This window comes from Streptomyces sp. NPDC050636 (assembly GCF_040654775.1).
Lineage (GTDB): Bacteria > Actinomycetota > Actinomycetes > Streptomycetales > Streptomycetaceae > Streptomyces.
The window spans coordinates 1-113,606 of record NZ_JBFAIP010000017.1; the positions used below are offsets into that span (position 1 = coordinate 1).

General features: G+C 70.7%; 98 protein-coding genes, 8 tRNA genes and 1 riboswitch. Of the genes, 43 read left to right on the top strand and 63 right to left on the bottom strand.

Features of this window, described 5'->3' with window-relative positions:
* Positions 1–571: 571 nt before the first annotated feature.
* A complete protein-coding gene (locus AB0I10_RS16120; RefSeq protein ID WP_363153086.1) occupies positions 572–1,132 on the bottom strand; it encodes a MarR family transcriptional regulator in 561 nt (186 codons plus the stop codon).
* 190 nt (positions 1,133–1,322) lie between these two features.
* Here AB0I10_RS16120 and AB0I10_RS16125 point away from each other — a divergent pair, with 190 nt between their 5' ends.
* Positions 1,323–2,618: an MFS transporter gene (locus AB0I10_RS16125; RefSeq protein WP_363153173.1), complete on the top strand. Its 1,296-nt coding sequence runs from the start codon at positions 1,323–1,325 to the stop codon at positions 2,616–2,618.
* 25 nt (positions 2,619–2,643) lie between these two features.
* Here AB0I10_RS16125 and AB0I10_RS16130 read toward each other — a convergent pair whose 3' ends face one another.
* Both AB0I10_RS16130 and AB0I10_RS16135 read right to left on the bottom strand, forming a co-directional pair.
* Positions 2,644–4,464: a SpoIIE family protein phosphatase gene (locus AB0I10_RS16130; RefSeq protein WP_363153087.1), complete on the bottom strand. Its 1,821-nt coding sequence runs from the start codon at positions 4,462–4,464 to the stop codon at positions 2,644–2,646.
* A gap of 324 nt (positions 4,465–4,788) precedes the next feature.
* Positions 4,789–6,153, bottom strand: coding sequence for an NAD(P)/FAD-dependent oxidoreductase (locus tag AB0I10_RS16135; RefSeq protein WP_363153088.1), 1,365 nt, complete (start codon positions 6,151–6,153; stop codon positions 4,789–4,791).
* Between the two features lie 615 nt (positions 6,154–6,768).
* Here AB0I10_RS16135 and AB0I10_RS16140 point away from each other — a divergent pair.
* Together AB0I10_RS16140 and AB0I10_RS16145 are read left to right on the top strand one after the other, a co-directional pair.
* Positions 6,769–7,500 carry a helix-turn-helix domain-containing protein gene (locus AB0I10_RS16140; RefSeq protein WP_363153174.1) on the top strand — a complete coding sequence of 244 codons (732 nt, stop codon included), beginning with the start codon at positions 6,769–6,771 and terminating at the stop codon, positions 7,498–7,500.
* A gap of 360 nt (positions 7,501–7,860) precedes the next feature.
* The gene (locus AB0I10_RS16145; protein WP_363153089.1) at positions 7,861–9,837 is read left to right on the top strand and encodes a sigma-70 family RNA polymerase sigma factor; all 1,977 of its coding nucleotides are present in this window, start codon (positions 7,861–7,863) and stop codon (positions 9,835–9,837) included.
* 138 nt (positions 9,838–9,975) lie between these two features.
* Here the strand turns inward: AB0I10_RS16145 and AB0I10_RS16150 are convergent, their stop codons facing one another.
* Positions 9,976–12,057 (bottom strand): asparagine synthase-related protein, encoded by a 2,082-nt coding sequence (locus tag AB0I10_RS16150; RefSeq protein WP_363153175.1) that lies wholly within the window; start codon positions 12,055–12,057, stop codon positions 9,976–9,978.
* Between the two features lie 711 nt (positions 12,058–12,768).
* Between AB0I10_RS16150 and AB0I10_RS16155 the strand changes: the two genes are divergently transcribed.
* From AB0I10_RS16155 to AB0I10_RS16170, 4 genes are all read left to right on the top strand, one after another.
* The gene (locus AB0I10_RS16155; protein WP_363153090.1) at positions 12,769–14,217 is read left to right on the top strand and encodes an MFS transporter; all 1,449 of its coding nucleotides are present in this window, start codon (positions 12,769–12,771) and stop codon (positions 14,215–14,217) included.
* A 326-nt stretch (positions 14,218–14,543) separates the two neighbouring features.
* Positions 14,544–15,755 carry an L-2-hydroxyglutarate oxidase gene (lhgO, locus tag AB0I10_RS16160; RefSeq protein ID WP_363153091.1) on the top strand — a complete coding sequence of 404 codons (1,212 nt, stop codon included), beginning with the start codon at positions 14,544–14,546 and terminating at the stop codon, positions 15,753–15,755.
* Positions 15,756–16,057: 302 nt separating this feature from the next.
* Complete coding sequence (gene trmB, locus AB0I10_RS16165; protein WP_363153092.1) at positions 16,058–16,882, top strand: tRNA (guanosine(46)-N7)-methyltransferase TrmB; 825 nt, start codon at positions 16,058–16,060, stop codon at positions 16,880–16,882.
* A 209-nt stretch (positions 16,883–17,091) separates the two neighbouring features.
* The gene (locus AB0I10_RS16170; protein WP_363153093.1) at positions 17,092–18,411 is read left to right on the top strand and encodes a PrsW family intramembrane metalloprotease; all 1,320 of its coding nucleotides are present in this window, start codon (positions 17,092–17,094) and stop codon (positions 18,409–18,411) included.
* 144 nt (positions 18,412–18,555) lie between these two features.
* Here AB0I10_RS16170 and AB0I10_RS16175 read toward each other — a convergent pair whose 3' ends face one another.
* Entirely contained in the window at positions 18,556–18,972 is a 417-nt protein-coding gene (locus AB0I10_RS16175) for a YDG/SRA domain-containing protein (RefSeq protein ID WP_363153094.1), read from the bottom strand.
* Between the two features lie 50 nt (positions 18,973–19,022).
* On the opposite strand from AB0I10_RS16175, the gene AB0I10_RS16180 reads away from it, so the two are divergent.
* On the top strand, positions 19,023–19,325 hold the full coding sequence (locus AB0I10_RS16180; protein WP_363153095.1) for a hypothetical protein: 303 nt from the start codon (positions 19,023–19,025) through the stop codon (positions 19,323–19,325).
* A 110-nt stretch (positions 19,326–19,435) separates the two neighbouring features.
* On the opposite strand, the gene AB0I10_RS16185 is transcribed toward AB0I10_RS16180, so the two are convergent.
* Positions 19,436–20,392: an aldo/keto reductase gene (locus AB0I10_RS16185; RefSeq protein ID WP_363153096.1), complete on the bottom strand. Its 957-nt coding sequence runs from the start codon at positions 20,390–20,392 to the stop codon at positions 19,436–19,438.
* Positions 20,393–20,597: 205 nt separating this feature from the next.
* Positions 20,598–21,803, bottom strand: a complete 1,206-nt coding sequence (locus AB0I10_RS16190; RefSeq protein WP_363153097.1) for a M23 family metallopeptidase — start codon at positions 21,801–21,803, stop codon at positions 20,598–20,600.
* An 11-nt stretch (positions 21,804–21,814) separates the two neighbouring features.
* Positions 21,815–21,957: riboswitch (cyclic di-AMP (ydaO/yuaA leader) on the bottom strand.
* A 294-nt stretch (positions 21,958–22,251) separates the two neighbouring features.
* Here AB0I10_RS16190 and AB0I10_RS16195 point away from each other — a divergent pair.
* The gene (locus AB0I10_RS16195; protein WP_363153098.1) at positions 22,252–23,517 is read left to right on the top strand and encodes a DUF2332 domain-containing protein; all 1,266 of its coding nucleotides are present in this window, start codon (positions 22,252–22,254) and stop codon (positions 23,515–23,517) included.
* A 101-nt stretch (positions 23,518–23,618) separates the two neighbouring features.
* Here AB0I10_RS16195 and AB0I10_RS16200 read toward each other — a convergent pair whose 3' ends face one another.
* The 3 genes from AB0I10_RS16200 to AB0I10_RS16210 all read right to left on the bottom strand — a co-directional run bounded on the left by AB0I10_RS16200 (position 23,619) and on the right by AB0I10_RS16210 (position 27,642).
* Positions 23,619–24,698: a PP2C family protein-serine/threonine phosphatase gene (locus AB0I10_RS16200; protein ID WP_363153099.1), complete on the bottom strand. Its 1,080-nt coding sequence runs from the start codon at positions 24,696–24,698 to the stop codon at positions 23,619–23,621.
* A 384-nt stretch (positions 24,699–25,082) separates the two neighbouring features.
* Positions 25,083–25,158: transfer RNA gene (locus AB0I10_RS16205), tRNA-Lys, on the bottom strand.
* A gap of 210 nt (positions 25,159–25,368) precedes the next feature.
* On the bottom strand, positions 25,369–27,642 hold the full coding sequence (locus AB0I10_RS16210; protein ID WP_363153100.1) for a DEAD/DEAH box helicase: 2,274 nt from the start codon (positions 27,640–27,642) through the stop codon (positions 25,369–25,371).
* 352 nt (positions 27,643–27,994) lie between these two features.
* Here AB0I10_RS16210 and AB0I10_RS16215 point away from each other — a divergent pair, with 352 nt between their 5' ends.
* Positions 27,995–28,579, top strand: a complete 585-nt coding sequence (locus tag AB0I10_RS16215) for a hypothetical protein (RefSeq protein ID WP_363153101.1) — start codon at positions 27,995–27,997, stop codon at positions 28,577–28,579.
* A 226-nt stretch (positions 28,580–28,805) separates the two neighbouring features.
* On the opposite strand, the gene AB0I10_RS16220 is transcribed toward AB0I10_RS16215, so the two are convergent.
* Positions 28,806–29,156 (bottom strand): metallopeptidase family protein, encoded by a 351-nt coding sequence (locus AB0I10_RS16220; RefSeq protein ID WP_363153102.1) that lies wholly within the window; start codon positions 29,154–29,156, stop codon positions 28,806–28,808.
* 117 nt (positions 29,157–29,273) lie between these two features.
* Here AB0I10_RS16220 and AB0I10_RS16225 point away from each other — a divergent pair, with 117 nt between their 5' ends.
* From AB0I10_RS16225 to AB0I10_RS16240, 4 genes are all read left to right on the top strand, one after another.
* The gene (locus tag AB0I10_RS16225) at positions 29,274–30,917 is read left to right on the top strand and encodes a metallophosphoesterase (RefSeq protein ID WP_363153103.1); all 1,644 of its coding nucleotides are present in this window, start codon (positions 29,274–29,276) and stop codon (positions 30,915–30,917) included.
* An 82-nt stretch (positions 30,918–30,999) separates the two neighbouring features.
* Positions 31,000–31,072: transfer RNA gene (locus AB0I10_RS16230), tRNA-Glu, on the top strand.
* A gap of 48 nt (positions 31,073–31,120) precedes the next feature.
* Positions 31,121–31,195, top strand: a tRNA-Asp gene (locus AB0I10_RS16235).
* Positions 31,196–31,199: 4 nt separating this feature from the next.
* Positions 31,200–31,273: transfer RNA gene (locus tag AB0I10_RS16240), tRNA-Phe, on the top strand.
* A gap of 44 nt (positions 31,274–31,317) precedes the next feature.
* Here the strand turns inward: AB0I10_RS16240 and AB0I10_RS16245 are convergent.
* Together AB0I10_RS16245 and AB0I10_RS16250 are read right to left on the bottom strand one after the other, a co-directional pair.
* Positions 31,318–31,563: a hypothetical protein gene (locus AB0I10_RS16245; protein ID WP_363153104.1), complete on the bottom strand. Its 246-nt coding sequence runs from the start codon at positions 31,561–31,563 to the stop codon at positions 31,318–31,320.
* 64 nt (positions 31,564–31,627) lie between these two features.
* Positions 31,628–32,737: an ABC transporter permease gene (locus AB0I10_RS16250; protein WP_363153105.1), complete on the bottom strand. Its 1,110-nt coding sequence runs from the start codon at positions 32,735–32,737 to the stop codon at positions 31,628–31,630.
* A 139-nt stretch (positions 32,738–32,876) separates the two neighbouring features.
* On the opposite strand from AB0I10_RS16250, the gene hrpA reads away from it, so the two are divergent.
* From hrpA to AB0I10_RS16265, 3 genes are all read left to right on the top strand, one after another.
* Complete coding sequence (hrpA, locus tag AB0I10_RS16255) at positions 32,877–36,905, top strand: ATP-dependent RNA helicase HrpA (protein ID WP_363153106.1); 4,029 nt, start codon at positions 32,877–32,879, stop codon at positions 36,903–36,905.
* A 97-nt stretch (positions 36,906–37,002) separates the two neighbouring features.
* Positions 37,003–37,077, top strand: a tRNA-Asp gene (locus tag AB0I10_RS16260).
* 319 nt (positions 37,078–37,396) lie between these two features.
* A complete protein-coding gene (locus tag AB0I10_RS16265) occupies positions 37,397–37,630 on the top strand; it encodes a DUF6274 family protein (protein WP_363153107.1) in 234 nt (77 codons plus the stop codon).
* 545 nt (positions 37,631–38,175) lie between these two features.
* Here AB0I10_RS16265 and bldC read toward each other — a convergent pair.
* Complete coding sequence (gene bldC / locus AB0I10_RS16270) at positions 38,176–38,382, bottom strand: developmental transcriptional regulator BldC (protein WP_003949541.1); 207 nt, start codon at positions 38,380–38,382, stop codon at positions 38,176–38,178.
* 536 nt (positions 38,383–38,918) lie between these two features.
* Positions 38,919–39,755, bottom strand: coding sequence for a hypothetical protein (locus AB0I10_RS16275; RefSeq protein WP_363153108.1), 837 nt, complete (start codon positions 39,753–39,755; stop codon positions 38,919–38,921).
* A gap of 193 nt (positions 39,756–39,948) precedes the next feature.
* Here AB0I10_RS16275 and AB0I10_RS16280 point away from each other — a divergent pair, with 193 nt between their 5' ends.
* Together AB0I10_RS16280 and AB0I10_RS16285 are read left to right on the top strand one after the other, a co-directional pair.
* Complete coding sequence (locus AB0I10_RS16280; protein WP_363153109.1) at positions 39,949–41,067, top strand: Glu/Leu/Phe/Val dehydrogenase dimerization domain-containing protein; 1,119 nt, start codon at positions 39,949–39,951, stop codon at positions 41,065–41,067.
* Positions 41,068–41,468: 401 nt separating this feature from the next.
* Positions 41,469–41,723: a DUF3073 domain-containing protein gene (locus tag AB0I10_RS16285; RefSeq protein WP_363153110.1), complete on the top strand. Its 255-nt coding sequence runs from the start codon at positions 41,469–41,471 to the stop codon at positions 41,721–41,723.
* A 139-nt stretch (positions 41,724–41,862) separates the two neighbouring features.
* Here AB0I10_RS16285 and purM read toward each other — a convergent pair whose 3' ends face one another.
* Both purM and purF read right to left on the bottom strand, forming a co-directional pair.
* The gene (purM, locus tag AB0I10_RS16290) at positions 41,863–42,933 is read right to left on the bottom strand and encodes a phosphoribosylformylglycinamidine cyclo-ligase (protein ID WP_363153111.1); all 1,071 of its coding nucleotides are present in this window, start codon (positions 42,931–42,933) and stop codon (positions 41,863–41,865) included.
* Between the two features lie 34 nt (positions 42,934–42,967).
* Positions 42,968–44,527 (bottom strand): amidophosphoribosyltransferase, encoded by a 1,560-nt coding sequence (purF, locus tag AB0I10_RS16295; protein ID WP_363153112.1) that lies wholly within the window; start codon positions 44,525–44,527, stop codon positions 42,968–42,970.
* Between the two features lie 494 nt (positions 44,528–45,021).
* Here purF and AB0I10_RS16300 point away from each other — a divergent pair, with 494 nt between their 5' ends.
* The gene (locus AB0I10_RS16300) at positions 45,022–46,494 is read left to right on the top strand and encodes a sulfatase-like hydrolase/transferase (RefSeq protein WP_363153113.1); all 1,473 of its coding nucleotides are present in this window, start codon (positions 45,022–45,024) and stop codon (positions 46,492–46,494) included.
* 46 nt (positions 46,495–46,540) lie between these two features.
* Here the strand turns inward: AB0I10_RS16300 and AB0I10_RS16305 are convergent, their stop codons facing one another.
* The 4 genes from AB0I10_RS16305 to purS all read right to left on the bottom strand — a co-directional run bounded on the left by AB0I10_RS16305 (position 46,541) and on the right by purS (position 50,730).
* Complete coding sequence (locus tag AB0I10_RS16305; protein WP_363153114.1) at positions 46,541–47,338, bottom strand: sterol carrier family protein; 798 nt, start codon at positions 47,336–47,338, stop codon at positions 46,541–46,543.
* 196 nt (positions 47,339–47,534) lie between these two features.
* Entirely contained in the window at positions 47,535–49,784 is a 2,250-nt protein-coding gene (gene purL, locus AB0I10_RS16310) for a phosphoribosylformylglycinamidine synthase subunit PurL (protein WP_363153115.1), read from the bottom strand.
* Positions 49,784–50,488, bottom strand: a complete 705-nt coding sequence (purQ, locus tag AB0I10_RS16315) for a phosphoribosylformylglycinamidine synthase subunit PurQ (RefSeq protein WP_363153116.1) — start codon at positions 50,486–50,488, stop codon at positions 49,784–49,786. The genes purL and purQ overlap by 1 nt, the downstream gene beginning before the upstream one ends.
* The gene (purS, locus tag AB0I10_RS16320; RefSeq protein ID WP_006604673.1) at positions 50,485–50,730 is read right to left on the bottom strand and encodes a phosphoribosylformylglycinamidine synthase subunit PurS; all 246 of its coding nucleotides are present in this window, start codon (positions 50,728–50,730) and stop codon (positions 50,485–50,487) included. Before purS ends, purQ begins: the two co-directional genes overlap by 4 nt.
* A 327-nt stretch (positions 50,731–51,057) precedes the next feature.
* Between purS and AB0I10_RS16325 the strand changes: the two genes are divergently transcribed.
* From AB0I10_RS16325 to AB0I10_RS16360, 8 genes are all read left to right on the top strand, one after another.
* The gene (locus tag AB0I10_RS16325) at positions 51,058–51,378 is read left to right on the top strand and encodes an Lsr2 family protein (RefSeq protein ID WP_363153117.1); all 321 of its coding nucleotides are present in this window, start codon (positions 51,058–51,060) and stop codon (positions 51,376–51,378) included.
* Positions 51,379–51,497: 119 nt separating this feature from the next.
* Positions 51,498–51,569, top strand: a tRNA-Gly gene (locus tag AB0I10_RS16330).
* A gap of 74 nt (positions 51,570–51,643) precedes the next feature.
* Positions 51,644–51,716 (top strand) — tRNA-Gly (locus tag AB0I10_RS16335).
* 184 nt (positions 51,717–51,900) lie between these two features.
* Complete coding sequence (locus tag AB0I10_RS16340; protein ID WP_363153118.1) at positions 51,901–52,911, top strand: ABC transporter ATP-binding protein; 1,011 nt, start codon at positions 51,901–51,903, stop codon at positions 52,909–52,911.
* Positions 52,908–53,726 carry an ABC transporter permease gene (locus AB0I10_RS16345; protein ID WP_363153119.1) on the top strand — a complete coding sequence of 273 codons (819 nt, stop codon included), beginning with the start codon at positions 52,908–52,910 and terminating at the stop codon, positions 53,724–53,726. Before AB0I10_RS16340 ends, AB0I10_RS16345 begins: the two co-directional genes overlap by 4 nt.
* Before the next feature lie 50 nt (positions 53,727–53,776).
* Positions 53,777–55,066, top strand: a complete 1,290-nt coding sequence (locus AB0I10_RS16350; protein ID WP_363153120.1) for a histidine kinase — start codon at positions 53,777–53,779, stop codon at positions 55,064–55,066.
* A gap of 143 nt (positions 55,067–55,209) precedes the next feature.
* Positions 55,210–55,827 carry a response regulator transcription factor gene (locus AB0I10_RS16355; RefSeq protein WP_363153121.1) on the top strand — a complete coding sequence of 206 codons (618 nt, stop codon included), beginning with the start codon at positions 55,210–55,212 and terminating at the stop codon, positions 55,825–55,827.
* A 52-nt stretch (positions 55,828–55,879) separates the two neighbouring features.
* Positions 55,880–55,952, top strand: a tRNA-Gly gene (locus AB0I10_RS16360).
* Between the two features lie 77 nt (positions 55,953–56,029).
* On the opposite strand, the gene AB0I10_RS16365 is transcribed toward AB0I10_RS16360, so the two are convergent.
* The 4 genes from AB0I10_RS16365 to purD all read right to left on the bottom strand — a co-directional run bounded on the left by AB0I10_RS16365 (position 56,030) and on the right by purD (position 62,648).
* A complete protein-coding gene (locus AB0I10_RS16365) occupies positions 56,030–56,929 on the bottom strand; it encodes a phosphoribosylaminoimidazolesuccinocarboxamide synthase (RefSeq protein ID WP_363153122.1) in 900 nt (299 codons plus the stop codon).
* A gap of 166 nt (positions 56,930–57,095) precedes the next feature.
* A complete protein-coding gene (locus AB0I10_RS16370) occupies positions 57,096–58,574 on the bottom strand; it encodes a N,N-dimethylformamidase beta subunit family domain-containing protein (RefSeq protein WP_363153123.1) in 1,479 nt (492 codons plus the stop codon).
* 270 nt (positions 58,575–58,844) lie between these two features.
* A complete protein-coding gene (locus tag AB0I10_RS16375) occupies positions 58,845–60,875 on the bottom strand; it encodes a hypothetical protein (protein ID WP_363153124.1) in 2,031 nt (676 codons plus the stop codon).
* 504 nt (positions 60,876–61,379) lie between these two features.
* A complete protein-coding gene (gene purD / locus AB0I10_RS16380; RefSeq protein ID WP_363153125.1) occupies positions 61,380–62,648 on the bottom strand; it encodes a phosphoribosylamine--glycine ligase in 1,269 nt (422 codons plus the stop codon).
* A 329-nt stretch (positions 62,649–62,977) separates the two neighbouring features.
* Between purD and AB0I10_RS16385 the strand changes: the two genes are divergently transcribed.
* Positions 62,978–63,808 carry an SLATT domain-containing protein gene (locus tag AB0I10_RS16385; protein WP_363153126.1) on the top strand — a complete coding sequence of 277 codons (831 nt, stop codon included), beginning with the start codon at positions 62,978–62,980 and terminating at the stop codon, positions 63,806–63,808.
* Between the two features lie 145 nt (positions 63,809–63,953).
* On the opposite strand, the gene AB0I10_RS16390 is transcribed toward AB0I10_RS16385, so the two are convergent.
* The 4 genes from AB0I10_RS16390 to AB0I10_RS16405 form a co-directional block, all read right to left on the bottom strand.
* Entirely contained in the window at positions 63,954–64,604 is a 651-nt protein-coding gene (locus AB0I10_RS16390; protein ID WP_363153127.1) for a hypothetical protein, read from the bottom strand.
* 111 nt (positions 64,605–64,715) lie between these two features.
* Positions 64,716–65,393, bottom strand: a complete 678-nt coding sequence (locus tag AB0I10_RS16395; RefSeq protein ID WP_363153128.1) for a GntR family transcriptional regulator — start codon at positions 65,391–65,393, stop codon at positions 64,716–64,718.
* Between the two features lie 110 nt (positions 65,394–65,503).
* Positions 65,504–66,871, bottom strand: coding sequence for an aspartate aminotransferase family protein (locus tag AB0I10_RS16400; protein WP_363153129.1), 1,368 nt, complete (start codon positions 66,869–66,871; stop codon positions 65,504–65,506).
* A gap of 200 nt (positions 66,872–67,071) precedes the next feature.
* A complete protein-coding gene (locus AB0I10_RS16405) occupies positions 67,072–67,581 on the bottom strand; it encodes a hypothetical protein (protein ID WP_363153130.1) in 510 nt (169 codons plus the stop codon).
* A gap of 151 nt (positions 67,582–67,732) precedes the next feature.
* Between AB0I10_RS16405 and AB0I10_RS16410 the strand changes: the two genes are divergently transcribed.
* Positions 67,733–68,500, top strand: coding sequence for a response regulator transcription factor (locus AB0I10_RS16410; RefSeq protein ID WP_363153131.1), 768 nt, complete (start codon positions 67,733–67,735; stop codon positions 68,498–68,500).
* 2 nt (positions 68,501–68,502) lie between these two features.
* Entirely contained in the window at positions 68,503–69,816 is a 1,314-nt protein-coding gene (locus AB0I10_RS16415) for a HAMP domain-containing sensor histidine kinase (RefSeq protein WP_363153132.1), read from the top strand.
* On the opposite strand, the gene AB0I10_RS16420 is transcribed toward AB0I10_RS16415, so the two are convergent.
* The 7 genes from AB0I10_RS16420 to AB0I10_RS16450 all read right to left on the bottom strand — a co-directional run bounded on the left by AB0I10_RS16420 (position 69,810) and on the right by AB0I10_RS16450 (position 74,170).
* Positions 69,810–70,526 carry a hypothetical protein gene (locus AB0I10_RS16420; protein ID WP_363153133.1) on the bottom strand — a complete coding sequence of 239 codons (717 nt, stop codon included), beginning with the start codon at positions 70,524–70,526 and terminating at the stop codon, positions 69,810–69,812. The genes AB0I10_RS16415 and AB0I10_RS16420 overlap by 7 nt on opposite strands.
* Positions 70,527–70,562: 36 nt before the next feature.
* Positions 70,563–70,943, bottom strand: coding sequence for a hypothetical protein (locus AB0I10_RS16425; RefSeq protein ID WP_363153134.1), 381 nt, complete (start codon positions 70,941–70,943; stop codon positions 70,563–70,565).
* Complete coding sequence (locus AB0I10_RS16430; protein ID WP_363153135.1) at positions 70,940–71,950, bottom strand: hypothetical protein; 1,011 nt, start codon at positions 71,948–71,950, stop codon at positions 70,940–70,942. The genes AB0I10_RS16425 and AB0I10_RS16430 overlap by 4 nt, the downstream gene beginning before the upstream one ends.
* Positions 71,947–72,342, bottom strand: a complete 396-nt coding sequence (locus AB0I10_RS16435; protein WP_363153136.1) for a hypothetical protein — start codon at positions 72,340–72,342, stop codon at positions 71,947–71,949. The genes AB0I10_RS16430 and AB0I10_RS16435 overlap by 4 nt, the downstream gene beginning before the upstream one ends.
* Positions 72,343–72,348: 6 nt before the next feature.
* Positions 72,349–72,543, bottom strand: coding sequence for a hypothetical protein (locus tag AB0I10_RS16440; RefSeq protein WP_363153137.1), 195 nt, complete (start codon positions 72,541–72,543; stop codon positions 72,349–72,351).
* Between the two features lie 128 nt (positions 72,544–72,671).
* A complete protein-coding gene (locus AB0I10_RS16445; protein WP_363153138.1) occupies positions 72,672–73,466 on the bottom strand; it encodes a polyphosphate polymerase domain-containing protein in 795 nt (264 codons plus the stop codon).
* Complete coding sequence (locus AB0I10_RS16450; protein ID WP_363153139.1) at positions 73,463–74,170, bottom strand: DUF4956 domain-containing protein; 708 nt, start codon at positions 74,168–74,170, stop codon at positions 73,463–73,465. The genes AB0I10_RS16445 and AB0I10_RS16450 overlap by 4 nt, the downstream gene beginning before the upstream one ends.
* 268 nt (positions 74,171–74,438) lie before the next feature.
* On the opposite strand from AB0I10_RS16450, the gene AB0I10_RS16455 reads away from it, so the two are divergent.
* From AB0I10_RS16455 to AB0I10_RS16470, 4 genes are all read left to right on the top strand, one after another.
* On the top strand, positions 74,439–75,110 hold the full coding sequence (locus tag AB0I10_RS16455; protein WP_363153140.1) for a DJ-1/PfpI family protein: 672 nt from the start codon (positions 74,439–74,441) through the stop codon (positions 75,108–75,110).
* A 17-nt stretch (positions 75,111–75,127) separates the two neighbouring features.
* Complete coding sequence (locus AB0I10_RS16460; RefSeq protein WP_363153141.1) at positions 75,128–75,616, top strand: MarR family transcriptional regulator; 489 nt, start codon at positions 75,128–75,130, stop codon at positions 75,614–75,616.
* A 367-nt stretch (positions 75,617–75,983) separates the two neighbouring features.
* Positions 75,984–77,576 (top strand): serine/threonine-protein kinase, encoded by a 1,593-nt coding sequence (locus AB0I10_RS16465; protein ID WP_363153176.1) that lies wholly within the window; start codon positions 75,984–75,986, stop codon positions 77,574–77,576.
* A gap of 195 nt (positions 77,577–77,771) precedes the next feature.
* On the top strand, positions 77,772–79,712 hold the full coding sequence (locus AB0I10_RS16470; protein ID WP_363153142.1) for a serine/threonine-protein kinase: 1,941 nt from the start codon (positions 77,772–77,774) through the stop codon (positions 79,710–79,712).
* Between the two features lie 27 nt (positions 79,713–79,739).
* Here the strand turns inward: AB0I10_RS16470 and AB0I10_RS16475 are convergent, their stop codons facing one another.
* From AB0I10_RS16475 to AB0I10_RS16505, 7 genes are all read right to left on the bottom strand, one after another.
* A complete protein-coding gene (locus tag AB0I10_RS16475) occupies positions 79,740–79,955 on the bottom strand; it encodes a type II toxin-antitoxin system HicA family toxin (protein ID WP_363153143.1) in 216 nt (71 codons plus the stop codon).
* Complete coding sequence (locus tag AB0I10_RS16480; protein WP_363153144.1) at positions 79,955–80,197, bottom strand: hypothetical protein; 243 nt, start codon at positions 80,195–80,197, stop codon at positions 79,955–79,957. Before AB0I10_RS16480 ends, AB0I10_RS16475 begins: the two co-directional genes overlap by 1 nt.
* 80 nt (positions 80,198–80,277) lie before the next feature.
* The gene (locus tag AB0I10_RS16485) at positions 80,278–80,556 is read right to left on the bottom strand and encodes a hypothetical protein (RefSeq protein ID WP_363153145.1); all 279 of its coding nucleotides are present in this window, start codon (positions 80,554–80,556) and stop codon (positions 80,278–80,280) included.
* Entirely contained in the window at positions 80,553–80,681 is a 129-nt protein-coding gene (locus AB0I10_RS16490) for a hypothetical protein (RefSeq protein WP_363153146.1), read from the bottom strand. The genes AB0I10_RS16485 and AB0I10_RS16490 overlap by 4 nt, the downstream gene beginning before the upstream one ends.
* A 229-nt stretch (positions 80,682–80,910) precedes the next feature.
* Positions 80,911–81,099 (bottom strand): DUF397 domain-containing protein, encoded by a 189-nt coding sequence (locus AB0I10_RS16495; RefSeq protein WP_363153147.1) that lies wholly within the window; start codon positions 81,097–81,099, stop codon positions 80,911–80,913.
* Between the two features lie 4 nt (positions 81,100–81,103).
* Positions 81,104–81,964 carry a Scr1 family TA system antitoxin-like transcriptional regulator gene (locus tag AB0I10_RS16500; RefSeq protein WP_363153148.1) on the bottom strand — a complete coding sequence of 287 codons (861 nt, stop codon included), beginning with the start codon at positions 81,962–81,964 and terminating at the stop codon, positions 81,104–81,106.
* 114 nt (positions 81,965–82,078) lie between these two features.
* Positions 82,079–83,365 (bottom strand): adenylosuccinate synthase, encoded by a 1,287-nt coding sequence (locus AB0I10_RS16505; protein WP_363153149.1) that lies wholly within the window; start codon positions 83,363–83,365, stop codon positions 82,079–82,081.
* Between the two features lie 230 nt (positions 83,366–83,595).
* On the opposite strand from AB0I10_RS16505, the gene AB0I10_RS16510 reads away from it, so the two are divergent.
* A complete protein-coding gene (locus AB0I10_RS16510) occupies positions 83,596–84,651 on the top strand; it encodes a hypothetical protein (RefSeq protein ID WP_363153150.1) in 1,056 nt (351 codons plus the stop codon).
* A 71-nt stretch (positions 84,652–84,722) separates the two neighbouring features.
* On the opposite strand, the gene AB0I10_RS16515 is transcribed toward AB0I10_RS16510, so the two are convergent.
* Positions 84,723–85,262 (bottom strand): MarR family transcriptional regulator, encoded by a 540-nt coding sequence (locus AB0I10_RS16515; RefSeq protein ID WP_363153177.1) that lies wholly within the window; start codon positions 85,260–85,262, stop codon positions 84,723–84,725.
* A gap of 114 nt (positions 85,263–85,376) precedes the next feature.
* Between AB0I10_RS16515 and AB0I10_RS16520 the strand changes: the two genes are divergently transcribed.
* The 3 genes from AB0I10_RS16520 to AB0I10_RS16530 all read left to right on the top strand — a co-directional run bounded on the left by AB0I10_RS16520 (position 85,377) and on the right by AB0I10_RS16530 (position 88,903).
* Complete coding sequence (locus AB0I10_RS16520; RefSeq protein ID WP_363153151.1) at positions 85,377–86,303, top strand: ABC transporter ATP-binding protein; 927 nt, start codon at positions 85,377–85,379, stop codon at positions 86,301–86,303.
* Entirely contained in the window at positions 86,300–87,940 is a 1,641-nt protein-coding gene (locus tag AB0I10_RS16525) for an ABC transporter permease (RefSeq protein ID WP_363153152.1), read from the top strand. Before AB0I10_RS16520 ends, AB0I10_RS16525 begins: the two co-directional genes overlap by 4 nt.
* 510 nt (positions 87,941–88,450) lie before the next feature.
* Positions 88,451–88,903 carry a calmodulin-binding protein gene (locus AB0I10_RS16530; RefSeq protein WP_363153153.1) on the top strand — a complete coding sequence of 151 codons (453 nt, stop codon included), beginning with the start codon at positions 88,451–88,453 and terminating at the stop codon, positions 88,901–88,903.
* A gap of 27 nt (positions 88,904–88,930) precedes the next feature.
* Here the strand turns inward: AB0I10_RS16530 and AB0I10_RS16535 are convergent, their stop codons facing one another.
* From AB0I10_RS16535 to AB0I10_RS16595, 13 genes are all read right to left on the bottom strand, one after another.
* Positions 88,931–89,587: a response regulator transcription factor gene (locus AB0I10_RS16535; protein ID WP_363153154.1), complete on the bottom strand. Its 657-nt coding sequence runs from the start codon at positions 89,585–89,587 to the stop codon at positions 88,931–88,933.
* On the bottom strand, positions 89,584–90,954 hold the full coding sequence (locus AB0I10_RS16540; RefSeq protein ID WP_363153155.1) for a histidine kinase: 1,371 nt from the start codon (positions 90,952–90,954) through the stop codon (positions 89,584–89,586). Before AB0I10_RS16540 ends, AB0I10_RS16535 begins: the two co-directional genes overlap by 4 nt.
* Positions 90,955–91,087: 133 nt before the next feature.
* Positions 91,088–91,858, bottom strand: a complete 771-nt coding sequence (locus AB0I10_RS16545) for an alpha/beta hydrolase (RefSeq protein WP_363153156.1) — start codon at positions 91,856–91,858, stop codon at positions 91,088–91,090.
* Complete coding sequence (gene kynU / locus AB0I10_RS16550) at positions 91,855–93,162, bottom strand: kynureninase (protein WP_363153157.1); 1,308 nt, start codon at positions 93,160–93,162, stop codon at positions 91,855–91,857. The genes AB0I10_RS16545 and kynU overlap by 4 nt, the downstream gene beginning before the upstream one ends.
* Positions 93,155–93,979 carry a tryptophan 2,3-dioxygenase family protein gene (locus AB0I10_RS16555; protein WP_363153178.1) on the bottom strand — a complete coding sequence of 275 codons (825 nt, stop codon included), beginning with the start codon at positions 93,977–93,979 and terminating at the stop codon, positions 93,155–93,157. Before AB0I10_RS16555 ends, kynU begins: the two co-directional genes overlap by 8 nt.
* A gap of 268 nt (positions 93,980–94,247) precedes the next feature.
* Entirely contained in the window at positions 94,248–94,661 is a 414-nt protein-coding gene (locus AB0I10_RS16560) for a DUF3151 domain-containing protein (protein WP_363153158.1), read from the bottom strand.
* A gap of 68 nt (positions 94,662–94,729) precedes the next feature.
* On the bottom strand, positions 94,730–96,280 hold the full coding sequence (locus AB0I10_RS16565; RefSeq protein WP_363153159.1) for an MFS transporter: 1,551 nt from the start codon (positions 96,278–96,280) through the stop codon (positions 94,730–94,732).
* Positions 96,281–96,386: 106 nt separating this feature from the next.
* Positions 96,387–97,418, bottom strand: a complete 1,032-nt coding sequence (gene fbaA / locus AB0I10_RS16570) for a class II fructose-bisphosphate aldolase (protein ID WP_363153160.1) — start codon at positions 97,416–97,418, stop codon at positions 96,387–96,389.
* 302 nt (positions 97,419–97,720) lie between these two features.
* Positions 97,721–98,263, bottom strand: a complete 543-nt coding sequence (gene pyrE, locus AB0I10_RS16575; RefSeq protein ID WP_363153161.1) for an orotate phosphoribosyltransferase — start codon at positions 98,261–98,263, stop codon at positions 97,721–97,723.
* 10 nt (positions 98,264–98,273) lie between these two features.
* On the bottom strand, positions 98,274–99,140 hold the full coding sequence (locus AB0I10_RS16580) for an aldose 1-epimerase (protein ID WP_363153162.1): 867 nt from the start codon (positions 99,138–99,140) through the stop codon (positions 98,274–98,276).
* 105 nt (positions 99,141–99,245) lie between these two features.
* Complete coding sequence (locus tag AB0I10_RS16585; protein WP_363153163.1) at positions 99,246–100,190, bottom strand: carbon monoxide dehydrogenase subunit G; 945 nt, start codon at positions 100,188–100,190, stop codon at positions 99,246–99,248.
* Positions 100,191–100,309: 119 nt separating this feature from the next.
* Entirely contained in the window at positions 100,310–102,034 is a 1,725-nt protein-coding gene (locus AB0I10_RS16590) for a polyamine aminopropyltransferase (protein WP_363153179.1), read from the bottom strand.
* Positions 102,035–102,254: 220 nt separating this feature from the next.
* Positions 102,255–102,776 (bottom strand): DUF2617 family protein, encoded by a 522-nt coding sequence (locus AB0I10_RS16595; protein ID WP_363153164.1) that lies wholly within the window; start codon positions 102,774–102,776, stop codon positions 102,255–102,257.
* 1,050 nt (positions 102,777–103,826) lie between these two features.
* Between AB0I10_RS16595 and AB0I10_RS16600 the strand changes: the two genes are divergently transcribed.
* Complete coding sequence (locus tag AB0I10_RS16600) at positions 103,827–105,005, top strand: pyridoxal phosphate-dependent aminotransferase (protein WP_363153165.1); 1,179 nt, start codon at positions 103,827–103,829, stop codon at positions 105,003–105,005.
* Positions 105,006–105,159: 154 nt separating this feature from the next.
* On the opposite strand, the gene AB0I10_RS16605 is transcribed toward AB0I10_RS16600, so the two are convergent.
* Both AB0I10_RS16605 and clpB read right to left on the bottom strand, forming a co-directional pair.
* The gene (locus AB0I10_RS16605) at positions 105,160–105,702 is read right to left on the bottom strand and encodes a YbjN domain-containing protein (RefSeq protein ID WP_363153166.1); all 543 of its coding nucleotides are present in this window, start codon (positions 105,700–105,702) and stop codon (positions 105,160–105,162) included.
* 138 nt (positions 105,703–105,840) lie between these two features.
* Complete coding sequence (gene clpB, locus AB0I10_RS16610) at positions 105,841–108,492, bottom strand: ATP-dependent chaperone ClpB (protein ID WP_363153180.1); 2,652 nt, start codon at positions 108,490–108,492, stop codon at positions 105,841–105,843.
* 204 nt (positions 108,493–108,696) lie between these two features.
* On the opposite strand from clpB, the gene AB0I10_RS16615 reads away from it, so the two are divergent.
* The 3 genes from AB0I10_RS16615 to AB0I10_RS16625 all read left to right on the top strand — a co-directional run bounded on the left by AB0I10_RS16615 (position 108,697) and on the right by AB0I10_RS16625 (position 110,574).
* A complete protein-coding gene (locus AB0I10_RS16615) occupies positions 108,697–109,278 on the top strand; it encodes a Uma2 family endonuclease (RefSeq protein WP_363153167.1) in 582 nt (193 codons plus the stop codon).
* A gap of 53 nt (positions 109,279–109,331) precedes the next feature.
* Positions 109,332–109,736: a pyridoxamine 5'-phosphate oxidase family protein gene (locus AB0I10_RS16620; protein WP_363153168.1), complete on the top strand. Its 405-nt coding sequence runs from the start codon at positions 109,332–109,334 to the stop codon at positions 109,734–109,736.
* Positions 109,737–110,169: 433 nt separating this feature from the next.
* Positions 110,170–110,574 (top strand): hypothetical protein, encoded by a 405-nt coding sequence (locus AB0I10_RS16625; RefSeq protein ID WP_136744440.1) that lies wholly within the window; start codon positions 110,170–110,172, stop codon positions 110,572–110,574.
* Between the two features lie 97 nt (positions 110,575–110,671).
* On the opposite strand, the gene AB0I10_RS16630 is transcribed toward AB0I10_RS16625, so the two are convergent.
* The 4 genes from AB0I10_RS16630 to AB0I10_RS16645 all read right to left on the bottom strand — a co-directional run.
* Positions 110,672–111,127, bottom strand: coding sequence for a helix-turn-helix domain-containing protein (locus AB0I10_RS16630; protein WP_363153169.1), 456 nt, complete (start codon positions 111,125–111,127; stop codon positions 110,672–110,674).
* Between the two features lies 1 nt (position 111,128).
* Complete coding sequence (gene dnaJ, locus AB0I10_RS16635) at positions 111,129–112,310, bottom strand: molecular chaperone DnaJ (protein ID WP_363153170.1); 1,182 nt, start codon at positions 112,308–112,310, stop codon at positions 111,129–111,131.
* 45 nt (positions 112,311–112,355) lie between these two features.
* On the bottom strand, positions 112,356–113,042 hold the full coding sequence (grpE, locus tag AB0I10_RS16640) for a nucleotide exchange factor GrpE (protein WP_363153171.1): 687 nt from the start codon (positions 113,040–113,042) through the stop codon (positions 112,356–112,358).
* Positions 113,039–113,606, bottom strand: a 568-nt coding sequence (locus tag AB0I10_RS16645) for an Hsp70 family protein (RefSeq protein ID WP_363153172.1), incomplete at its 5' end; no start/stop codon positions are given. The genes grpE and AB0I10_RS16645, both read right to left, overlap by 4 nt.

Below are 113,606 nucleotides of genomic sequence, written 5' to 3' on the forward strand. Positions count from 1 at the left end.
CCCGGATGTTTCCGGTAGACGGGGTATCAACATATCTGGCGTTGACTTTTGGCACGCTGTTGAGTTCTCAAGGAACGGACGCTTCCTTTGTGCCTGTTTCACCAGGCTCTCCGGGCGCTTCCCTTCGGTCTTGCGTTTCCGACTCTATCAGATCCTCGCGGTCCTGATTTCGCCGGTGCGATTCGGCCTTTCGGCTTCTTCGCGTTTCCAACCTTACCAGATTCGTTTCCGTCTCCGGCCCCCTGTTGGAGCGGGGTTGACCGTCCGGCTTTCGCTTTTCGGTCTTTCCGACTCTATCAGATCCGATTTCGTTCCGTTGCCGGTTCGAATTCAGTTCCGATTCCCCGTCGGCGGGGTTTGCCTTTCGGCGTGGTCACTACTTTAGCGGAATTCCTCGGTGACTCAAATCGAGTCGGTGGAATCGAAATTCGGCATGCCGAAATTCATCCCGGTGAGGGGCCGTGCAGTAGTGGTGTGCCGCTGAGGCGGCGGGATGGCTACCGCAGAACCGTTACGGCTCCGTGGCAACTCGGAGAACACTACGGATGGGTCAGACCCGTGTCAACTTGAGTCAGTCGAGGTCCTTCAGTCGTCCGCCGGCATCCGGTTGGGCGTCCTCCACTCGGCGCAGCAGGCGGGTCAGCACCTCACCCAGGAGGTGGCGTTCGTCGCCGGAGAGGTCCTGGAGGAGGTCTCCTTCGAAGACCGATGCCAGGCGCATCGCCGCGAGCCACTTCTCGCGGCCCTCGTCGGTCAGCTCGACGATGACGCGAACCCGGTTGTTCTCGTCGCGCTCGCGTGTGACCAGGCCCTCGCTCGCCATGCGGTCGATGCGGTGGGTCATGGCGGCCGGCGTGAGGCCGAGGCGTTTGGCGAGTTCGCCGGGGCCCAGTCGGTAGGGGGCGCCGGACAGGACCAGGGCTTTGAGGACCTCCCATTCGGCGTTGCTCATTCCGAGGGTGGCCGTCTGCCGTCCGTAGGCGACGTTCATCCGCCGATTGAGGCGCTGAAGTGCGGAGACGACCTGTTCCACCTGGGGGTCGAGGTCTTGGAACTCGCGCTGGTAGGCCGCGATCTGTTCCTCAAGGCTCGGCTCGGCTGCGTCGGCGGCCGCATCTGAGGGCTCAGGCATGCGGCGCAGTATGGCATGGAAGTCATTGGCGTTGAAGTCCTTCTCCATGTACTCTTTAGCTTCGAACTTTAGAGTTGAAGTCTTCAGGGTGTGACTGTCCGGTCTCGGACTGTCGGTCTCGCCGGGTGGCTGCTGCGGCTCGTGGGTTCGTCCTCTTATTCGTCTTACGACATGACCTAGGTAGGTGAGTGTGACCACCGCGATGGGCGCCGCGCTGCGCCGGATCCAGCTGGGGAACGCACTGAGCGCGTTCGGCAACGGCTTCACGGTTCCGTATCTGTACGTCTATGTGGCGAAGGTGCGTGATCTTGGTGCGAGTACGGCCGGAGTGGTGCTGGCGATGCTCGCGGTGTCCGCACTGGTCGTTCTGCCGCTGACCGGTCGGGTCATCGACCGGCGTGGTCCGCTGCCGGTGGCCATCGTCGGTACGGTCTCCGCTGCCGTCGGTGCGCTGGGGCTCGGGCTGTCCGCCGCGGAGCCGCTGGTCATCGCGTCCGCCATCGCACTCGGTGCGGGTATAGCGGTGATACAGCCGGCCCTCGCGACGATGATCGTGTGGTGTTCGACGACGGTGACCAGGTCGCGGGCGTTCGCCACCCAGTTCTTTCTGAACAACCTCGGTCTGGGTGTCGGTGGGCTGGTCGGCGGGCTGCTGGTCGACGAGTCGCATGCGTCGAGCTTTGTGCGGCTGTTCGCCATCGAGGCCGTGATGTTCCTGGTGCTCGGTGCGGCGATCGCGAGCGTACGGCTGCCGCGGATGCCGAAGGTCGAGGATGCGGTGCCGACCGAGGAGCGGGCCAAGGGTGCCTGGCGGGCACTGTTCGCCGACCGGCGGATGGTGTGGCTGTGTGTTCTCGGCTTTGTGCTGTTCTTCGCCTGCTACGGGCAGTTCGAGTCGGGCCTCGCGGCGTACGCCACCGAGGTCACCCGGATCCCGCCGGCCACTCTCGGCATCGCGCTGGCGGCGAATACGGCGGCGATCGTGGTGGCGCAGTTCGTGGTGCTCAAACTGGTCGAGCGGCGGCGGCGCAGCCGGGTCATGGCGCTGGTCGGGATGATCTGGACCGTGGCGTGGATAGCGGCCGGGCTGTCCGGTCTGGTGCACGGTGCGCAGGTAGTGGCGACAACGCTGCTGATCTCGACATACGCGCTGTTCGGTATAGGTGAGTCGATGCTGTCGCCGACGTTGGCGCCGCTGGTGGCGGATCTGGCGCCGGCATCGCTGATCGGGCAGTACAACTCGGCGTTCGCGCTGGTCAAGCAGTTGGCGTTGGCCGTGGGGCCGGCGGTGGGTGCGTTGATGGTGGGGCATGGGATGTACGTGGCGTACATCGGGATGCTGGTGCTGTGTGCGCTGGGGATCACGGGGTTGGCGTTGCGGTTGGGCCGGATGCTCGGCCCGGTACAGGACAACCCGCACCGGGCGCCGGTGGCGGTTCCGGTGCCGCGGGCCGAGGCTCCGGAACAGGTGGCCGCAGCCGTGTGATGCGCCACCGGCCGGAGTGGGGCCTCTACCCCCGAGGTAGTGCGAATTCGCACCACACCGCTTTGCCTCCGCCTGGGGTTCTGCGAGAGCCCCAGGACGAGGCGATGGTCGCGACGATGGAGATGCCGCGGCCCGCTTCGTCGGCCGGTTCAGCTCGGCGGCGGCGGGGGAGGTGGTCGTCGCCGTCGGTCACCTCGATGATCAGGCGGCGGTCGGTGCGGCGGAGGCGGAGACGCATGGGGGGCGTTCCGTGTTGCAGGGAGTTGGCGACGAGTTCGCTGGCGGCCAGGACACCGAGGTCGTGAAGTTCCGGGGAGAAGCGCCACGAAGCGAGGACGCCGGAGGCGAAGGCGCGGGCGCGCGGAGCCGCTTCCGTACCGCCGTGGAGTTCGAGGGCGGCGTTGTGGAACAGCTCGGCGTCGTGGCCGGTGCGTTCGGGGTGTTGCAGGACCAGGATGGCGACGTCGTCGTCGTGGGTGACGGTGATGCCGAGGGCGCGGAGCAGGCGGTCGCAGACGATGTCGGGGGCGCCGGTGGCGCCGGCGAAGGCCCGCTCCAGGGCCTCGACACCGTGGTCGATGTCCTTGTCGCGGCGCTCCACGAGGCCGTCCGTGTAGAGGACGGCACTGGATCCAGGGCCCAGAGGCACCGAGCCCGACGTGTGCAACCAGCCGCCGGTGCCCAGCGGCGGTCCGGTCGGTTCGGCGGCGCGGCGGACGGTGCCGTCCGCGTCGCGGACCAGGATGGGGAGATGGCCGGCCGAGGCGTAGACCAGGCGGCCCTCGTTCGGGTCGTGGACGGCGTAGACGCAGGTGGCGATCTGGCTGGCGTCGATCTCGGCGGCCAGGCCGTCCAGGAGCTGGAGGACCTCGTGGGGTGGCAGGTCCAGGCGGGCGTAGGCGCGGACGGCCGTGCGGAGTTGGCCCATGACGGCGGCGGCGCGGACGCCGCGGCCCATGACGTCGCCGATGACCAGGGCCGTACGGCCGGCGCCGAGGGTGATGACGTCGTACCAGTCGCCGCCGACCGCGGCGTCCGTGCCACCGGGCTGGTACGTGGCGGCCACCCGCAGGTCGTCGGGCTGCTCCAGTTCCTGGGGGAGCAGGGAGCGCTGGAGGGTGACCGCGGCCTCGCGCTGGCGGGCTTCGCTGGCCCGCAGCCGCTCGGCGGATTCGATCTGGTCGGTGACGTCGGCGCCGAAGACGAGGACGCCCTTGTGCGGGGCGACGCAGGCGACCTCCGGGTCGGGGGCCGGGCCGCTGGCGGCGACCTCGATGGGGGTGCAGGTGAAGGTGTAGTAGCCGTCGCGGGAGCGGTCGGAGCCCGCGGCGCCGGGGACCTTGCGGGACTTGACCGTACGGGGCTTGCCGCTGCGCAGGACCTGGTCCATCAGCGGGAGCAGGCCGAGTTCGTCGAGCTCGGGGAGGGCTTCGCGCGCGGTGTGTCCGGCCGGGCGGCGGCCGAAGACGTCGGCGTAGGCGCCGTTGACGTACGCGATGCGGTGCTCGGGGCCGTAGACGACGGCCACCAGGGCGGGGATGGTGCCGAGGATGTCGTGGACGGACAGCGCGTCGACCGTGGGAGGCAGGCCCAGAGGGCCGGCTTCTTCGGAGGCGGCCGCTTCGGGGTGGTCGGCGTGCGCGGCGCGGGCCGCGGGCACGGCGCCGGAGCCGGCGGCGGTCGGGCCGTCCGGTGTGGCGTCCGCGGCCTCGGGCGGGTCGGCCGGGGCCTCGGCGGCCGGGGTGGCCGGCGTGGCGGACGCGGGGCGTGGCGCGGCGCGGTCGGACCGGGCGGCGGCGCGCCGCTGTGTGCCGGGGAGTTTGGCGCTCCAGCGCGTGAAGATCACGGAGGTGTACCTCTTACTTCGCGTCGTCGCGCGGGGTCGGGCCGTCGGCTTGGGGGTACCGCCCGGCCGAAGGCTGGGGGACTGTCGGCTGGGGGCGCTCTCGGCGCCCTCTGGCGGAATGCAGCAAACGTCCAGAATCCTCGTGATTGTCACTCTTTGCAGATACGAGCCCACCCATGGTCACACGTCCAGTGTGGCCGACCGGACTGACATCCGTCAGACGCCGGGGACCCGACGGGAAGTTCCGCACTGCGGTCCATTCGGGTGACCCGGTGACTGACAGCAGGTCAACCGGACATCAGGCGACCGGCTGGGCGGCGCGCGTCAGCTGGCTTCGTTGTGGCGCCCGGTGCCCGCGGCGAGTTCGAACTCGGCGCGCGGGTTCTCCAGCGAGCCGAGCGAGACGATCTCACGTTTGAACAGGCCCGCGAGGGTCCATTCGGCGAGCACCCGCGCCTTGCGGTTGAAGGTGGGCACCCGGCTGAGGTGGTAGACGCGGTGCATCAGCCATGCCGGATAGCCCTTCAGTTTGCGCCCGTAGACATGCGCGACGCCCTTGTGGAGGCCCAGCGAGGCCACCGATCCGGCGTATTTGTGGGCGTAGTCCTCGATCGGGCCACCGCGCACCGCTGCGGCGACGTTCTCGGCGAGCACCTTCGCCTGCCGGAGGGCGTGCTGCGCGTTGGGCGCGCACTCCGCTGGGGGCTCGTCGGGTTTCGCGGGCGGGTCGGCCGTCAGGTCCGGGACCGCGGCCGCGTCACCGGCGGACCAGGCGTGTTCGACGCCGTCCACCTGGAGCGCGGCGGTGCACTTGAGGCGGCCACGGCCGTTCAGCGGCAGTTTGGTCGCGGCCAGGATGGGGTGCGGTTTGACGCCCGCGGTCCACACCAGGGTTCTGGTGGGGAAGCGGGCGCCGTCGCTGAGCACGGCGACGCGGTGCTCGCAGGAGTCCAGCCGGGTGTCGAGCCGTACGTCGATATTGCGTCCGCGCAGCTCGCGTACGGCGTACCGGCCCATGTCCGGGCCCACTTCGGGGAGAATCCGGCCGGTCGCCTCGACCAGGATCCACTTCATGTCGTCGGGCTTGATGTTGTGGTAGTAGCGGGAGGCGTAGCGGGCCATGTCCTCCAGTTCGGCCAACGCCTCCACGCCCGCGTATCCGCCGCCCACGAAGACGAAGGTCAGCGCCGCGTCGCGGACCGCGGGGTCGCGGGTGGAGGACGCGATGTCGAGCTGTTCGAGGACGTGGTTGCGCAGCCCGATGGCCTCTTCGACGGTCTTGAAACCGATACCGAAATCGGCCAGCCCCGGAACGGGAAGGGTGCGGGAGACCGAGCCCGGCGCGAGGACCAGTTCGTCGTACGCCACGCCGATGGCGCCGTCGCCGGTCTCCTCGGCGGCCAGGGTCTTGATCGTGGCCTTCCGCTCGCTGTGGTCGATGGCGGTGACCTCGCCGATGACGACCGTGCACTGCGGCAGCACCTGGCGCAGCGGTACGACGACATGGCGCGGCGAGATGGAGCCGGCCGCTGCCTCGGGCAGGAAGGGCTGGTACGTCATATACGGCTCGGGGTCGACCACGATGACCTCGACCGTGCCCTGCCGCAGCTCCTGCTTCAGCTTCCGCTGCAGGCCCAGGGCGGTGTACATCCCCACGTAGCCACCACCGACAACGAGAATGCGCGCCACGTCGTTTGAAGACTTTGAAGACACAGCCTTCACAGAGGTTCTCCTCGCGATGTCGACCGGGCCCGGGGCGGCACCGATCCGGTGGCCGGCCGGCGGCACGGTCACCCTCGGGCGCTGCGCCCCCGGGAAAGCACAGCACTGCCTCCATGACGCACCCCCGGCGCGCCTTTGTCCACAGGCTCGTCGAAATGTATGACCCGGCGCGGTTCTTGAGGCGGACGGTCACGTTCCGCTGACGGAGCGGAAGATACGCAGGTCAGAGGGCTGGCGGCGGGGAAGACGAGGGGAGGCAATCGGGGCGGATCGGGCCCGTTGCGCCGATCGGGGGCGGAGTGTGCGGAACACCCCCTTCATTCTTGACCCGGGCTCAACTATGTTCGTATCTCGTTGGGGTGCACCCTCTCGTCGGTACGCCCCGACCATCAGGGCGGGGAGTCTCCGGGGGGAGACGTTCATTACCGGGGGATCAATATGCATATTCAGGGCTCTCAATGGCCGACAGCCGTCGCTCCGACGCACACATCGGGCAGCGGTAACGGCAACGGCGCCAATGGCAACGGCAGCGGTAACGGCGCCGGCAGCAACGGGGGAGGCGGCGGAAACGGCGGTCTCGGGATGGCCGGTCACGGCCCCGGCGGCCGGAGCACGCCGCTGAGGGTGGACGCCCAGCGCAATCTGGAACATGTGCTGCGGGCCGCGCGCGAGGTCTTCGGCGAGTTGGGCTACGGCGCGCCCATGGAAGATGTGGCCCGGCGGGCCCGGGTCGGTGTCGGGACGGTCTACCGCAGGTTCCCGAGCAAGGACGTCCTGGTCCGGCGGATAGCCGAGGAGGAGACCGCACGGCTGACGGCCCAGGCGCGTACGGCGCTCGGCCAGGAGGACGACCCGTGGTCGGCGCTGTCCCGCTTCCTGCGGACGTCGGTCGCCTCGGGTGCCGGTCGGCTGCTGCCGCCGGGCATCCTGCGGGTGAGCGCGCCGGAGGGCGTTGCCGAGGCCCGGGTGCCGCAACAGCGGATGGCCCCGGGGGCGGACGGCCCGTCCGCCGATCTGCGGGTGGTCGCCCAGCGCGGCGTGCCCGAGGGCGAGCGGGGCACGGCGGATGCGCCGGAGGCCGTACCGGCGGCCGAGGAGACCGCCGGCGCGCAGGCGCTGCTGGAGGTCGTCGGGCGGCTCGTGGAGCGTGCCAGGACCGCCGGTGAACTGCGCTCCGATGTGACGGTCGCCGATGTTCTGCTGGTGATCGCCACGGGAGCGCCGTCGCTGCCCGACCCCGGCCATCAGCAGGCCGCGTCCGCACGCCTGTTGGAGATTCTGCTGGAGGGGCTGCGCTCGCGCCCCGCCCGGTGAGTTCCGGCGGCCGGATCCGTCCCGGCGAGCCCAGCGAGTGGGCCCGCCGGGCGATGGCGGTCCGCCCGCTCAAGCGAAGCCGAGAGCGGGAGAGGCCGGCCGGGCTACCGGTGGGGGCCGATTTCCGTACGGCCCTGCGGTCTGGCGGGGTGTGCCCTGAACGAGTGGCATTGCGCTCCGTGCGAGTGACGGCGCGCCGCGCAAGACCGCAAACGTGCCCCGTACGAGTGAACGTCTGGGCTGCCGTGCAAGGGTTCCCCTCGGATGAGTGGATGCCTGTAGGGGCAGTGAAGCCTGGGCCATCGGTGTGGCACGCTTGCGCGGTGTTCCGGTGTGACGGCGTGTTCGGGGGCCTCGGCGATGAGTGTTGACGGGCGGGACGAGCAGCGTGGCGGCGAGACCGGTGCCGCTGGTGCGGGGCAGCCCCAGGGGGCGCCATCGGGGCAGGTTCCCGGCCAGAGCGGACCGTTGGGGGCGACTCCCCCGGCGCGCGGCCCCGCCGAGCGGCACGACCGCGCCGCCGGCCCGGAGAGCCACAGTGTGCCGCCCCAGCGCGAGCGCTCCGGCAGGACGGGCCCGGCTGTCGGCCCCGTAGTGCCCACCGGCACCGAGGTGGCCGAACTCCCGCCCTCCGACAGCCAGTTGATCGCCAACATGCGGGCCGGCGACGACAGCGCGTACGAGGAGATGTACCGCCGGCACGCCGCGGCGGTACGGCGGTACGCACGCAGCTGCTGCCGGGACACGCACACCGCCGAGGACCTGACCGGCGAGGTCTTCGCCCGCACGCTGCAGGCGGTACGCGGCGGCGCGGGGCCTGATTCCGCGGTCCGCGCGTACCTCCTGACGACGGTCCGCCGGGTCGCCGCCGCGTGGGCGAAAACCACGAAACGGGAGCAACTGGTCGAGGACTTCGCGGTGTTCGCGGTGTCCGCCGCCGGGTCGTCGCTGGACGAGGACACCTTGGACCTGGGCGCGGATGTCCGCGCCATGCACGAGGCCGAGCAGTCCATGGCCGTACAGGCCTTCCGCAGCCTGCCCGAGCGCTATCAGACGGTGTTGTGGCACACCACCATCGAGGACGAGTCGCCGAGCGACGTCGCCCCGCTGCTCGGGCTCACCGCCAACGCCACCGCTGTACTGGCGCACCGCGCCCGCGAGGGCCTCAAGCAGGCGTATCTGCAGGCGCATGTGAGCCAGTCGCTGACCGGCGCCGGCGACTGCGCGCGGTACGCCGACCGGCTCGGCGCCTTCGCCCGCGGCGGACTGCGGGTGCGCGCCGAGCGGGGGCTGCGCAAGCATCTCGACGAGTGCGCCCGGTGCCGTACAGCCGCGATGGAGGTCGCGGACGTCAATCAGCGGATCGGTGCGGTGCTGCCGGTCGCGGTCATCGGCTGGTTCGCCGCCGGGTACGCCGTCAAGGTGGCCGCTGCCGGCGCCGCGGGCGTGGGTGCGGCGGCGGGGGCCGGTGCGGCCGCGGCCGCCGGAGGTGCCGGTTCCGGTACAGCCGGGAGCGGGGGCGGCGCCGCCGTGAGCGAGGGCCTCGGCGCGCCGGTCAAGGCCGGTGTCGGGGTGGGGATGGTGGCGGCGGCGGGTGTGGCGCTCGCCCTGGTGCTGATCGGCACCCCGAAGCCGGCACCGAACACACAGGCCGAGCCGCACCGGTCGGCCCCATCGGCCCCGCCGGCGCCCCAGAAACCGTCGCCCAAGCCCTCGCAGGCCACGTCGAAGCCGCCGGCGCCGCCGGTATCCGCGCCCCGGCCGGAACCGAAGCCGACGCCCACACCGACGCCCACACCGACCCCGAAACCGACTCCGCCGAAGCCGGCACCGACGCCGCCCCCCGAACCGACGCCCTCATCGCCCGAGCCCACCCCGACACCGGCTCCCCCGGCACCGGCCCCGATCCCGTACCGGGTCAACGCGCTGGACTACGACTTCGCGGGCGACGGCACGAAGCCGGAGGTGCGCGCGTTCGGCAGCAGCTGGGTGTGGCAGCGGCAGCAGCCGAGCGTCGACGGCACGACCTACCCGCACGGCGTGACCGTGCACGCGTCGTCCTCGGTGCTCATCGACCTCAACCGGCCGTGCACCGCGTACGACGCTCTCGTGGGCGTCGACGATCTCAGCCTGGGGCTGGGCGCGCTGCGTTTCTCCGTCTACGGGGACGGGGAGCGGCTGTGGCGGTCCGGTGTGGTGCGCGGCGGGGAGCCGGCGGTGCCGGTGCATGTCCCGCTGGCGGGCCGTAAGACGCTACGGCTGGTGGTCGAGCCGGAGACGCCGGTTGATGTGGTGGCGTTGGGGGATTGGGCGAGGTCGCAGATCAGTTGTCGTTGAGGGGGAGTTCCGGCGGCGGGGCGGGGAGTGCCGCACACCGGCGGTCACCCCACAACCGGCTCCGGTCCCGCCGAAGGCGGGCCCATCGACCACACAAGCCCCCACCGGGAGCGAACCGACGACGGATCGGAACCCGGCTCAAAGTCTCGCCCGGGGAACCACTCCACCCGCGACCGCCCGCTGGCGCGGCGCCGACGCCCCCATCCAGCACGTCCCCCGCCGTGCCGTCAGCCGCCGCAGCCACAGCTCCGTGGCGACCAGCTCCGCCAGGCCGTCCAGTGGCAGCGCAGCGCCCTCGGACGCCGAGCGCAGCGCCTTGCGCACCACCCGCGCCTCCACCAGCCCCGCATCGGCGAGCAGCGGCGCATCGAAGAGCGCCACCAACTCGCCGACGGCGCTGCGCAGTCCGGCCCGTACCGCCGCCCCGTGGGTGACGTGCGAGGTGGCGCCCCACCCGGACGGCAGGTCCCGTACGCCCGCCCCGGAGAGCACCGAGCGCAGTACCGACGCACGCGCCCCCGGCTGCACCCGGAGAGTGTCCGGGAGCGCGCGGCAGGCGAGCACCACCTGGTTGTCGAGGAAGGGCGCGTGCAGACGCTGGTTGCGGACCTCCGCGGCCTGTTCGAAGACGCGGTGGTCGGCGGCCTGGCGGGCCAGTGCCGCGCGGGCGCGCCGTTCCCCGGGGCGGCTCACGGCGGGCGAGCGGGTCGCCGCGTCCCCGAGGCGAACCGATATTTCGGCCAGTGCCTCCCCCGTGAGCCAGCGCGCCGCCGGCCCCGGTCGGCACCAGGCGAGGGCGGCCAGCGAGGCGTCGACGGCCCCGCCGGTCACCGGTTCGTCGGCGAACTGCCGCTCCATGAGGCGGCGCGCCGTATCGGCGACGCCGACGCCGTAGGGCGTACGGGCGAGCTTGCGGGCGGCCCGGTAGACGGTGAAGGGGACCAGGACGGACTGCGCGGAAGGGCCGTCTGCCTTGGCGAGCGCGGTGACCGGGCGCAGCAGGTGGCGTCGGCGGCGGTCCATGAGGAGGTCGGCGAGCCGGGCGGGGTGGGCGTCCAGCACCGGGCGCGCGCCCTGCCCTACGAAGTGGTCCGCGCTGCCGGCCAGCAGCCGCCGCCGGTGGCGCCCGGCCATGATGAGCGAGGGGCCGGGCTCGTCGGTGAGCGGGCCGCTGTCGAGGTCCGCGTACGGGAGCGCCTCTTCGCCGGCCGCGACGACGACGTGGTGCAGGCGCGGGTTGTCGGCGATGCTGCGGGCGCGCTCCAGTTCGGCCTCGCGGTAGGCCCGACCGCCGTTCGTGGCAAGGTCGTTGAAGGTGACGGCGAGCAGCCGTTCGCCGTGGCCGTTGAGCCTTCCGGGCTGGCCGGGGAGGCCGGCGGCCAGGAGGGCGAGGGTTCCGGAGGCACTGCCTCCGGAGAGGTCGGCGCCGATGCCGGGGGCCGGTCCGCCGCGCGCGGCGCGCCGCTCGGCCGGTCCCATGCCGGGCACCGGGCCGGGGTCGAGGCTGTCCAGCCCGTCCGGGTCGGGCGCGTGCCGCGGGCCCGCCAGCCGGGCGCGGACGGCCTCGATGAGGGCATCACGGACGCCGTCCACGGCCTGATCCGGGGCGAGTTGGGGGGCCGCGACGGCGAGCGAGGCGGTCGGCTCGAAGGAGGTGATGTCGCTGGCGCCGCCGCGCAGCACCAGCGCGTGGCCGGGCGGGATCCGGCGGACCCCTTCGTACGGGGTGCCGGCGCCGAGTGCCTCAGGGGCGTCCGGGCAGGCCAGCAGCGCCGCCAGATGGCCGACGTCGAGGCTGGCCTCTATGAGGTCGGCGAGCGGGAGGGCGGCGGTCGCGTATGCCGTACCGCCGGCCCACGGGGTGTGGAAGACGGGACGGGCACCGGCCAGATCACCGGTGATCGTGAGGCGCCGCCCCACCTGGACGACGGCGGTGTAGCTGCCCGGCCAGGCGGTGAGGTGGCGCAGCGCGCCGCCCCGGGCCGCGAACAGCCCCACCCGCAACTGGTCGTTGGTGGCACCGCAGACACCGAAGACGGCGAGCCGGGTCTCGGGATCGGCCTGTACGACGCGGACCTCGTCGGGCCGCCAGTCGCCGACCGCCCACAGCGGATCCGGGTCTCCCCAAAGGAGTTGGGCGCCTACGGGCAGGACCGTGCGACTCTCCCCTGTGGGGGCCGGCCCCGTGGCGGTACTGCTCCACCCCACCAACCAGCGCATCGCCGCCTCCACCCGAATCCCGTCCGCCGAGGGGCCAATGGCCTCCCCGTACAGCGGATTGCCAAGCTGTTGTGCGGACCATGCTGCCATGGCGGGGGCGCACAGGAGACGTCAAAGAGAGCCCGTATACCGGCGGTTCACGCCGCGGCGACGGCGCGGACAGGGCCTGGGACACCCGCGCGGCGGTCGTGGAGCCGGGCCCGGCGCGCGGTCGCGACGGCCCCGGGAGGCCCCCCGTGTGGCCCCCGGGGCGCCCCCTAGCTGGCGACGGCGCGAAAACAACACCCGTCGCATTTCAGCCAAAGTCCGTTCCGTGCTGCCCAGTTGACGCGTTCGGGTGTCACGTCAACCGGTGAGGCGACCGGCCGGTGACCGGTCTGCGCGACAGTCCGGGAGGCGGGCTTCGCCTCCCGGACCGGACCGCCACCCGCGGGGAATGAGGTGGCGGTGTCCCCCAGCCCACTGGATCCAGTGCAGCGGGCCGACCCACGCAGGACCCATGGAAGCGCTCCCGGGGGAGGGCGGGCAGCGCGCACGGACGGGCGCACGGGCACACGTACCCGGAGCACATGCCAATTCCCGTACCCCTGTTTGAACATGAATCTCGCCATCCGGGACACCGGCTCTTAACGGTCGGGATTCGGCGAACTACTCTGGGTGGACGCATGCCCCGGGGTACCGGGGAGGCTGTCGCTGTGTCGAGGGGTGCGCATGTCCAGGGATATACGCGGGCCGAACGAAAAGCTCGGCACCGTTCTCGCCCTCGCGGGGATCAGCAATGCCGGACTCGCGCGCCGGGTCAACGACCTCGGTGCGCAGCGTGGACTGACGCTTCGCTATGACAAGACGTCGGTTGCGCGATGGGTCTCCAAGGGCATGGTGCCCCAAGGCGCCGCGCCCCACTTGATCGCGTCCGCGATCGGCAGCAAGCTCGGGCGGCCGGTGCCGCTGCACGAGATCGGCCTGGCCGACGCGGACCCGGCGCCCGAGGTCGGCCTGGCATTCCCCCGCGATGTGGGCGCGGCGGTGCGCTCCGCGACCGAGCTGTACCGACTCGATCTGGCCGGGCGGCGGGCCGGTGGCGGCGGCATCTGGCAGAGCCTGGCCGGTTCCTTCGCCGTCAGCGCGTACGCCACTCCCGCCTCGCGCTGGCTGATATCTCCCGCGGACAGTTCGGTGGCGCGGGAGGCCGCGGAGGCGCGCGACAAGGACGCCGCGGCCGCCGGGGACGCCGGGATCCCGCAGCATGTCGGCCACAGCGATGTCACCAAGCTGCGCGAGGCGGCGGAGGACGCGCGCCGCTGGGACTCCAAGTACGGTGGCGGGGACTGGCGTTCATCGATGGTGCCGGAGTGCCTCCGGGTGGACGCGGCGCCGTTGCTTCTGGCGTCGTACAGCGACGAGGTGGGCCGCGCGCTCTTCGGGGCGACCTCCGAACTGACCAGGCTCGCGGGCTGGATGGCCTTCGACACGGGCCAGCAGGAGGCCGCGCAGCGCTACTACATCCAGGCGCTGCGGCTCGCCCGCGCGGCCGCCGACGTGCCGCTGGGGGGATATGTCCTGGCCTCCATGTCACTCCAGGCGACCTACCGCGGTTTCGCCGACGAGGGCGTGGACCTCGCGCAGGCCGCCCTCGAACGCAACCGCGGTCTCGCGACGGCCCGCACGATGAGCTTCTTCCGGCTGGTGGAGGCGCGGGCGCAGGCGAAGGCGGGGGAGGCACGCGCCTGTGAGGTGGCGCTGAAGGCCGCCGAGGGCTGGCTGGAGCGCTCGCGGAGCGGCGACCCCGACCCGTCCTGGCTGGACTTCTACTCGTACGAGCGCTTCGCCGCGGACGCCGCCGAGTGCTACCGGGATCTGCGCCTGCCGCGCCAGGTGCGCCGCTTCACCGAGCAGGCGCTCTCCCGCCCCACCGAGGAGTTCGTCCGCTCCCACGGGCTGCGCCTCGTCGTTTCGGCGGTCGCCGAACTGGAGTCCGGCAACCTGGACGCGGCGTGCGCGGCGGGCACCCGCGCGGTCGAGGTGGCCGGCCGGATCTCCTCGGCCCGCACCACCGAGTACGTCCGCGATCTGCTGCACCGCCTGGAGCCGTACGGGGACGAGCCCCGGGTGGTGGAGCTGCGCGAGCGCGCCCGGCCGCTGCTGGCGGCGCCGGCGTAGAGCGGGACGAGGGCGGGGGTGGGCGCCGGGCGGCTGGGGCCGGGGGCTTCGCGTCGGTCTCGGGGCCGCGTGCCGGTGCGGCGTGAGCATGCGGCTTCGGTTTCGGCGGGCGGCGCTGCGGCGGGTGACATCGCGGCGATGGTGTCGGGCACGGGCATGCAGCGTCACATCGCGCACCGCGTGCCACCGCATGCGGTGGCGGCGCCCTCACCGCTTGTCATTGCCGCATTGTCAGTGGTGGCCGTCATGATGGAGTACGTCGTGGGCGATGACGCGCGGGTCCGCGGCCATGGGCGGGTCCGCGGTCATGCGGTTGGGGAGGTGCAGTGGCGGCGTACGACTGCGATGTGCTGGTGATCGGTGCCGGCATCGTCGGACTGTCCACGGCCGATGCGATCACGCGTGCCGCGCCCGGCACGCGCGTCGTGGTCCTGGAGAAGGAGCCGGGACCGGCCCGCCATCAGACCGGACGCAACAGCGGCGTGATCCACAGCGGCATCTACTACCCGCCCGGCTCGCTCAAGGCCCGCTTCGCCCTCCAGGGCTCGGCGGAAATGGTCAAGTTCTGCGCGGAACACGACATCCCCCATGAGGTCACCGGCAAGCTGATCGTCGCCACGAACCGCGCCGAACTGCCCCGGCTGCACGGCCTGATCCAGCGCGGCCGCGAGCACGGGCTGCCGGTGCGCGAGCTGGGCCCCGCCCAGATAGCCGAGTACGAGCCGGAGGTGCGCGGCCTGGCCGCCATCCATGTCGGCACGACCGGCGTCTGCGACTTCGGCGCGGTCGCCCGGACGTTCGCCCGCCTCGCCATGGACGCCGGCGCCCGGATCGCTTACGGCGAAGAAGTCACCGCCATCGGCCGCCGCCCCGGCCGGGTGGCGGTCCGTACGGCCGCCGGCACGGTCTACCGCGCCCGCGCCCTGGTCAACTGCGCCGGCCTGCACTGCGACCGCATCGCCCGCCTGGCAGGCGACCCTCCGGGCATGCGGATCATCCCCTTCCGCGGCGAGTACTTCACCCTCGCCCCGGACCGTGCTTCCCTCGTCCGCGGCCTCGTCTACCCCGTCCCCGACCCGGCCTTCCCGTTCCTCGGCGTGCACCTCACCCGCGGCATCGACGGCGCCGTCCACATCGGCCCGAACGCCGTCCCCGCCCTGGCCCGCGAGGGCTACGACTGGCGCACCCTGCACCCCGCCGAGCTGGCCGGGACCCTCGCCTTCCCCGGCGCCTGGCGGATAGCCCAGCGCCACTGGCGCTACGGCGCCGGCGAGCTGCGCCGCTCCCTCTCCCGGCGCGCCTTCGCCGACGCAGTCCGCCGCCTGCTCCCGGCCGCCCGCGAGGAAGACCTGCTCCCGTCCCCGTCCGGCGTCCGCGCCCAGGCCGTCCTCCCCGACGGCACCCTCGTCGACGACTTCCTCTTCGCCGAATCCCCCGGCATCGTCCACGTCCTCAACGCCCCGTCCCCGGCAGCCACGGCATCACTGCCGATCGGGCGGGAGGTGGCGGGGCGGGTGCTGGGGGTGTTGCGGGGGTGAGGCCCGGGATGCGGGGTGGGCGCTGGCGGCGCCCCGGCTGAAATACGGGATACGGGCCGGCGGGCATGTGCGGGGCTGAGGGGCGGGATGCTGGAGGCGGGCCGCAGGAGCCCGCGCGGTGCGGGTAATCCGGGGGTCCGGGGAGGGAGATCCGGGGTCCTGGGAGGGAGATCCGGCACCTCAGGACCTTCGAGAACCTTCGAGAACCTTCAAGGGCCTTCGAGAACCGTGGAGGACCACCCCCACCCCTCCATCCGTAGAATCAAAACACTGTGTCCGAGAATCCCGTCACCGCCGCAACCGTGACTCCCGCAACCGTGTCCCCCGAAGCCGACGCCGTGGCAGCCGACGCTCCGGCCGTTCCGGCTGCCTCCGCCGGCTCCGTCGCACCCCGCCGCAGTGGGCCGATGTTCCCCGACGGGACCGGCCCCGCCGCCGACCCCGCGGGCTCGCATCACGAGCGCCGGATCCGCTCCTTCCAGCCCCGCCGCAGCCGTGTCTCCCCCAGCCAGGCCGACGCGCTGCGCCGCCTGTGGCCCAAGTGGGGCCTGGACATCGACGGGCTCTCCCGTATCGATCTGGACGCGTTCTTCGACGGCCGGCCGGTCGTGCTGGAGATCGGCTTCGGCATGGGCGAGGCCACGGCACAGATGGCCGCGGCCGACCCGGACACCGGCATCCTCGGCTGCGACGTCCACACTCCCGGCCAGGGCAATCTGCTCGGTCTCGCGGAGCGGAACGATCTGTCCAACATCCGGGTGGCCAACGGCGACGCGATCATCCTCCTCCGCGAGATGCTCGCCCCCGCCTCCCTCGCCGGCCTGCGCGTCTACTTCCCCGACCCCTGGCCGAAGAAGCGCCACCACAAGCGCCGCCTGATCCAGCCGGAGTTTGTCTCGCTGGCCACCACACGGCTCGCACCCGGCGCCCTCGTCCACTGCGCGACCGACTGGGAGCCGTACGCCGAGCAGATGCTGGAGGTCCTCTCCGCCGAGCCGACGCTGGAGAACCTCCACGAGGGGTACGCCCCCCGGCCCGACTTCCGCCCGCTCACCAGGTTCGAAGGCCAGGGCCTGGACAAGGGACACATCGTCCACGACCTGCTCTTCCGCCGCCGCGGCGCCTAGTAGTGCTTTGTTAGCCGGTCTTGTCGCGGTTGGTGTCCGGTGGATCATGGCTGGCCCTGATCCACCGGACACGCCCCAGACAGGCCGCCGGACCTGCTCGGCGTACACGGGCCGCAGGACCTGCTCGGCGTACACGGGCCGCAGGACCTGTCCGGAGTACGCGGGCCGCAGGACCTATCCGGCAGATCGGCTCTGGTTAGGGTCGACAGGTGCACCCGTCGTACCCGCCGTCCCCCTCGCCTGCGTCGCAGTCCCCGTCACAGCCGCCCCTCCCGGCGTACGCACCCGCCCCGCACACCTCGACGCCCCCGGACGCCCCGGGTATCTCGTACCCGCGCCGGCGATCGGCCCCCTGGCACAACAAAACCCTCCGCGCCGTCGCCCTGGTGTCCCTGCTCGCCCTCTCCGGCGTGTTCATCATCGGCATGGTCCGCCGCGAAACCGGAACGGAAGGCTTCCTGGTCGGCCTGGGCCTGGCCACCTTCCCGGTCCCGCTCCTCATCGCGGCGTTCTGCTGGCTCGACCGCATCGAGCCCGAGCCCTGGCGCAACCTCGCGTTCGCCTTCGCCTGGGGCGCCTGCGCCGCCACCCTGGTCGCGATCCTGGCCAACGGCTTCGCCACCGACTGGCTGGCCGCCAACATCGCCGCCGCCTCCCCCTCCGAAGCCGAGGCCTGGGGCGCGACGGCCATCGCCCCGATCGTCGAGGAATCCGTCAAGGCCGCCGCCGTCCTCCTCCTCTACCGCTTCCGCCGACGCGACTTCGACGGCATCACGGACGGCATCGTCATCGCCGGGATCAGCGCCACCGGCTTCGCCTTCACCGAGAACATCCTCTATCTGGGCAGCGCCTTCGGTCAGGACCAGTCCATGGGCCACTCCGGACTGGACTCCCTCACCGCCGGCACCTTCTTCATCCGCATCATCGTCTCCCCCTTCGCCCACCCCCTCTTCACCATCCTCACCGGCCTGGCATTCGGCATAGCCGCCACCCGCTACCCCCGCCGCCGCGCCTCCCGCACCGCGCTCGCCGTGCTCGGCCTGCTCACCGCCGTCCTCCTCCACGCCATCTGGAACGCCGCCTCATCCCTCGGCGACCTCGGATTCCTCACCGTCTACGGCCTCTTCATGGTCCCGATCTTCATCACCCTCACCTGGCTCGCCGTCTGGGCCCGCCACCAAGAACTTCTGTCCCTACGCGGCTACCTCGCGCCATACACGGCCACCGGCTGGCTCACCCCCGCCGAAGCCACCGCCCTCTCCTCCCTCAAAACCCGCGCCCTGGCCCGCGACCTGGCCCGCCAAACCCACGGCCCCACCGCCGCCCGCGCCGTAACCGAATACACAGCCCTCGCCACCTCCCTCTCCTTCCACCGCCGCCGCGCCCACTTGACGGGAACCACGGCGGACTTCACGGTGCGGGAACGGCATTTGTTGCAGCACCTTTGGCATTACAGGGGTTGGGCACAGCCTGCGTTGGCGCAGGCACTGCATATCACTCATCGATCAGCCCAGCGGGCACGATGCTGACGAACGCAGTCCACCTTGATTTTCCTGGGCCACTATGCGGTTTACCCAATGCCTGAATATGGGCGGCCTCGCTGTACCACTCACCCCAAGGCGACACCTCAAGGCGAAGATTGCATATCTGACAGGTGTTTTCGTACGCATCCTTTACTGTGCGCACAACGTTGAGTCGCGAATTCTCCGCTCATACTCAATGGTGCAGCGCATCTTCTCCTCAAGCCCGGTGTCTTCGCTATCGCTCGAAGGGAGCGGTTGCGGCTTCAGCGTTTCACCCGGCGCCAGCTTCAAGAGCTTGAACCGGCAGACGAGGAAACCTTCTTTCCCAACAGTCATCCAGTGGTCAGCGACGCGGAAAAGCCCGCAATATTCGTAACCCCCGGTCGCTCGACGCCACTTCTTCCCTCTGACCTTCAGGCCACGCACCACGCGAACTGGACGGCCGAGAAGTACCAGAGATGCCCTGGCCGTATGCGCGGCGGACACCCGCCTTGTGCAGTTCCGCGTGGCCACCTCATACGGCTCGCACTCCGTAAGAACAGGCAGGGAAAGTGGCCAGCACCACACGGTCTAGCGACGTAGGCTCGGCAGTATCTGCTACGAGGAGGTTGTGGGTAATGGCTAGGATTCCGACGGCAATAGTGGCCGCAGGTGGGATTGTCGGTGGTTACGGTGTAGCCCGCTGGACCAAGAAGCGGCCCCTGGGTGGTGTGGTGTTGGCGGCGGCTGGGGCTGTGGCCGCGCGGGGATGGCAGCAGAAGGCTGGGAATGCGACGGCTACCGCGTTGAGTGGGGCTTATGTGGCGGCGTTTGCTGGGTCGCATCCGTTGGCCAAGAAGGTCGGGGCCTGGCCTTCGGTGTTTGCGGTGGCGGGTGGGGTGGCCCTCGCGTCGTGGGCGGCGGTCGATCGTCGGGCGTAAGCGCCAGGCGGCAGGAGTGGTCAGGGATAGTCAGGAATAGTCAGGCGTGGTTACGGGTGCGGGCCGGGGCAGTCACAGCCCCGGCCCGCACCCGTCTGTGTGCTTCGCCGTCAGGCGGATGCCTTGGTGAGGAGGGCCAGTTCGGCCTCGCTGAGGGTGAGGTCCGCGACCGCGAGGAGGGCCGGGAGCTGGGCTACCGTGCGGGCGCTGGCGATGGGGGCGGCGACGGTGGGCTGAGCGGCGAGCCAGGCCAAGGCCACGGTTGCGACTTCGGCGTCGTGGGCCGCGGCGACGGTGTCGAGGGCCTGGAGGACGCGGATGCCCCGGTCGGTTGAGAGGTGCTTGGCCGCGCCCTCGGAGCGAGCGCTGTCGACGGCCGTGCCCGGACGGTACTTGCCGGTCAGGAAGCCGGAGGCGAGGGCGTAGTACGGCACCGCGGCCACGCCGTTGCGGGCGGCCACGTCGGCGAGTTCGCCTTCGTATGTGTCGCGGGAGACCAGGTTGTAGTGGGGCTGGAGGGCGACATAGCGGGCCAGGCCCTCACGGTCGGAGAAGGCCAGCGACTCCTCCAGGCGCTGCGCGGAGATGTTGGAGGCGGCGATCTCACGGACCTTGCCGGCCTGGACAAGGTCGTTGAGGGCGCTGAGGAACTCCGGGACCTCGACCGACTCGTCGTCGTAGTGGGTGTAGTAGAGGTCGATGTAGTCGGTGCGGAGGCGGGTGAGGGACTCCTCGACCGCGGTCTTGATGGTGGTCGCGGAGAGGCCCTTGAAGTCGGGGTGGGCGCCGACCTTGGTGGCGATGACGATGTCGTCGCGGTTGCCGCGCGCGGCCAGCCAGTTGCCGATGACGGTCTCGGATTCGCCGCCCTTGTTGCCGGGCACCCAGGCCGAGTAGACGTCGGCGGTGTCGATGAAGTTGCCGCCGCCGGCGACGTACGCATCGAGGACGTTGAAGGACTCCGCCTCGTCGGCCGTCCAACCGAAGACATTGCCACCGAGGGAGAGGGGCGAGACGGAGAGCGAGCCGAGGGGCTTATGGGGCTTGTGTGTCGGTGTCGCGGTCATGCGTTGTTGCAGCGTTGGGGGAAGGGGAGTTATTCCCCGGATGGCTCCGAGGCGGTCCCTGATTTGGTCCGGATTGATCCCTGGTTGTTCCCGGGCGCTCCCCCGGGTTGATCCCTGGTTCTTCCCAGGTCGACCCCTGGTTCTCCCCGGGGCGATCCCTGGTTCTCCCCGGGTTGTTCCCCTTCCCCCAACCGTCAGGCCGCTGTCAGATGTTGACCCCTTGCTCGCGCAGCCACGGCATCGGGTCGATCGGGTCACCTGCGTCCGGGCGGACCTCCAAGTGGAGGTGGGGGCCGGTGACGTTACCGGTGGCGCCGACGCGGGCGATGACGTCGCCGGTGTTGACCTTGCCGGAGGTCTTCAGCATGGAGGACAGATGGCAGAACCAGAGTTCGGTGCCGTCGTCGAGGGTGAGGACGATGCGGTAGCCGTACGAGCCGGCCCAGCCCGCCTGCGTGATGGTGCCGGAGTGAACCGCCTTGACAGGAGTGCCGGTCGGTGCGGCGAAGTCCTGCCCCGTGTGGTCCGCGGCCCAGCGATCGCCGGCCTGGCCGAAGCTGGCGGTGAGGGTGTACGAGGTGAGGGGGTTGACGAAGCTCCGCGCCAGCTCGGCGAGGCGCTCGGCCTCCGCCTTCCGGCGGGCCTCCTCCTCGGCCTTGCGCTTGGCCTCCAGCGCCGCCGCCTTCTTGGCCGCCGCGGCCTTTTCGGCCTCGTCCTGCTGCGCGGCCGCGTCCTTCGATGCCTGCTCGATGGCGGCGGCCTCCGCGGCGTCGCGTGCTTCCTGCTCGGCGGCGCCCTGCTGCGCGTCGGCCTGCTGCAGGATGCGGTTGCGCAGGGCCTCCCCCGCGCCGCCGCCCTGGGCGGTCTCGTTCTGGGTGAGGCCGGCCTGGGAGAGGGGGGCCGCGGCGTTACCGGAGGCCGGGGCGGCGGAAGCGGAAGAGCCGGAGCCCGAGTCCGAACCCGAGTCGGATATCAGGCCGCCAATGCCGGGGAGGGACTTCGCGTCCGGCAGCTTGTCCGAGAGGTCGTCGGCCATCCCGCCGATGTCCGGCATCGAGATCGGGACCGGCGGACGGTCCTCGGCCGTGGCCATCCCGCCCGCGCCGACCGCCGCGATGACGCCGACGCCCAGGACCGTACCGCTGCGGGCGAGTCCGCCGCCGCGCTGCTTGCCGACCCGGTGCCTGCCGCGGACCGGACGGATGGATTCCTCGGTGGGGTTCCACTCCTCCCACGGTCCGTCGGCATCGCGGATGCCGTCACGCTCGCCGCCGTACCCGAAGGCCGGACCGCGGTGATCGAACCGACCGGAAGCGACAGAAGTGGCAGAAGGGTCGGACCCGTCGAAGGGGCCTCGGTCATCGAGGCCGTTGACGGACGAAGCCTCTGGGGCAGGCCTGTTGGACGCCACGTGGGCGCACTCCTTTCCTTCCTTCTCGCCTACCGGGTTAGCTGACGGGTTCGGAGCAGGAAGGTCTCCTACGGGCGCCATCTGGCGGAGGCGTCCGATTCACCCCAAGGTGGTGGTTCCCCGGTTCCCTTGGTGCAGTTCGAGTTCTGAAGGTGCCTGAAGTGCGCTTGCTGGGATTCGGCGTCGGCGCGCGGTGCCGCCTCTGCGACGGCTGGGACGACCGCGCTGCGTTATCGGACAGTAATAGAGACGGCGGCCGTTTTCCAAGCCTTCCCGCGAATCCGTCTGCTCTTGGCATGAGCTTTGGCGTGGGCTTTTTCGCCCATCGCGGCATTAAACCGGGCGAGTTGACCACGCGTCATCAAACGATCTTGCGGCGATTGTGTGCCAGTCGTTATGCGGAGGGGTGCGCGGCAACTACGGAGAGTGAGAGCAGTAACGTCGGATCATGGTCGTCAACGTCGGGAACGTCGTCAGTAGCGCGCAAGCAGTGGCGGATCGGTACCGGGAGTTCTCCTGGCAGCAGGCACGGGGACGGTCCGACGCCCACGAGGAACTGACCGCACGCATCAGCCAGGACCCGGAGTTCTGCGATCTGCTGTCCGGATCGCTGCCCGCCGGCAACAAGCAGCAGCCGAACCTCCTCCTCGCCGCCGTCCGCTATCTCGACGGCCCGCATGCCGAACAGGGTCCGCACGGCGAGGCGGCGTACGGGCGCTGGCGCGAGTGGACGATCCGGCACTGGGACGAGGTCCGTGCGGTGATCATGCGGCGCTCCAACCAGACCAATGAGCCGGCCCGCTGCGCGACGCTGTTGCCGCTGCTCGCCCGGCTGCCGCAGCCGCTCGCGCTCCTGGAGGTCGGCGCATCGGCCGGATTGTGTCTGCAGCCTGACCGTTATCGGTATCGGTATCAGTACGAGGGGCGGAGCGGTGGCGCGCGTGGTGCGGGAGTCGCGGACGCCACGGGAGTCGCAGGAGTTACGGGAGCTACCGAAGCCGCGGACGTCACGGAACTGGGGGCAGCGGAGAGCCCGGCGACGTACGTATGCCGGGTGAGCGGAGACAGCCGGGCGGGCGGAGCGAGCCGGCAGAGCGGCGAGAGCCGGGCCGGCCTGGGGGCCGGGACGGCAGCCGCCGACGCCACGCCGTCCGACCCGTTCCCCGGCCCGCACCCTGACCCGCTCCCCACCCGCCTCCCCGACATCGTCTGGCGCGCCGGCATCGACCTGAACCCGCTCGACCCGGTCGCCGAACCCGACGACCTCCGCTGGCTGCAAGCCCTCGTCTGGCCGGGCGAGGGGGATCGCGCACAGCGGCTTTCGGCCGCCGTCGACGCGGTGCGGCCGGCGCCCCGCCCGCGGATCGTGCGCGGCGACCTGCTCGACGAGCTGCCCGCGCTCGCCGCCGAGGCCCCGCCCGGAGCGACGCTCGTCGTCTTCCACACGACCGTGCTGGCCTACCTCCCGCTGGCCCGCCGCGAGGAGTTCGCGCGCCTCGTACGGTCGCTGCTCGCCGAGCGGGAGGGCCCCGGGCACTGGATCTCCAACGAGCACCACACCGTCCTGCCGTGGATCACCGCCCCGGCGCACCGCTCCCTGCGCCCCGAGGACACACATCTGCTGACCCTCGCGCTGGACGAGCGCCCGGTCGCCCTCACCGGGCCGCACGGCCAGAGCCTGCGCTGGCTCGACGAGGCGGCGCCGAGGGACTGAGCGGGCGCCCGGCCACCGCGCAGACCGGCCAACCCCTCCCCCACTCCCGCTACGGCCACCGGGCCCGCCCCTACCGCCCCCAAACACCCCCGGGCGCCGTCCTACGCCCCCAACGGCCGCTGCACCGCCAGCAGCGCCATATCGTCCGCCGGTGCCCCGCCCGAATGCCGTGAGACCTCCTCGACCACCGTGTCCAGGAGGTCGTCGGACCCCCGGAAGCGGCGCCCGCGCAACCGCGTCGCCGGCTCGTAGAACCGCCCCACCCGATCGCGGGCCTCGGTCACCCCGTCCGTGAACAGCAGCAGGAGGGAACCGGCCGGGAAGAACGTCTCATCCGTCCGGTCCGGCCACCCCGCCACCTCGCTCATCCCCAGCGGCAGCGCGGGCGAGGCGGGAGCCAGCTCGCACAGGCCGCCGTCCGGAGCGAGCAGCAGGGGCGCCGGATGGCCGCGGTTGAGGACGCGCAGCACGGACTGCTCCTTGGTGGGGATCTCCGCGAGGACGGCGGTGGTGAACCCCTCGTACTCGTCGAGCCCCTCGCGCCGTTTGCCCTCGCGCTGCAGGGCCCGCTCCAGCCGGCCCGCCACCGCCTCCAGGGTGGACTCCTGTTCCGCCGCCTCCCGGAAGGCGCCGACGACGATCACCGCGGCCTCCACCGCTTCCAGCCCCTTGCCCCGTACATCGCCGACGATCATCCGTACGCCGTGCGGGGTGTCCTGCACCGCGTAGAGATCACCCCCGATCCGCGCGTCCACCCGCGCCCCTACGTAGCGCGCGGCGATCCCGAGACCGGCCAGCCGTGCGGGCGGCATGGGCAGCACGGCCCGCTGGGCGGCCTCCGAGACGTCCCGTACGGATGCCAGCTGAGCGTCGCTCATCCGCACGGCCCGGTTGATGCCGAGCGCCAACAGGGCGACGACGAGAACGGTCAGGGATTCGGTGAACGCCTCGGTGTAGTCCTGCATGCTCCGGTAGATGAGGACCCAGACCTCGCCCGCGAGGGCGGCCACGGCCGTGAGGACGGTGCCGCGCAGCGTGTAGAGGGGCGCCGCGACCAGCGGGGCGGCGGAGAAGAACGGCGCGGCGGTGTACTGGTGCGGCGTCCCCATGTCGAAGGCGAGGCCGCCGAGGATCAGGACGGCGGGGAGCCAGCGCGCGATCCGGCGGCCGAGCGGGGACATACGGTCACGGCGCGCCCGCCGTTCCCGCTCACCCGTATGGCTCCTGCCGCCTCGAAGCATCCGCACCGGCCTCTTCCCACTCCCGCCCGTCCGTACGAACACCGCCTACGAACACCACCGTCGGCCATCCCCCAAGGCTTTCCGGTACGGGGCCGCGCGGCGAATCGTCCTGGGCCGGACGGGTCAACGGGGGCGGGGGCGGGGTTGTCGGCGGACCACAGCCTCCCCCCACCGGACGGCAGTTGGGTCGGGGCAGGCCCACACTTACAAGAGCCCCAAACCCCCACCCCTTGTCCCGCCCTGCCCCGCACACAGATGCGCCCCGGCCAGTCATCCCGGCCGGGGCGCATCTCTACAGGTCAGACCCCGTACAGGGGGTCAGAATGGTGGGCCATCAGGGGCTCGAACCCTGAACCAATGGATTAAAAGTCCACTGCTCTGCCAATTGAGCTAATGGCCCGCACCGAGCAGCATAGCCCGAGCATGTGCCGCAGCCCGAAAGCATTACCCATCTACGGGCCCATCGGCCACATCCGCGGTCCCGATGGCCCAGCAGGCGCGCCTCGTCCCACGACCCGCCCGCCGCACAACGCACAGGGCCCGTACGGCACTTGTGTGACGTACGGGCCCTGCGGTGGAATCAGTCAGCAGACCGTCTACCGGTCAGCCGTCAGCCGTTGCGCTTCCAGCGCGGCTTGTCGTCGCGGCGGCCGAAGGAGCCGGTCGCGGTGCCGGAGCCACGGTGGTCGTCGCGGCGGGCGTAGGGACGGTCGCCGCCACCGGAACGGTAGCCACCGGAAGCGGGACGGCCACCGGAACGGTCGTCACGGTTGAACGGACGGTCGCCGCCACCGGAACGGTAGCCACCGGAAGCGGGACGGCCGCCGGAACGGTCATCGCGGTTGAACGGACGGCTCGGACGGTCGGCACGGTCGCGGTTGAAGCCGCCACCGGAGCGGTCGTCACGACGGTAGCCGCCACCGGAACGGTCGTCACGGCGGTCGCGGTTGAAGCCACCGCCGGAGCGGTCGTCACGACGGTCGAAGGAACGACCACCGGAGCGGTCGTCACGACGGTCGTCACGGCGGTCACGGTTGAAGCCGCCACCGGAACGGTCGTCACGGCGGTCACGGTTGAAGCCGCCGCCGGAGCGGTCGTCACGACGGTCGAAGGAACGACCACCGGAACGGTCGTCACGACGGTCGTCACGACGGTCACGGTTGAAGCCGCCACGGTCATCGCGACGGTCGAAGGAACGACCACCGGAACGGTCGTCACGACGGTCACGGCGCTCGAAGTTGCCCCGCTCATCGCGGCGGTCGTCACGACGCTCGTACGAGGAGGAGCGGCGCGGCGCGTCGTCCGGCGCGGTGGCCTGAGCCGGCACGGCGGCGGTCTCGGTCGCCTCGGCGGCCTCGGCGGTCACGGCAGCGGCGGCGAGCGCCTCGGCCGGGTCCTCGCCGCGCTCGCGGGCGGCACGGGCGGTCAGCCGGTCCGCCTCCTCGCGCAGCTCGGTGGCGCGGCGCTGCAGACGCTCCAGCTCGCGGGTCAGCTCGGCCACCTCGCGCTCCGCCTGCTTGGCGGAGTTGTTGGCACCGTCGGCCTGGACCTCGGTGAGCGAACGCGCGCCGGTGATCCGGGCGACGTCGTCGTCGAAGGCACCGGCGCCGCCGACGATGTGGCGCGAGGCGTCCACGCCCGCGTCCTCCATCAGGCGGAAGATCTGCCGGCGCTGGTGCGGCAGGGACAGGGAGACGACGGTGCCGGACTGGCCCGCGCGGGCGGTACGGCCCGAGCGGTGCAGATAGTCCTTGTGGTCGCCGGCCGGGTCGACGTTCAGGACCAGGTCGATGCCGTCGACGTGGATACCGCGGGCGGCGACGTCGGTCGCGACCAGCGCGTTGACGTAACCGTCCTTGAAGTCGGCGAGGACGCGGGTGCGCGCACCCTGGGTCATGCCGCCGTGCAGGGCGTCCGCCTTCACACCGGCCTCGACGAGCTGCTCGGCGATCCGGTCGGCGCCCAGCTGGGTGCGGACGAAGATGATGGTGCGGCCCTTGCGGGCGGCGATGGCGGCGGTGACCGGCGCCTTGTCCTTCGGCTTCACGACGAGGACGTGGTGGGTCATGGTCGTGACATTGCCCTGGGCGCTGTCGACCTCGTGGCTGACCGGGTTGCTCAGGTAGCGCTTGACCAGCGTGCCGATCTCGTTCTCCATCGTGGCGGAGAAGAGCATCCGCTGGCCGCCGGCCGGCACCTGGTCGAGCAGCTCGGTGACCTCGGGCAGGAAGCCCAGGTCGGACATCTGGTCGGCCTCGTCGAGGACGGCGACCTGGACGGCCTCCAGGGAGCAGGCACCGCGGTTGATGATGTCGCGCAGCCGGCCCGGGGTGGCGACGAGGACGTCGACGCCGCGCTCCAGGGCGTAGATCTGGTTGCCCATCGACGTACCGCCGCAGACGACCTTCATCTTCAGGCCCAGGACGTCGCCGTACGGCTGGAGGGCGTCGGCGACCTGCATCGCCAGCTCACGGGTCGGGGTGAGGATGACGGCGCGCGGCTTCTTCTTCTCGGTGTGGCCGCCGGCGAGCTGCGCCAGGGTCGGCAGACCGAAGGAGAGGGTCTTGCCGGAGCCGGTACGGCCGCGGCCGAGGATGTCCTTGCCGGCCAGGGCGTCCGGGATGGTCGCGGCCTGGATCGGGAACGGGGTGGTGACGCCGTTCTGCGCGAGCTTGCGGACGACGCCCTCGGGCAGTCCGAGGTCGGCGAAGGTGACGCCAGGGGCCTCGGTCGTCTCGGCGGCCTCGGTCGTCTCGGCGGCCTCGGTCGTCTCGGCGGCGTCGGTCGTCTCGGCCGCGGGGGCCGTCTCGACGGACTCGGCCGCCTCGGGAGCCGTCTGCTCGTCGTGTGCGGGCATGACGGACTGCTCAGTGGAAATTGACATGCGAAATGCGAAACCTTCCGGAGTCTCGGCACGCGCCCAAACTCCGTGTGATTTCACAAAGACCGCCTCTATGCGGTCAGCCACGGCAAGGGAGAGAACGCGCCACGCGGCGCGCTTCTTTTCTGGCGCCGGGCAAATGGGATCAAACGATCTACCACCATACGCACCCTGCCCCCCGGAAGGCAAATGACCTCCTCGGCGACCGGACGGCGGGCCCGCCCGGCAATCTTATCCGTCCCCTCACGCACCCGGCTCCACCTGCGAAAACTCCGGCGATTCGGGCGAAGGTCCGGACGCCTGTGATGTCGGCGACGGGGGGCTGCTCGGCGGCGGGGTCGGCTTCGCGGTCGGTGTGGGGGACGCCGGGGAGGGTGGCGGTGAGGACGGCTTGCCGGGCTGCGACGGCGTCGGCTCCGCGGACCCGCTCCCGGACGAACCACCGTCGCCGGTGGACCCGCCGTGCCCCGTTCCCGAGGTGGGCACCGGGCCGGACGGCGCCACCGTCCGCGAGGGCGTCTCCGGAGCGGGAGCCTCAGACGTCGCATCCGCCGACGGCTCCGTGTCTCCCGCACCGTCGCCCGTGCCCCGCGCGCCCTGGCTCCCTATCCGCCGCGGCCCGCCACCACGCCCGTCCGCCGTCACCCCGCCGGGCCCCGGTTCCGCGTTCTTCTCCTCGCCGTGCCGGGCAGTGCTGCCCGACGGCTTGGGCTGCCCCGGGTCGCTCACGCTCATGCACCCGGCCAGCGACGCGGCCAGCGCCGAAACGGTCACCGCGGCGGCGGTGACCCGGGCCAGCGCACGTCCGCCGGACGCGGACAGCGGCCCGGACGAGGGCAGGGACGAGGACCGGGACGCGGACGAGACGGGCGACGGCGCCGCGGCCGGGGACGGCACCGGAGCCGGGGACGACGGCATCGGTGACGACTGGCCGGTGTGACGGGACGGACGGAAAGGGATCGGGCGCACGGGCGGGACCTCCGGATCCGGAGCGCAGGGACGGCAGCGACGGACGTCCTGCCCAACTCCCGCCCCCCGCTTGAGGACACGCGCACCGCGCGCCCGATCCGTAGCACCCGCACCGCGCGCCAGACGCGTACGACACGCCCCAGGGATTGCCGTCGGGCTCCCTAGGGTCTGTCCGATGGGTCAGGGTCGGAAAGGCCCTAGCCGTAACCGAGTGCGTGCAGCCGCTCGTCGTCGATCCCGAAGTGGTGCGCCACCTCGTGAACGACCGTCACCTCGGTCTCCGCGACCACGTCCTCGCGCGTCTCGCACATCCGAAGCGTCGGCGCCCGGTAGATCGTGATCCGGTCCGGCAGCACACCCGCGTACCACTCGCCGCGATCGGTCAACGGCGTGCCCTCGTACAGCCCGAGCAGGTCGGGGTCGTCGGCCGGGGGCTCGTCCTCGACGAACACCGCCACGTTGTCCATCAGCCGGGTCAGCTCCGGCGGGATCCGGTCCAGCGCCTCGGCGACCAGTTCCTCGAACTCCTCACGCGTCATTTCCAGCACAGCACCATTCTCCGCTACCCGGCCCCGGAACCGATCGACGAGGACCGGCATCCGGCGGGCCGACCCGGAGCGCCCGCTCCCCGGTTGACACCCGCCACGGCCGGGCATACCGGACCAATGGCCCGCGTCGCGCGCTTCCGGAGACCGACCACCGACAACCGGGGAAGCCGTCTGCTCCGGCTGCTCCGTGCCCGGCTCCCGGGCGTACGGAACCTGCCCCGAGCCGTCCGCCACACCTACCGCGGCCGCCGTACCGCCCCCACTCTCGCGCTCATCCGGCCCCCGCGCCGCCCCTTCTGTTCCGCCCTGGGCCTGATAGCCGTCACCCTCCTCGGCGGCTGGCTCGGGCTGCTGGTGATCGGTGGCATCCACGCCCCCGTAGGCCCGATGGACACCCGCATGGCGCTGCGCCCCTCCCTGACCGGCGGCACCAGGATCAACGTCTCGCCCCTCGGTGACCTGGAACTCCGCAGCCACTACGCCCCGGTGCGGCTCGATGTCGATGTCGACCGGCTGGACCCGGTCCGCGCCCAGGAACTGGTCGACCACCCCGACCGGTTCGCCGGCCTGCAGGCCGAGGTCACCGACGACGTCACCCGGAGCGCCGCCGACCTCGCCCTGCACTCCTGCGTCGCGGTGGCGTCCGGCGCCACCGCGCTGGGCCTGGCGGTCTACCGCCGGCCGCGCCGCGCCCTCGCCGCCGGCGGTCTCGCGCTCACCCTGCTGGGCGCCTCCGGCGCCGCCGCGTACGCCACCTGGAACCCGGACTCCGTCCTGGAACCGAAGTTCTCCGGACTGCTCTCCTCGGCCCCGTCCGTGGTCGGCAACGCCCGCAACATCGTCAGCGAATTCAACGTCTACCAGAAGGAGTTGGCGCGTCTGGTCACCAACGTCACCAAGCTCTACGACGCCACGTCGACGCTGCCGACGTACCAGCCGGACCCCACCACCATCCGCGTCCTGCACGTCTCCGACATCCACCTCAACCCCGGCAGCTGGCGGATCATCGAATCCCTCGTCAAGCAGTACCGGATCAACGTGATCATCGATACCGGCGACACCATGGACCACGGCTCGGCCGCCGAGAACCCCTTCCTGGACCCGGTCTCCACCCTCGGCGCCCCGTACGTGTGGGTGCGCGGCAACCACGATTCGCGCACCACGCAGAAGTACCTGACCGGTCTCGAACACGTCACCGTCCTCGACGACGGGCGGGCCGCCACGGTGGCCGGGCTGCGGATCGCGGGCGTCGGCGACCCGCAGTTCACCCCGGACCGCTCCGTGGTGCCCGCCGGCGACCCCGCGGAGCGCACCGCGGGCGGCCGGCTCGCCGACTCGCTGCGCACCCAGCGGCTGGCCGGCACGCCCGTCGACATCGCGCTCGCCCACAACCCCGCCGCCGCGACGGAGGCCGACGGCCTGGCCCCGCTGGCGCTGGCCGGCCACGTCCATCACCGCGAGCGGACCATGCTCCCCCAGGGCACCCGGCTGATGATCGAGGGTTCGACGGGCGGCGGCGGGCTGCGCGCCGTGCAGAACACCAAACCCGAGCAGGTCCAGGCGTCGGTGCTGTATCTGGACCGGAAGACCAAGCGGCTGCAGGCGTGGGACGAGATCACGCTCGGCGGTCTCGGCCTGTCCCGCGCCGAGGTGAGCCGTCATCTCCCCCGGGAGAACCAACCCGGCGCGAGCCCGTCACCGACCGGCTCGCACGGCCCCGCTCCGGGAGCGTCCGGAACCCCCTCGCACAGCCCCGGGTAAACCGTTTTGGCGAACGGTCCTCCCATCCCATATGCTTCTCACGTCCCCGACGGCGCCGGTAACGACGCCAAGGTGGCCACCAGCCCTCATCGTCTAGTGGCCCAGGACGCCGCCCTTTCAAGGCGGTAGCACGGGTTCGAATCCCGTTGGGGGCACGCATCACCGTGTGCGAGACTGGCTCAGGCCGCTTTCGCACAATGCAAGGTCCTGTGGAGCAGTTTGGAGTGCTCGCCACCCTGTCAAGGTGGAGGCCGCGGGTTCAAATCCCGTCAGGACCGCTGCGGCTGGGTAGCTCAGTTGGTACGAGCGATCGCCTGAAAAGCGATAGGTCGCCGGTTCGACCCCGGCCCCAGCCACACCCTTTGGGAGAAGGCCCCGATCCGATGGATCGGGGCCTTCTTCATGCCCGGTCGGCGGCCGCCGCTTCTTCTTCGGTGGCGTCCTCGGCCCGCGGGTCCCAGAAGATCAGCCAGGCTCCGCCGCTGATCACTCCGGTCGCCGTCAGCCCCAACGCCATCTTCACCAGCCGCATATCGCCCTCCCAGTCATGCACCGGCCCGAAGACCAGCCAGGCCGCGAACGCGATACCCGCGGCCATGACCGCGACCCCGCCCAAACGCCGTAAGAATCTGATTCCCCTCGTCATGGCGTCATCCTCGCACCGCCCCGGATCACCACGGCCGGAATTACCGGCCGGAGCGACGCCCCGCTCAGCCGGTGGCCGCCGCATGCGCCGGGGCCGTCTCCCGGCCACCCGGATGGCGGTTCCGCCGGATCCAGAAGACCGTGCAGGACAGCACCGCCCAGCCGGCCAGCACCAGGAACGGGAAGGCGTGCTGGTGGCCGCCGAAGTAGACCGCGGTGTGCTGGGCGTTGACCGAGGCGCCCGGCGGCAGCCAGCGGCCGATGTGGCCGAGGACGGACGGCAGCAGCGGCCAGGAGACCGCGCCGCCCGAGGACGGGTTGCCCAGCAGCACCATCAGCCCCCAGGTGGGGAGCATCGCCCAGCGCCCCATCAGGGCGTTGAACATCGCGAAGACCATGCCGGACGTGAACATCGTCAGCGAGAGGATCGCCCAGGACTCGGCGAACGGCAGGTGCAGCGCGCCGAGCAACCAGTCCACCACCGCCACGATGGCGAAGCCGCCCAGCAGCGCGTAGAGCGCGGTGAAGGCGATCCGCTCCGCCGGATTGAGGGCGCCGGCGTGCACGCTCAGCTGGATCGCGCCGACGAAGCCGACGATCACCGAGGCCAGTGAGACGTAGAAGAGCGCGAGGCCGCGCGGATCGCCGTCCTGCAGCGGCTTGATGTCCCGGATCCGGACGTCCATGCCGATGCTCCCGCCGACCTGGGCGCCCGTCTCGGCCAGCAGTTGCGCCACCGACGCGCCCGAGGCGCCGGACACATCCAGTTCCACCGTCCGGCCGCGGGCCCGCAGGACGGCGAACTCCCGCTGGTCGTCGACGGCCCTTCTGGCCGCGCCGTAGGTGGCGTACTCGGTCAGCTGGAGCGAGGCGTGCAGCGCCTGCTCCATTCCGGCGGCGAACGCCTTCTGCTGCGGGGTGTCCCCGGGGCCGACCACGGCGGTCGGGATGTGCCGCGGGGTCGGGTTGGCCATGGCGTAGGTGTACGAGCCGGCGAACAGGCCGGCGGCCGCGGCGACGATCAGCACCAGCACGGTCGCGGGAAAGAACGGCGATTTCTTGAAGGCCGCCCATTTCTCCGCCCCGGTCGGCCGCCTCCCATGTGCACCATGCGATGGGGGCAGCTCCCACGCCCTTAAGGCCTTGGGGGATGGTTCACCGCGCTGATCAGGCATGTGAACACGCTAAGCCACCCATGCCGGACATTCCCGGGCAGGTCCAGGTGCGTGCGCGGTGGGCGCACCACGGGTGCTCCGACCGCCGTCAGCAAATCGTTCGCCAGTAATTTGCGTGAGGTGAGATCCTGGGGGTCGTATGTCCAGTCAGCCTGCCCCCGCCCTGCCCGACGGCGCCACTCCCACCCTGCCCGCTCTGCTTGAGCGACTGCCCGAGCTGACGCTGCGCGACCAGCAGCGGCTGGGGCGTCGACTCGACGGCGCGCGCCGGATCCGTAAGCCCGAAGCCCGCGCAGCCGTGCTCGCCGAGATCGCCGAAGGCGTCGAGGAGGCGGAGCTGCGGGTCGCCCAGCGGCGCGCCGCCATGCCCGCGGTCACGTATCCCGAAGAACTCCCGGTCAGCCAGAAGAAGGACGACATCCTCGCCGCGATCCGGGACCACCAGGTCGTGATCGTCGCGGGTGAGACCGGCTCCGGCAAGACCACCCAGATCCCCAAGATCTGCCTGGAGCTGGGCCGGGGTGTGCGCGGCCTGATCGGGCACACCCAGCCACGCCGGATCGCGGCCCGTACGGTCGCCGAGCGGGTGGCCGAGGAGCTGAAGACCCCGCTGGGCGAGGCGGTGGGCTGGAAGGTCCGCTTCACCGACCAGGTCGGCGGCGACACCCTCGTCAAGCTGATGACCGACGGCATTCTGCTCGCCGAGATCCAGACGGACCGCGAGCTGCGCCAGTACGACACGATCATCATCGACGAGGCCCACGAACGCAGCCTCAACATCGACTTCATCCTCGGCTATCTGGCGCAGCTGCTGCCCAAGCGCCCGGATCTGAAGGTGGTCATCACCTCCGCGACCATCGACCCCGAGCGGTTCTCGCGGCACTTCGGGGACGCCCCGATCGTCGAGGTCTCCGGACGTACGTATCCCGTAGAGGTGCGCTACCGGCCGCTGCTGGAAGAGGGCGGGCAGGCGGCGAACAATCTGGAGGGCGACCGGGACCAGATCACCGCGATCTGCGACGCCGTGGACGAGCTGCAGGCCGCGGGCCCCGGCGACATCCTGGTGTTCCTCTCCGGCGAGCGCGAGATCCGCGACACCGCGGACGCGCTCAACAAGAAGGCGCTGCCCGCCACCGAGGTCCTGCCCCTGTACGCCCGGCTGTCGCATGCCGAGCAGCACCGCGTCTTCCAGCGGCATACCGGCCGCCGGATCGTGCTCGCCACCAATGTCGCAGAGACCTCGCTGACCGTGCCGGGCATCCGGTACGTCATCGACCCGGGCATGGCGCGGATCTCCCGCTACAGCTTCCGCACCAAGGTGCAGCGGCTGCCGATCGAGCCGGTCTCGCAGGCCAGCGCCAATCAGCGCAAGGGCCGCTGCGGCCGTACCAGCGACGGCATCTGCATCCGCCTCTATTCCGAGGACGACTTCCTCACCCGCCCGGAATTCACCGACGCGGAGATCCTCCGTACCAACCTCGCCTCCGTCATCCTCCAGATGACCGCGGCCGACCTCGGCGACATCGAGAAGTTCCCGTTCATCGACCCGCCGGACCGCCGCAACATCAAGGACGGCATCGATCTGCTGAGCGAGCTCGGCGCGCTGGACACCAAGCAGAAGTCCCCGCAGTCGGGGCAGAAGGGGCAGCGGCTCACCCCGGTCGGCCGCAAGCTCTCCCAGCTGCCGGTCGACCCGCGGCTGGCCCGGATGGTGCTGGAGGCCGACCGCAACGGCTGTGTCCGCGAGGTCATGGTCATCGCGGCCGCGCTGTCCATCCAGGACCCGCGCGAGCGGCCCTCCGACAAACAACAGCAGGCCGACCAGCAGCACGCCCGCTTCAAGGACGAGACCAGCGACTTCCTGGCCTTCCTCAATCTGTGGCGCTATGTCCGAGAACAGCAGAAGACGCTGTCGTCGTCGGCGTTCCGCCGGATGTGCCGGACCGAGTTCCTGAACTATCTCCGGATACGCGAATGGCAGGACATCTACTCGCAGCTGCGTACGGTCGTGAAGACCATGGGGATTCACCTCAGCGAGGAAGACGCGGCGCCGGACCATATCCACACCTCCCTCCTTTCCGGTTTGCTTTCGCATATCGGCTTGAAGGACACGGACGCCAAGAACGAATACCTGGGCGCCCGCAGCGCCAAGTTCGCGGTCTTCCCCGGCTCCGCCCTCTTCAAGAAGCCACCGCGCTGGATCATGTCCGCGGAGCTGGTGGAAACCTCCCGCCTGTGGGCGCGGGTGAACGCGAAGATCGAGCCGGAATGGGTCGAGCCGCTGGCTCAGCACCTGGTGAAGCGGACATACAGCGAGCCGCACTGGGAACAGAAGATGGCCGCGGTGATGGCGTACGAGCGGGTGACGCTCTACGGCGTGCCGCTCGTCGCCCAGCGCAAGATCGCCTACGGCCGGATCGACCCGGAGGCCTCGCGCGACCTGTTCATCCGCAATGCCCTCGTCGAGGGCGACTGGCGCACCCACCACCAGTTCTTCCATGACAACCGCAAACTCCTCGGTGAAGTCGAGGAGTTGGAGCACCGCGCCCGGCGCCGCGACATTCTCGTGGACGACGAGACGCTCTTCGACTTCTACGACCAGCGCATTCCGGCGGACGTCGTCTCCGGCGCGCACTTCGACTCCTGGTGGAAGAAGAAGTGCCAAGAGGAACCGGAGCTCCTGAACTTCGAGCACTCGATGCTCATCAACGAATCCGCCGAGACCGTCACCAAGGACGACTATCCGGATTCCTGGCGCCAGGGAAAGCTGAAGTTCAAGGTCACCTACCAGTTCGAGCCCGGCGCCGACGCGGACGGCGTGACCGTCCATGTCCCGCTCCAGGTCCTCAACCAGGTCTCCTCCGAGGGCTTCGACTGGCAAATCCCGGGCCTGCGTGAGCAGTTGGTGACGGAGCTGATCCGTTCGCTGCCCAAGCCGATCCGCCGCAACTACGTCCCGGCGCCGAACTTCGCGGCCCGCTTCCTGGATTCGACGGTGCCCCTGCAGGGCGCCCTGACGTCCTCTCTGGCGGCGGGTCTCCAGCAGATGGTGGGCGTACCGGTGGAGGCGGCGGACTTCGACACCGCCAAGGTCCCCGACCACCTCAAGATCACCTTCCGGGTCGTCGACGAGCGGCGCCACAAGCTCGCCGAGGCCAAGGACCTCGAAGCGCTGCGACTGCAGCTCAAGCCGAAGACCAGGGCCGCCATCTCCAAGGCGTTCGAGCAGGCCGCCGAGCGGCCCGGCAAGGACGGCAGGGGCGCCAAGGGCGACGGCCCCGCGCTGGCCGGCCTGGAGCAGCGCACGGGCCTGACGTCCTGGACGATCGGCGCGCTACCGCGCACCTTCGAGACCCGGCGCGCAGGCCAGCCGCTGAAGGCGTACCCGGCGCTGGTGGACGAGGGCAGCAGCGTCGCCGTACGGCTCTTCGACACGGAGGCGGAGCAGCTGCAGGCGATGTGGGCGGGCACCCGCCGCCTCATCCTGCTCAACATCCCCGCCAACCCCGCCAAGTTCGCTCAGGACAAGCTGAGCAACCAGCAGAAGCTCGCGCTGTCCCGCAACCCGCACGGCTCCATCGCGGCGCTCTTCGAGGACTGTGTGACGGCCGCCGCCGACCGGCTGATCGCTGCCCGTGGCGGTCCGGCGTGGGACGAGGAGTCCTTCCGGAAGCTGTTCGACGGGGTGCGCGCCGACCTGGTGGACGCGACGCTGAGGACCATCCAGCAGGCCCAGGAGGTACTGGCCGCCTGGCAGGCGTGCGAGCGCCGGCTGAAGGCGACGACATCCCCCTCGCTGCTGCTGTCGCTGGCGGACGTCAAGGAGCAGCTGGCGGCCCTCATGAAGCCGGGCTTCGTGACCGCGCACGGCGCCAAGCGACTGCCGGACCTGATGCGCTATCTGGTGGCCGCCGACCGCCGGCTGCAGCAGATGCCCACCAACGCCGAGCGGGACCGCAGCCGGATGGCGAAGGTGAAGGAGATGCAGGACGAATACGCCTGGCTCCTGGAGCAGTTCCCCCAGGGCCGCCCGGTTCCGGCCGCGGCCCGGGAGATCCGCTGGATGATCGAGGAGCTGCGGGTGAGCTACTTCGCGCACGCTCTGGGGACGGCGTATCCGGTCTCGGACAAGCGCATCGTGAAGGCCGTGGACGCGGCCGCTCCCTAGGGCGGGGCGCTCACCGGCATCGAGTTCGACCGCACCCCCTGACCTGCTGTACAGTCTTGCTTCGCAGCCCGCCGAACAAGCGGGAAGCGAAACGCAAGGTCCTGTGGAGCAGTTTGGAGTGCTCGCCACCCTGTCAAGGTGGAGGCCGCGGGTTCAAATCCCGTCAGGACCGCATTTTCCAGGGCCCGCATTCGTCATCGGATGCGGGCCCTGGTGCTTTCCGGCCCGGAACACACCGATGGCCGCGCCCGCGGCGGAGCCGCGATCAGACCCCGCAAATCCCGTCAGGACCGCGGCTACTTCCAGCCGGTCTCTCCACCAGGTGCCGGCCGTGGTTGCCGGCCCGCCCGCATCGCTCACCAGGACGGGTGCCGTTGCGCGTCGTGGCCCGAAGGCTGCTCCGGGTGACGGCCGGGGGCTTCGGTCGTCTTGACTGCGGCACGTACCGCCGGTACTCACAGAGGAAGCGTGGGGCCGGGGAGGTGCGTGCGATGACGACAGCAGCAAGGCACGAGACCAGGGCGTTGTTGCGCGCCCATCTGGCGGCCGCCACGGGCTACCGCCATCTGACGCGGCACTGCCCCATCTGCCATCAGCTGCTGCGGCTCGCCATGGAGCCGCACAGGGCCCGCTCCGGGCCCGCGGCGTCCACCGCCGCACCCGCCTCCTCCCAGGCCGCCTGCGGGCCGTCGACAGCGGAGGACGAAAGTCCCCCGACCCGATGACCAATGACGCCTCCCTCACCCGCCGTGCGGTGGCACGCTGTTGAGTGACGGCGTTGAGTGACAGCGCTGGAAGTTCACTACAGCAGTGGCCGTACAGCCTTCAAGAACCTCATCGCGTGACGGGAGTCACCGAACAAGTTTCACGAGATAGGGAACTTACCCCCGCCTTACAACCAGTCAATTTAATATGTGCAATTGCACCACCCTCCAGCGACTCCGAAACGAGACCGCCGGGTCCGCCCAGACGGACCCCCTGAGGAGCCCTGACGGCACCCTGGCCGCCGCCCGGAGCGGTGTCGGCGCCGGGTCGGCCGGACCGCGACGAGGAGCCCCGGAGCGGGCGTACACGCAAAAAAGATCGCGCTGGACCCGGCGGAGTCCAGCGCGATCAATGACGTACCCAGATGGAGCGGGTGTGGGGCCTGTTGGGGCAGGCACCCCGTCGGTGGAGCTGAGTGGAGCTTGGTGGAGCAGGTGGAGCTAAGTGGTGCCAAGTGGGCATTTTCGGGTTGGGGGGACCGAAAACAGCCTGGCTATGCGGTTATTCAGGCCTCGCTGCGCTGCTGCGGGATACCCGCGAGCAGTGCGCGGACCTCAGCCTCGCGGTAACGCCGATGCCCTCCGAGCGTGCGGATGGACGTGAGCTTGCCTGCCTTGGCCCAACGGGTCACCGTCTTCGGGTCCACGCGGAACATCGTGGCAACCTCAGCAGGGGTAAGCAGCGGCTCGGCGTCAGGGGTGCGAGCGGTCATGAGCGGCCTCCTCGGGAGAACCGAACCATCACGGTTCTTTCCTCTAAATTCTGCACCTTGACCCACGTTGCCCGAAATGGCGGACGCGGGCCGAGTCGGTTATAGGACGAACGGCTTGTCCTCGGCACTACAACTACACCATCTGTCCAGCCACGTCGGCCAAACCGATGGAATTGCCCTCTCAGGTGTTCAACCTCGACGGAAGCCGATGGACCGGGCCATAACGGACAGTCACACCGTCGTGACGATCAGTCACAGCGTGATCAGCCGCCACGAGGCAACACAAGGAGCGCAATAGCGATCTATCCGCCCTTAGTTGGACGGAAGGAGCCCTTGTCAGGCTCCTTGTCCTATTTTGGCACGAGGGTATGGCTTGGGGGCAAGGCCCGAAGTCAGTGCTTTAGGTCACGCTTGTGGCAATCGCCCGGATCAGGACCTACGTCCCATGTCATCGACCCATGGACAATCAAACCCAGCACATCTTTTCGGAACATGGCCCGAATGCCCAGTTTCGCCGACCGCAACCCTTATTGCAGTCAGCTGGCGAATTGGCGCTCACGCACCGCCCGCCACCGGTCCGACAACCTCTCGTACGCGGCACCGGCCCGCTCGCCGTCCCCGTCGCGCAGCGCCTCCAGCCCCTCCGCCACCTCCGCGGCGGAATGGTCCTCGGCGAGCTGCCCCTCGGGCACCGCGTGCACCAGCCCTCCGTAGTCCAGCTCCACGACCGAACGCGGGTGGAATTCCTCAAGCCAGCGCCCCACATCTACCAGGCCGTCGATCAGCGGCCCCTCTTCCAGGGCGTCCCGCAGCGTCCGCAGTCCGCGCGCGACCCGGCGGCGCGCCTGCGCCATCGGCGTCCGGTAACGCAGCAGCAGCCCCTGGTCACCCTTGGTGTACTCGCGCTCGGAGTCGTCGAACAGCACGAACCAGCGGACCGGGACATGCCAGCTCCCCTCGCGGATCCACGGCCGGGCGTCCGGATTCCGCTCCCGCCACTGCTCGTAGTCGGTGGCCGCCTGCCGGCGCACCACCGGGGGCAGCGCCGCATCCAGCACCGACGCCGGCAGCAGCTCCTCCAGCGCCTCCAGGGCCTGCCAGCCGCGCAGCCGGGTGCGCCACGGGCAGACGCAGGTCACCTCGTCCACGACGGCGATGAACGCGTCGGCGCTCTCATGGACCGGCACCGGCACCGGCGGTGTGGGCAGCAGATCGGCCAGCGCCCGGCGCTGCTCGTCCTGGGCCGTGGGCGTGTGCCTACGCTTGGCGTAACGGGCCCAATGGGAGCGCTCCGGCTCTGGGAACGCAGCCAGCGGCTCGTAGACCCGTAGATATGCCGCATACGGGACCTGCACCGACGACGCCAAGGCCACGCCCGCTCCTTCAAAGGGAAGTCCACCGCCGGGAGTTGCCTACCCCCGCCCGGCCTGGGATACGGCAGATCGTCCCACGCCGGTCCCCCACGAGTGGGTGATCCTCGGCACCTGGCCGATCAGCACACCCCGGAGGTCTTACGCTCTTCCCCACCGGCCCTCCCCACCCGCAGGAGGGCGTCCTCCGCGACTTATGGGAGTCACCACAGTGACCGACGTACGTCCTGCCTCCGTCAGTGCCGACGGCGGCGTTCTGCACACCCTGTTCCGTACGGAGCAGGGCGGCCATGAGCAAGTCGTTCTCTGCCAGGACCGCGCCAGCGGCCTCAAGGCCGTGATCGCCATCCACAGCACCGCCCTGGGCCCCGCTCTCGGCGGTACCCGCTTCCATGCGTACGCCTCCGAGGAGGAGGCCGTGCTGGACGCCCTCAACCTTTCACGCGGCATGTCGTACAAGAACGCGCTCGCCGGGCTGGACCACGGCGGCGGCAAGGCCGTGATCATCGGTGACCCCGAGGTGATCAAGACCGAGGAACTCCTGCTCGCCTACGGCCGGTTCGTGGCCTCCCTCGGGGGCCGCTACGTCACCGCGTGCGATGTCGGCACCTACGTCGCCGACATGGACGTCGTCGCCCGTACGAACAAGTGGACCACCGGCCGCTCGCCCGAGAACGGCGGCGCCGGCGACTCCTCCGTGCTGACCGCCTTCGGTGTGTTCCAGGGAATGCGCGCCTCGGCGCAGCACCAGTGGGGCGACCCGACGCTGCGCGGCCGCAAGGTCGGCATCGCGGGCGTCGGAAAGGTGGGCCACCACCTGGTCGAGCATCTCCTCCAGGACGGCGCCGAGGTCGTGATCACGGACGTGCGCGCCGAGTCCGTGGACCGTATCCGCGCCAAGCACCCCCAGGTGACCGCCGTCGCGGACACCGGCACGCTGATCCACACCGAGGGCCTGGACGTCTACGCGCCGTGCGCCCTGGGCGGTGCGCTCAACGACGACTCGGTGCCGGCGCTGACCGCGAAGATCGTGTGCGGCGCGGCCAACAACCAGCTCGCACACCCCGGCATCGAGAAGGACCTGTCCGACCGCGGCATCCTCTACGCCCCGGACTACGTCGTTAACGCCGGCGGTGTCATCCAGGTGGCCGACGAGCTGCACGGCTTCGACTTCGACCGCTGCAAGGCCAAGGCCACGAAGATCTTCGACACCACGCTGGCGATATTCGCTCGTGCGAAGGCCGATGGGATTCCGCCCGCCGCGGCGGCCGACCGACTCGCCGAACACCGGATGGCGGAGGGCAGGCGCGCCTGACCGAGCCCGGAATCGCAGGCCTGTCCGACTGAATCCGGCCAGCGGGCCCGGACGACGCGGCATCCGCCGTGTTCGTCGCATCCGCCGAATCCGCCGAATCCGCCGAATCCGCCGTAGACACCGCCTTGTACGACCCGCCACGGGTGGTTGGGGAGACATCCCTCACCACCCGTCGGCGGGTCGCCGTACAGGACAGGTTAAAATCGCAGTTGACCAGCGAGGAAAGGGTGCCTCGCGGGTTATGCCGAGCGGCGGGTGATGCGGGCGACGTACCGTATGGCCGCGGAAGCAGGTACCGTTGAAGCCCTACGAGCCGGTCTCTCTGTCGAGGGTCCGCTCTGTATCGTGAACGCGTTCAAGACTCTGGGGCCATCGAGCCCCGTCATTGAGGGGGTCGACCCATGGGGCGCGGCCGGGCCAAGGCCAAGCAGACAAAGGTCGCCCGCCAGCTGAAGTACAGCAGCGGTGGGACGGATCTCTCACGACTGGCCGACGAGCTGGGTGCATCGCCGTCGAACCAGCAGCCTCCGAACGGGGAACCGTTCGAGGATGACAAGGACGACGACGACCCGTACGCACAGTACGCGGATCTGTACAACAACGATGACGACGATGAAGACGAGGGTGACTCGTCCCAGCAGCGTCGTCGCGCCTGAAGCCGCCGCACGTACACGGCTCTGACAACAGCACCAAGGACCCGGTCCGGGGCATCTCGCCCGGACCGGGTTCTGCGCTGCCCAGGTGACCGCCGGCGCGGCGGCCTCCTGGGTGACGCGGTTCAGCCGGCGACTGCATCTACTTCGAATACGTACCGGTCAGGGTCACTGCCTCGGCATGGTCACCGCGCTCGACGATCTCCCCGCTGACCCAGGCGTCCACGCCGCGGTCGGCGAGGGTGCTCAGCGCGACATCGACCGCCTCCTGGGGGACGACAGCGATCATGCCGACGCCCATGTTCAGGGTCTTCTCCAGCTCCAGGCGCTCGACCGAGCCGGCGGAGCCGACCAGGTCGAAGACCGCGCCCGGCGTCCAGGTGGAGCGGTCGACCGTGGCATGCAGGCCGTCCGGGATCACCCGTGCGAGGTTGTTGGCCAGGCCGCCGCCGGTGATGTGCGAGAAGGCGTGGACCTCGGCCGTACGGGTCAGCGCCAGGCAGTCCAGCGAGTAGATCTTGGTGGGCTCCAGCAGCTCCTCGCCGAGGGTGCGGCCGAACTCCGGGATCTCCCGGTCCAGGGCCATTCCGGCGCGGTCGAACAGCACATGGCGGACCAGCGAGTACCCGTTCGAGTGAAGTCCGGAGGACGCCATCGCGATCACCGCGTCGCCCGTACGGATGCGATCCGCGCCCAGCAGCCGGTCGGCCTCGACCACGCCGGTGCCGGCACCGGCGACATCGAACTCGTCCACGCCCAGCAGCCCCGGGTGCTCGGCGGTCTCGCCGCCGACCAGCGCGCAGCCGGCCAGGACACAGCCCTCGGCGATGCCCTTCACGATCGCGGCGACCCGCTCGGGGTAGACCTTGCCGACGCAGATGTAGTCGGTCATGAACAGCGGCTCGGCGCCGCAGACGACCAGGTCGTCGACGACCATGCCGACGAGGTCGTGGCCGATGGTGTCGTACACGCCCATCTTGCGGGCGATGTCGACCTTCGTGCCGACGCCGTCGGTGGCCGAGGCCAGCAGCGGACGCTCGTACCGCTTCAGCGCGGACGCGTCGAAGAGACCGGCGAAGCCGCCGAGCCCGCCGATCGCCTCGGGGCGGGTGGCCTTCTTGACCCACTCCTTCATGAGGTCGACGGCACGGTCGCCGGCTTCGATGTCGACACCGGCGGCTGCGTAGCTGGCACCCATGGATTCAGCGGACATGGCTGAGAACTTTCGTGTCGTGTGTGTACGAGCTCTACGGGCGGCGCAGCGCGTCAGCGCCGCCGACTCCGGCCGTCAGCGTCTGAACGCCGTCCAGGTCCGGCTTGGCCGCACCGGCGGTCTCCGACTCCAGGAGGTGCTTGCCCAGCAGCTCCGGGTCCGGCAGCTCCATCGGGTACTCGCCGTCGAAGCAGGCGCGGCACAGATTCGGCTTGGCGATGGTGGTCGCCTCGATCATGCCGTCGATGGAGATGTACGCGAGGGAGTCGGCGCCCAGCGACTTGCCGATCTCCTCGACGCTCAGCCCGTTGGCGATCAGCTCCGCGCGGGTGGCGAAGTCGATGCCGAAGAAGCACGGCCACTTGATCGGCGGGGACGAGATCCGGATGTGGATCTCGGCGGCGCCGGCCTCGCGGAGCATCCGTACGAGGGCGCGCTGGGTGTTGCCGCGGACGATCGAGTCGTCGACGACCACCAGGCGCTTACCGCGGATGACTTCCTTGAGCGGGTTGAGCTTGAGGCGGATACCGAGCTGGCGGATGGTCTGCGACGGCTGGATGAAGGTCCGGCCGACGTAGGAGTTCTTGACCAGGCCGGATCCGTAGGGGATGCCGCTGGCCTCGGCGTACCCGACGGCCGCGGGGGTGCCGGACTCCGGCGTCGCTATCACCAGGTCCGCGTCGGCCGGCGCCTCGGCGGCCAGCTTGCGGCCCATCTCCACCCGGGAGAGGTACACATTGCGGCCGGCGATGTCGGTGTCCGGGCGGGCGAGGTAGACGTACTCGAAGACGCAACCCTTGGGGCGGGCCTCGGCGAACCGGCTGCTGCGCAGGCCGTCCTCGTCGATGGCGACCATCTCGCCGGGCTCGATCTCCCGGATGAAGCTGGCGCCGCAGATGTCGAGGGCGGCGGTCTCGGAGGCCACCACCCAGCCGCGCTCCAGGCGGCCGAGGACCAGCGGGCGGATGCCCTGCGGGTCGCGGGCCGCGTAGAGGGTGTGCTCGTCCATGAAGCACAGCGAGAAGGCGCCCATGACCTTCGGGAGGACGCGCGGGGCGGCCTCCTCGACGGTCAGCGGCTTGCCGTCCTCGTCGACCTGGCCGGCCAGCAGCGCCGTCACGAGGTCGGTGTCGTTGGTGGCCGCGACCTGGGTCGCGCGGCCGCCCTCACGGGGCAGCGCGGCGACCAGATCCGCCAGCTCGGCGGTGTTGACCAGGTTGCCGTTGTGGCCGAGCGCGATCGAGCCGTGCGCGGTGGCACGGAACGTCGGCTGGGCGTTCTCCCACACCGAGGCACCGGTGGTGGAGTAGCGGGCATGGCCCACGGCGATATGGCCCTGGAGGGAGCCGAGGGAAGTCTCGTCGAAGACCTGGGAAACCAGGCCCATGTCCTTGAAAACGAGGATCTGGGAGCCGTTGCTCACTGCGATGCCCGCGGACTCCTGTCCACGGTGCTGCAGCGCGTACAGCCCGAAATAGGTGAGTTTGGCGACCTCTTCACCCGGAGCCCAGACACCGAAGACGCCGCAAGCGTCCTGGGGGCCCTTCTCGCCGGGGAGCAGGTCGTGGTTGAGTCGTCCGTCACCACGTGGCACGTCATTGAGTCTAGGGCAGGTCGCGGATTCATCCGAACCGGGGATGGCCGCACACCTGGATGAGTACATGAACGGCGCGTGAAGCGTGCTTGACGTGACCACGGCCACGCGGACAGGATTTCTGCCCATGCAGACCCCGCAGCCCTTGGCGCGCCTGGTGAGTCACCGGGTGCCCCGCCGCACCGAGCGTCTCGTGCGGCGCCGCCATGTCGACCTCGGTCGCATCTCCGGCGGCCTCTGTCGCTGAGCGTCGGTGCGGTGACCACGGGTAACGACACATTCGCCCGCACGGCCGCGGCACCCATTCTGAGCTGCACCTTCTCGCGCTTTCAGCCACCCACCCCGCATGGCGGGTTTTTCGCGTATGCGCCTTTTGCCGTATACGCACCCCAGCACGGCCGTGTGAGATACGCGACGCCCCCGCTTTCCGCCGTCCCAGGGGAGCCGACGCGCCGCATCACGGCCCCTGACGATCTCCCTGGAGAGCCGAACCGATGTCTTCCGTCGACCCCACCCACCCTTCCGCGCCCGAAAAGCCCGAAGGTTCCGTTACGTCTTCCGCCCTGTCGCGGCGTGCCTTCGGCGGCCTGGCCGGCGGCGTGGGCGCCGCGGCGGCCGTGGGCTCGGTGGCGGGTGCGCCCGGCGCCGCTGCCGCCGAACCGCCCCAGGCCCGTGAACGGGCCTTCCGCGCCGCCCCCGACCGGCGCTCGCGACGCCCCAACATCCTCTTCATCCTGGGCGACGACCTGGGCTGGGCCGACCTCTCCTCGTACGGTTCGACCCATATCCGTACGCCCCACCTGGACCGCCTCGCGCGCCAGGGCGTCCGTTTCACCCAGGCGTACGCAGGCTCCGCGACCTGCTCGCCCACCCGCTTCAGCCTCTACACCGGACGCTTCCCGGGCCGTACGAAGGGCGGGCTGGCCGAACCGATCGCGGACCGGAGCGTGGGGCTCGACCCGAACCACCCCACCCTCGCCTCGCTGCTGCGCACCGCCGGCTACGACACCGCGCTGATCGGCAAGTGGCACTGCGGCTACCTGCCGGACTACAGCCCCACCAAGTCCGGCTGGGACACCTTCTTCGGGAACTTCGGCGGGGCGCTGGAGTACTACTCGAAGCTGGGGCTGGCCGGGGAGTACGACCTCTACGAGGGCGACGCCGAGTACAAGGACCTGCGCTACTACACACGGATCATCACCGAGCGGGCCGTCGACCACATCGAGCGCGAGCACGACAAGCCCTGGCTGCTGAACCTCAACTTCACCACTCCCCACTGGCCGTGGATCGCGGACGGCGACGAGGAGGAGAGCGCGCGGATCGTCCGCAGGATCAAGGCGGGCGAGCCCGGCGCGCTGTTCCACAAGGACGGCGGCTCGCTGGCGAAGTACCGCGAGATGGTCGAGGACCTGGACCGCTCGATCGGCGAGGTACTGGCCGCCCTCAGGCGCTCCGGCCAGGAGGAGGACACCCTGGTCTTCTTCGCGAGCGACAACGGCGGCGAGCGCTGGTCGTACAACTGGCCGCTGTCCGGCAACAAGGCATCGCTCCAGGAAGGCGGCATCCGGGTGCCGACCATCGTGCGCTGGCCCGCCCGGCTCGACGCCGGACAGGTCAGCCATGAGCCGGTGTTCACCCCGGACTGGACGGCCACCCTGCTGGAGATCGCCGGCGCCCGGCCGGACCGCGGCCACCCGCTGGACGGCACCAGCCTGGCGAGCCACCTGCTGCGCGGTGAGGCGATCGCCGAACGCGATCTGTTCTGGCGGGTACGCGGGGAGCGGGCGCTGCGCCGCGGCGACTGGAAGTACTACCGGGGCAGGAGCGGCAAGGACCAGCTCTTCCACCTCGCGAACGATCCCCGTGAACAGGCCGACAAGGCGGCCGATGAGCCGCGGCTGCTGGAGCGGCTGCGGGCCGCGTGGGAGGCGGTGGACGGGACGCTGCTGGCCTATCCGAAGGGGTGACGCCGAGGGCCGGGGACGGGGCGCGCGCGTTGCCCGCCCGCCCCGGTCAGCTCATCACCGGCAGGTACCCGCCGATGTCGGCGCGCTCGCCGCTGGCGCTGACGGCCGCCGCGTCCAACGCGTCGGCCCACCCCATACGGCCGGTGGCGAGCCGCAGCCAGGTCAGCGGGTCGGTCTCGACGACATTCGGCGGGGTGCCGCGGGTGTGCTTGGGGCCCTCGACGCACTGCACCACCGCGAACGGCGGCACCCGGACCTCGACCGAACCGCCCGGAGCCTTGACGGCGAGCACGTCGGCCAGCAGACGGGTGGCGGTGGCCAGGGCCTGACGGTCGTACGGGATCTCCACGCCGGTCGCCGCCACCAGGTCGTCGGTGTGCACGACCAGCTCGACGCAGCGGGTCACCAGGTAGTCGCCCAGCCGCATCGCACCGACACGGGTCGGCAGCAGCCGGTCGTCAGGGACCGACGGCAGGATCTCGGCGAGCTCCTCGGCGGTGCGCGCCAGCAGCTCGGCGGGGTCGTTCACGGCGGCAAGGGCACGGGTGTCGTCGTCGATGCCGGAGGCGAACCGCACGGTCGCGAACGGCCAGTCCAGCAGGGCGGTCTCCGGCTGCGACGGGGCCGGCTGCCGCAGATTCCGCGCCACGCTGCCCACCGCCATGGCCACATGCGCCGCCAGCTCCCGCACCGTCCAGTCGCCGAGCCGGGTCGGCAGCGCCAACTGCTCGGGCGACAGTCCCGCTACGGCCGCCCCCACCTGCCCGAGCTGCGCGGTGACGGCGGCGCGGGTCTTGGCGGGGTCGTAACTGCGGGTACGGGACTTACCGCGGGCGGGAGGCATGGCGCCGAGGCTACTGCGGCCACCGGGACGGCCGCGCGGGAATATCCGGAACGGCCGTACGGGGACATCCGGCACGGCCGCACGGGGCTGTTCGCCACCGCGGAAACGCCGGCGGTCCGCCCCCGGAGCGGGAACGGACCGTCGCGGCGCGCCGGGCGCCTCAGGTGCCTCAGGTGCCTCAGGTGCCTCAGATGCCTCAGGCGATGAGACCGGGGATCGTTGCCTCGTGCGACTCCTTCAGCTCGCCCAGGGCGATGCTGAACTGCCCCTGGACGTCGATCTCCGAGCCGTCGACCACACCGATACGCGTCGCCGGAAGCCCCCGCGCACCGCACATGTCGGTGAAGCGGAGCTCCTCGCTGCGCGGCACGGCGACGATCGCGCGGCCCGCCGACTCCGAGAAGAGGAACACAAACGGGTCGATGCCGTCCGGGACCACGACACGGGCACCCTTGCCGCCCCGCAGACACGACTCCACCAGCGCCTGGACCAGCCCGCCGTCGGAAAGATCGTGCGCCGCGTCGACCATGCCGTCACGCGAAGCCGAGAGCAGGATCTCCGCCAGCAGCTGCTCCCGGGCCAGATCGACCTGCGGCGGCAGACCACCGAGGTGATCGTGCATCACCTGCGACCACGCCGAGCCACCCAGTTCCTCCCGGGTGTCACCCAGCAGGTAGATCAGGTGCCCCTCGTCCGCGAAGGCCATCGGCGTACGCCGGTTGACGTCATCGATGACGCCCAGCACCGCGACCACCGGCGTCGGGTGGATCGCCACCTCACCGGTCTGGTTGTAGAGCGACACATTGCCACCGGTGACCGGCGTGCCCAGCGCCAGGCAGCCGTCCGCGAGACCCCGCGTGGCCTCGGCGAACTGCCACATCACCGCCGGGTCCTCCGGCGAACCGAAGTTCAGGCAGTCGGAGACGGCGAGGGGCTTCGCGCCCGACGCGGCGACATTGCGGTAGGCCTCGGCCAGGGCCAGCTGCGCACCCGCGTACGGGTCGAGCTTGGCGTACCGTCCGTTGCCGTCCGTGGCCACCGCGACACCGAGGTCGGAGTGCTCGTCGATCCGCACCATGCCGGAGTCCTCCGGCTGCGCGAGCACCGTGTTGCCCTGCACGAAGCGGTCGTACTGATCGGTGATCCACGCCTTCGACGCCTGGTTCGGCGACGCGACGAGCCGCAGCACCTGGGCCCGCAGCTCCTCCGGCGTGGCCGGCCGCGGCAGCGCGTTGGCGTCGTCGGCCTGGAGCGCGTCCTGCCACTCCGGGCGCGCGAACGGCCGGTGGTAGGTCGGCCCCTCATGGGCGACGGACCGCGGCGGCACATCCACGATCTGCTGGCCGTGCCAGAAGATCTCCAGCTGCGAGCCGTCCGTCACCTCACCGATGACGGTCGCGATGACATCCCACTTCTCGCAGATCTCCAGGAAGCGGTCGACCTTCCCGGGCTCGACGATCGCGCACATCCGCTCCTGCGACTCGCTCATGAGGATTTCCTCGGGCGAGAGGGAGGAGTCACGCAGCGGCACGGTGTCCAGCTCGACGCGCATCCCGCCGGAACCGGCCGAGGCCAGCTCACTGGTGGCGCAGGACAGCCCGGCGCCGCCGAGGTCCTGGATGCCGTCGACCAGGTTCTCCTTGAAGATCTCCAGGGTGCACTCGATGAGCAGCTTCTCCTGGAAGGGGTCACCGACCTGGACGGCCGGGCGCTTGGCGGGCCCGGTCGAGTCGAAGGTCTCCGACGCCAGGACGGACACCCCGCCGATGCCGTCGCCACCGGTGCGGGCACCGTAGAGGATGACCTTGTTGCCGGCGCCTGACGCCTTCGCGAGGTGGATGTCCTCGTGCTTCATGACGCCCACGCACAGCGCGTTGACCAGCGGGTTTCCCTGGTAGCAGGGGTCGAAGACGACCTCGCCGCCGATGTTGGGCAGGCCCAGGCAGTTGCCGTAGCCACCGACACCCGCGACGACACCGGGCAGCACCCGCTTGGTGTCGGGGTGATCGGCCGCGCCGAACCGCAGCGGGTCCATCACGGCGACCGGCCGGGCACCCATCGCGAGAATGTCGCGGACGATGCCGCCCACGCCCGTTGCCGCGCCCTGGTAGGGCTCGATGTACGAGGGGTGATTGTGCGACTCGACCTTGAAGGTGACCGCGTACCCCTGGCCGACGTCGACGACGCCCGCGTTCTCCCCGATGCCGACGAGCAGCGCGTCGGTCTTCGGGGCCTTCTCGCCGAACTGCTTCAGGTGGACCTTGCTGCTCTTGTAGGAGCAGTGCTCGGACCACATGACGGAATACATGGCGAGCTCGGCGCCGGTGGGACGGCGGCCGAGAATCTCGCGGATGCGCGCGTACTCGTCCTGCTTCAGGCCCAGGTCGGCCCAGGGCTGCTCGACGTCGGGCGTCTCGGCTGCGTGCTTGACGGTGTCCAGAGTCATCAGGCGTTGACCAGCTTCTTCAGAATCGAGGTGAAGAATCCGAGGCCGTCGGTACGACCCGTACCGATCAGCGGCTCGACGGCGTGCTCGGGGTGCGGCATGAGGCCGACGACATTGCCCGCCTCATTGGTGATGCCGGCGATGTCGCGGAGCGAACCGTTGGGGTTCCCGTATCCCTCGGCGGCTGTGCCGTGGGCCAGGTAGCGGAAGGCGACCCGGCCCTCGGCCTCCAACATGTCGAGGGTGCGCTCGTCGGCGACATACCGGCCGTCGATGTTCTTCAGCGGGATGCTGATCTCCTGGCCGGCCTCGTAGTCCGCCGTCCAGGAGGTGTCCGCGTTCTCCACCCGCAGCTTCTGGTCGCGGCAGATGAAGTGCAGATGGTTGTTGCGCAGCATCGCGCCGGGCAGCAGATGCGTCTCGGTGAGCAACTGGAAGCCGTTGCAGATACCCAGAACCGGCATTCCGGCCTTCGCCTGCTCGATAACGGTCTCCATCACCGGCGAGAAACGGGAGATGGCCCCGGCCCGCAGGTAGTCGCCGTAAGAGAAGCCGCCGGGCAGGACCACGGCGTCGACCTGCTTGAGGTCCTTGTCGCGGTGCCACAGCGGCACCGCTTCCGCCCCGGCGACCCGGACCGCGCGCTGGGTGTCGCGGTCGTCGAGCGTGCCGGGAAAAGTAATGACACCGATCCGTGCAGTCATGAGTCGACCCGAACGGTGAAGTCTTCGATGACGGTGTTGGCGAGGAAGGTCTCGGCCATCTCGTGGATGCGGGCGAGGGCGGCGTCGTCGACGGGCCCCTCCACCTCAAGTTCGAAACGCTTGCCCTGACGGACGTCGGCGATCCCCTCGAAACCCAGGCGTGGCAGTGCGCGCTGCACCGCCTGGCCCTGCGGGTCAAGGATCTCCGGCTTGAGCATGACGTCGACTACGACGCGTGCCACTGGCACTCCCGGTGGTGTGGTGCGGCTGTGTTTCTCCGGGGAACCCCGGACCCCGATCGGTGTCCTCACAGTACCGTGTTCGAAAATCTACGCGCATAGATATCATCCAGTCTCATCACGGTCCGGCATCGGCACGAGTGAGCGGTGGGGAAAATCCTCGAAAAGATCTAGGGTCCGCATTGCGGGATGACACGCTGACGAAATTAACTGGGCTTCACAATGCAATGCCCATCGCTGTACAAATGAAAAAGCATTGATTCCAATCAGCCGGATCTGCAGCATCACCCCATGTCAACACGGGACTGCTGCACGAAAGGACCGATATCCGTGGCGCAGCGAGTAGTAGTAATGCTCTCCGATGACATCGACGGAGGAGAAGCCGCAGAGACGGTCAGCTTCGGATTGGATGGGAAGTCGTACGAGATCGACCTCAATCCCGCCAATGCGAAGAAACTGCGCGGCTCTCTCGCTCCGTTCGTGGAAGCGGGACGCAAGCGCTCCAAGTCCGGCAAGGCCTACCACCGGACCGCGGTCACCCCCGACCCGGCGGCCGTGCGCGCCTGGGCCCGCTCCCACCAGATGGACGTCCCGCCCCGCGGCCGGATCCCGAAGAAGGTCTACGAAGCCTTCAACGCCGCCAACCACTAACCAACTTGCCGGCACTCCGCGGTCCGCGCGCAGCCGACTTGCACAGCACCCCTACTGATCAGCTAGAGTCTGGAGCACGCCGAGGGGCGAGGCCGAAGGGCCGAACCTCACGGAGTCACGCGGGTGTAGCTCAGTAGTAGAGCGCCCCCTTTCCAAGGGGGAGGCGCAGTGTGCAATCCCTGTCACCCGCTCTGACTGCCCAACCGGTCCAAAGGATCAGGTAGAGTAGCTGTCGCGCCGCTCGGTGAAAGCCGAGTGGATGCCTGCGGACGTAGCTCAGTTGGTAGAGCGCAACCTTGCCAAGGTTGAGGTCGCGAGTTCGAGCCTCGTCGTCCGCTCAGAAAAAGAAGGCCCGGTCATCACGACCGGGCCTTCTTCGCTTTTCCGTCCCAACCCCTCGACCCCCACCCCCCTGCGCCCTCCCGCTAACCCGCTTCCCACCTGCCGACAACTGACATTTGTCATCTGCTGCGATGACAGGCCGCACTGCCCGAAACCATGATCCGGCGGAACGCTGGACACATGAACATCGGGGAGAAAGACATCGGAGGCACCGGCCCGAGCGGCGCCAGGAGCGCCGGCACCGGCGGCAGCGTGATCGACGTCACCGGCCTGCGCAGGAGCTACGGCACGACCGGCCGCCGCGCGACCGCGCGGAAGAGCTTCGAAGCGGTACGCGGCATCGACTTCTCCGTCGGGCGCGGCGAGCTGTTCGCGCTCCTGGGGACCAACGGCGCGGGCAAGACCTCCACCGTCGAGCTGCTGGAGGGCCTGGCCGCACCGACCGCGGGCCGGGTGCGGGTGCTCGGCCATGACCCCTTCACCGAGCGCCGCAAGGTGCGGCCGCGCATCGGCGTCATGCTGCAAGAGGGCGGCTTCCCGTCCGAGCTGACCCCCGCCGAGACGCTGCGCATGTGGGCGGGCTGCACCAGCGGGGCAGGTCCCGTCGACGAAGCGCTGAGCTCCGCGGGGCTGACGCGGCGCCGAGATGTCCGGGTCAAGCAGCTGTCCGGCGGCGAGCGACGGCGGCTGGACCTCGCTCTGGCACTGCTGGGCCGGCCCGAGGTGCTGTTCCTGGACGAGCCGACCACCGGCCTGGACACCGAAGCCCGTCACGAGACCTGGGAGTTGGTCCGCGAGCTGCGCGACTCCGGGACCACGATCGTGCTGACCACGCACTACCTCGAAGAGGCCGAGGAACTGGCGGACCGGCTGGCGATCTTGCACAACGGCCGGATAGCGGCAGCCGGCCAGGTCACGGACGTCGTCGCCGCGCATCCCTCGCACATCTCCTTCGACCTGCCCGACGGATTCCATCTCGGCGATCTCCCGGCCCTGGGAAGCCTGGGCGTCATCGGACACGAGACAGCGGGACGCACGGTCCGACTGCGGACCGAGGAACTCCAGCGAGCCGCGACCGGAGTGCTGCTCTGGGCTCAGGACAACGGGATAGAGCTGCGGGGCCTGGACGTCCGATCCGCATCCCTCGAAGAGGCCTTCCTGCAGATAGCGAAGGGGCTGGAAAACGCATGAGCACGAGCACGATCGAAGCAAGCGCGGCAGAGCGGGCGGGAGCACCCGCCGAAACCGGTGCCGCAGCGCGGCTGACAGCGCTGGGGCGCGCGGAGTTGACGCTGCTCTGCCGCAACAAGACCGCGCTGTTCATGTCGCTGATCATGCCCGTCACCATGGCGTTCGCCATGAAACAGGCGGTCAGCGGAATGGACCTCCGCGGGACCGGCCTGTCGGTCGGCACGGTGCTGCTGCCGGCGACCCTCGGCTATGTCCTGATCTTCGCGGTGTACTCCAACCTCACCGGCTCATATGTCGCGCGCCGCGAGGAACTGGTCCTCAAGCGGCTGCGCACGGGAGAACTACGGGATCTGGAGATACTGGCCGGCACCGCCCTGCCGTCCACGGTCATGGGCCTGCTGCAGTGTGTGCTGCTGGTGGTCCTCGGCGGAGCGGTGCTGGACACGGGGATGCCCACCGCGCCGCATCTGCTGATAGCCGGGTTGGTCATCGGCATGGTGGTGGTCGTGGGGCTCGCCGCGGCGTCCTCCGCCCTCGCCAAGTCCGCCGAAGCCGCACAGCTGGTGGTGTTCCCCCTCATGATCGTGTCACTGGTGGGATCCGGGATGATTGTTCCTCTGGACGTACTGCCGGACCGCCTCGCCTCCGTGCTCGAACTCCTACCGCTGTCACCGGTGATGGAGCTGATACGCGCCGGCTGGACCGGTGGCGCAGATCTGGCGGCGACCATGAAGCAGCTGATCATCGGCTTGGTCTGGGCCGGGCTCGCGGTGTTTGCTGTCCAGCGGTGGTTCCGCTGGGAGCCACGACGCTAGCCGCGTACGGCGATGAGGACGACGGGGGCACGGAGCGCATGATCGGACGGGTGCAGGAGAAGTTGCGGCGCTGGGGTCAGTTGGCCCTCGTCGACGCGTACTTCCGCTGGACGCTGTACCTGCTGGTGTGGTTCGCCGTGCTCGCCGGGGTGGGCCCTGTCCTCGGAAAGCCAGCCGTCGGCGAGCCGTTGGCCGTCACCCTGGCCGGTGCGGCCCTGGGGCTGAACGTGGCTCAGGGGTTCCTGGCGATGTGCCTGTTGAACCGCGCGCTACGGCAGTATCTGAAGCAAGGAGCGACACCGCACCGCCTGATGATCGTCTCAGGTGCGCTGACGCTGGCTGCCGAGATCGTTCTGTGCGCCCTCCTCGCCGTCAAGGGAGTCAAGGACGAGGACACCATGGCCACGGTGATAATCGCGATGGCCGCGACCCTCACTCCGTTCTGCATGGCCTACAGCCTGCTGATTTCCAAGCGGATGTATCTGGCATCACTGGCCGGTGCGGCCGCGGGACTGGTGCTCGTGAGCGGCCTACTGACCCAGGTATGGCTGTTCGGGGCGATCCTGGCGATCCTGCTGGTTGGAGCCGGGCTGTGGAGCTTTCTGTTGGCACGGCCGTCGGGATGGCTCCTCGCCGTGTTCTGGAAACTGGACGCGGCGCGCAAGACCCAGGCGCAGCTCGCGGTCGCCGAGGAGCGGCTGCGGTTCGGCCGGGACCTGCACGACGTGATGGGCCGGAATCTGGCGGTGATCGCCCTGAAGAGCGAGCTGGCGGTCCAACTGGCCCGGCGGCAGCGGCCGGAGGCGGTGGAGCAGATGGTGGAGGTGCAGCGAATAGCGCAGGAATCGCAGCGGGAGGTGCGGGAGGTGGTGCGCGGATACCGGAAAGCGGATCTTCAGGCGGAGTTGGCCGGCGCACGTTCCATACTGCGCGCAGCGGGAGTCGACTGCCGGATCCAGGGAGAGGAGGCCATCCAGCTGCCGGCGGAGGTGGAGTCGGCACTCGGCTGGGTCGTACGCGAAGGCACCACGAACGTCCTGCGGCATGCCGCCGAAGCCCGCCATTGCGTCCTGCTGACCCGCGTCGACCGGGACCGCGGCGTACTGGTGATGACCATGGAGAACGACGGCGTCGTGACGCTGCCGGACAGCGCGCCACAGACCGGAAGCGGCCTCAAGGGTCTGCGTGAACGCCTAGACCCGTTGGCCGGAACCCTGGAGTCGGGCCCCTTCGCGAAGGGCTCGTACCGCCTGACGGTCGAACTCCCGGTGGGTGCGGAGGGGGGCGCTCGGGGGCGGGGGCCTCGCGTGGGGTGGGCGTTGGCGAGGGACGAGGGGTGAGGCGTGGGCTTGGGGTCAGGGGCTTGGGGATCGAGCCGGGGGCGGGGATAGGGGTCGGTAAGTACCGGGATCGGGCTGGGGAGGGGACTCGGGTGGATGGGGCCGGGGGCGGGCGGGGTGGGGGGGAGGGGAGGGAAAGCGAGATGAGTGACAACGTGATCCGGGTACTGCTCGCCGATGACGAGCACTTGATCCGCGGCGCGCTGGCCGCGTTGCTGTCGCTGGAAGAGGATCTTCTGGTGGTGGCGGAGGCGGCGTCGGGGCCTGAAGCGCGGGCGATGGCGCGGGCGCATGCGCCGGATGTGGCGGTGCTGGATCTGCAGATGCCGGGGGCGGACGGTGTGGCGGTGGCCACATCGTTGCGGGGTGAGGTGCCGGGGTGCCGGTCGATGATCGTGACGAGTCATGGGCGTCCGGGCCACCTGAAGCGGGCGCTGGAGGCCGGGGTGCGAGGGTTCGTGCCGAAGACGGTGTCGGCACAGCAGCTGGCGGAGATCATTCGCGCGGTGCATGCCGGAAAGCGTTATGTCGACCAGGAGTTGGCGGCGGACGCGATCAGTGCGGGGGATTCCCCGTTGACGGTTCGGGAGGCGGAGGTGCTGGAATTCGCCGAGGCCGGGGCGCCGGTGACGGAGATCGCGGAGCGGGCGGCGCTGTCTCCTGGGACGGTGCGCAATTACCTGTCGTCGGCCACGGCGAAGTTGTCTGCGGAGAACCGTCATGCGGCGGCGCGCATCGCACGCGAGCGGGGTTGGCTATAGTGGACCCCGCACCGCACACCGGCGACTGTTTTCAGGCGCTTTTGCGGAGCATGCGGACGTAGCTCAGTTGGTAGAGCGCAACCTTGCCAAGGTTGAGGTCGCGAGTTCGAGCCTCGTCGTCCGCTCAGAGAAAAGCCAGAAGGAAAAGCCCCGGTCGATGGGATGTCGGCCGGGGCTTTTCCGTGTTCCTGCGCCGGGGTGGTTATGACCAGCTGAGGCCGGTGAGGCGCTCGTAGGCCTCGACGTACTTGGCGCGGGTGTGGTCGATGACGCTCTGCGCGAGGGCGGGCGGCGGCTGCTCGCTCGTACGGTCCCAGCCGGCGGCCGGTGAGGTCAGCCAGTCACGGATGATCTGCTTGTCGAAGGACGGCTGAGAGCGGCCCGGCTGCCACTGGTCGGCGGGCCAGAAGCGCGAGGAGTCGGGCGTCAGGACCTCGTCGGCCAGGGTCAGCGTCTCGCCGTCGAAGCCGAACTCGAATTTGGTGTCCGCCAGGATGACGCCGCGCTCGCGGGCGACGTCGCGGGCCCTGCCGTAGACGGCGAGGGTCGTCTGGCGGAGCTGGGCGGCGACCTCGGCACCGACCTGGCGGGCGACCTCTTCGTAGGAGACGTTCTCGTCGTGGTCGCCGACGGCGGCCTTGGTGGCCGGGGTGAAGATCGGCGCGGGCAGTTCGGAGCCGTTGACCAGGCCTTCGGGGAGGGCCAGGCCGCAGACGGTGCGGGTCTGCTGGTACTCGGCGAGGCCGGAGCCGGTGAGGTAGCCGCGGGCCACGCATTCGACGGGGACCATGGCGAGGGAGGTGCAGACGAGGGTGCGGCCGGCCCAGTCTGAGGGGGCACCGGCCGGGATGTCGGTGGAGATGACGTGGTTGGGCGCCAGGTCGGAGAGCTGGTCGAACCACCACAGGGAGAGCTGGGTGAGGATGCGGCCCTTGTCCGGGATCTCGGTGGGCAGCACCCAGTCGTAGGCGGAGGTGCGGTCGCTGGCGACCATGATCAGTTCGCCGGCGGCGTTCTGGTAGAGGTCGCGCACCTTGCCGGTGTGCAGGTGGGTGAGACCCGGGACCTGTACGGGCTCGGGCTTTTCTACGAAACCGGACACGCTGCCTCCGCGTAGGTTGATCCAGGACTCGTTCCGATTCTCCCGTATGCCGGGGCGCGGCGATGCCGCAGGGTCGGCGGGGCGCGGCGAGACCCCGTCGGGGCGCTGGGGCGGGTCTGGCACATGGCGTCTGGCCTGCGGTTGGACGGCGCCATGGGCCGGGGTCCTAATCGCGTTTGCAGATGCGGTCTAGGAGGTTGGCGGTGGCGCGTTGGATGCGTTGGTCGACGTGGCCGGGGCGGTCGAGGGCCGGGGACCAGGCGAAGGTGCCGGAGGAGAAGACCAGGGCGCCGCTGGGGGCGCGGTAGAGGGAGGTTTCCTGGTGGCGGCGGGTGCCGTCGCTGTCGCGGTAGGGGGAGTGGGCGAGCAGGATGCGGCGGGTGTGGTCGGGGAGGCTGGTGCGGGGGAAGTAGCGGTCGGCTTCGCCGGCGACGAGGCCGCCGAGTTCGTCGCCTTCGTGGGCTCCGGTGGCTTCCCACAGCCAGTGGTCGCCGTTGCGGACGACGAGGGGGGCGGGGTCGGGGACCCGGCCCGCGTACTGGATGCCCATCAGCCGCTGTTCGGGGTCGCCCAGTTCGCGCCAGAGTGCGGGACGTCCGGGGCCCTGGCGTTTGCGGCAGCTGAGCAGGGAGTGGGGTCCTGAGGGGGACGGGGAGAGGTCGACCTGCCAGTACATGGTGTTGGCGGAGAGGAAGACGAGGGAGGTGCCGCTGTCGCGGGCGCTTTCGACGGTGCGGCGCATGGGCACCGACCAGTATTCGTCGTGGCCGGGGAAGACCAGACCGCGGTAGCGGGAGGGGTCGACGAGGCCGGCGTGCAGGTCGCGGGCGTCGGCGTAGGCGAGGTCGTAGCCGTAGCGCTCGGCCCAGCGGATGAAGTCGTAGGCGTGGCCTACGTGGAGGGGGAGTCCGGCGCCGGCGTAGGGACGGTCGAAGGAGACGGTGGTGGCGGCGTCCCGCTCGCCGAGGAGGCCGCCCTTCTCGTCCCAGGCGTGGTAGAGGCTGGCGCCCGTACGGCCGTCCTCGGGGTAGAGGTTGTAGGCCTGCCAGGTGATGTCGGGGAGCAGCAGGAGCAGGTCGGCGGGGTGGTCGTCGCGGACGGTGAAGGGGATGTGGCTGCGGTGGCCGTCGGCGGTGGTGAGGACGGCGACGTAGGCGCCGAGGTTCCAGTACGTGGGGACCTGGAGGCGCCAGGAGAGCCACCAGTGGTGGCAGGAGACGGTGCGGTCGGCGGTGAGCGGGGACGGCTGGACGATGCCGGCGAGGCGTGGGCTGGTGGTGATTTTGGCGGCGCCGGCGCCGCCGTAGTGGCCGATGCGGTAGATGTCGATGCTGAAGGGCTGGGGCGGGTCGACGGAGACGCGGAAGTCGATGGGTTCGCCGGGGGCCACCGCGCCGGTGCTGGCGAAGCCCTTGATCTGGCGGCGGACGTCGTCGGCGCTGCGTGGGCCGTTGTGTGTGCGGGGCGGGGGGACGCGGAGGTCTCCCTGGGCGACGGCGGGGTCGACGTACCAGGGGACGACCTGGCCGTTGTCGAAGTAGTTCTCGCTGCCGCGCAGCCAGGGCAGCGGGCCCTGTCCGAACGGGTCCGTGACCGCGTGGGCGAGGGCGCCCGATTCCCAGCGCCTGATCTGTTCCGTCGCCACCTTCCACTCCCCTCCCGCGTCCCCCATGGTCGCGGCCGACCGGCCGTTGGCGGTTCGTCTCGCCGTCTCCGCGGGTGCGGGGACGGGGACCCCGTGGGGTCCGGCTGTCTGCGGCTGGACGAACCCGGCCCTCCTCAGCACATCACATTACGCACTCACTTCGTCACCCTTCGTCGTGAATTCAGGGGAGCTCACCCCGAAAAATGAACTGGAGGGGAACATTCAGCCGGTGGGGCGGGTCATGCGGCACGTGGTGTGGGCGAGGGCGGCTCACACCAGCCGGACCGGCTTCTCGGGGCGTACGCCGACGGTGGTCAGCCAGCCGCGGAGCGGTTCGGCGTCGCCGTCGTCGACCAGGCTGAGCACGGGGCGGCCGAGGTCGGACCGGCGGGCGCCGTCGACGAGCAGCGCCGGCCCGTCCAGCCAGTCGAGGCCGGGGGCGGCGCCGGCGGTGTCCACGGCGGCGCAGCAGACCATGGCCGTGACGTGGTCGGCGAGCAGCTCGCGGCCGGTGCGGGGCGGTTGCAGCGGGAAGAGCGGGAGGCCGCCTTCGGCCAGGCCGTCGCCCCAGGCCACGCCGGCGGCGGCGTCCTGTGCGGAGGTGTCGCGGGCGGCCTGGCGGGCCGCTTCTTCGCGTTCCTCGCGCTCGACCTCGGCGCCGAGGCGGGCGGCGACGAGGTCACCGGCGCGGTCGTCGTGGGCCAGTCGGTCGATGACCCGGGCCAGCGTCGGCCCGGTGGGCGGCGGGGCCAGGTCGGCGGTGGGCAGGCCGGTGGGCTGACGGTCGGCGGGGCCGTGGCCGGCGGGTGTACGGGCGCGGCTGCGGGCGTACGAGAGGGGCCGGGTGGCGGCATGCCGGACCGTGGGGCCCGCTGCGGCGGGGGAGGTGGCGGGCGGCGTGGTTGAGGGGGCGGAATTGGGGTCTCCCCTGCGGGTGGGGGTCCCCCCTGCCGGAGCTGAGTCGAGAGCTTGGGGGAGCAGTGGAGAGCTTGGGGAAGGGTCGGTGGCCGCGCCGGCCGGGGTGTTCGCCGTCGGTGCGGTGCCCGGGACCGGTGCCGTGTCCGGCGTCGCTGCCGTGCCCGCCGGGTCCGTGGTGGACAGGCCCGGGTCCGAGAGGTCGTCGAGGACACGGTGGAGGCGGGCGGCCTCCATGCGCCACTTCCGGTCCACGACCTCCTGCGGGTACTGGTTCCAGCCGACCGGTGACCAGTCGGGGCCGGGCTCGGCCGGGCCCCCGTGGAAGAGCCGGGCGGCCAGCAGGGATGCGGCGCGGTCGATGTCGCCGGGCTCCTCCAGGAGGTCGCAGGCGGGGCGCTCGCCGAGGCGGGAGGCGAAGCCCTCGGCGAGGCGGTCGCGGCGGGAGAGTTCGGTGAGCGCCGAGACGACGCCGGCGTCCAGCCGGGACGGCCAGCGGCCCATCCGCCAGGCGGGCAGCGCGACCCGGGTCAGCAGCCGGTCCCAGCCCGCGTAGGCCAGGCCGACCTGTTCCTGGGCGACGATCCGCAGGCCGTAGTCGACGCCCTGGGCGCGCTCGGAGGCGGCGGCCGCGACGCCCCGCTCCATGATCGTGGCGTGGTCGCGGCAGGCGCGGAGCAGCAGCCGCGCCACCCGGCCGACGAAGCGGAGCGCGAGGCGGCGGGGTGTGCCCTGGGCTCGGGCGGAGACCGCGACGGCGGCGTCCAGGCCGCGGATGAAGCGGCGGGCGGCAGCTATGTCGGGGTGAGCGGACGGGCCGGTGCCGGCGACGACCGGAGCGAGCAGGGCCCGCAGCTCGGCGACGCGCATCCACCACAGGAACGGCGAGCCGATGACGAGGACCGGCGCCTCGGGCTCCCGGCGTCCTTCGCCGGCGGGCCGCGGGCGGCTGCGGGGCGGGGCGTGGGCGCGGTGCGTACGGTCCTCCAGCCAGCTGTCGCAGTCCGGGGTGAGCGCTATCGCGGACGGCGGCGGGACTTCGAGGCGGTCGGCGAGGTCGCGTACGAGGCGGTAGAGGTCGGGGGCCGATTTCTCGGCGATCGGCACGGAGGGGCTGAGCGCGGGTCTGGCGCGCACGACGACCGCGGTGACCAGCGCGGCCAGGAGCAGGGCGGCCACGGCGAGGCCGCTCACGATCCAGCGAACCGTGTGCCACCCGCTCCAGCCGGAGCCGGGGCCGCCGATATGGCCGGTCGCGCCGCCGACGATGAGCACCACGGCCACGGCCGCGGGCAGCAGCGCCACGGCCAGCGCCGCACCGCGGATCCGCAGCACGGCGAGGGCGCGGGCACGCGCCGCCAGGACGCCTGTTTCCGGATCTGTCACGAGCCTGTACACCCCCTGCTGTCCTGATGGAGCCGGACGGAGACGACGGAGAGAACACGGAACGGAACGAGCGGTACGAGAGAACTCCGCTGCGGGCCTGGTGGACGCGGGCGTCCGCCGTGGGCGTTGCTCACTCCCCCACCACTGTGGCACTGGCCACTGACATCGCAATGCCGGTGAGCCACTTGCCGGACGCCACCGTGGCAGCCGTGCCGGATTCCGGCGCGGTGACCACAGGACGCTTGCGCGGCACCATAGTTGGGGGTGTGGCCCACGTCAGCCGGATACCCGGTGCGGTCACTCGATGGAATGGCTTTGGGTAAAGCCGGGAACAGGCGGCGGGCGGGTCTGTGCACGGCGGCACAGAAGCCTCATGAGGCCCGTATGGCGCAGAAAGAGCGGATGGCGTATGTGCATCGGCCCCTTGCGCATACGCCTCGGCCCCGGGTGCTCGTCCCGCTCGGAACGTCTGCCCGGGGCCGGGGACGGTGACGCAGCGCCTCGCTAGCGGTCCCCCGCCTCCGCGTCCGCGACCTTCGCCGCGATGTCCGTCCGGTGCTGGGAGCCGTCCAGCGAGATCCGGCCGACGGCGCGGTAGGCGCGCTGCCGGGCGGTGGTGAGGTCGGAGCCGGTGGCCGTGACGGACAGCACCCGGCCGCCCGCGCTGAGCACCGCGCCGGACGCGTCCCGCTTGGTGCCCGCGTGCAGCACGTACGCCTTGGGGGCGTCCTGCTCGGCGACGTCGGCGAGGCCCTCGATCGGGTCGCCGGTGCGCGGGGTGTCCGGGTAGTTGTGGGAGGCGATGACGACGGTGACCGCCGCGCCGTCGCTCCAGCGCAGCGGCGGGAAGGCGGCGAGGGTGCTGGTGGCGGCGGCGTGCAGCAGCCCGGCCAGCGGGGTCTTGAGGCGGGCGAGGACGACCTGGGTCTCCGGGTCGCCGAAGCGCGCGTTGAACTCGATCACGCGGACGCCGCGCGATGTGATCGCCAGGCCGGCGTAGAGCAGCCCCGAGAACGGGGTACCACGACGTCGCAGCTCGTCGACGGTGGGCTGCAGGACGGTGTCCATGACCTCGTCGACCAGCTTCGGGTCGGCCCAGGGCAGCGGGCTGTACGCGCCCATGCCGCCGGTGTTCGGGCCGGCGTCGCCGTCGTAGGCGCGCTTGAAGTCCTGGGCGGGTTGGAGCGGGACGACGGTCTCGCCGTCGGTGACGGCGAAGAGGGAGACCTCGGGGCCGTCGAGGAACTCCTCGATGACGACGCGCTCGCAGGCCAGGGCGTGCGCGCGGGCCTGCTCGACGTCCTCCGTGACGACGACGCCCTTGCCGGCCGCCAGGCCGTCGTCCTTGACGACGTACGGGGCGCCGAACGCGTCCAGGGCCTCGTCGATCTCGGCGGCGGTGGTGCAGACGTAGCTGCGGGCGGTGGGCACGCCGGCGGCGGCCATCACGTCCTTGGCGAACGCCTTGGAGCCCTCCAGCTGGGCGGCCTCGGCCGAGGGGCCGAAGACCGGGATGCCGCGGGCGCGTACCGCGTCCGCGACACCCGCCACCAGGGGGGCTTCGGGGCCGACCACGACCAGGTCGGCCTCCAGGCCGACGGACAGTTCGGCGACGGCCGCGCCGTCGAGGGCGTCGACCCCGTGCAGTTCGGCCACCTCGGCGATTCCGGCGTTGCCGGGAGCGCAGTGCAGCGCGGTGACGTCGGGGTCGAGGGACAGAGAGCGGCACAGGGCGTGTTCGCGGGCGCCGCCGCCGATGACGAGGACCTTCACGCAGGGCAGCCTAGTCGCCTCCGGTGGCGGGACGGTCCGCGGGCCGTGGGAGACGGGTTGCAGGAGGCGGGGCGGACGGGTGCCGTGCGGATCCGGCGGGCGTCCCCTGCGGGCGCGGCGCGCCCCGGAACCCCCGCGTTTCCGCCGCGGCAGACTCTTTCGAGTGAGTTGTCCTGCCGCCCTATACCCGACTCCGCACCACTTCCGGGCGGAATTCGGGCGATCTTGGGGGCAAGGCCAACCGTTCGGCGGTAGGAAGGGGCTGCGCGCAACGGCCGTCTCGTACGTAACGCGCGCACCGCACGTATCCGTATAGAGGGAGCCCACGGGTGAGTCAGCCGGAGATGCAGCCCGAGGGGCCTCCTCGGGAGGAGGGCGGGCGGGGACGGCGCCAGGGCCGCGAGCGGCGCCGGGACCGGTATCGGGACCGGTATCGGGACCGGTATCGGGAGCGGGGCCCGGGGCAGGGCCGGACCGGCGGCCGGGAGGATCTCGCGGGGCGGGCCTTTCCGCTCGGCGACTGGGGTGAGCCGGCCGACCGTCTGGACGCGCTCTATGTGTGGGCCGAGGAGGGCGCGCTGCGCGCCGCCGACTGGTATCTGCACGACCGGCTGGCGAAGCGCCGCGGCGCGCGGCTGCTGCGGCTGGGTGCCGCGGCCGGGGTGTCGGCGGGCGGGGCGCTGCCGCTGCTGGATCTGGCCGGGATCTGGAACGGCGGGGCGCCGTGGGGCTATCTGACGCTGCTGCTGGCGGCGGTGTGTGTCAGCTGCGACCGGCACTTCGGGGTGACGGCCGGGTGGATGCGGGATCTGGCCACCGCCCAGGCGATTCACCGTCGGCTGGAGGCGCTGCAGTTCGACTGGGCGGTGGAGAGCATGCGCGAGGTGCTCGGGCCGACGGAGGGCACGGCGAGCGAGGCGGCGGAGCGGTGCCTTGGGGTGCTGCGGCGGTTCAACGAGGACATCGGGGAGCTCGTACGGTCCGAGACGGCCCACTGGATGGCGGATTTCCGGGCCGGGCAGGTGCCGCAGGCCACGCATGCGCTGGTGCCGTGGGCGGCGCCGCGGCAGGACGGCGCGGGGCAGCCGGGGCGGTTCACGCTGCCGCCCGGCACCCGGCCGAACATGCCGCGGCAGCGGCCCCCGGAGCCGCCGCGCTGAACGGCGCGCTGAACGGCGCGCCGAGCCGGCGCCCTGGTGTGCGCCGGGCGCACGTGTGCCCCCGGCGCGACCCCGGACGTCCACCGAACGGGACGTCCACCGAACCAGACCTCCGCCGAACCAGACGTCCGCCGAACCGGACGTCTCAACTGAAGACGATCATGGATCCTTGGCCGAGGCTCCGCGTGGCCGCCGCATGCAGCCCCAGCCAGACATGCCGTTCCCGGGCGAACGGGCTGTCGTCCAGAGGTATGCCGCCCGCCCGCTCCTCCAGCGAGGTGGGACCGGCCGGCGGGGCGGGCGCGGCCGGCGGATTGGCCGGATCGATGCCGAGGGCCGGCGCGACCGCTTCGAGTTCACGCAGCAGTCCGTGCGCGGAGCCCAACGGGCCGCCGCCCTCCAGCAGTTCGTCGTTGGCGAGCGGATGCGCGAAGTCGACCGGGACATACGCGCCCGCGTGGTCGTAGTGCCACACCAGGTGGGACTGCTGCGCGGTCGCCTCGAACATCTCCAGCAACTGCTCGTAGTCGCCGCCCAGTTCGTCCACCGGCGTGACCTCCAGACCGCACAGGCGCAGGAGATAGGCACGGCGCAGGAAGTGCAGCGCGTCGTAGTCGAAGCCGGCGACCGGCGCGACGTCACCGGACAGGCCGGGCATGTAGCTGAAGACCGGGACCGGTGGCAGTCCCGCGTCCGTCAGGGCCTTGTCGTAGGCGGCGATCTCTTCGGAGAACGGGTTGTCGGGGCTGTGGCACAGCACATCGACGAGGGGTACCAGCCACAGGTCACATGCCACGAGTGAGGGCTCGCTTCCGGTCGGGGACGGGGGCACCGGCGCACGTACGGAACTACTACGGGACAGCTACGGGTACGGCCCGTTACGGCCGATGGTCGGGACAGCGTAGTGCTAGCCGCGCGTTCCCACGAGGGCCAGGGAGTGCTCGTTGTACTCGGCGATCAGCCGCTGGGCCTCGCCCAGGTCGTGCCGGACGAGGGCGTCGGCGAGCGCGCTGTGGCCCTGCCACAGGTGCCCCCTGAGGTCGGGCTCGCGCCGCAGCAGGGGCACCACGAACATCCAGGTCTGCACACGGACCCGGTCCAGGAACTCGCTGATGTACGGGTTTCCCACGATCCCGCTGAGTTCGCGCCAGAACCGCAGGTCGTAGCCGATGAGGACGTCCAGGTCACCGGCGCGGGCGGCCCGTTCGGCCTCCTCGGCGCGGCGCCGGACGGAGACCAGCACCTCGCCGGGCGTATCGCGCAGCGCCCGGTCCGCGCCACCGCGGAAGATGCCTTCGATGATCAGGGTGCGGGCCTCGACCATGGAGCGGAAGTCGTCGGCGGTGAAGGCGTGCACCTTGAAGCCGCGGTGCTGTTCGACGTCGAGGAGGCCCTGGGCGCACAGGTCGAGCAGCGCCTCGCGCACCGGGGTGGCGGAGACGCCGTACTGGTCGGCGATCTCCTTGACGGTGAACGCGTGGCCGCAGGGCAGCCGGCCGGCCAGGACCTCGTCGCGCAGCGCGTCGGCGATCTGCTGGCGCAGGGTGCTGCGTCGTATGACTCCGCTGTCTGCGCCGGCGGCCATCGTGTGCGTCTCCTTTGACGACTCCGTGACCGCGCGGGTGGCGGCCCCCGCCAACGATAGGCGAGGGCCGCGGCGGGCACCCGCCGTGCCCGGGGTACCCGGGGTGCGCGTCAGGCGGTGTGCCCGTCCGCCACCGTCAGCGCCTCGTCCAGGGCTGCCAGCCCCTCCTTGGCCTCGGCCTCGGTGACCGTGCAGGCCGGGACGACATGCGTACGGTTCATGTTCACGAACGGCCACAGGCCGCCGCGCTTGCAGGCCGCCGCGAACTCGGCCATCGGGGCGTTGGCGGCGCCGGACGCGTTGTACGGGACCAGCGGTTCCCGGGTCTCCTTGTTCCTGACCAGGTCCAGGGCCCAGAAGACACCCATGCCGCGGACCTCGCCGACGGACGGGTGGCGCTCGGCGATCTCACGGAGGGCCGGGCCGATGACGTTCTCGCCGATCTCGGCGGCGTTCTCCACGATCCGCTCCTCGGCCATCGCGTTGATGGTGGCGACGGCGGAGGCGCAGGCCAGCGGGTGGCCGGAGTAGGTCAGGCCGCCGGGGAAGGGCCGCTGGTCGAAGGTGGCGGCGATCTCGGCGCTGATCGCGACGCCGCCGAGCGGGACGTACCCGGAGTTCACGCCCTTGGCGAAGGTCAGCAGGTCGGGGGTGACATCGAAGTGGTCGGCGGCGAACCAGCGGCCGGTGCGGCCGAAGCCCGCCATGACCTCGTCGAGGATGAAGACGATGCCGTGGCGGTCGCAGATCTCGCGGACGCCGGCGAGGTAGCCGGGCGGCGGGACCATGATCCCGGCGGTGCCGGGGACGGACTCCAGGATGATCGCCGCGATGGACTGCGGGCCCTCGAAGGCGATGGTCTGCTCAAGGTGGGCCAGGGCGCGCTCGCACTCCTGCGCCTCGTTCTCGGCGTGGAAGGCCGAGCGGTAGAGGAACGGGCCCCAGAAGTGCACCACGCCGGCCGAGGCGGTGTCGGAGGGCCAGCGGCGCGGGTCGCCGGTCAGGTTGATCGCGGCGGCGGTGGCGCCGTGGTACGAGCGGTAGGCGGACAGCACCTTGGCGCGGCCGGTGTGCAGCCGGGCCATCCGGACGGCGTTCTCCACGGCCTCCGCGCCGCCGTTGGTGAAGAAGATCTTGTCGAGGTCGCCGGGGGTGCGCTCGGCGATCAGCCGGGCGGCCTCGGACCGTACGTCGACGGCGAAGCCGGGCGCGAGGGTGCACAGCTTCCCGGCCTGCTCCTGGATGGCCGCGACGACCTTGGGGTGCTGGTGGCCGATGTTGGTGTTGACCAGCTGCGAGGAGAAGTCGAGGTAGCGGTTGCCGTTGTAGTCCCAGAAGTACGAGCCCTCGGCACCCGCGACCGCGAGCGGGTCGATGAGACCCTGCGCGGACCAGGAGTGGAAGACATGCGCACGGTCGTCGGCCTTCACGGCCGCGCCGGCGGCAGGGTCGGGGAAGGCGGGTTGCGTGGTGGTCACGGTCAGTACCTCGGATCGGTCGCTCGGGTCCGCCGGGGACGGCGGCGAACACTCCCAGCCTAGAGATCACGGTGCGCTGACGGGTACCGACAGTGTGTATGGCGCTCACCACGCGCGCGGACAGAATGTCGGCGCGACGGGCGGAACGCCGGCGGGGCTGTAGGAAGCTCCAGAGCGGACGCTCCCCCCGAAGACGGCCCTCAGTCGTCGTCCCGGTCGGGTGCCGGCGCCGCCTCCGGGCGGCCGTGGGCGCAGTGGATCTCGTACGGGCGGTCGTCGCCACCCTCGTCGTCCAGTGGCTCGAATTCGACGGCGGCGGTGGCGGCCGGGCCGCGGGCGACGTCCTCATCCACGTGGTAGCCGGTGGCGGGGCTCCAGGCGGTGAGGTAGACCCGGCCGCCGGCCCGGCACTGGGCGGTGAGGCTGCCGCCGGTTACGCGAAGGGTCGCGGTCGTCACTGGCGCAGTCGGCGCAGTCGGCGGAGACGGCGCAGGGGAAGAAGGTGAAGCGGAGGGCGAGGACGCGGTGACCGACGGCCCCGGGGAGGCGGAGCGGGCCGCGGCGAGCTTCTGCCGTACCGCCGCGTCGTCCAGAGGGGCGGCGCGCGCACCGCGGTCCACCGTGCCGGCGAGAGAGAGGGCGCCCAGCCCGCTCGCCACGCCCACCACGGCGACCCAGGCTGCCGCCGTCGCCGCACCGCGCCACCTCATGGCCGCCACCTCTCCCCCGGGTGCCCGGGAACGTTCCCGTCCGGGTGCCGGGCCCAGCTTTCCGCACCATTCCCTAACGCCCGGTTAAGGCCCGCTCAAAGCCCGCCGCCCGCCCTCCCGTTCGCACATCGTCGCTGGCTACGGTGACTGCATGCCCCATCTACTCGTCGTCGAGGACGACCCGCGGCTGCGCGGTGCGCTGGTGCGTGCCCTGCACGACCGAGGCCACGCCGTCGCCACCGCCGCGACCGGGATGTCCGGACTCGACGCCGCCGTCACCGACCGCCCCGATCTCGTCGTGCTGGATCTGGGGCTGCCGGATGTGGACGGCGCCCAGGTCCTGCGGATGCTGCGCGCCGTCAGCGATGTCCCGGTGATCGTCGCCACCGCGCGGGACGACGAGCCCGACATGGTCGCGGCGCTCGGGGACGGCGCGGACGACTACATCGTCAAGCCGTTCGGGGCGGCCCAGCTGGACGCGCGGATCAAGGCGGTGCTGCGCCGCCTGGGCCCCGACGAGCCCGAACCGGCCTTCCGCGTCGGCGAGTTGGTGCTGGACGTGGCGGCGCGCGAGGTGACGCTGGCGGACCGTCCGCTGGACCTCACGCCCCGGGAGTTCGACCTGCTGGTGTATCTCGCCCGCCGCGCCGGGCAGGTGGTCTCACGGCGTGAGCTGCTCGCGGAGGTGTGGCAGCAGCCGCTGGGCGGCGCCGACAAGACGGTGGACGTCCATCTGTCGTGGCTGCGGCGGAAGCTGGGCGAGACGGCACAGCGGCCGCGCTATCTCCACACGGTCCGTACGGTGGGTGTGAAGCTGGCCGCCCCGGAGAGCGCCGGGCGGGTGCCGTGCTCGGATCCACGGCCGGCAGTTCCACGGCCGACTGACCCACAGTCGGCGGCCCCACGGCAGACGGATTAGCCGTGCGCCGCAGCATCCTCCTGCTGACCGCCGCGACCACCGCGCTCGTCCTGGCCGCGCTGCTCGTCCCGCTGTCCCTGCTGGCCCGCAGCCATGCCGCCGACCGGGCGACCGCCGACGCCACCGCCCGCGCCCACTCCCTGGCCGCCGGTCTCGGCGGGGCCCTCGCCGAGACCTCCGGGCGCCGGTCCGCCGCCACCCTCGTCGCCTCCGCCAACGGCCCCGGCCTCCCCCGTACGTCGGTGATCCTCGCCGACGGCACGGTTCTCGGCCCCGCGGCGTCCGTCACCGACGCGGTGCGGCTGGCGCGCTACGGACGGGCCTTCGCCTACGAGCCGCCCGGGGGCGGCCGGACCGTCCTCGTCCCGGTGCAGGGCGTCGCGGGCGGCGCCGCCGTCGTCCATGTCGCCCTCACCAGCGGTCAGTTGTACGCGGGCACGCTCGCCTCCTCCCTCGCGTTCGCCGGGATCGGTGCCGGGCTGATGCTGCTCGGCCTGCTGTTCGCCGACCGTCTCGGCTCCCGCCTGGTCGGCTCCGCCCGCCGTCTGGCCGCCGTCGCGGACCGGCTGGCCGGCGGCGATCTGACGGCCCGCGCCGAGCCCTCCGGGCCGCCCGAACTCCGCCTCGTCGCCCGCCAGCTCAACCATCTCGCCGAGCGCATCCATGGCTTCCTGACCGCCGAACGCGAGAACGCCGCCGACCTCGCGCACCGCCTCCGTACGCCGGTCGCCGCGCTGCGCCTGGACGCGGAGGGACTGCGCGATCCGGCGGAGGCTGAGCGGATCGCGGCGGGCGTGGCGGCGCTGGAGCGCGGTGTCGACGAGGTGATCCGTACGGCCCGCAAGCCGCTGCGGGAGGGCGCCGCGCAGGCGGTGAGCGCCGACCTGGCCGCCGTCGTCCGCGAACGGGCGGACTTCTGGCGCCCGTTGGCGGAGGACCAGGGCCGCGCCCTGGACTTCGCCGCCCCGCCGTCCCCCGTCGTCGTACGGGCCGACGGCGCGGAACTGGCCGCCGCCGTCGACGCGCTGATCGGCAATGTCTTCGACCACACCCCGGAGGGGGCGGGGATGCGGCTGAGCGTCGTACGCGGGGAGGAGGACGGCCGGCTGGTCATCGAGGACGACGGTCCCGGCTTCCCGCACGGCCATGTGCCCGAACGCGGCAACAGCGGCGGCGGCTCGACGGGCCTCGGCCTGGACATCGTGCGCCGCGCCGCCCGGGAGTCGGGCGGCGCGGTGGAATTCGTCTCTGCGCCGGGGGGCGGGGCCCGCATCACGGCGACGTTCGGGGGCGGGGCAGGCCCGCGCTGTCACTGAGGCGCGAGCGGCATGGCCTCGAAGTTGTCGAAGAGGTAGGCATAGACCTGTGCGAGATACACCCTCAGCTCCCGCTGGTCGGAGAATTTCACAAAGGTCAGAGCGAACCACTGATCCACTGTCAGCGGCTCATTCGTCACCAGATGCATCAGCCCCGCGCGAATTGCGTCCTGATAGTCGGGCCAAACCAGGTCGAAGGTCTCCCGGAACATGCCGAGGTCGTCGACCGCCTCGACACCGAGAATTCCGGCACAGAAATTCAGGAAGCGACGGTCCACGCCGGGTACGTCCAGCCCGAGATCGGCCAGCGGGACGGTGACCGGGTCGATTTCCTCGTAGCCGCCCGGGTACGGGTAGAGCGTGGTGTTCCGCAGGTCGGCGTCGTTCTCCGGTCCGTCCTCGCTCTCCACGTCCCCGGCCGGGCGGTACACGCCGTAGAGCAGGCCGCGTGTGGAGAAGTCCGCGTAGACGTAGTTCACTTCGCCATCCGGGCCGTACGGCCGCCGGGGATCGATCGTGATCGCCGTGGCCTTCCCCAAGCAGTTCTCACCCTCTCCGTAAACCGCCTCGAACGGCAGGATCGGCGAGAGGTCGTGATTCTTCAGTGCCGCTTCCCGCAGCGCGTCGTCCGCCTGGACCAGGGCATCCTCGGTGTCGAAACGAGTCGCCCACGGGCCGGTGCGGGGCGGCAGCTCGTCGCGGATCGACATGGGGTGGGACTCCGTCCGTTGGCGTGATGAAGGTGGCTACGTCCAGTACTTCTCCGGCGGCGGTGCCTCCGGGTCCGGGGCCACCGGCGGCTCCTTGCGGTCGCCGTAGAAGTAGTCGTAGAGATCCTGCAGGTAAGCGTACAGACGGTCTTCTTCGTAGAAGAAGACGTGGGTCAGCTGGCCCCACTGTTCCGCGGAGACGGGGTGTTCGCGGAGCAGGTACTCCAACGCTTCACGCAGATGCCGGGCGAGCGGCGTATCGCGGACCACCTCACCCTTTTTCTTGTCTCGGCGGACGACATTGCGCCGGTATTTATCAATGTCATCGATCCATTCGACGCCGAGTACGACTTCGAAGAACGTACAGATATCCCGATCGGTCGCAAAATGGGGAATATCCTCCCCGCGATATCTCATATATTTCTATCCCTCTTTGGCTCCGGATACATTGTCACCAGCTTATGCCCGCCCCTGCCATCTGGATCATAGATCGCCAGGATCCCCGCGCCCTGAAAGTTGACCGGCTTATAGTTGATACCTTTGGTCGCCCCATCCACTGGGTTATTCGGATCGATATAAAAACCGCGGAATCGCTCGTGGTGCTCGCCTGGCCCCCATGCGCCCTCGGGCTGGAATCGAATGAACTGCCGGTCCTGATTGGAATGATCCAGCTGGCTCCGGCCATGCAGATCAGCATGCATGAATGCATCATCCTGATCGCGGTTGAAGCCCGTGGAGAACACATCACACTTATGCCTCCGCGACGGGTTCTCCGCATCCATGTAGAGATCACCGCCCTGGAGCCGCTCCTTGGCGTCGGGACCATGCGCAGGGTCGATCTTCTCATTGGTCTGGATGTAGCCGTCCTGATGGTTGTAGCGCAGATTGCCATCGCTGTCGCGAAGGTGGTTGCCGCTACCGTCCCGGACCGCAATCGGCTTGCCCAAGCGGTCTTTCAGCATGTCATCGGTCGGATCGAGATGCCGCTGCGGACCATGACCCTGCCGTCGGAGGCCATCGACGCGCTCGACGACGCGTTTCCTGTGCTTGTCGCGCAGATCGTCCTCGCCGAGGACGCGCTGACCGAGCTTCAGCTGGATGGCATCGCGGTCGTCCTGATGACGCCGCAGGTCTTTACGTATCGCTTTCTCGGCGTCGTCTATGTTCTTCCGGGTGATATCCAGCCCGTGCCCGATCGACCGGTGTCCCCGGGCCATTGCCTTCGACATATCCGTAATCATCGAGTCGATGATCGGGCGGATCGCCTTCTCCACGATCATCCCGAATTTGCCCTTACCGAGCAGCCGGCCGCGGGTTTTGCCGTCCAGATTGCTGCTGTGCCGCTCCACCCGCTCCGCATGCCCGTGGGCCTCCTTGGCCGCCTTCGCCAAGTTGTCGGGGTGCGCCTTGAATCCCTTGCTCACGCGACACCCCCCGCCGCGCCCAGCGCAGTATCAACGCCCTTGAAGACAAGGCCGGAGACGGCTTTCTCGATCTCGGCTTGGAAGGGCTCGATCGCCATGGAGACGAGTTCGGCGATGAGAATGTCCTCGATCTCCTGGATGACGGCCCTGATGATGCGTTTGCCGATCTCGATGGCTGCCGCCTCGGCGGCTGCGGCAATACCGAGCGTCGCCACCGTTGCGGCGGCTGCCGCCGCCATCTCGACTGCGGTGATGACCAGTTGGGCGATAACTACGCCCTTAGCCACGACCACGCCGGTGGCCGCAACCTCCAGTGCCGTGGCCAGGACTTCGCAGCAATTGGTCAGGGTCGTCAGGTGTTCGCCGGAAGCCTTGTCCCACCGGCCGAGCAAGGCATCCTAGGACGCGCCCTCGTACGCGCCCGCAAGCCCCTTCAGGACGGAGTCCATCCCGTTATGGGACTCCGAAAGCCCCTGACCGAATTCCCTCACATGCCCGGCCCAGGCGCGCAGTTCGTCCTCGTCGATGTCGGGCCATTCCAGACCCATCAACTCCATGATCCAGACGACTTCACCAGGCAGCTCGATCGACACCGGCCCGCTTCCCCCTCAGCTCCCCGCCCGCACAACGCCGTGCATACGGACATGTGATGTGCGATCACGGTTCCATATTCGATCGAAAACGATCAAGCTGGATCGCTTGGGGCGGCCGCCCCCGGCCCTCAAGCCGCCGCGGGAAAGACCGTCCGCACCGCCCGCCGCCAGTGGTTGGCGGTCAGCTCCGGGCGCAGGGCCGCCAACGCCCCGCAGTACTTGGTGAATTCGGCGGCGCGCAAGCCGTAGCCGTGCAGCAGCCGGTCCGCCTCGGTCAGATGGCCGGTGGTCTTGGTCTCGACGAGGACCAGGCCGCCGTCGGCCCGTACGGTCCGGCCGGTCTCCAGGTCGCGGCAGACCAGGGCCGCGTCGCAGGTGATGCGCTGCCCGTCCGCGACGAAGGTGGTCCGCTGGTAGTCGGTCTCTATGGAGAGCCCCAGTTCGGTGGGGGCCTCGATGCCGTACGTGCGGTCCAGTACGGAGGCGAGGAAGCCCCGCGGGGCATGGCCGAGGGCCGCGTCGCCGGGCAGCAGCGGCTGCCGGTGTTTGACCGTCTCGCCGCGCCGTCCCTTGAGTTTGATCTCGAACTGCCGCTCGCCGGTGTCCTCGTACAGCCGCTCGCGGATCTTGTAGCGCAGTCGCCGGCCCTGCCGGTGGTCGTGGAAGCACCGCAGGTCAGGGGTGTCGTAGTAGGCGGAGTGATAGCGGAACCAGCGGCGGCCGTTGATGCACAGCGCGGCGAACGGGCCGCCGGGCCTGCGCGGGTCGGTGAGTTCGGCCGCGAAGGCGGCGAAGACCTCGACCGGGACGAGATAGCTGTGGTCGAAGCGGGCAAGGAGTTCGGCACGCGCCTGGACATCGGCGAGCGGTACGGGGCGCGCGGCCATGGCGGCGCGCGCGATGGCTCGTACGGCGGGAATCACACGGTCTCCTTGGCGGGCGGGCGGTTGGGGTCTCCCCCAGCTCGAACAGCGTTGAGAGCTTGGGGAAGGGCGATCGTGCGGGACCGGGGAGCGCTCTGTGCGGTGCTCCGCGTTCTACGCTCCACACCCCCGGAAAGTTCCGTCACGCGGAATCGAACATCCACCACCATCAAGTCTCGGACAAAATCCACCTTCCGCACGGTCCATGTGAGCGGCTCGCCGAGGCGGCGGGCCAGGTCGGCGCGTAGGGCCGCCTGGTCGGCGTGCACAACGTCCAGGGTGATCACGACGCGGCGGGTGCCGGACAGCAGTCGCGGATGGTCGGCGATATGGATGACCAGCAGGAGGAGGGTGGCCAGCGCCCCGGCCACGGCGAGCGGGAGGTGCGGCAGCGCACACAGCAGGCCCAGCACCAGGGTCGTGAAGTAGTACGCAACCTCCTCGTGCTGAATGGAGTCCGAGCGCAGCCGGATGATCGACAGCACCCCGAACAGCCCGAAGCCGAGCGCCATACCGCCGTTCTCGCCGACCCGCGACAGGGCCGCGACCACGGAGAACAGTGCGACATTCAGCGCCAGATAGGCCGGCACCAGGTCGCGGCGCCGGTGCCGCGGGTAGTACACGGCGAAGGTCAGCACGCTCACCGCGGCCAGATCGATCGCCAGCCGCGCCGCCAGTTGCCCGTATGTCTCCAAGGCGTCCATCACTCCTCAGTCGTGTCGCTTGTCGTGCCGCTTGTTGGGTCGCTTGTTTGGGTCGCTCCGTGCGGTACGGCACGGACGTTAGGAACGGCGGGGTTAAGGGCGCCTCCGGTGCGGGTTAAGGAGGCACACCACTCCCGAAAGGCCCATCGACCGCCCATCGATCGCCCATTGACCGCCCATTGACCGCCCATTGCTGCCCATTGACAGTGCACTGTCGAAATGACAGAGTGCTGTCATCTGACAGGGTCCGGCAGATCGAGGAGACGTCATGAACGAGCACACCCCGACCCGCCCCCGCACCGTGCACCTCGCCGCCTACGACACGCTCGCGGACTGGGAGTTCGGCCACGCCACCACCCAGCTGCGCGAAGGCAGCCTCTTCCGCTCGCCGCACACCGCGTACGACGTGGTCACCGTCGCGTCCGGCACCGACCGCCCGGTGACGACGATGGGTGGACTGCGGATCCTCGCCGACCTCGCCCTCGACTCCCTGCGCCCCGAGGACAGTGCGCTGCTGATCCTCCCCGGCGCCCATCTCTGGGACACCGGAGAGGAGTTGGCGCCGTTCGCCCGCAAGGCCCGGGAGTTCCTGGACGCGGGGGTGCCGGTCGCCGCGATCTGCGGCACGACCGCCGGCCTTGCCCGGGAGGGGCTGCTGGACGACCGTCCGCACACCAGCGGCGCCGCCGGATACCTCGCCGAGCAGCCCGGCTACAAGGGTGGCGACCACTACCGCGAGGCCGACGCGGTCCGCGACCGCGGCCTGATCACCGCCGGGCCGACCGAGCCGGTCGCGTTCGCCCGCGAGATCTTCGCCGAGCTGGACGTCATGGAACCGCAGGTCCTTGACGCCTGGTACCGCCTGTTCGCCCGCTCCGACGCGTCCGCGTATCCCGTCCTGATGGCGGCGGGCGACACGGGTTCCGGCAGCGAGGACTGAGGAAGGACTGACAGCCCATGACCGATCCCCTCCCCGCTCCCGATCCCGACCCCGCGCTCCCCGAACTCCTCAGCCGTACCGCCCTCGCCGCCTTCCGCCTCAACGGCCAGTTCCTGTCCGTGGCGGACCACCTCGCGCAGCCCGCCGGGCTGACCGCCGCGTGGTGGCAGGTCCTCGGCGCCGTGCTGCCCGAGCCGCTCCCCGTCGCCGGTATTGCCCGCGCCATGGGCATCACCCGGCAGAGCGTGCAGCGCATCGCGGACCTCCTGGTGGCGCGCGGCCTGGCCGAGTACCGCCCCAATCCGGCGCACCGCCGCGCGAAACTCCTCGCCCCCACCGAGGAAGGGCGCGCCGCCGTCCAGCGCATCACCCCCGGCCACGCCGCATTCGCCGCCCGGCTCTGCGAACAGCTCGGCGGGGCGGACGACTTCCGGCGGGTGATGACCGCACTGGAGGATCTGTCGAGCGCCCTGGAGGCTCTGCCGGACGAGCTCCCGCCCCGCTGAGGCGCACCGCCGGCTCACTGTCCGGACACCGGGTGGGGCTGCGTACGGCGCTCGGTACCCTCTGGGCGGAAGAGAAGGGCCGACGGGCACCCGTACAGGCCACGGGGATCCCATAACAGCCGGACGGGGACCCCATAACGGAACGGCCAACGCCGTCCTGGGTGCTCGCGTCGGCGCCTACTCTCCGGCAAGGCGGATACGGGGAAAAGGGCGGCGGATCGTGGAACAGCCGGGACGTGCTGGGCAGCAGATACGGCCGGGGCAGACGGCACGCCCCGACGCACTGGCGGGACGGCCCGACGCACTGGCGGGACGGCCCGGCGCACTGACGGGACGGCCCGGCGCACTGACGGGACGGCCCGGCGCACTGGCGCCGCTCAAAGACCGTGACCCGCAGCAGATCGGGGAGTACCGCCTGATCGGGCGGCTCGGCGAGGGCGGCATGGGCCAGGTGTTCCTGGCCCGTTCGGACCGCGGGCGTACAGCCGCCGTCAAACTGGTGCGCTGGGAGCTGGCCGACCAGGAGCAGTTCCGGGCGCGCTTCCGGCAGGAGGTGCGGGCCGCGCGCCGGGTCGGCGGGGAGTGGACCGCGCCCGTACTGGACGCGGACACCGAGGCCGAGACGCCCTGGGTCGCCACCGGCTATATCGCGGGCCCCTCCCTCCAGCAGGCCGTCACCGGGGGCACACCGCTGCCCGAGCGGACCGTACGGATCCTGGCGTCCGGACTGGCCCTCGCCCTGGAGTCGATCCACACCGCCGGGATCATCCACCGTGACCTCAAACCGTCCAACGTCCTGCTCACCATCGACGGCCCCCGGGTCATCGACTTCGGCATCGCACGGGCGCTGGACGCGGTGGCCGGCAGCGGCCTGACCCGCACCGGCGAGGCGGTCGGCTCACCGGGCTTCATGTCTCCCGAGCAGATACGCGGCACCTCGCTCACCCCGGCCAGCGATGTCTTCTGCCTCGGCTCGGTCCTCATGTACGCGGCCACTGGGCGGCAGCCGTTCGGGACGCCCGAGAGCGGGGTGCACGCGGTGATGTACCGCATCGCGCAGGAGGAGCCCGACCTGTCCGCGCTCCCCGAAGGACTGCACGACCTGATCGCCGGCTGCCTGGCCAAGGACCCCGCCCAACGCCCCACTCCAGCACAGCTGTTGGCCCAGGCCGAGGGGGAGGGGGACGGCGAGGACGACCGGGACGCGAACGGTGAACCGTGGCTGCCTGGCGCGCTGATCGCCCGCCTCGGGCGGCACGCCGTGGAGTTGCTGGAGGCGGAGAACCCCACGAGCGGGACGGACGGGGCCGGTGCACGGCTCGCCCCGCCGGGCGCGCCACAGCCAACCGCCGCGATGCCGACCGCGGTCGCACCCCCACCCCCACCCGCACCCGCGTCGGCCATCACTCCGACGTCGCCCGTAGCGCACGGCCCCGTCGCCGCCCCGGCGCCGCGCCGTCGTGGTGTCGGCACCGCCCTGACGGTCGCGGTCGCGCTCGCACTGGCCGGGGCAGGTGCGACCACCGCCTACGTCCTGCTGAACGGGAAGGACAACGGGCAGTCCGGGGACAGCGGCAAAGGCAAGAAGGAGCAAGGGTCGGCCCAGCCCGCGGCGAACGGGGGCATACCGGCCGACTACCTCGGCACATGGGAGACAACGCTCGACGAACGCGGCGTCAATATCCGGCGTTTCACACTCATCCAGGGCAAGTCCGGCGACACCGTACTGAAGATGACGGCCTCCGGAACGACGGACTCCGGAGCCGGGTACCAATGCGAGTTCGCGGCCACCTTGGAGAGCGCGGGGCCGCCGGTCCACCTCGGCCCTTCCACGGTGGTGTCGGGCCCGGCCGAGAGCTGCCGCCCCGGCGCCGCGAGCAGTCTGGAGCTGGTGAACGGCCAGCTGCGGCGGGCCTTCGACGGCGGCAAGGCTCCGTCGTTGTACCGCAGGACGGGCTGACAGGCGCTCACCGCACCCGGAATTCACCTCTCCTTCCACCGCACTCCCCCGATCGTTCTCCCCTCGTAACGATCCGTCTGCCATTGCGCGATCAGCGCATGCCTAAGCTCAGCGAAGCCACGGGAGCACCCCGCGGGGCCACGGGCGCAACCCCTGGACGACGAGAACGACACAGGTACGGGGGAGGACGCTCGGATGGACGGCCTGCGCGGGCTGACGGCCGACGATCCGCAGTGGATCGGGGACTACCGGCTGGTCAGCCGCCTCGGCAGCGGCGGGATGGGCCGGGTCTACCTCGCCCGTTCCGAGGGCGGCCGGACCGTCGCCGTGAAGCTGGTGAAGGCCGAGCTGGCGGCCGAGGAGGAGTTCCGGGACCGCTTCCGGGCCGAGGTCGCGGCCGCGCGCCGGGTCGGCGGCCAGTGGACCGCGCCGGTCCTGGACGCCGACACCGAGGCCGACGTCCCCTGGGTCGCCACCGGTTACATCGCAGGTCCCGCACTCAGCGAGATCGTCGGCGGATCGCGCGGCCGGGGTGGCACGTACGGAGCGCTCCCCGAGTACTCGCTCCGGCGCCTCGCCTACGGGCTCGCCTGCGCGCTGCTCGACATCCACGGCGTCGGCCTGGTGCACCGCGACCTCAAGCCGTCCAACGTCCTGCTCACCATCGACGGCCCCCGGGTCATCGACTTCGGTATCGCGCGGGCCCTGGACGCGGTCGGCGACCAGACCCAGACCCGTACCGGCGTGGTCGTCGGCTCACCCAGCTTCATGTCGCCCGAGCAGGTCCGGGGCGATCGCATCGGCCCGGCCAGCGATGTCTTCTGTGTCGGCTCGGTGCTGGCGTATGCGGCGACCGGGCGGATGCCGTTCGGCAGCGTCGCGTCGGGCGTGCATGCGGTGATGTTCAAGATCGCGCAGGACGAGCCGGACCTGGCCGAGGTGCCGGAGGGAATCCGCGCTCTGATCGAGTCCTGCCTGGCCAAGGACCCGGCGGCGCGCCCCGCGCCCGAGGAGATCGTGGACCGGCTCGGTCCGGTGAGCAGCGGCGCGGCGGAGGCGCCCTGGCTGCCGGCAGAGCTGATCGCGAGCCTGGGCCAGCACGCCGTACGCCTCCTGAACACGGACACCCCGCCCGGCGGCCAGTCGCGTGCGCCGCGCCGGACGGACGGCCGAGGCGCCGGGGACACGGGCACGACCCTCCGCACGGCGCGTCCGGACGTGAGTGCGGCGACCCTGCAGACGGTGCGGCCGGACGTAGGGGCACCGGTCGGCGAAGAACCGCAGGCCCCGGCCGAAGTGGGCTCCCCTGCCCGGCGCCGCTGGCTGCCCCTGCTCGCCGCGGCGGTCGTCGCCGCAACCGCCACCGCCGCCGCGACCGTCATCGCCATCCCCCTCCTGACCGGCGCGGACGACACATCCAACTCCTCCTCCGCCGCCGCCTCGGCCTCCTCCTCCGCCTCCGACATCCCCGCCCGCTACATCGGCACCTGGTCCGGCCGCGTCCTTCGGGAAGGCGCGTCCACCGGGCAGCAGCGCCGGTTCGTGATCTCGCGCGGCAAGCTCGGTGAGGTGGTCGCGAACAGCACCAGCCTCGGCCCGACGTACGAGTGCAGGAGCGACGCCAAGCTGGTCTCCGTCACGGCGGACGACGGACGCCCCGCGCTGCGCCTGGACACCGAGGTCGTACGCTCCATTCCCTCCGGCCGCTGCTCCGCGCTCGGCGAGCACACGCTCGAACCGGGCCACGGCGGCACCCTGAAGTGGTCGGCGGCAGGCCGCACCGCGACGCTGCACCGCCTGGACCCGGCCGCCGAGACGATCCCGGCCGAATACCTCGGCACCTGGCAGCGCCCGACCGCCGACGGGGGAACCAACCGCATCACCATCAAGCGGGCCCCCGTCGGCAGCACGGTCCTCACCACCGTCGTCGAGAGCCGCAACGGCCGCTGCACCGCCCACGCCGACCTGTACTCCGCGGAGGGCGACCTGATCATCGGCCCCTCGGTCGTCGACATCGCAGCCCCCGGCTGCGAGCCGAGCAGCCCGTCCGTCTTCCACCTCACCGACGACGCCACGTTGCACCGCGAGTTCCTGGGCGGGGACAAGGAGCCGCGGACGTATTCGAGGGTGGGGTAGGGGCAGCCCGCTCTGGGCCGCCGAAGGTTACATCGCGTCCATGAGCTGATCGGCGGTGACACCGGCCTGCCGAAGCACGTTCGCGAGCGTGCCCTTCGGGACCGGGCTGCGGTGCGGTACGACGCAGACGACGCTTCCGCGCCGCATGACCGTGTGCGAGCCCTTCCCGGCCCGGCGGGTGAAGCCAAGGTGTTCCAGCGCCTTGATGAGCCGCTCGGAAGAGATCTGCGGGAGCGGCGGCATCAGGCTGCGCTCACCGTCACGTCCACGTCGCCCGACCAGGCGTCGGCCTGCCGCGCGGCGATCTCTGCGGCGTCCTCTCGGGACACCTCGGCGAAGTACAGCTCAAGAGCCTCAGCGATCATCGCCTTCGCCTCGGCGAGGTCCTTGCCCCAGCTTGTCGTGCCGGTGACCGGCTCCAGGGCGTTGTAGCCGCCTTCGTCAGGCGTGTAAAGGACGTGGAAGGTGACGCGCTGGTCAGACATCCGAGGTCTCCCATAGCTGTGTCGCGGGGTCCGCCGTCGAGTCTACGGGCAGGGCGAACGATCTGCCGTCCTACCTGGGCCTACGGCCAGCGCATCCGCGAGGCGAGACTGCCGGGGCCCTTCCGGCAGCCCGGAGTGACATCGGCGTAGGTCGTCACCGGCTCGCCGTCGAGCGCGAAACAGAGCTGCGCGTGCAACAACTCCGTTTCACACGGGGAGAGTTGGAGGGTGATGTCGCCGTCGAACTTGCCGTCGTGGCGCAACCACAGGTGGATCTCGTAGTCGCCGTACTCATCGCGCTGGACGGGCTTGCCGGGGACGCGGCTGATACGCAGCCCGTGCGGGTTGCCCCTGTTCACGCCGCCGCCACCTGCCGCTCGTACGCGAGGAGGTACGGCCGGACGAGGGGCTGACCGTCGACGAACACCGGCTCGCCGTCGAGGAGCGGGGATCGTGCCCACTTGCGTGGGCGCGGTGGCGGCACGGGAGTTGCAGCTATGGGTACGTGAACACCCGCGCATCGTCGCCGCCCAGTAGCGGGCACTAAGCACGCAAGGAGAAAGGTGAGTGTTCGGAAAATGGCACACCGGATACGCTGGCGCATGCTGACGCTCCTACTAAGCGTTGGCCAAGCCCCGGGGTGCGGACACACCGCCGGGGCGCCTTGCGTTAACGGTAGCGACAACGGCCCTGCACTTACAACGCGTTGTGCATCAGAACGCGTAATCGGCATATGCCAGGAACGCCCGCAACTGCTGCGGCGACGTCGTGACTATCACGCCGGGATCATCGCTCTCCCGCACGAGTATGTCGCCGTCGCGCGAGGCGAGTTCAAGGCAGTGGCTGCCATCCGATTCCTCCGAGAAAGAGGACTTACGCCATTGAAGGTCCACGCTTCTCACGCTTTCAGAGTTGCCGTGCAACGTCGCAGATGAAGTCCCGCGAACTACCAGGGTCGAGCGAGCGCTGCTCCACACGATCCAGAACCGCACGATAGTTCGCAAGATGAGTTTCGGCATGCAGGAACCTCGCCCCCGCAGGCGTGTCCGACTGCACCGTGTCCAGCTGTGCGACAGCGCCGCACACGTAGAGAGTTGAGGCACCCGCACCGGGCAGCCCACCCGCCACGAACGGGACGATGCGAATCGTCACGTTCTCGCGATCGGACTGCTTCAGCAGGTGATCCAACTGGGTCTTGACCACCGCTCTCCCACCGAACTGCATACGCAACGCTGCCTCGTGCACGAGGTATGTGCACTTCGGTGGCTGCGCCCGGTCCAGCACGGCACTGCGCCTGACACGGAAGGCAACTTTCCGTTCGAGATCCCCCGGCGTCAGCGGCGGGACAGCTTCCTCGAAGACAGCACGCGCGTAGTCCTCGTGCTGAAGGAGCCCCGGCATGTGGGCGAGCTGTACGGCGCGGAACCCGACTGCGTGATGCTCCATCTCGGCGAGGTCCAGGTTCCCGACCGCGAGTGTGTCGCGGTAGTCGTCCCACCAGCCCGCCCACGCGCTGCGCCGTTCCCTCGCGATTTCGACCAACGCATCAACGTAGTCGCGGTCGGGGCATGAATAGTTGGCAGCCCAGACCCGCACCCGGTCGGCGCTGACGCCGAAGCGGGCGGCCTCAATGTTGCTGACGGTGGTCCGATCCGTTCCGTGCATCGCGGCGGCCTCGGTCAGCGACAATCCCAAATGCTCGCGCATCTTGCGCAGCTCCGCGCCCAACCGCCGCTGCCGCTCCGTCGGAGGCTTCCGTACCGGCATCCGCTCCCCCTCCTCCATCACTCCACGTATCTGCATGCAAGTGTGCCGTGACCGACTGACAATGACGCCAGCCGGCCACGGCACATAAGCACGCGAACTACGTGATCTACGTGATCAGGACAGGAACGAGTTGATCTCGATCGTCTCGTTCCGGCCGGGACCGACCCCGATCGCGGAGATCGGCGCGCCCGACATCTCCTCCAGCGCCTTCACGTACGCCTGCGCGTTCTTCGGCAGGTCGGAGAAGGACTGCGCCTTGCTGATGTCCTCGGACCAGCCCGGCAGGTTCTCGTAGACCGGCTTCGCGTGGTGGAAGTCGCTCTGGCTGTAGGGCAGTTCCTCGACCCGCTTGCCGTCGATCTCGTACGCGACGCAAACCGGGATCTGCTCCCAGCCCGTGAGGACGTCGAGCTTGGTCAGGAAGAAGTCCGTCAGACCGTTGACTCGGGTCGCGTAGCGTGCGATAACGGCGTCGAACCAGCCGCAGCGGCGGTCGCGGCCGGTGGTGACACCGCGCTCGCCGCCGATGGTGCGCAGCGCCTCGCCGTCCTTGTCGAACAGCTCGGTCGGGAAGGGGCCGGCGCCGACGCGCGTCGTGTACGCCTTGAGGATGCCGATGACCCGGTTGATCTTCGTCGGTCCGACGCCCGCACCGGTGCAGGCGCCGCCTGCGGTCGGGTTCGAGGACGTGACGAAGGGGTACGTGCCGTGATCGATGTCGAGCAGCGTGCCCTGTCCGCCTTCGAAGAGGACGACCTTGTCCTGGTCGAGGGCGTCATTGAGGATCAGGGTGGTGTCGGCGACGAAGCCCTTGATCTGGTCGGCGTAGCCCAGCAGCTCGTCGACGACCTGGCTCGCCTCGATGGCGCGCCGGTTGTAGAGCTTGGTCAGGAGCTGGTTCTTGACGTCGAGCGCCGCCTCGACCTTCTGGATCAGGATCGACTCGTCGTAGAGGTCCTGGACGCGGATGCCGGTGCGGTTGATCTTGTCGGCGTAGGTCGGGCCGATGCCGCGCCCGGTCGTGCCGATCTTCCGCTTTCCGAGGAAGCGTTCCGTCACCTTGTCGACGGTGATGTTGTACGGCGTGATCAGATGCGCGTTACCGCTGATCAGCAGCTTGGACGTGTCGACGCCGCGGTCATTGAGTCCGCTCAGCTCGGAGAGCAGGACCGCAGGGTCGACGACGACGCCGTTGCCGATGACCGGGGTACACCCCGGCGAGAGGATTCCGGAAGGGAGAAGGTGCAGCGCGTACTTCTGGTCGCCGACGACGACCGTGTGGCCGGCGTTGTTACCGCCCTGGTAGCGCACCACATAGTCAACGGATCCACCGAGCAGATCGGTGGCCTTTCCCTTGCCTTCATCACCCCACTGAGCACCGAGCAGCACAAGTGCGGGCACAGGCGTACACCCCTTCCGGGCGGGGCATGTCCAACGTGCGTGGATGGCGTCGGCGTGCGTGTTCACGCGTACGTCATCGCTAGAGCCGTCGGACCGGTGCCCCGGAATAGACGAAGCCCCTGGCGCAATAGCGCAAGGGGCTCTTGCACCGAGATGCTACCTGAGGAAGGACCGAGGTGTCGGCGCAGCCTTCTGGGCACTCTCCCGCGGAGTCCGTTCGGGGGTACCCCTTGCTCGTAGTCATCGACCCGGTCGCCCGTAGTACGGACGGCGAATCCGTGCGCATCGCGAAGGATGTCCTGTGCGCGGGCGCGGGAGCGAAAATCTGCCTTCCCGAGGGGCCGGAGGAATTTGCCCGGGCGCTGGCCCGGCGCGGGCAGCGGCGCCCGGTGGTGATCGGCGATGACCGTGCGCTGCTGCGGGCCGTCGGCCTGCTGCACAAGGAGCGGGAGCTGGGGCGGGTGGCGCTGTCGATGGTCCCGGTGGGAACGCCGGGCGCGGTGGCGCTGAGCGGTGCGCTGGGGGTCCCCACGGACACGGTGGCCGCCGCGCGGACCGTGCTGGACGGCGGGGAGCGGTCGATGGATCTGCTCACGGACGACAGCGACGGGATTGTGCTGGGCGGGCTGCGGATTCCTTGCGGGAGCGGGGACGGGGACCGGGACGGCAGCGCGAACGGGATGCCGTACGGGCATGGGCATGCGCAGGGGAACGGGCATGTGCTGGGGGCGGGGCCCGAGGCGTGCCTGGCGGGTTCGGCGCATCTTTTGGGCTCGGCGGGCACCGGGAGCGCGGGCTCCGCAGATGGTCTTGCCGGCGCGGACGGCGATGGGCGGCGGCCGTGGTGGGCACCGGCGGCGCGGACCGCACGGTCGGCGCTGGCGCTGCTCTCGTCGCCGGCCGGCGGGCGGCGCGGGCGGGTGCCGGCCCAGCGGCTGCGGCTGCGGATCGAGGCGGATGGTGTGCTGCTGGCTGATCTTGACCGGCCGGTACGGGGCGTCTCAGTGGTGCCGGGCGGGGCGGATGACGCGGACGGCACGGTGGGGATGGATGGGGCACGGGCGGAGGCCGGGCCGGACGGCGGTGCCGGTGCGGACGGGCTGGCCGAGGTCGTGGTGCACTGGCCCGGCTCCGAGCGGCCCGTACGGACCCGGGCGCGGGCGGTGACGGTGTCCGGGCCCGACTTCCACTACCGGGCGGACGCGGTGGTCGGCGGGCCGGTACGGACCCGTACGTGGACGGTTCAGCCGGGGGCGTGGCGGCTGACGGTGCCCCGGAGCCAGTAGGACTGACGCCCGTCCCGGGGCCAGTAGGGCTGACGCCGCCCTGCCGACGGCAGGGAGCCCGGCGGAACCCCTCAGCCCCGCGAAGCCCCGCTCTCCTCCGCGCGCAGCTCTGCCACGTGCTCGCGCCAGCGCTCCATCATCCCGGAGAGCTCCTTCTGCATGAACTCCATGAAGGCCAGCGATTCGCTGATCCGCCGGCCCGCGAGGGACGTCTCCCCGAGGCTCTCGACACCGTCGCGCAGCGTGGCCTCCCAGCGGGTCAGGATGCTGTCCCGGCGGGTCAGGGCGTCGTACCACTGGTCGCTGTGCACCCGGTAGCGGTCGCGGCGGGAGCCCGGCTCGCGCTCGCGGCTCAGCATGCCGACCTGCGCGAGATAGCGGACCGCGCCGGACACGGCGGCCGGGCTGACCTGGAGGCGCTCGCCGAGCTCTGCCGACGTCAGCACGCCGTCGTCGGTCGCCAGCAGGCAGGCGAAGACACGGGAGGGCATCCGCTGCATTCCGGCGTCCACCAGCTGCGCGGCGAACCGCTCGATGAACGTCGTGACCGCCTCGTCACGGCGGCCCTCGCCACCCTGTTTGTCGCCACCCTGCTGCGGCTGCTCACTCATCTCCGCCATCTCCGCGTCCATGTCCGCATCATCTCCCCTGATCAGAGCCCCCGAGCCAACTTTATACGCTTTCTTAACTTCACAAATTTGTGAATCTAGCGTATCTTCGAAATCATGACGACGGCAATCTCGGTGGCTGGCCTCCACAAGTCATTCGGCCGGACGCACGCACTGGACGGCCTCGACCTCAGCGTCGAGGCCGGCGAGGTGCACGGCTTCCTCGGACCCAACGGCGCGGGCAAGTCCACGACGATCCGGGTCCTGCTGGGCCTGCTGCGCGCCGACAGAGGGGCCGCACAGCTCCTGGGCAAGGACCCCTGGCGCGACGCGGTCGAGCTGCACCGCCGCGTCGCCTACGTCCCCGGTGACGTCACCCTGTGGCGCAACCTCTCCGGCGGCGAGGTCATCGACCTCTACGGGCGCCTGCGCGGAGGACTGGACTCCGCCCGCCGGGCCGATCTCCTGGAGCGGTTCGAGCTGGACCCCACGAAGAAGGGGCGCACGTACTCCAAGGGCAACCGTCAGAAGGTCGCCCTGGTCGCCGCCTTCGCCTCCAACGTCGATCTGCTGATCCTCGACGAGCCGACGTCGGGCCTGGACCCGCTGATGGAGGAGGTCTTCCGCGACTGCGTGGAGCGGGAGCGCGACCGGGGCCGTACGGTCCTGCTCTCCAGCCACATCCTGTCCGAGGTCGAGGCGCTCTGCGACCGCATCAGCATCATCCGCAAGGGGCAGACCGTGGAGACCGGCTCGCTCGGCGAGCTGCGACACCTCACCCGCACCTCCGTGACCGCCGAACTCGTAGGCCCGCCCAACGGCCTGAGCCGCCTCCCCGGCGTCCACGACCTCGCCAGTCAGTCGATCGACGGGGGTCGCGGCCACCGCGTCAAGCTCCAGGTCGACACCGACAAGCTCGACGCCGTGCTGCGCTCGCTCAGCGAATCCGGCGTCCGCAGCCTCATCAGCACTCCGCCCACCCTGGAGGAACTCTTCCTCCGCCACTACCAGGACGAGGTACGCGAAGGGGCGAACGCACGATGACCGCAGTGACCACCGCCCCCGCTGTCCGCCGGGGCGGATCCCGCGATCTGGCGGGCACCGGCGCCCTGTTGCGCCTGGCGCTGCGCCGCGACCGGCTCATGATCCCGGCCTGGGTCCTGGTCCTGGGGCTGGTCGTCGTCAGCATGGGATCCACCCTGGAGACGCTGTACGGCACCGCCGCCGAGCGGGCCGACGTCGCCAACTCCATGAACGCCAACGGCTCGCTGCGCGCCATGTACGGGCCGGTCTTCAGCGACTCCATCGGCGGCCTGGTCGCCTGGCGCATCGGCGGCATGGCGGCCGTTCTCGCCGCCGTGATGAGCCTGCTCATCGTCGTACGGCACACCCGCGAGGAAGAGGAGACCGGCCGTCAGGAGCTGCTGTCCGCCGCGATGGTCGGCCGGCGCGCCCCGCTGACCGCCGCACTGCTGGCCGCGCTCGTCGCCAACGCGGCGCTCGCCTTGCTCATCACCGCCGGACTGGCCAACTCCGGGCAGCCGGCGGGGGGTTCGCTCGCCCTCGGCCTCGCCATCGGCGGCACCGGCATGCTCTTCGCCGGCCTGGCCGCGATCGCCGCGCAGCTCACCGAGAGCGCGCGGCTGGCCAAGGGCCTGACCGGGGCCGTCCTCGGACTCGCCTTCGTCCTGCGCGCGGCGGGCGACGCGGCGTCGCAGAACGCCTCCTCCCCGCTGACCTGGATCTCGCCGGCCGGCTGGGCGGAGAATCTGCGGGCCTTCGCCGACGAGCGCTGGTGGGTACTGCTTCTCTTCCTCGGCGCCGTCGCGGTGAGCGTCTCGGCCGCGTACGCCCTGACCGCCCGCCGCGACCTGGGCATGAGCTTCCTGCCCGCCCGCCCCGGCCCGGCGCGGGCGCCCGCCTCCCTCAACGGCGCCTTCGGCCTCGCCTGGCGCCTCCAACGCACCACTCTGCTGGGCTGGGCACTCGGCTTCGCCTTCGCCGGCGCCGTCTTCGGCGGCATCGCGGACGGCGTCGCCGACATGGTCGGCGGCAACGCGCAGACCCGCGAGATCTTCGAGCGGATGGGCGGCCAACAGGCCCTGACCGACGCCTTCCTGGCCGCCATGGTCGGCATGCTCGGGATGATCGCCGCGCTCTACGGGGCGGGATCGGTGCTGCGCCTGCGCAGCGAGGAGACCGGCGACCGCGCCGAGCCGGTCCTCGCGGGCGCCGTCGGCCGACTGCGCTGGGCGGCCGGCCACTTGGTGATCGCCTATCTCGGTACGGCGGTGGTGCTGGCCGTGGGCGGGCTGGCCCTCGGCATCAGTTACGGCATCGCCGTGGAGAACGTCGGGGGACGGATAGGGCCGGTGCTGGGTGCCGCCCTGGCCCAGATACCCGCGGTCTGGGTCCTCGTCTCCCTGGCCGTCCTGCTCTTCGGTGTGGTGCCCAAGGCATCGGCCGCCGCCTGGGCCGTGGTCGGCGGCTGCCTGGCCATCGGCTGGATCGGCCCGGCGCTCCGGCTCCCCCAGTGGGCGATGAACCTCTCCCCGTACAGCCACCTCCCCAAGCTCCCCGGGGCGGACGTCACCACCACCCCGTTCCTCTGGCTGCTTGGTCTCGCGGCGCTCCTCCTGGCCGCCGGCCTCGTGGGCTTCCGCCGCCGCGACATCGGCTGATCCCTAGGGCCTGTCCGATGGGTCAGGGTCGGAAAGGCCGCGGCGTCTGGCGGTGGGGGCACCTCCCGTGCCCGTTCAGGGCTACGGGGGAGCCTCGCAAGGCGCCGGAGCGGCCCGATAGCGGAGCTATCGGGATGTTTCGGCAACGCCGCGAGGTGCCGTGCCAGACGCCGCGGGCCCGGCCATGACCCATCGGACAGGCCCTAGCCCGGGGCGGCCCCGACGGGGGGCGGGGCCGCCCCGTCACACGTGTGCCGCCGGAGCTGTAGCGGACTCCGGCGGCGCACTCCTGTCGGCACTCCGGCGGGCACTCCGATCTCTTGCGTCACTCCATCCACAGGCTGTGGACAACGACATGTCGACAGCACGACGACGACCCGAGCGCCAGTCACTCTTCGCCATTCCGCCTGATGGCGCGATAACCGTGAGTAACCCTAGAGCCGTCAGTAGTCAAATCGCTACTTTCCGTGCGCACGGTCGTGACCGCGACCCGACGCACCGGAGGGGTTCATGCGACGCACCACCAAGGTCGGCATGCTCGCAGCGGCAGCACTGCTCGCCGTCACGGCGGCCGGACCCGCGCAGGGGGAGCAAGCAAGCGGCGCCGCGCACCGCGCGAAGCCCGAACCGGCCCTCTTCGTGATGACCGATATCAGTGGCGCGGAATTCGTCATCGAGCTCACCGACCCCGACGAGATCCAGCACGCACGGGACCTCGTGAGCGGCGCGACCACGGAGCGGCCGCACGTCATGGGCAGGATCGTCAAGCGTCCCGCCCCGTACAACCCGCCCTGGAGCTTCCACTACCGCCCAGACACGATCGACTTCTTCGACTACGCCATCGAAGTGTGCGACGCGACGATTCCGTACGTCGAAGACCACCTCGACGAGGCCGGCAGCGCCTTCCTGCCCGACTCCATCTGGTGCCCCTGGTCCTCCCGCCTGGTGGCTGAGATCCCGTAACCCGCACCACGCGGAGCCGAGCCCTGGTCAGCCCCCGGGCGTGACCAACCGCGCCTCATAGGCGAAGACCGCCGCCTGCGTGCGGTCCCGCAGTCCCAGCTTCACCAGGATCCGGCTGACGTGTGTCTTCACCGTCGACTCCGCGACGACGAGATGCTCGGCGATCTCACCGTTCGACAGCCCCTGGGCGACCAGCACCAGGACCTCCGTCTCCCGTTCCGTCAGATCGCCGATGCGTTCCTGGGCGGGAGCACGGGGGGTGCCGAGGCGCGAGAACTCGGAGATCAGGCGCTTGGTGACGGTCGGGGCGAGGAGCGCCTCGCCGGAGGCGACGATACGTACGCCCTCGGCGAGCTGGCCGGCCGAGGCGTCCTTGAGCAGGAAGCCGCTGGCTCCGGAGCGCAGCGCTTGGTAGACGTATTCGTCCAGGTCGAAGGTGGTGAGCACCAGGACCTTGGCCTCCGCGTCGGCGGCGACGATCTCGCGGGTCGCCTCCAGCCCGTTCATCTCGGGCATCCGGATGTCCATCAGCACGACATCGGGCTTGAGGACCGCGACCTTCTGCAGCGCCTGGCGGCCGTCGACGGCCTCACCGACGACTTCGATGTCCGGCATGGCGTTGAGGAGCACGGAGAAGCCCTCGCGGACCATGACCTGGTCGTCGACGATCAGTACCCGGATCATGCGGTGCTCCCCCCGGCCATGGTCTCCCCCGCCGCGTTCGCGACCGGGATGAACGCGGCGACCTCGAAGCCGCCGTCCTCGGTGTGGTCGGCCGTCATCTCGCCGCCCAGCATCTGTACCCGCTCGCGCATGCCCAGGACGCCATGGCCGGCGCCCGGAGACGGCTTGGCGAGGCGGCTCGGGGTGCCGTTGACGATCCGCAGGCCGAGCCCGCCCAGGACGTAGGAGATCTCGACCCGGGCATCGGCGCCCGGCGAATGCCGCAGCGCGTTGCTCAGCGCCTCCTGCACGATCCGGTACGCGGACAGCTCGACGCCCTGCGGCAGCGGCCGGGGTGCTCCGGTGATCACGGCCTCGACGGTCAGCCCCGCGCTCCGGACGCTGTTCAGCAGCGAATCGAGGCTGGCGAGCGTCGGCTGCGGCGCCTCCGGGTCGGTCTCGACAAACGCGTCCGGATCCTCGGAGCGGACCACGCCCAGGATGCGGCGGAGTTCGGTGAGCGCGGCGACGGCGTTCTCGCGGATCGTCGCAAAGGACGTGGCGAGCTCGGGCGGGGTGTTCTCGACGCGGTACGGGGCGGCCTCGGCCTGGATCGCGATCACGGACATATGGTGTGCGACCACATCGTGCAGCTCGCGGGCGATGGTGGCGCGCTCCTCCAGGAGCGTGCGCCGGGAGCGCTCCTCGGCGGTGGCGGTCAGCGTCTCGACGACCTGCCGGCGCTCCTCGCGCCAGGCGCGCACCGCCGCGGCGGAGATCAGCACCATGCCGCAGAAGACCGCCACCGGCGGCAGATCGCCCGCGTCGCCGCCGGTGAACGCCGTGAGGGCGGCCGCCACGGCGAAGGTGACCAGCCACATCTCCACCGCCAGCCGCGGCCGGGTGCGGAGCACCACAAGGGTCATCACGGCGAGGTGGGTCGGGAAGGCCGCTCCCCCGAAGGGGCTGCCGCCGTACGAGGAGAAGGCCACGGTGGCGAACCAATCCAGGACCACCGCGAACAGCGAAATCCAGTACGCGCCCACCGGGCGGAAGAGCGTGACCGCCGGCCCGGCGGCCACCAGCAGAGCGAAGCCGGCCACCAGGATGCCGCGCACCGGGCCGGTCCCGTGGCTCAGGGTGAACGCCGCGAGGAAGACCAGCACCGAGAAGAAGCCGACGATGAAGTGCGGCAGCCAGCGCGCCCAGTGCCGTATCCGCTCCGGCAGCCAGGGCACCCACCGGGACACCTTGGCGTCCTCCAGCGGCGGCATCGGGCGGAAGGCGAAGGCGTCGACGAACAGGTCCTGGCGCAGTCGGTGCAGCGCGCCATGGGCTATCCGGGCCTCTGAGCGCAGGGTGTTCTGCGTCTGGGTCGTCTCTCTCACGCTGACAACGGTAAGCAGTGGGGGCCGCGCGGGCGTCCCCAACAGTGGGGATCTCGGGGTGTCCGTCTCAAGTACTACGGGCGGGTAGATGGCTCCCGCGCAGGTCACAGCGGCCGCCGTCGGCTCTCGGCGGTCAGCCGTCGAGCAGCGTGGCGAGGAGGGTGCGGAAGGCGGGGGTGCCCGGCGTGACGGGGGCGTAGTGGCCGACGCCGGGCAGCTCGCGGAGCGTCGTCGCGGCCGGGTGCGCGGCGGCGTAGCGGCGGGAGAGGTCCAGGGGGACGTCCCCGTCATCGGCGCCGTGGAGGATCGTGACGGGGATGTGGGAGGGCGGGGCGTGGCGCATCGGGTCGGCCGCGGCGATCCTGTCGACGAGGGCGGCCGGACCGTCGCCGAGCAGCTCGGCGACGGCGCCGTTGCTCAGGTCCAGCTCGTGGGCGCGAGCGAGGTCGGCGACCGGCGAGACGGCGATGACGCGCGTCACCCGGCTGCCGGGCCGGGCGGCGGCGAGCAGCGCGAGATGGCCGCCCGCGGAGTGCCCGATGAGGACGAGGCCCCGGCCTTCCCCGGCCTCGTACGCAGCCGCCCCCACCGCCGCCGTCACATCCTCGAACGTCTGCGGTGCACCGCCGCCCGCGCCGACCCGGCGGTACTCGGCCAGCGCGACCGGCAGACCGTGCCGGGCCAGTCCGGCGGCGAACGGCGAGAGATGACGGCGGTCGTAGGCCGCGCGCCAGAATCCGCCGTGCAGGAGGACGACCAGCGGGCACACGCCCTCGCCCGGACCCGCGCCCGCCGGCCCGTACAGGTCCACGATCTGGTCCGGATGCGGCCCGTAGGCCACCGTCCGGTCCGGCGCCACCGGGGCGAGCCCCAGCAGCGCCGACTCCTCGTCCGGTGCGCTCACCCGCCGTCCCCGGCCGGCTCCGGCTCCTCCTCGGGCAGCGCCCGCAGCACCTCGCCGAGCACCCGCGCCGCCCGCTCCGCGTCCGCGAAGGAGGTGTAGAGCGGGGTGAAGCCGAACCGCAGCACGTCCGGCTCGCGGAAGTCGCCGACCACGCCGCGCCGGATCAGCTCAGCCATCACCGCACCGGCCCGCGAGCACTCCAGCGACACCTGGCTGCCGCGCCACTTGTGGTCGTACGGCGTGACCGAACGGACCCGGCCGGGCGGCGCGTAGACGGCCACGCAGTCGAGGAAGAAGTCGGTCAGGGCGAGGCTCTTGGTCCGTACGTCCTCGATGGCTACGCCGTCCCAGACGTCCAGCGCCGCCTCCAGCGCGAGCAGCGACAGGATGTCGGGGGTGCCGACCCGGCCGCGGACGATGCCGTCGGCGGGGGCGTAGGCGGGGTCCATCCCGAACGGTTCGGCATGCGAGTTCCAGCCGGGCAGCGGCGACTCGAACCGCTCCTGGAGACCCTCGCGTATGTAGAGATACGCGGGCGAACCCGGGCCGCCGTTCAGGTACTTGTACGTGCAGCCGACGGCAAGGTCGACGTGGTGCGCGTCCAACCCGACCGGCAGGGCGCCCGCGCTGTGGCACAGGTCCCAGACGGCGAGCGCGCCGGCGGAGTGCAGGGCGTTGGTGATGCCGGGCAGGTCGTTGAGCCGGCCGGTGCGGTAGTCGACATGGTTGACCAGCGCGAGCGCGGTCCGCTCGGTGACCTCGTCGGCGATCCGCGCGGGCTCCACGGGCCGCACCGCGAGGCCGGTCATCCGGGCCGCGGACCGGGCGATATAGCCGTCGGTCGGGAACGTCGTCGCATCGACCAGGATCTCCGTGCAGCCCTTGCCGGCCATCCGGATGCCGCCGACCACGGCCTTGAAGACATTGACGCTGGTGGAGTCGCCGACCACGACGCGGCCGGGCGCCGCCCCGATCAGCGGCGCGATCTTGTCGCCGATCCGCTCCGGCGCGGTCCACCAGCCGGATTCGGTCCAGGACCGGATGCGCAGCTCGCCCCATTCCCGGGCGATGACATCGGCGATCCGGCCGGGCACCGCGCGGGGCAGTGCGCCGAGCGAGTTGCCGTCGAGGTAGACCGCATCGTCGAGAGTGAAGCGGTCACGGATCGCGGCGAGCGGGTCGGCGGCGTCCAACTGCCGGGCATGCGCGACCTGTTCACGGAAGTCGGGGGTCCGGTTCGACTCAGGGTTCTGGCCCGGCTCAGGAGTTCCGGGGGTCTCGGGGGTCTTGGCAGTCTCAGACATGGCTACGCGCCGTCCACAGCTCGGGGAAGACGTTCTTGCGGGCCCGCTTCTCCAGCCAGGCCACCCCCGCGGAACCGCCGGTGCCCATCTTCGCGCCCATCGCCCGCCGGGTCGCCACCAGATGGTCGTTGCGCCAGCGCCAGACCAGCTCGCCGACATCGGTCAGCGCCTCGCCGAGCCGGACCAGTTCGGAGTCCTGCGGGCCGGCGAAAACCTTCGCCCAGGCGGCCTCGACGTCCGGGTCCGCTTCATGACGCAGGGCGGGATCCCGCCGGAGCACGGCGTCCGGGATCGCACAACCGCGGCGCGCGAGCAGCCGCAGCACCTCGTCCCACAGGCTCGGCTCCTGGAGTGCCTTCTCCAGCTCGGCGTACTCACGCGGCGCGCCGCGGTGCGGCACCAGCATCGAGGCGGACTTCTCGCCCAGCAGGAACTCCAGCCGCCGGTACATCGCGGACTGGAATCCGGAGCCCTCGCCGAGCGCGCTGCGGTACGCGTTGAACTGCGCCGGGGTCAGCTTGGCGAGCGGCTTCCAGGCGGCGTTCAGCGCCTCCAGCTCGTACGTGGAGCGCTTGAGTGCGTCCATCGCCACCGTCAGCTCGTCCCGGCGCAGGGCGTCGGCGGCGGTCTGCCACTCGTGGACGATGACCGTGAACCACAGCTCCATGACCTGGGTGGTGACCAGGAAGACCATCTCGCCGGGGTCGTCGGAGAGCGGGTGCTGGAGGTGGGTGAGCACACCCGCCTGGACGTAGTCCTCGTACGGGGTCGTGGTGTGGCTGCCGATGCTGAGATCGGGGGCGAACGGCGGATCCATGGCGTCGCCGGAAGAAGAAATGGGCGAAGGCTGCGACATGAGGGACTCCTCAGGTGCGAACTACCGGGTAGCGGTCCGCCCCTTCCTGTCGGTTCTGGAGCCCCGGTCCCCTCGGGCGCGGGATGACCCGGCCCACTGAAATCATCCGTGCTGGACCCGGACCGCGCAAGGGCCGGTCGCGATCATGGCTGCTCCGGCCCGTGCGACGCAGCTGCGACGCATCTCCGTCCCCTCCCGCTCGGGGGAGGGGACGGGGGTCAGCGGCCGATCAGCCGAGCGTGTCGGCTGCCGTCGGGGAGGAGTCGCGCAGGAACGCCGCGCAGCGCTCGTACTCCTCCTGCTCGCCGATCGCCTGCGCGGCGCGGGCGAGGGCGTGCAGTGCGCGCAGGAAGCCGCGGTTGGGCTCGTGCTCGAAGGGCACCGGACCATGGCCCTTCCAGCCGGCCCGGCGCAGCGCGTCCAGGCCGCGGTGGTAGCCGGTGCGGGCGTAGGCGTACGACTCGACGGTCCGGCCGCCCTCGAACGCGTCGTCCGCGAGCTGCGCCCAGGCCAGGGAGGAGGTCGGGTACTTCGCGGCGACATCGGACGGCGCGGTGCCCGCGGCGAGCAGCTCGCGGGGCTCCGGGTCGTCGGGCAGGTGGGTCGGGGGCGGTCCCCCGAGCAGGTTCTCGTGAATGGCCATGCTCCCCAGTCTGCCAGCGCTGCGCTTGGCCGCCTTCCCATGTCTTCGACCCGGTGGGGCGGACGTTGTCACGTCTCCGCTCCCCGCCGCTTGTTGCCTCCCCGCACCTCCCCCGGATCCAGCGGCGGCGCGCTGACCCCGCAGTGGTACGCGCACTCCGGACGGCACCTCTCCTCGACGCCCACCTCGCCGCCCACCTTCGCGCCGCGCAGCACATCGGTGCGTACGGTCAGCCAGGCGATCACCGCGCCGACCACCAGCACGGCCGCGCACAGCGGCATCGCGCGGCGGAACGCCGCGGCGAACTCGTCCGCCGAGCGGTACGTGTCCGGGCCCATGCCCACCAGCAGCGGGAGCGCCGCCACCGCCACCAGGCCTGCGGCCCGCGCCGCCGCATTGTTGATGCCGCTGGCCAGGCCCGCCCGGTCCACGTCCACCGACGCCAGAACGGTCGAGGTGAGCGGCGCGACCAGCGTCACCATTCCGGCGCCCAGCACCACCAGCGCGGGCAGCACATCGGCGGTGTACGACGCACCCACGCCCACCCGCATCATCAGCAGCATCCCGGCGGCACACAGCACAGGTCCGACGGTGAGCGGGATCCGCGGCCCGATGCGCTGCCCCAGCTCCCCGGCGCGGGCGGACAGCAGCAGCATCAGCACGGTCGTGGGCAGCAGGGCCGTACCGGCCTCCAGCGCCGAATAGCCCGCCACGACCTGGAGCTGGAGCACGGACAGGAAGAAGAAGCCGCTGAATGCCGCATAGACGCACACCGTGACCGCGTTGACGGCCGTGAACTGCCGGATCGCGAAGATCGCGGGTGGCAGCATCGGATCCGCCCGCCGCCGCTCCACATGCACGAAGGCCACGCCGAGCAGCAACCCGGCCACCGCCGGAGCGATCACCCCTGGCGCGGCGCCTCGCTCCGGCGCGGCGATCAGCGCGTAGGTCACCCCGGCCAGGGCCAGCGCCCCCAGCACCGCGCCTGGTACATCGAAGCCGCGGCGCTCGCCCGCGTCCCGCTCCCGGGTCTCCGGTACGAACCGCAACGCCACCGGGACGCACACCGCCGCCAGCGGCACATTCAGGAAGAACACCCAGCGCCAGCCGGGTCCGTCCACCAGCCAGCCGCCGACGAACGGACCGACCGCCGCGGCCACCCCACCGAGTCCCGACCAGGCGCCGACCGCCCGCGCCCGGTCGTCCGGATGGAACACGGCTTGGATCAGTGCCAGCGAGCCCGGCGTGAGCAGCGCCCCGCCGACACCCTGCAGAGCGCGTGCCGCGATCAGCACCCCGGCATCGGGCGCCAGCCCGCACAGCAGCGAGGCCGCCGCGAACCACACCACGCCGATCACGAAAACCCGGCGCCGGCCGTACCGGTCGCCCAGCGCCCCGCCCAGCAGGATCAGCGAAGCGAGGGTGAGCATGTACGCGGTGACCGTCCACTGAAGGACCTGCAGATCCGCGTCCAGGTCCGCGCCGATCCTCGGCAGCGCGACATTGACGACCGTGCCGTCGAGCATCGCCATGCCCGATCCCAGCACGGCCGTCACCAGCACCCAACGCCCCTGGCGCGATGCCAGGCGGACCCCGCCGGGCGGGCTCGGCTCAGTCATACCGAGAGCATCCCCCTATACGCGCGGCCTCGCCCGTACAGGAACGCCGAAGGGCCCCGCATCCTGTACGGACGCGGAGCCCTCGGGTGAATCGCGGCGTTGCCGCCTACTTCAGCTTGGTGCCCGTGGAGCGCAGGTTCGCGCAGGCCTCGGTCACGCGCTTGGCCATGCCGGCCTCGGCCAGCTTGCCCCAGCTGCGCGGGTCGTAGGTCTTCTTGTTGCCGACCTCGCCGTCGACCTTCAGCACGCCGTCGTAGTTACGGAACATATGGTCCGCGACCGGGCGGGTGAAGGCGTACTGGGTGTCGGTGTCCAGGTTCATCTTGACCACGCCGTTCTCCAGCGCGGTGGCGATCTCCTGCTCGGTGGAGCCGGAGCCGCCGTGGAAGACGAAGTCGAACGGCTGGCTTCCGGCGGCCTGGCCGTACTTGGCGCCGACGCCCGCCTGGAGGTCCTTCAGCAGCTCGGGGCGGAGCACGACATTGCCCGGCTTGTAGACGCCGTGGACGTTGCCGAAGGACGCGGCGAGCAGGTAGCGGCCCTTGTCACCCAGGCCCAGCGCCTCGGCGGTACGCAGCGCGTCGTCGACCGTGGTGTAGAGCTCGTCGTTGATCTCGTGGGTGACGCCGTCCTCCTCGCCACCGGTCGGGGTGATCTCGACCTCAAGGATGATCTTGGCGGCGGCGGCCTTGGCGAGCAGCTCCTGGCCGATGGCCAGGTTGTCCGCGAGGGTCTCGGCCGAGCCGTCCCACATGTGGGACTGGAACAGCGGGTTCTGACCCTTGGCGACGCGCTCCGCGGAAACGTCGAGCAGCGGGCGGACGAACCCGTCGAGCTTGTCCTTGGGGCAGTGGTCGGTGTGCAGCGCGACGGTGATGTCGTACTTGGCAGCCACGACGTGCGCGAACTCGGCGAGCGCGACAGCGCCGGTCACCATGTCCTTGCTGTACTGGCCACCCAGGAACTCCGCACCACCGGTGGAGATCTGGATGATGCCGTCGCTCTCGGCCTCCGCGAAGCCACGCAGCGCGGCGTGCAGGGTCTGGGTCGAGGTCACGTTGATGGCCGGGTAGGCGAACTTGCCTGCCTTCGCCCGGTCGAGCATCTCGTTGTAGACCTCGGGAGTTGCGATGGGCATCTGTCCGCTCCTTGTGATGTGCGGGTGTGCGTGCTTGGCCCTGACCAGGGGGCGACGACTTCGCCGGGGCCATCTTCCCAGACTTGCCGGATTGCTCCACATCGCCCGCACGGAGGCCACGCACAAAGGGAGGTCGGTTTCACGTGAAACCGACCTCCCTCTGAGGAAGCCGCAGGTCAGGCCAATGGACGCCATGCCCCGGGGGCTACGTCACGACTTGGCGGCCGTTCCCTCACAGCGCGGTCGACGCGGCTGTGTGCCGCCCCCGCGCCGCTGTGCACCGTCCTCGCACCGGGCCGTGCTCAGGCCAGACCGAGGTCATCGAGCTGGAAGCCGGTGATGTACGGAACGCCGGCATCGGCGATGGCCGAAGCGGCCCCGCGGTCGACGATCGTGGCGACCGCGACGACCTCGGCACCCGCCTCGCGGGCCGCCTCGACGGCGGTCAGCGGCGAACCGCCGGTGGTGGAGGTGTCCTCGACGACCAGCACCCGGCGGCCCTTGATGTCCGGCCCCTCGATGCGGCGCTGCATCCCGTGCGCCTTCTGCGCCTTGCGGACGACAAACGCGTCCAGCCGCCGGCCGCGCGCGGCGGAGGCGTGCAGCATCGATGTCGCGACCGGGTCGGCGCCGAGCGTCAGCCCGCCGACCGCGTCGTAGTCCAGATCGGCGGTGATATCCAGCATCAGCTGGCCGACCAGCGGCGATGCCTCGCCGTCCAGGGTGATCCGGCGCAGGTCGATGTAGTAATCGGCCTCCTTGCCGGACGAAAGAATCACCTTGCCGTGCACCACGGCCTTGTCCTTGATCTGCTGCAGCAGCTCGCCACGTACGTCCTCGCTCATGCGCATGAGCTTAAGCCAGCGGCTTCCAGCTCCACGTCGTGGAGATCTCCAGGGGATCGATGGGCGTGACCAGGCGCGGCAGCGTATTGAGACCGTTCGGCGGGCCCGACTGCGGCTCGACGCAGACCGCCGCCTCCTGCTCGTCGTAGACGACGACCCACTCCGCACGGCTGGTGATCTTCAGCTCCAGCCGGCCCGGCCAGGTGAGCGTCACGTCCACACCGCGCGGCATGCCGAAGCAGTCGTCCCAGGGCCCCGGCTTCGGGACGATCCGCCGGCCGGTCGGCAGGTGGTCCTCGCCCCGCTCCTCCTGCCACTCGGCGACGAAGTCGAGCTGCGCCCCCGCCCCATCGCCACCGTCGTCCGCTGCCTCGCCGAGCTTCCGTACGAACCAGGGGTGCCAGCCGGCCTGCGCCGGGAAGGAGTCGCCGCTCGCCTCGACGCCCAGGGTGAGGGTGAGCGAACGGCCGTCCTCGGCGAGTTCGACGAGCTGGGTGACAAGCCCCGGATACGGCCAAGGGGCCGCCGGATCGGCGAGATCGTAGGTGAAGGCAGCCGCCGTCGCGCTCGAACGCGCCGTGCGCCAGCGGAGGTTGCGACCGGTGCCGTGGATGGCGTGCGGCGGGGAGTTGACCGGCATCTGGTGCAGCTGGGCGCCACTGCGGAACCGCCCGTGATCGATCCGGCCGCACCACGGAACCATCGGGAAACAGCCGTACTTGGCGCCCTGCCGCAGCAACTCCAGCCCGCCGACACGGAGGCTGCCGATCCGGCAGCCGTTGTCCGGATGGACGGTCAGTTCGGCGTCTCCGGCGGCCAGCCGCACGCCGTCCGACCGCGTCTGCGACGCACTGCTCGAGGTGTTGTCGGTGCTCACGGAACCGACCCTAGACGAGTGGTCCGGCAAGTCCGTTGTCCCCGTGCCCGCCGGCCCTTCGTCCGCCGGCCCTTCGCCGCCGCCCTCTGCCCCCGGCCTCCGGCATCAGCGGCGGCGGCGCAGCACCCGGCCGACGACCACGGCGGACGCCAACACCACTGCGGCGGCGGGCGCCGCCCAGCGCAGCGCCGCCGAGGTCCCGCTGGTCTCGGGCGCGGGAACCGGGGCGTACCGCCCGCGCGGCGGCGCGTGGTCGACCTCCTCCGCACTGCGCCCGATCATCGTGCGGCGGGCATGCGCGGCCTCGGCGGGCGCGCCCCCGTCCGTCTCACCGTCGTAGCTGTAGTGGTACGCATCGCCCGTGTCGCCCACATCGGCCAGACCACCCGCGTCGGCGGCCTCCGCCGCATCCGCGGTCTCGTCCGCGTCACTGAGCGGATCCAGCGACGGCGGCGGCACCTCGGTGCCGAACACCCCGCGCCCGGACGGCTCGGCGGACGCACCGGGGCCGTCTTCCGAGCCCGCCGCCTCGCCCGGCTCCGGCTCCGGCTCCGGCTCAGCCACCGGCCGCTGTCCCAGATCCGCGGCCAGGTTCGCCGCGAAGCGGTCCAGCAGGCGGCGGCCCGCCGTCTCGGCGGACTGATCGGTGGCCTCGGCGAGCCGGCCGTCCCCGCGGACCGTGCCGACGCAGGCCAGCGTCGTACCGGGACCGGGCTCGGCAGCCGGGGACAACCGGACGGTCAGCGTCAGCGCCACGGACCCGTCGCCGCGCGCCTCAGTGCCGTGCGCCTCGACGGTCACCACGGCGTCCGTGTCGCCGTCGCCAGGTCTGCCCTCGCCCCCGTCCGCACCCGCGTCGGCCACCGTCAGCGTGCCGCGATAGGTGATGGTGGAGCTGCCGATACGCAGCCGCAGGCGGCCTTCGGGGATATCCGGGGCCGCGTCGGCGTCGAGCTGGACGCCCGGCACGCAGCGCGCCACCCGCTCCGGCTCGGTCAGCGCCTGCCGCACGGTCCCGACGGGAAACGGAACGTACACCTCATGCTCCATGACATGGGAGCCTACCCAGCACCCCCCTGACCCGTGCTCGCTCCCGCACAACTTTCTGCCCACCCGCCCCAGGACGCCCCCGGTCCCGCCCCGTCCCGTACGCCGGGCCGCCCGCCGCTCTACTCCCGATAGCGCGGATGCATCAGCGTCGACGCGGGCAGGCCGGGGATCCGAGCCCGGACGGACGCGCGCACGCCGGCCCGCAGCGTCTCGCGAGTGAGAGCCGCGAGCGGGGGCGCGTCGGCCGCCAGGGCCGGCCGCGGCGGCTGCCGCGCGGCGAGCACAAAGCCCCAGTACTGGGCCAGGCCCCACGTCGGCGCGGTCCTCGGCCCCTCCGGCCCACCGGGCGCGTCCGGATCCATCAGGTCGACGAGGTCGGGCGGGCCGGCCGGGCCACCGGACTCGGGCAGATCGAGCTCGCGGTCCGGGCCGCCGGAGAACTCCGCGGCCCGGCCGGACATACGGAACGGGGCGGTCGACAGACCCACCGACCGCAGGGTCGCCTCCACGGTCCAATAAGTCCGCGGCCGCGCGACCGGCGGCCCGGCGTGCACCACCAGCCGCCCGTCGCCGGCCAGCACCCGCGAGGCGAGGCCGTAGAACTCCTGCGAGTAGAGCTTGGTGCTGGCGGTGATCCCGGGATCGGGAAGGTCGGAGACGATGACGTCGTACGGCACCGGCCGCCGGCCGCCGGGGGACGCGCCCCGCTGGCGCAGCCAGTCGAAAGCGTCCGCCGTCACCACCCGCACCCGCGGATCGCTCAGCGAATGCCGGTTGAGGGCGGACAGGCCGGGGTCCGTACGCGCCAACCGCACGACACCGGGGTCGAGTTCGACGATGGTCACCGAACGGACCGCGCGGTAACGGAGGATCTCGCGCGCCGCCATTCCGTCCCCACCGCCGAGGACCAGCACCCGGCCGCGCGGACCGCCCGACATCGCCGGATGCACCAGCGCTTCGTGGTAGCGGTACTCGTTGTCCGCGCTGACCCGCAGCCGGCCGTCCAGATAGAGCTCCAGCGGACGGCCGGAACCTTTCCTCCCCCGTCCCGCACCGGCTCCGCCGCCCGCGCCGCCCGTCACCACCACTTCCTGGAAGCCGGTCTGCACCGCGACCCGCGCCGCCGAGCCGTACACCGCCCGCCGGGCGGCCTGCTCGAAGGGCGTGGCCAGCATCATGCCCGCGGCGAGCAGGGCGAGCGTCAGCGCATTGACGACGAGCAGCGTCCACCGCGCGCGGACGGTCAGATCGTGGCGGAACAGCCACAGCACGAGCGTGCCCCCGGCCACCGCATTGACCGCGCCGGTGACCAGTGCGCCGGTCAACTGCCCGAGGCAGGGCAGCAGAAGGAAGGGGAATGCGAGGCCGCCCACGAGCGCGCCAACGTAGTCCACGGCGAAGAGATCGGCGACCGCGCCGCCCGCGTCCTGGCGGCGGACCCGCTGGATCAGCGTCATCAGCAGCGGCACCTCGGCGCCGATCAGTACGCCGATGGCCAGAGAGAAGCCGACAAGCGCCAAGCGGGACTGGCCGAACCAGGCGAAGCAGGCGTAGAGCGCCATCGCCGACGTGCCGCCGACGAGCGCGAGCGCCGCCTCGACCGCACCGAACCCGACCGCCGCCCGACACCGCAGCCGCTTCGCCAGCAGCGCGCCGACGCCCATGGCGAACACCATGACGGACAGCACGACCGACGCCTGGGTGACGGAGTCGCCCACCAAGTACGTGGCCAGCGCGACCAGTTCGAGCTCGTAGACCAGACCGCAGGCGGCGCAGACGAAGACAACGGCGAGGACCAGCAGACGGCCGAGCCCGGACGGCACGGGCAGCCGCGCCGGCCCCATGGCCTTCGACGACCTGAGGGCACCGGCGAGAGCGGACTCTGGCGGGTCGATCATGAAATGAACGCTACGTGACGGTTCCGTGCCTCTTTGTCACCCACACGAGTGCATCTGCGGTCCACGCCAAGCAGTTGAGATGAATGCAGACGCGCCACTCATATCCCGTAAGACACCCACTTCACGCCCCGTGGGACACCCCCTAGAACATCCCCTAGAACATCCTCTAGGCCGCCACGACCGCCGCCCGTACGCCGACGCGGGTACGCGTGGCCACCAACCGGCCCTCCTGCGGGTACGCATGCCAGGTCCGCCAGTGCACCTGACCCGGCCGGCGCTGCGCCAGCATCGCGGTGAAGGCGTGCGGCGAACCGGGAAACGTCCCGGCGAGGCCGTGCGGATGTTCGGCGACCAGCGCGAGCAACTCCTGTGCGCGCCCCGCGAACGAGCCGCGCGACAACGTCTCGACGTGTGCGGCGAATTCGTACTCCCAGTCGCCCAGCCGCTTCGCCACACCCAGCGGAAGCGGCGTACTGCTCCCCGGCATACAGGCGACCGTCTCGGAACAACTGCCGCGCTCCTCCTCAAGGAGCACTTGATGTGAAGCCCCCAGCAGCCTCAACTGGACCTGGGCGTCGTTGAGTTGAAGATTGAGCACAGCCAGGGCCGGCAGGGGTTCCCTGCCCAGAGCCCAGGCCAGATCGGATGCACGGGTATCGGTGTAAGCCGTTTTCAGGGTCGTGAGCATGGGTCGGCTCCGCAAGCACGCAGTGGATGGTGGGCCGGCCCGCCCGAAAGGGGTTCAGGGATGTATGACTGCCTGCCGGCTCGTGCCCACGTGGGATGCGAGAACTGGGGGATTCTCAAAAGAGAGGGAATCATGAAAGGGGCTTCGCCCACAGCGGTTTTACCCATCTTCGCCGGGTTTCCATCCCCTAGAGGGCCCAGCAGTTCAGTTGTTCAACTGCCAATCACACAACGGGCGTTGGTGATGCCCCCGACCCCCGCCAGATGCATATGCTGAGGGGCATGAGCCGCGTGCATGTGTGCAGCTCGGAAGGGCCTTCGCGGCCGCTGGGACGGCCGCGGGTACGGCCGTGAGAACAGCCGCCGGACAGTGGTGTGCACCACCACGGGGGCGGCCGTCGGACGATCGTGAACACCCCCACAGTGACGACCGTCGGACAGTGGTGTCCGCCCCCGCAGAGACGGCCTTCCATACCGCCGTGCTCACAGCCTCAAGCGCACCGTGAGCACGACCCGTATGAAGGCGAAGACGAAGACGAAGACGAAAACGAAGGCTCAGGCTCCGCCAAGGCTCCGCGATCCGTCAGCATCCGCCTCCGCCACCACCACCGCAGCCTCCTCCTCCGCCACCACCGCCACCGCCGCACGAGGAGCCACCGCCCCCGCACGAGGATCCGCCGCCGCAGCCACCACCGCTCGATCCGGAGTCACCGCCGGCGACCCACCAGCCGCCGCCACCCGAGTTCGAGTACCGGCTGCCACGCTTGCGTCCCCGGCCGGAACCACTCCGCGAGGCCGCAGCCACCGAAGCGATGACCACGACGCAGATCACCAGGAAAACCACGATTCCCATCTGCCTCACACTCCTTTCATTCCCCCGAAGCGAGGCATCCGCTCCGTCCGGCGCCCCGTGCGCCGTACCGGCGCCGTTCTCGCGCCGCTGGCCGTCGTCGACGGCCGTCGTTGTCGTTCGTGTGGGGCTGATGCCCTGGCCGGAAAGAACTCAAAGCACAGTTGAGGAACTCCAGAGGTTCGGCGGAGGATGGCGCGCATGGACCGACCGCTGCTCAACCGCCGCCTCGCCGAGTTCGGCACAACGATCTTCGCCGAGATGTCGGCACTCGCCGTACGTACCGGCTCCATCAACCTCGGCCAGGGATTCCCCGACACCGACGGGCCCGAGGAAATCCGCGAGGCGGCAGTACGCGCGCTGCGCGACGGCCGCGGCAATCAATACCCTCCCGGCCCCGGCATCCCCGAACTCCGCAGCGCCGTCGCCGCGCACCAGCAGCGCTTCTACGGTCACCTCGGCCTGGTCCACGACCCCGACACCGAGGTCCTGGTCACCGCCGGCGCCACGGAGGCCATCGCCGCCTCGCTCCTGGCCCTCCTCGAACCGGGCGACGAGGTCATCGCGCTGGAGCCGTACTACGACTCGTACGCCGCGTGCATCGCGATGGCGGGCGGCACCCGTGTCCCGGTGACCCTGCGCCCGAACCCGGAGACCGGCGCATACGCCCTCGACCTGGACGAACTCCGGGACGCCGTCACCGACCGCACCCGCCTCATCCTCCTCAACACCCCGCACAACCCCACCGGCACCGTCCTCAACCGCGACGAACTCGCCACCATCGCCGAACTGGCAGTGGAACGCGACCTGCTCGTGGTGACGGACGAGGTCTACGAGCACCTGGTCTTCGAGGGCGAGCATCTCCCGCTCGCGTCCTTTCCCGGAATGCGCGAACGGACCGTCACCATCGGGTCGGCCGGCAAGACCTTCTCCTTCACGGGCTGGAAGGTCGGCTGGGTCACGGCAACGCCGGAGCTGGTGAGCACCGTCCGCTCCGCCAAACAATTCCTGACCTACGTCTCCGCCGGCCCGTTCCAGTACGCGGTCGCCGAGGCCCTCGCCCTCCCCGACAGCTACTACACCGCCCTACGTGACGACCTGCGCACAAAGCGCGACATCCTGGCCACCGGCCTCACCGAGGCGGGCTTCCAGGTCTTCCGGCCGTCCGGCACCTACTTCATCACCACGGACATCCGGTCCCTCGGCTACGACGACGGCTTCGCCTTCTGCCGCGCCCTCCCGGAGCGGGCCGGCGTGGTCGCCATCCCGAACGCGGTCTTCTACGACCACCGGGACGAGGGCGCACCATTCGTACGCTTCGCCTTCTGCAAACAGGAGAAGGTGCTGCAAGAGGCGGTCTCGCGCCTTCAGCTGCTCTGACTGAGAAGCCATCCGGCGAAATCGCCTCATTGGCCTCACTCCGGGTGGAATGCGATTCGGCAGAAATCGCGGCGGCCGGCGTCACAGACGGACGCGGGCCCCGGAGCCATAAGCTCCGGGGCCCGCGCAGCCAGGTAGTGGTGACGCCCGAGGCTCAGGCCTCGTCGTCGCCCGGCTTGTCGTCCGGGTCGCCTTCGATCTCGGCCTCCAGGCCGAGCTGCTCGACAAGCCACTTGTCGAACTCGATCGAGGCGCGGACCCAGCTGACCGTGCTCGAAACAAAGTGTTCGAGCGAGACACCGGTGCCGATCAGCATCGATGCCTCACCGATCAGACGGACGGTTCCGTCGTCGTGGGTGTGGGTGTAGGCCTTGGGCCACAGCGTCCGGCGGTTCCAGTCGTCGATCGCCTCCAGCAGCTTCGACTTGTCGTCGATGCCGTGGGCGCGGTCATAGAACGTACGGACGGAGAAGATCTGCTGCTCCTCCTCGCCGCGGAACATGAAGTACGTGCGGAACTGCTCCCACGGGGCGGCGAGGTCACCCTCCTCGTCGACTACGTACTTCAGCTCCATCTGGTCGAGGAGCTGCTTGACCAGGTCCTGGTCGGGCACGACGGGCCCCTCAGGACCCGACGGCTGCGGTTCGGGCTCGGGCTGGCCCCCGAAATTCGGAATCGAGGACGGGTCGATGCTCACCGTGGAATTCCCTTCGTATGGTCATTGCCATCCTCCACCATCTCCGCCCCGTTCTGGCAAGCCCAGGCCGGGGGGGGCGGAGCATGCCCCCGTTCAGGCAGCCGGCCGGCGGCGCTCCGCCCCGCTGCCGTACGCCGCTCAGCCCGCCGCGCGGGCCGCCTCCACCGACAGATGGTCGCCGTCCACATCCACCCGCACCGTGTCCCCGTCCAACACCTCGCCCGAAAGAATGGCGCGCGCCAGCTGATCGCCGATGGCCGTCTGGACCAGGCGGCGCAGCGGGCGGGCCCCGTACGAGAGGTCAGGGGCGGGGGCGTCGGTGACCGGTTCCTGGCCGAGCCAGGCGAGCCAGGTCAGGGCGCGGTCGGTGACGTCCAGGGTGAGGCGGCGGTCGGCGAGACGCCGCTGGAGATGGCCGATCTGGATCCGGGCGATCCGCTGCAGCTGGTCCGTGCCGAGCGGATGGAAGACCACCAGGTCGTCGAGGCGGTTGAGGAATTCCGGGCGGAAGGAGGCGCGGACCGTCTCCAGTACCTTTTCCTTCTTCTGCTCCTCCTTGAGCAAGGGGTCCATCAGGACATTCGAGCCGAGGTTGGAAGTGAGGATGAGGATGGTGTTGCGGAAGTCGACCGTGCGGCCCTGGCCGTCGGTGAGCCGGCCGTCGTCGAGGACCTGGAGCAGGATGTCGAAGACCTCGTGGTGCGCCTTCTCGACCTCGTCCAGCAGGATGACGCTGTACGGACGGCGGCGCACCGCCTCCGTCAGCTGGCCGCCCTCCTCGTAGCCGACATAGCCGGGCGGCGCGCCGACCAGCCGCGCGACGCTGTGCTTCTCGCTGTATTCGCTCATGTCGATACGGACCATCGCCCGCTCGTCGTCGAAGAGGAAGTCCGCGAGCGCCTTGGCCAGCTCGGTCTTGCCGACGCCGGTGGGGCCGAGGAAGAGGAACGAACCGGTGGGGCGGTCCGGATCGGCGATGCCCGCGCGCGTGCGGCGCACCGCGTCCGACACGGCGCGTACCGCCTCGTCCTGCCCGATCAGCCGCTTGCCGAGCTCGTCCTCCATGCGCAGCAGCTTCTGCGTCTCGCCTTCGAGGAGACGGCCGGCGGGGATGCCGGTCCAGGAGCCGACGACGTCCGCGATGTCGTCCGGGCCGACCTCTTCCTTGACCATCGGGCCCTTGGCACCCACGCCGTCCTTGGAAGCCTCCGCCTCCTGCTCCGCCTCCGCCTCGGCGGCTTCCGCCAACTCCCTTTCCAGGCTGGGGATTTCGCCGTAGAGAAGCTTGGAGGCGGTGTCGAAGTCACCGTCCCGCTGGGCGCGTTCGGCCTGCCCACGCAGATCGTCGAGCCGTTCCTTCAGCTCACCGACCCGGTTGAGGCCCTGCTTCTCCTTCTCCCAACGGGCGGTCAGGCCGCGCAGCTCCTCCTCCTTGTCGGCGAGGTCCTTGCGCAGCTTCTCCAGCCGCTGGACGGATCCGGCGTCGGTCTCGTTCTTGAGGGCCAGTTCCTCCATCTTGAGACGGTCCACGGCGCGCTGGAGCTCGTCGATCTCGACGGGCGAGGAGTCGATCTCCATACGGAGCCGGGACGCGGCCTCGTCGACCAGGTCGATGGCCTTGTCGGGCAGGAAGCGGGAGGTGATGTAGCGGTCGGAGAGGGTGGCCGCGGCGACCAGAGCCGAGTCGGCGATCTGCACCTTGTGATGCGCCTCGTAGCGCCCCTTGAGACCGCGCAGGATCGCGACGGTGTCCTCGACCGTCGGCTCGGCGACCAGCACCTGCTGGAAACGCCGCTCCAGCGCCGCGTCCTTCTCGATCCGCTCGCGGTACTCGTCGAGCGTCGTGGCGCCGACCATCCGCAGCTCACCGCGGGCCAGCATCGGCTTGAGCATATTGCCCGCGTCCATCGAGGAGTCGCCGCCGGCGCCCGCACCGACGACCGTGTGCAGCTCGTCGATGAACGTGATGATCTGGCCGTCGCTGGACTTGATCTCCGCCAGGACGGTCTTCAGCCGTTCCTCGAACTCGCCGCGGTACTTCGCCCCCGCGACCATCGCGCCCAGGTCGAGCGAGACCAGCCGCTTGTTGCGCAGCGACTCGGGGACATCGCCCTTCACGATGCGCTGCGCGAGCCCTTCGACGACGGCGGTCTTGCCGACGCCCGGCTCGCCGATCAGCACCGGGTTGTTCTTCGTACGCCGCGACAGCACCTGCACGACGCGGCGGATCTCGTGGTCCCGGCCGATGACCGGGTCGAGCCGGCCCTCGCGGGCGGCGGCGGTGAAGTCCGTACCGAACTTCTCCAGCGCCTTGTACGTGCCCTCGGGATCCGCGGTGGTCACCCGCTGCCCGCCCCGGCTCGCCTCGAACGCGGCCAGCAGCTTCTTGGCGGTGGCACCCTGCTGTGCCAGCAGCTCACCGGTCTTGCCGCCCTTGGCCGCGATGCCGATGAGCAGGTGCTCGGTGGAGATGTACGCGTCGCCGAGCTCCTTGGCGCGCTGCGAGGCGTCCGCGATGACGGCGAGCAGATCGCGGTCTGGCTGCGGCGGCGCAACGGTCGATCCCTGCACGCTGGGCAGCGCGGCGATCTGCCGCTCGGCGCCGTTGCGCAACGCGGCGGCGTCCGCCTCGACGGCCGCCAGCAGGTCCATGACGTTCTCGTTGTCCCGCCCGGCCAGCAGCGCGAGCAGCAGATGCGCGGACGTCATGTCCGCATGCCCGGCGGTGACCGCCCGCTCATTGGCGGCGCTCAGCGCTTCCCGGCTCTTGTTGGTCAGCTCGGCGTCCACGTCCCCGTACTCCTCCTCGTGCGGTGCCTGACGATGTTCTTGCATTCACTAACGTGCGATAAGTTGAGTCTATTCCACTCAAGGTTGGTCCTGCGGCCTGGTCCTCTCATACGGACATCCCACCTGCGAGTGAACCCGGCCGAACTTCCCTTCGCCAGCGGCCGCACCCTCCCACACTGGCCTTCGACCACAAGGAGGTGCAGCATGACGGCTATGGCACACGAGCCGATGGCTACCGACGAAGAGACCCTCCTGGATTACTTCCTCGCCCTGAAGACCCCAAAGGGTTTCCAGGCCGAGCTGATCGAGGGGGAGATCGTTGTGACGCCGCCGACCGACGGAGATCACGAGGACTACCTGAGCACGCTGAAGCGGCAGGTCTTGAGGAAGTCCGCAGCCGACATGGATGAATCCGCCAACAAGGGCATCAAGGCGCCCAGCAGCGGTGAAGACCCCGCCAATCGGCTCATCCCAGATGCCGTCTACGCCCCCCGCGATCTGCGCATCTTCCGAGGGGCGGAGCCATGGATGCCATGCGACGGCATCACCATGGTCGTCGAAGTCACCAGCAGTAAGCCCTTTGGCGACCGCACCACGAAACGTCACTGTTATGCACGCGCAGGCATCCCTCTGTACCTCCTCGTCGACCGCGACAAGTCCACCATCACGCTCTTCAGCGACCCCATCGCAGATGACTACGTAGGGAACATCACCACCCCCTTCGGCAAGCCCATCCCCCTCCCCGCCCCCTTCTCCTTCGACCTGGACACCAACGACTTCCTCTGACTTCCAGGATCGGCCCGCGACCCCGTAAGGGACACGGGCCTACCCTTGCCCCCATGGCCCACGACCTCACCTCCCTCACCCCCGAGTACCTCGCCTTCTGGGACGAGTACTTCATGTGCACGCTGACCACCCTGCGTGCGGACGGCACCCCGCACGTCGTCCCGGTCGGTGTCACCTTCGACGCCGGGCAGCGGATCGCGCGCGTCATCACCCGCAAGGACAGCACCAAGGTCAAGAACGTCCTCGCCGCCGGGCCCGACGGGGCCACCGTCGCCGTGTGCCAGGTGGACCGCGGCCGCTGGGCGACGCTGGAGGGCATCGCGCGGGTGCGTACGGACGCCGAGTCGGTGGCGGACGCGGTGAGCCGTTACGCCGCGCGCTACGGCCGGACGCCGACGCCCAACCCCGATCGCGTGATGATCGAGATCTCGGTGACCAAGGCGCTCGGGCGGGCCTGACCTCCGGTCCGACCACTGCCTGCCCCGGTCCGGCCCATGCACCGATACCAGCAGGTCCATACCTGTCCGAAAATCGCCCTTCCCCACCCGCCCGTCGGCCCCCACCTGGTACCCAGGAACCGTAGGAAACCGAACAGCCCCGCGCAGATAGCGGACCTCTTCGGACCTCTCCCGGGCAAAACACGGCAGCTGGAGGCCGCATGGCGTCGGCACTGCGCATCGCGATGACTCTTCCCCGCCGCTCTGAACCTGCCCGGCCGCAACCCCACGCCGAGCTCTGTCCGCGCTGCGGCGGCCAACTCGCCGTCAACCAGGACGGATGGAAGATCTGCCACGCCTGCGGTTACGCCTCGCCACCCGGCACAGCCCCTCCACCCCGGGCCGTCTGCGGGGGTATCGTCGCCCCCACAGTCGCCACGCCCCGGAGGGCACGATGAACTCGGTCCGAGTGACGGCGATCGCCTGCCTGATGCCGCTGTCCGAACTGGACGAGGATCCTTTCCTGGTCGACGACCGCAGCCAGCACGACATGTGCAAACAGTGGGCGGCGGCCCGTGACTACCACCTGACCTGCCAGCTCAGCCTGCACCAACTGCGCGCCGACCACAGCGCGCTGTGGAGTGATGTGGAAGAGGGCCTGGTCGATGTGTTCGTGACGCCCAACCGCCGGGCGCTGGAGAACGCCATCGACGGGGCCGACGAATTCACCGCACGGTGCGCCGCCGCCGGCGTACGCCTGGAGACCGCCGACCTCGACGAGCCGGTCTACACCCTGGCGATGAAATCGCATGTGCACCGCCGCCTCTCGATGCCGACGGCCGGCTACAACGGCTGCTGAGCTGGGTGGCGAACCACCGCGCAAGCACGAGAAAAGGGCCGAGTTTCCCCGGCCCTCTGCTGCGTGACGTGCGGGACGAACGCCCCCGACCCGCCCGCTACTCCGACGACCGCTTGGGCCGCCACACCACCAGCGCGCTGGTCTGCTGCACATCCTGATACGGCACCAGATCACGCCGGTACGAGGCGTGCACCGCCGCCTCCCGCTGCTGCATCGCGCTGGCGGCACCCTCCAGAGCGCCCTGCAGCTCGGCGACCCGCTGCTGCAGGGCCGCGACCTGGTTCTCCAGCTCGATGATGCGCTTGATGCCGGCGAGGTTGATGCCCTCGTCCTGGGACAACTGCTGCACCGTGCGGAGCAGTTCGATGTCCCGGGCCGAATAGCGGCGGCCCCGCCCGGCCGTGCGGTCGGGCGAGACCAGGCCCAGCCGGTCGTACTGCCGCAGGGTCTGCGGATGCAGCCCGGAGAGCTGAGCCGCGACGGAGATGACGTACACCGGCGACTCTTCGGTCAGTTCATACGGGTTACGACGCTGCCCGCCCCGGCTGTCCATCTCAAGCTCCCTTCGCGGCCTGGAACAGCTCCGCCCGCGGGTCCTGCCCCGCGGTCGCCTCGCGATAGGACTCCAGCGCTTCCTTCGCCTTGTCGCTGAGGTCCTTGGGGACGACCACCTCTATGGTGACCAGCAGATCACCTCGGGTGCCGTCCTTACGGGCCGCGCCCTTGCCGCGGGCCCGCATGGTGCGTCCGTTGGGGGTACCGGCCGGCAGCTTCAGCGTGACCGGCGGGCCGCCCAGCGTCGGCACCTTGATCTCGCCGCCCAGCGCGGCCTCCGGGAAGGTGACCGGCACCGTGACGGTGAGGTTGTCGCCCTTGCGGCCGAAGACCGGGTGGGCGTCGACATGCACCACGACATACAGATCGCCGGCCGGGCCGCCCTGCTCACCGGGGGCGCCCTTGCCGCGCAGCCGGATGCGCTGCCCGTCGGAGACGCCCGCGGGGATGCGGACCTGCATGGTGCGGGAGCTCGTCGCGCGCCCGCTGCCCTTGCAGACCTCGCACGGGTCCTGGGCGATCAGGCCGCGGCCCTTGCAGTCGGCGCACGGGTCGGTGAGCGAGAAGCCGCCACCCGCGCCCCGGCTGACCTGGCCGGTGCCGACACACGTCGGGCAGACCCGAGGAGTACCGTTTTTGTCGCCGGTGCCCGAACACGCCTTGCACGGCGCCTGGCTGGACATCCGCAGCGGGACCGTGGCCCCATCGACCGCCTCGGTGAAGCTGAGCGTCACCTCGGACTCGATGTCCTGGCCGCGGCGCGGCTGGGTACGCGTACCCGCGCCGCCGCGGTTGAACAGGCCGCCGAAGACGTCCCCGAGCCCGCCGCCGAAGCCGCCTGCGCCGCCGCCCTGGCCCTGTCCCTGGGAGCCCCCGAAGAGGTCGCCCAGGTCGAAGTTGAAGCTGCCGCCGGCCCCGCCGGGGCCGGGGCGGTAGCCGCCGTTGCCGAACAGCGTGCGCGCCTCGTCGTACTCCTTGCGGCGCTTGGCGTCGCCCAGGACGTCATTCGCCTCGGAGATCTCCTTGAAGCGCTCCTCGGCCTTGGCGTCGCCCTTGTTGGCGTCCGGGTGGTTCTCGCGGGCGAGCTTCCGGTACGCCTTCTTGATCTCCGCCTCGGTGGCGTCCTTCGGGACGCCGAGGACCTTGTAGTAGTCCTTCTCCACGAAGTCCTTGGTGCTCATCCCCGACGTCCCTCCTTCCGCGCGGTTTTCTCTCGTGTCGTCACGTCAGCCCTCGTCCGGGCCACCGCTCTCCTCGTCCGCAGCCTTGGTGTCCTCCTCGGAGGCGGACTTGGCGGTCTGCGCGCCCGGCTGCGGTTCGGCGACGGCGACCCGCGCAGGGCGGATCGTTCGTTCACCGATCCGATACCCGGGCTGCAGGATCGCAACGCACGTGGTCTCGGTGACATCCGGCGCGTAGGAATGCATCAGCGCCTCATGGATCGTCGGGTCGAAGGGCTCGCCCTCCTTTCCGAACTGCTGCAGACCGAGCTTGGCGACCACGGTCTCCAGCGATTCGGCCACCGACTTGAAGCCGCCGACCAGCTCGCCGTGATCGCGGGCGCGACCGACGTCGTCGAGGGTGGGAAGGAGCTCGGACAGGAGGTTCGCCGCGGCGATCTCCTTGACCGTGACCCGGTCCCGCTCCACCCGACGGCGGTAGTTCTGGTACTCCGCCTGGAGCCGCTGGAGGTCCGCCGTGCGCTCGTTGAGCGCCGTACGCACCTGGTCCAGCTGCGCCGTGAGAGCAGTTTCCTGGAGGCCTTGAGTGCCTTGCTTGTCGTCCCCGGCCGGGGCCGAGCCCGCCGTTTCGGCGGACTCGGCACTCTGCGCCGTGTCGTCAGGGGTTCCTGCGGACTCGGTGTCGGAGGGGACGTCGGGCTTCTCGTCGAAGCCCGGGGTCTCCTCCGTCACGCGGCACCACCCTTTGCGTCCTTCGGCTTCTCGTCGTCGACGATCTCGGCGTCCACGACGTCGTCCTCGGCCTTGGCCTGCTCACCGGCGGCACCGGCAGCGCCCTCGGCACCAGCGGCGCCCTGCGCGGCCTGGGCGTCGGCGTACATGGCCTGGCCCAGCTTCTGGGAGACGGCCGCGACCTTCTCCGTGGCGGTGCGGATCTCGGCGGTGTCGTCGCCCTTGAGCTTCTCCTTCAGCTCGCCGACGGCGGTCTCCACCTCGGTCTTCACCTCGCCGGGGACCTTGTCCTCGTTGTCCTTGAGGAACTTCTCGGTCTGGTAGACGAGCTGCTCGCCCTGGTTGCGGGCCTCGGCGGCCTCGCGGCGGCGGTGGTCCTCGTCCGCGTACTGCTCGGCCTCCTGGCGCATCCGGTCGACCTCGTCCTTCGGCAGCGAGGAGCCGCCGGTGACGGTCATCTTCTGCTCCTTGCCGGTGCCGAGGTCCTTGGCGGCGACGTGCATGATGCCGTTGGCGTCGATGTCGAAGGCGACCTCGATCTGCGGGACGCCACGCGGGGCCGGC

Excerpts from the sequence above, each read along its gene's own strand:
- AB0I10_RS16565 (WP_363153159.1), bottom strand. The coding sequence starts at position 96,280 with ATGACTGAGCCGAGCCCGCCCGGCGGGGTCCGCCTGGCATCGCGCCAG.
- pyrE (WP_363153161.1), bottom strand. The coding sequence starts at position 98,263 with ATGAGCGAGGACGTACGTGGCGAGCTGCTGCAGCAGATCAAGGACAAG.
- AB0I10_RS16590 (WP_363153179.1), bottom strand. The coding sequence starts at position 102,034 with ATGGGGCCGGCGCGGCTGCCCGTGCCGTCCGGGCTCGGCCGTCTGCTG.
- purQ (WP_363153116.1), bottom strand. The coding sequence starts at position 50,488 with ATGACTGCACGGATCGGTGTCATTACTTTTCCCGGCACGCTCGACGAC.
- AB0I10_RS16195 (WP_363153098.1), top strand. The coding sequence starts at position 22,252 with ATGGTCGTCAACGTCGGGAACGTCGTCAGTAGCGCGCAAGCAGTGGCG.
- AB0I10_RS16600 (WP_363153165.1), top strand. The coding sequence starts at position 103,827 with ATGGACCGACCGCTGCTCAACCGCCGCCTCGCCGAGTTCGGCACAACG.
- AB0I10_RS16180 (WP_363153095.1), top strand. The coding sequence starts at position 19,023 with ATGGCTAGGATTCCGACGGCAATAGTGGCCGCAGGTGGGATTGTCGGT.
- AB0I10_RS16630 (WP_363153169.1), bottom strand. The coding sequence starts at position 111,127 with ATGGACAGCCGGGGCGGGCAGCGTCGTAACCCGTATGAACTGACCGAA.
- AB0I10_RS16585 (WP_363153163.1), bottom strand. The coding sequence starts at position 100,190 with ATGGAGCATGAGGTGTACGTTCCGTTTCCCGTCGGGACCGTGCGGCAG.
- AB0I10_RS16620 (WP_363153168.1), top strand. The coding sequence starts at position 109,332 with ATGGCCCACGACCTCACCTCCCTCACCCCCGAGTACCTCGCCTTCTGG.
- AB0I10_RS16340 (WP_363153118.1), top strand. The coding sequence starts at position 51,901 with ATGAACATCGGGGAGAAAGACATCGGAGGCACCGGCCCGAGCGGCGCC.
- AB0I10_RS16425 (WP_363153134.1), bottom strand. The coding sequence starts at position 70,943 with ATGAGATATCGCGGGGAGGATATTCCCCATTTTGCGACCGATCGGGAT.
- AB0I10_RS16145 (WP_363153089.1), top strand. The coding sequence starts at position 7,861 with ATGAGTGTTGACGGGCGGGACGAGCAGCGTGGCGGCGAGACCGGTGCC.
- AB0I10_RS16200 (WP_363153099.1), bottom strand. The coding sequence starts at position 24,698 with ATGTCCCCGCTCGGCCGCCGGATCGCGCGCTGGCTCCCCGCCGTCCTG.
- AB0I10_RS16140 (WP_363153174.1), top strand. The coding sequence starts at position 6,769 with ATGGCCGGTCACGGCCCCGGCGGCCGGAGCACGCCGCTGAGGGTGGAC.
- AB0I10_RS16530 (WP_363153153.1), top strand. The coding sequence starts at position 88,451 with ATGCGACGCACCACCAAGGTCGGCATGCTCGCAGCGGCAGCACTGCTC.
- AB0I10_RS16305 (WP_363153114.1), bottom strand. The coding sequence starts at position 47,338 with ATGCCTCCCGCCCGCGGTAAGTCCCGTACCCGCAGTTACGACCCCGCC.
- AB0I10_RS16150 (WP_363153175.1), bottom strand. The coding sequence starts at position 12,057 with ATGCGCTGGTTGGTGGGGTGGAGCAGTACCGCCACGGGGCCGGCCCCC.
- AB0I10_RS16460 (WP_363153141.1), top strand. The coding sequence starts at position 75,128 with ATGACCGATCCCCTCCCCGCTCCCGATCCCGACCCCGCGCTCCCCGAA.
- AB0I10_RS16395 (WP_363153128.1), bottom strand. The coding sequence starts at position 65,393 with ATGGCCGCCGGCGCAGACAGCGGAGTCATACGACGCAGCACCCTGCGC.
- AB0I10_RS16515 (WP_363153177.1), bottom strand. The coding sequence starts at position 85,262 with ATGAGTGAGCAGCCGCAGCAGGGTGGCGACAAACAGGGTGGCGAGGGC.
- AB0I10_RS16520 (WP_363153151.1), top strand. The coding sequence starts at position 85,377 with ATGACGACGGCAATCTCGGTGGCTGGCCTCCACAAGTCATTCGGCCGG.
- AB0I10_RS16450 (WP_363153139.1), bottom strand. The coding sequence starts at position 74,170 with ATGGACGCCTTGGAGACATACGGGCAACTGGCGGCGCGGCTGGCGATC.
- dnaJ (WP_363153170.1), bottom strand. The coding sequence starts at position 112,310 with ATGAGCACCAAGGACTTCGTGGAGAAGGACTACTACAAGGTCCTCGGC.
- AB0I10_RS16615 (WP_363153167.1), top strand. The coding sequence starts at position 108,697 with ATGACGGCTATGGCACACGAGCCGATGGCTACCGACGAAGAGACCCTC.
- purM (WP_363153111.1), bottom strand. The coding sequence starts at position 42,933 with ATGTCCGCTGAATCCATGGGTGCCAGCTACGCAGCCGCCGGTGTCGAC.
- AB0I10_RS16225 (WP_363153103.1), top strand. The coding sequence starts at position 29,274 with ATGGCCCGCGTCGCGCGCTTCCGGAGACCGACCACCGACAACCGGGGA.
- AB0I10_RS16560 (WP_363153158.1), bottom strand. The coding sequence starts at position 94,661 with ATGGCCATTCACGAGAACCTGCTCGGGGGACCGCCCCCGACCCACCTG.
- AB0I10_RS16355 (WP_363153121.1), top strand. The coding sequence starts at position 55,210 with ATGAGTGACAACGTGATCCGGGTACTGCTCGCCGATGACGAGCACTTG.
- AB0I10_RS16285 (WP_363153110.1), top strand. The coding sequence starts at position 41,469 with ATGGGGCGCGGCCGGGCCAAGGCCAAGCAGACAAAGGTCGCCCGCCAG.
- AB0I10_RS16480 (WP_363153144.1), bottom strand. The coding sequence starts at position 80,197 with ATGTCTGACCAGCGCGTCACCTTCCACGTCCTTTACACGCCTGACGAA.
- AB0I10_RS16500 (WP_363153148.1), bottom strand. The coding sequence starts at position 81,964 with ATGCCGGTACGGAAGCCTCCGACGGAGCGGCAGCGGCGGTTGGGCGCG.
- bldC (WP_003949541.1), bottom strand. The coding sequence starts at position 38,382 with ATGACCGCTCGCACCCCTGACGCCGAGCCGCTGCTTACCCCTGCTGAG.
- AB0I10_RS16265 (WP_363153107.1), top strand. The coding sequence starts at position 37,397 with ATGACGACAGCAGCAAGGCACGAGACCAGGGCGTTGTTGCGCGCCCAT.
- AB0I10_RS16410 (WP_363153131.1), top strand. The coding sequence starts at position 67,733 with ATGCCCCATCTACTCGTCGTCGAGGACGACCCGCGGCTGCGCGGTGCG.
- AB0I10_RS16245 (WP_363153104.1), bottom strand. The coding sequence starts at position 31,563 with ATGACGAGGGGAATCAGATTCTTACGGCGTTTGGGCGGGGTCGCGGTC.
- AB0I10_RS16300 (WP_363153113.1), top strand. The coding sequence starts at position 45,022 with ATGTCTTCCGTCGACCCCACCCACCCTTCCGCGCCCGAAAAGCCCGAA.
- AB0I10_RS16535 (WP_363153154.1), bottom strand. The coding sequence starts at position 89,587 with ATGATCCGGGTACTGATCGTCGACGACCAGGTCATGGTCCGCGAGGGC.
- hrpA (WP_363153106.1), top strand. The coding sequence starts at position 32,877 with ATGTCCAGTCAGCCTGCCCCCGCCCTGCCCGACGGCGCCACTCCCACC.
- AB0I10_RS16210 (WP_363153100.1), bottom strand. The coding sequence starts at position 27,642 with ATGTCAATTTCCACTGAGCAGTCCGTCATGCCCGCACACGACGAGCAG.
- AB0I10_RS16470 (WP_363153142.1), top strand. The coding sequence starts at position 77,772 with ATGGACGGCCTGCGCGGGCTGACGGCCGACGATCCGCAGTGGATCGGG.
- AB0I10_RS16280 (WP_363153109.1), top strand. The coding sequence starts at position 39,949 with ATGGGAGTCACCACAGTGACCGACGTACGTCCTGCCTCCGTCAGTGCC.
- AB0I10_RS16525 (WP_363153152.1), top strand. The coding sequence starts at position 86,300 with ATGACCGCAGTGACCACCGCCCCCGCTGTCCGCCGGGGCGGATCCCGC.
- AB0I10_RS16185 (WP_363153096.1), bottom strand. The coding sequence starts at position 20,392 with ATGACCGCGACACCGACACACAAGCCCCATAAGCCCCTCGGCTCGCTC.
- AB0I10_RS16475 (WP_363153143.1), bottom strand. The coding sequence starts at position 79,955 with ATGCCGCCGCTCCCGCAGATCTCTTCCGAGCGGCTCATCAAGGCGCTG.
- AB0I10_RS16555 (WP_363153178.1), bottom strand. The coding sequence starts at position 93,979 with ATGGATCCGCCGTTCGCCCCCGATCTCAGCATCGGCAGCCACACCACG.
- AB0I10_RS16595 (WP_363153164.1), bottom strand. The coding sequence starts at position 102,776 with ATGCTCACGACCCTGAAAACGGCTTACACCGATACCCGTGCATCCGAT.
- AB0I10_RS16250 (WP_363153105.1), bottom strand. The coding sequence starts at position 32,737 with ATGCCTGATCAGCGCGGTGAACCATCCCCCAAGGCCTTAAGGGCGTGG.
- AB0I10_RS16345 (WP_363153119.1), top strand. The coding sequence starts at position 52,908 with ATGAGCACGAGCACGATCGAAGCAAGCGCGGCAGAGCGGGCGGGAGCA.
- fbaA (WP_363153160.1), bottom strand. The coding sequence starts at position 97,418 with ATGCCCATCGCAACTCCCGAGGTCTACAACGAGATGCTCGACCGGGCG.
- AB0I10_RS16120 (WP_363153086.1), bottom strand. The coding sequence starts at position 1,132 with ATGCCTGAGCCCTCAGATGCGGCCGCCGACGCAGCCGAGCCGAGCCTT.
- purL (WP_363153115.1), bottom strand. The coding sequence starts at position 49,784 with ATGACTCTGGACACCGTCAAGCACGCAGCCGAGACGCCCGACGTCGAG.
- AB0I10_RS16405 (WP_363153130.1), bottom strand. The coding sequence starts at position 67,581 with ATGAGGTGGCGCGGTGCGGCGACGGCGGCAGCCTGGGTCGCCGTGGTG.
- AB0I10_RS16420 (WP_363153133.1), bottom strand. The coding sequence starts at position 70,526 with ATGTCGATCCGCGACGAGCTGCCGCCCCGCACCGGCCCGTGGGCGACT.
- AB0I10_RS16455 (WP_363153140.1), top strand. The coding sequence starts at position 74,439 with ATGAACGAGCACACCCCGACCCGCCCCCGCACCGTGCACCTCGCCGCC.
- AB0I10_RS16155 (WP_363153090.1), top strand. The coding sequence starts at position 12,769 with ATGTCCAGGGATATACGCGGGCCGAACGAAAAGCTCGGCACCGTTCTC.
- AB0I10_RS16625 (WP_136744440.1), top strand. The coding sequence starts at position 110,170 with ATGAACTCGGTCCGAGTGACGGCGATCGCCTGCCTGATGCCGCTGTCC.
- kynU (WP_363153157.1), bottom strand. The coding sequence starts at position 93,162 with ATGTCTGAGACTGCCAAGACCCCCGAGACCCCCGGAACTCCTGAGCCG.